This is a genomic window from Stenotrophomonas sp. YJH_SMC_14-1, from assembly GCF_059372275.1.
Genome location: NZ_JCAFVK010000005.1, coordinates 170,177 through 252,731 on the forward strand (window position 1 = coordinate 170,177; position 82,555 = coordinate 252,731).

Here is an 82,555-nt window from a genome sequence, read left to right on the forward strand (position 1 = left end):
CGACCAATGCCGACCTGCCGGCGATGATCCGCGACGGTACCTTCCGCGAAGATCTCTATTACCGCCTCAACACGGTGGAACTGGTGCTGCCGCCGCTGGCCGACCGCCCGGGCGACATCGTGCCGCTGGCCGAGCGATTCCTGACCGCTGGCAAGCCGCTGTCCAGCGCCGCCACCGCAGCACTGCAGCGGTACCCCTGGCCAGGCAACGTGCGCGAGCTGCGCAACGTGATCCAGCGTGCCGAACTGCTGGCCACCGGCAACCGCATCGAAGTGGCCGATCTCAACCTGCCGCGCGCAGCCGTCGTACCACGACCGGCACCCAGCGCAGGCAATGATCCCGACCGCGCACGCATCGAGGATGTGCTGGCGCGCAACCATGGCGTCATCGCCCAGGCTGCCGCCGAGCTCGGCCTGAGCCGCCAGGCGCTGTACCGGCGCATGGACCGCCATGGTATTCCACGCGAATGAAGCGGCGCTCGTTCACCTTCCGCCTGTTCCTGCGCCTGCTGCCGGTGCTGGCACTGGCTGCGGCGCTGCCGTGGCTGCTGGCCTACTGGATGGACCATGGCTGGGTGGTGACCACGGTGTCGGCGCTGATCCTGCTGTCGCTGATGTGGTGGACGCTGCGTCGGGCTACCGCCCCGGTGCGGTCACTGATGCGGGCCCTGGCGGGCACCACCAGCAGCTATCGCGACGGCGAATACAACTTCGGAGTGCACTGGCCCGGCAATGACGAGCTCGGCGACCTGGTGCAGGCACACCGGGAGCTGGGTGATGTACTGCGTGAGCAGCGGCAGGGCCTGGTGCAACGTGAGCTGCTGCTGGACACCATGGTGCAGAATACGCCGGTTGCGATGCTGTTGATCGCCTCCGGCGGTGATGGCATCGCCCGCGTGGTGTTCTCCAACCTGGCCGCGCGCAAGCTGCTGCACGGCGGTTGGAAGCTGGAAGGCCAGCGCCTGGAAGACGTGCTGGAACAGGTGCCGGTGGAACTGCGCGATGCCATCGCCCGTGGCGGTGACAGCCTGTTCGCGGTGCACGCCGAGGGGGAGGACGGCGATGAGGATGACGAGCAGGTCTATCACCTCTCGCGGCGTGCGTTCCAGCTCAACGGCCGCCCACACGACCTGCTGCTGGTGCGCCTGTTGACCGCCGAGCTGCGCCGCCAGGAAGTGCAGACCTGGAAGAAGGTGATTCGGGTGATCAGCCACGAGCTCAACAACTCACTGGCGCCGATTGCTTCGCTCGCCCATTCCGGCGGCGTGCTGGTGCAGCGTGAACGCTTTGACCGGCTGCCCGAGATCTTCACCACCATCGAGGATCGCGCACGCCACCTGGAAGGCTTCATCCGTGGCTATGCGCGCTTTGCCAAGCTGCCACAGCCGCAGCTGCAGACCGTGCACTGGGCGCCGTTCCTGTCCAGCCTGCGCCAGCAGATCCCGTTCGGCATGGAACGTGAGCCGGACGAGGAGCTGAGCAGCCGCATCGACATCGCGCAGTTCGGGCAGGCGTTGTTGAACCTGCTGAAGAATGCGCACGAAGCCTGCGCTGAAGCCGAGCCGCCCAACGACGATGTGCAGGTACAGCTGACCCGGCTGCCGCAGTGGCTGCGCCTGGACGTGCTTGACCGCGGCAAGGGCATGAACGAGCAGGTGCTGCAGAACGCACTGATGCCGTTCTATTCGACCAAGCGCAATGGCACCGGGCTGGGGCTGGCGCTGACGCGGGAGATCGTGGAGGCCCACGGCGGACGGGTGTCACTGCAGAACCGCGGCGATGGCGGGTTGTGCGTGTCGATCCTGCTGCCGGTGGGTTGAGCGGACCGATCGGGTAGATCCACGCGATGCGTGGATATGCCGACCGAGGCCGGCATCTACCAGGCCTGCCGCATCGCCACGCGTAGATGCATCGGAAACCCCAGCGCGGCCTCTTCGGCCATCACCGCCTGCAGCCCTGCACCCCACTCCGCCTCCGGTGCGGCGACGAAACCTTCGCTGGCATAGAAGGCCGCATTCCACGGCACGTCGGACAACGTGGTCAGCACGGCCGAGCAATAGCCTTTCGCCCGGGCCTGTACCAATGCATGGCGCAACAACGTGCGCCCATGACCTTGCCGCGCGTGTGCAGGATCCACATCCATCTGCAGCACGTGGAACTCACCTGCCAGTTCGCCGGCAAGCAGATAGCCGGCGATGCCACCGTCTGCCGCATCCACCACCCACAGCTGCCCGCGTTCAAGGCCATCCTGTAGTGTCGGCAGGTCCAGGCCATGCCCGGCGAACACCGGATAGGCCTCATGGCCCCTCAACACCTCGCCGGCGCGCTGCTCGATGCCGGGCAGCAAACCGAGTTCATCGGCGCGGGGAATGCGGGGCTCAGGCCTTCTTGAGCGGGCGCTTCCAGCCATCGATGGTTTCCTGCCGGGCACGTGCCAGTGTCAGCTTGCCGTCCGGCGCGTTACGGGTGATGACCGAACCGGCGGCAATGGTCGCGCCGTCGCCAATGGTCACCGGTGCCACCAGCGAGCTGTTGGAGCCGATGAACGCGTTGTCGCCAATGGTGGTGGTCGACTTGTTCACGCCATCGTAGTTGCAGGTGATGGTGCCAGCGCCGATGTTCACCTTGCTGCCGATCACCGCATCGCCCAGGTAGGTGAGGTGATTGGCCTTGCTGCCCACACCCAGCGTGACCTTCTTGGTCTCGACGAAGTTGCCGACGTGCACGCCATCGGCCAGCACGGTGCCCGGTCGCAGGCGCGCGAACGGGCCGATCTGCGCGGCACCCTCGGTAACCACGCCCTCCAGATCGCAGTGCGCACGCACTTCGGTGCCCGGCCCAAGATTGACGTCCTTCAAACGGTTGAACGGACCGACGGTGACGCCGTCGCCGAGCACCACGTTGCCCTCGAGCACGACATCGACGTCGATCAGCACGTCGCTGCCCACGGTGACAGTGCCGCGGATGTCGAGCCGGGCCGGATCGCGCACGCGCGCCCCCTGTGCGCACAAGGCCCGCACCGCACGACGCTGCCAGGCACGCTCCAGCTGCGAGAGCTGCCAGGGGTCGTTTGCCCCTTCGGCCTCCTGCGCGTCGGCCACCAGTGCCATTTCGGCCGGCGTGTACTCATGGGCGGCAAATGCAAAGACATCGGTGAGGTAGTACTCGCCCTGTGCATTGCTGTTGGAAAGCTGCGACAGCCACCGGCGCAGCGCAGTCGATTCGGCGGCGATGATGCCGGTATTGATCGTGCGCACGCGCAGCTGGTCATCGGTGGCGTCCTTCTGCTCGATGATCGCGCCAACCTTGCCCTCGGCATCGCGCAGCACGCGGCCATATCCGGTCGGGTCATCGACATCGGCCACCAGTACCGCCAGCCGGCCCGGCTGTGCGAGCAGGTCGCGCAGGGTCTGCGCACGGATCAGCGGCACGTCGCCGTACAGGACCAGCACCTGCGCCAGGTCGGGAACCTGGGGCATCGCCTGCGCTACCGCGTGGCCGGTGCCGAGCTGCTGTGCCTGCTCGGCCCATTGCAGGTCGGGTTGGCAGGCGAAGTACTGGCGCACCGCCTCGCCGCCATGGCCATGGACCACGTGGATCGCCGCCGGCTGGAGCTCACGGGCCGCGTCGATCACGTGCGCCAGCATCGGCTGGCCCGCGATCGGCTGCAGCACCTTCGGCAGCACCGACTTCATGCGCTTGCCTGCGCCGGCGGCGAGGATGATGACGTGCAGAGGTTGGGTCATGGGAACGGCGGTCCGTGGTTCGTTGCCGGTGATTCTAGAGCGTGCGCCGTTAACATGGGCATCCCTCCTCCCTTCGCCATGCCGATGAGCCTCGTCCGCCAGGGAAGCGCCTACCTCGTCATCGGGCTCGTGCAGCTGCTGCTCGACTGGCTCGTGTTCGTGGTCACCACCGCGCTCGGCATGCCCGTGGCGCCGGCCAACATCGCCGGGCGCCTGGCCGGCATGCTGCTGGGCTTCTGGCTCAACGGCCGCTACACCTTTGCCGAGGCCGGCACCCGCAAGCTGGGATGGAAGCGATTTGCACGCTTCTTCGGCCTATGGCTGCTGCTCACCGTGGCGAGCACATTGCTGGTGAGCCTGGTGGACCACGCGCTGGGCCTGCAGAACACCTGGCTTGCCAAACCGCTGGTGGAAGGCGGCCTGGCGTGTGTGTCGTTCCTGCTGATGCGGTACGTGGTGTATCGCTGAGACGGCACCAGGATCGGGGATCGGGATCGGGATCGGGATCGGGATCGGGACTGGGGACCGGGATTGGTAGAGTCGACTGGTAGTCGACTAACGCGCGCAGGGCGGGATTTTCGCGGCCTGAACGTAGAGCAGTCGACTAACAGTCGACTCTACCCAGTCGAATCCACCCGGTCGACTCTACCCAGCCACCCGAACAAAAACGCCGGCACAGGGCCGGCGTTTTCGTGGATACAGCGCGGAACCTCAGTGCTTGAGGGTCTTGCGCAGGCGTTCCAGGGCCTGCAGCTGGACGACGGCTTCGGCCAGCTTCTGCTGGGCTTCGGCCACTTCCATGGCTTCACCGCGGTTGGCCAGGATGCGTTCGGCTTCTTCCTTGGCCTTGCGGACCGAGGCTTCGTCGATGTCCTGCGCGCGGATCGCGGTGTCGGCCAGCACGGTCACCACCTGCGGCTGCACTTCCAGGATGCCGCCGGAAATGGCGAAATCCAGCTGCTCGCCATTCGGCGTGGTCACCACCACCTTGCCCGGCTTCAGGCGGGTGATCAGCGGCGCGTGCTTGGGCGCGATGCCCAGTTCGCCCAGCTCACCGGTGGCCACGACCAGGGTCGCTTCGCCACGGAAGATTTCCTGCTCGGCGCTGACGATGTCGCAACGGATCGTGCTCATGCAAATCTCTTCGCTGTTCGCGGCGGCGCAATGCCACCGTGGGAGTCCACCGGCGCGGGCGGTTGCCCGGCGCCGGCGTCAGGTCGGGCAGGATCGCTCCCGCCCGCCCCGGATCAGGCCTTCTCGGCCATCTTCTTGGCCTTCTCGACCGCTTCTTCGATGCCGCCGACCATGTAGAACGCCTGCTCCGGCAGGTGATCGTACTCGCCATCGACGATGGCCTTGAAGCCACGGATGGTGTCCTTCAGCGGCACGTACTTGCCCGGCGAACCGGTGAACACTTCGGCCACGTGGAACGGCTGGCTGAAGAAGCGCTCGATCTTACGGGCGCGCGACACGGCCTGCTTGTCCTCTTCGGACAGTTCGTCCATGCCCAGGATCGCGATGATGTCCTTCAGTTCCTTGTACTTCTGCAGGGTCTGCTGGACGCGCTGAGCGGTGTCGTAGTGCTCGTGGCCGATGACCAGCGGGTCCATCTGGCGGCTGGTGGAGTCCAGCGGATCGACGGCCGGGTAGATACCCAGCGAGGCGATCGAACGCGACAGGGTAACGGTCGAGTCCAGGTGGGCGAAGGTGGTTGCCGGCGACGGGTCGGTCAGGTCGTCCGCGGGAACGTAGACGGCCTGGATCGAGGTGATCGAACCGTTCTTGGTCGAGGTGATGCGCTCCTGCAGGACGCCCATTTCCTCGGCCAGGGTCGGCTGGTAACCCACGGCGGACGGCATGCGGCCCAGCAGTGCCGACACTTCGGTACCGGCCAGGGTGTAGCGGTAGATGTTGTCGACGAACAGCAGGACGTCCTTGCCCTTGCCGTTTTCGTCCTTCTCGTCGCGGAAGTACTCGGCCATGGTCAGGCCGGTCAGGGCGACGCGCAGGCGGTTGCCCGGCGGCTCGTTCATCTGGCCGTACACCATCGCCACCTTGTCGAGGACGTTGGAGTCCTTCATTTCGTGGTAGAAGTCGTTGCCCTCACGGGTACGCTCACCCACGCCGGCGAACACGGACAGACCGCTGTGCGCCTTGGCGATGTTGTTGATCAGTTCCATCATGTTGACGGTCTTGCCGACGCCGGCGCCGCCGAACAGGCCGACCTTGCCGCCCTTGGCGAACGGGCACATCAGGTCGATGACCTTGATGCCGGTTTCCAGCAGTTCGGTGGCCGGGGACTGGTCTTCGTACGACGGGGCCGCACGGTGGATTTCCCAGCTGTCGCTGGCGGCCACCGGGCCGGCTTCGTCGATCGGACGGCCGAGCACGTCCATGATGCGGCCCAGGGTGCCGGCGCCGACCGGCACCGAGATGCCACGGCCGGTGTTGACGGCAACCAGGTTGCGCTTCAGGCCGTCGGTGGAACCGAGGGCGATGGTACGCACCACGCCGTCGCCCAGCTGCTGCTGGACTTCGAGGGTGATCTCGGTGTTTTCCACCTTCAGTGCGTCGTACACCTTCGGCACCGATTCACGCGGGAATTCGACGTCGACGACCGCGCCGATGATCTGAACGATCTTGCCCTGACTCATTGCTGCATCCTCTAATGTGTGCTTTGAACGAACGCGGTCAGACTGCTGCCGCGCCGCCGACGATTTCGGAGATTTCCTGGGTGATCGCTGCCTGGCGCGCCTTGTTGTAGACGAGCTGCAGGGTGCCGATCAGCTTGTTGGCGTTGTCGCTCGCCGCCTTCATCGCAACCATGCGTGCCGCATGCTCGGAGGCGACGTTTTCCAGCAGTGCCTGGTACACCAGCGACTCGATGTAACGCGTCATCACGTGCTCGAGCACGGTCGCGGCATCGGGTTCGTACAGGTAGTCCCAGTCGTGGTGAGCGACCTGCTTCTCAGCCGGCGGCAGCGGCAGCAGCTGATCGAAGCTGGCCTTCTGCACCATGGTGTTCACGAAGCGGTTGTAGACCAGGTACACGCGGTCGATCTTGCCTTCGGTGAAGGCGTCGAGCATGACCTTGATCACACCGATCAGCGATTCCAGCTTCGGCACGTCGCCGATGTGGGTCACGCTGCCGACCATGTTGACCTTCACGCGGCGGAAGAAGGTCGAAGCCTTCTGGCCAATGGTCACCAGGTCCACTTCCGCACCCTTGTCCTGCCATGCCTTGGCTTCGCCCAGCATCTTGCGGAACAGGTTGTTGTTCAGGCCGCCAGCCAGGCCGCGATCGGAGGAGATCACGATGAAGCCGACCCGCTTGACCTGCTCACGCTCGACCAGGAACGGATGCTGGTAGTCGGTGCTGGCCTGGGCCAGGTGACCGATCACCTGCTTCATCGCCTGCGCGTACGGACGCGAGGTCTTCATCCGATCCTGCGCCTTGCGGATCTTGGAGGCCGAGACCATTTCCAGGGCGCGCGTCACCTTGCGGGTGTTCTGCACGCTCTTGATCTTGGTTTTGATTTCGCGTCCGCTTGCCATCTCTTGTTTCCCGTGGCGCGGGGCTGCTGCCCCGCGTTGTTCAACCGTTTGTCATCTGGTCCAGCGGAGCCAGCGGCTCCGCTCTACAGGACCGCGATTACCAGCTGCCGGTGGTCTTGAACTCGGCGATGCCCTTCTTGAAGGCACCTTCGATGTCGTTGTCCCAACCGCCGGTGGCGTTGACCTTGCTGACCAGCTCGCCCTGGGTGTTGGCGAAGTGGGCGTGCAGGCCTTCTTCGAACGCCAGCAGCTTGTTGACCGGCACGTCGTCGAGGTAACCCTCGTTGACGGCGTAGATCGACAATGCCTGGTTGGCGATCGACATCGGCGCGTACTGCTTCTGCTTCATCAGCTCGGTGACGCGCTGGCCACGCTCCAGCTGCTTGCGGGTCGCTTCGTCCAGGTCCGAGGCGAACTGCGCGAACGCAGCCAGCTCGCGGTACTGGGCCAGCGAGATACGGATGCCGCCGGACAGCTTCTTGATGATCTTGGTCTGGGCCGAGCCACCGACGCGCGACACCGAGATACCGGCGTTCACGGCCGGGCGGATGCCGGCGTTGAACAGATCGGTTTCCAGGAAGATCTGGCCGTCGGTGATCGAGATCACGTTGGTCGGAACGAAGGCGGACACGTCGCCGGCCTGGGTTTCGATGATCGGCAGCGCGGTCAGCGAACCGGTCTTGCCGGTGACCTTGCCTTCGGTGAACTTCTCGACATATTCCTCGGACACGCGGGCTGCACGCTCGAGCAGACGGGAGTGCAGGTAGAACACGTCACCCGGGTAGGCTTCGCGGCCCGGCGGGCGCTTCAGGAGCAGCGAGATCTGGCGGTAGGCGACAGCCTGCTTGGACAGATCGTCGTACACGATCAGCGCGTCTTCGCCGCGGTCCATGAAGTACTCACCCATGGTGCAGCCCGAGTAGGCGCTGATGTACTGCATGGCAGCCGATTCGGAAGCGGTCGCGGCGACCACGATGGTGTGGGCCAGCGCGCCGTTCTCTTCCAGCTTGCGCACGATGTTGGCGATGGTCGACGCCTTCTGGCCGATCGCAACGTACACGCACTTGATGCCGGTGCCCTTCTGGTTGATCACCGCATCGATCGCCATGGCGGTCTTGCCGGTCTGGCGGTCACCGATGATCAGCTCGCGCTGGCCACGGCCGATCGGGATCATCGAGTCGACCGACTTGTAACCGGTCTGCACCGGCTGGTCGACCGACTTGCGCCAGATCACGCCCGGCGCAACGCGCTCCACCGGAGCGGTCAGGTCGGTGCCCAGCGGGCCCTTGCCGTCGATCGGCTCGCCCAGCGCGTTCACGACGCGGCCCAGCAGTTCCGGACCGACCGGCACTTCCAGGATGCGGCCGGTGGTCTTGGCGACGTCGCCTTCGCGCAGGTGCTCGTAGTCACCCAGCACCACGGCGCCGACCGAGTCGCGCTCCAGGTTCAGGGCGAGGGCGAAGGTGTTGTTCGGCAGTTCGATCATTTCGCCCTGCATCACGTCGGCCAGACCGAAGATGCGCACGATGCCGTCGGACACGCTGGTCACGGTGCCTTCGTTGCGCGATTCCGCGGCCAGCTTGACCTTCTCGATGCGGTTCTTGATCAGTTCGCTGATTTCGGAGGGGTTGAGCGTGGTTGCCATCGTCAAGTCCTAGTGCCGGCAGCGGGGCCGGACGTTAAATGAATTCAGTTAGCGAGCGCGGTCTGCAGACGGGCCAGCTTGCCCTTCAGCGAACCATCGATGACCACGTCGCCGGCGTCGATCACGGCGCCGCCGATCAGCGAGGCATCGACCGCGGTGGTCACGTCGACCTCGCGGTTGAAGCGCTTGCGCAGCGCGACCTTGATCGCGTCCAGCTCACCGGCCGACAGTTCGGCGGCCGAGGTGACCGTGGCCTTGACCACGTGCTCGGCTTCGGCGCGCAGGGCGTCGAACATGCCGGAAATCTCCGGCAGCAGCGGCAGACGATGCGATTCGGCCAGGATGGCCAGGAAGCGCGAGTAGGTCTCGCCGTGGGACACCGGCGCCAGCAGGGCGACGGCGTCGTCACGACCCAGCTCCGGGTTGGCGAGCAGGGCCGCCACGCGCGGGTCGGCGGCGACGTGGGCGGAGAACGCCAGGGCGTCCGACCACGGCGCGAACGCGCCTTCGTCGCGCGCGGTCGCGAACGCGGCGCGGGCGTACGGGCGGGCAAGCGTGAGGGCCTGGCTCATCCTTAGATCTCCGAGGCCAGCTCGTCGAGCAGCGCCTTGTGGGCGTTGGCGTCGATTTCGCGCTTGAGCAGCTTTTCGGCACCGGTCACGGCCAGCGCGGACACCTGCTTGCGCAGATCTTCACGGGCACGGTTGGCGGCGGCGTCGATTTCAGCCTGGGCCAGTTCCTTCTGACGGGTGGCTTCGGTGATCGCTTCGTTACGGGCAGCATCAACGATCTGGTTGGCACGCGCGTGGGCCTGATCGATGATCTCGTTGGCCTTGGTGCGTGCTTCCTTCAGCGCTTCGTTGACCTTCTCCTGCGCCTGGGCCAGATCTTTCTGGCTGCGGTCGGCAGCAGCGAGGCCTTCAGCAATCTTCTGCTGGCGCTCTTCGATCGCGTTCATCAGCGGCGGCCAGATCTTGGTCGCGATGATCCAGATCAGACCAGCGAAGGCCAGCGCCTGCGCAAGAAGGGTGAAATTGATATTCATGGTTAGCTCGATCGCTGGTTTCGGGGTGGACGCGCCGCCGTAGCGGCACATCCGGCCTTCATCCGAAACCGGGTGCATAAGCACCCGGTCGTCTCAAACCGCTGTATCAGCCGGCCAGAGCCTTGGTGACGGCGCCAGCGAAGGCAGCCGACAGCGGGTTGGCGAAGGCCAGCAGCAGGCCAACGGCGACCGAGATGATGAACGCGGCGTCGATCAGGCCTGCGGTGATGAACATGCGGACCTGCAGGACCGGGATCAGTTCCGGCTGGCGGGCGGCCGACTCCAGGAACTTACCAGCCATGATGGCCAGACCCAGACCGGCGCCCAGCGCGGCCAGGCCGATCATGATGCCGACGGCAAGGGCGGTGGAGCTCTGAATCTGCGCGAAGTTGGTCAGGACGGCGAAGTACATGGTTATCTCCAGGAACTTAAGTTGCTAAGGGTGATGAAACGGATGAAGGTTGAAACGCGTTGAAGCTTGAAACTCAGTGAGCGTCTTCCGACAGGCTCAGGTACACGATCGACAGCATCATGAAGATGAAGGCCTGCAGCGGGATCACCAGCAGGTGGAACAGCATCCAGCCGAGGCCGAACACACCACCGGCAATGGCACCGAAGAAACCGGCACCACCCAGCACCCAGATCAGCAGGAACACGATTTCGCCACCGAACATGTTGCCGAACAGTCGCATCGCCAGCGAGATCGGCTTGCTCAGCCACTCGACGATGTTGAGGATCAGGTTGAACGGCATCATCCACTTGCCGAACGGCGCCGTCAGGAATTCCTTGATGAAGCCGCCCAGGCCCTTGGACTTGAGCGCGAAGAACAGCATCAGGAAGAACACGCTGATGGCCATGCCCAGGGTGGCATTGACGTCAGCGGTCGGCACCGGCTTCCAGTAGTGCACGCCCGCCCATTCCAGCGGCTTGGCGATGAAATCGGCCGGAATCATCTTCAGCAGATTCATCAGCAGAATCCAGAAGAAGATGGTGATGGCGATCGGCGTGACCAGCTTGCTCTTGCCGTGGTAGGTGTCCTTGGCCTGGCGGTCGACGAACTCCAGGCAGATTTCAACGAAGGCCTGCCACTTGCCCGGCACGCCGGCGGTGGCCTTGCGGGTGCCCAGCCAGAACGCGACAACGATCACCAGGCCCATCAGGACCGCGGTGAGGAAGGTATCGACGTGGATATGCCAGAACATACCCTCACCCTTGCCGACCGGCGCGGTCAGGTTGTGCAGGTGATGCTGGATGTAGCTGGTAGGGGTTAGAGCCTCGCCCGCCATGTGTCCGGAACCTTCAGTTAATTGAATTCTGTCAACGCCTGGCCATCGCCAGGACCTGGAACATCAAGCCGACGGCGATACCGGCCAACAGCGCCAATGCAGGCAGCTTGAAGACCAGGAACCCCACCAGCAGGACGCCGAAAACCACGACCCACTTGGCCACGATCGCAATGATCAGGCGAGCCATCGCCGATCCTGCGGCCAGTGCCCCACCGCCCAGTGCCATCCGTGCCGCCACCCAGCCACCGGCCGAAATGGCCACACCGGACGCCAGCGCGCCGAGGGCGTATTTCGGACCTACCAGCAGGAAGGCCAGGGCCAGGACAGCCACTGCGGCCAGCGGGTAGACCGCGGCGCGCAGCATCAGTCGCCGACCCGCATCAACGGAGTTCAGCACAGGACGTCCCGCGTGGTTGCAAGTGGAGGGCTGAGGCGGCTACAGCAGGGGGGCCTCATCGAGCCGCCAAATTATAGCAATGGGACAATTTGCGAGACAACCGCTCCCTGTTCATCCCTGGAAGCCGCAAGTTGCGGTAACGGTTACATTTTTGCGTGCCACCAGGGGGACAATGACGTCCGCACCATGTTGCGACGCACTATTGAACTTTGGTCGCAGGCTGCGGAACTTTCGTCAGACATGCCGGTCCGATCATTCGACCTGCCTGCAGCATCCTCGTCGGCTCCGCCCCGCAGGTCCCACGATGGCCCCGAAGCCCGGCTCCGGGGCCATCTTTTTGCATCGTCGCGACAGCACTGAACCGTACACATGCCATGGACCATACGTTCACGCATGGTGGACGGGCCTGTCCGGCACAGTGGCCTTCATTCTGATGAACCACTGCAAGGACTCTTCGATGCGCCCCGTACCCACCCTGCTCGCCCTCTCCCTGCTCGCTGCCGGCGCCTCGTTCGCCAATGCGGCCCACGCCGCCGAAGGCGATGACCGCTTTGCCATCCGTCTGGGTGCGATGAACATCGATTCGGACAACACCCTCCGCGGCAGCACCACCGTGGCCGGCCAGGACATCTCCCTGAACCAGGACTTCAAGCTGGGTGGCAAGGAATGGGAGCCGCGCATCGACGGCATGTTCCGCATCAGCAACCGTCAGCGCCTCCTGTTCAACTACTTCAAGTACGACAAGGACCGCCGCGAGACCCTCGACCAGGGCATTTCCTTCGGCGGTGAGAACGTGCCGGCCGGCAGCTTCGTGAAGGGTGAGCTGAAGTACCAGGTGGCCAGCCTGGTCTATGACTACTCGGTGGTTGATACCGACACCTTCGACCTCGGCCTGCAGATCGGTGGCGAGTACGCCAAGGTCAGCACCAAGGGCTACGCCGACCTGGGCACGGTGTACGAAGGCCAGTTCCTCGACGAGAAGGCTGATGGCGTGGCACCTGTGGTCGGCGCCCGCATGACCTTCACGCCGTCCGAGCGCTGGATGATCACGCTGCAGGGCCAGTATCTCAACACGCGCTGGGGCAGCTTCGATGACTACAAGGGCGACCTGAGCCGCGCCAATGCCATCGTCGATTACCGCTTCACCAAGAACTTCGGCGTGTTCGCCGGCTACGACTGGTTCAAGCTGGACGTGGACAAGAAGGGCAGCGACGGTACTGTCGGCCTGAAGCAGGAATTCAAGGGCCCGGTGGCCGGTATCAGCTTCGTGTTCTGATCCCCCGCCCCTTCCACGGCACTCTCTCTCCTGGCGCGGCCTCCGGAACATCGGGGCCGCGTTTTTTGTGGCATCGTCGAGCAGAGAAGCAGGTTGGTCGAGCGCGGGGGGAGAGGGGCTTGCGTGCGAATGTCCCCCGGCGCCGGCCTACGGCCGACGCCTCCTCCTTTACTTCGCACACAAGCCCCTCTCCCCCCGCGTGTCAGGAATCCGGGCGGCTTTGGCACTGGCTCTGACTATCCGCAAGCCGAGCCGCTGCGCGGGTGGCAGGCGTTTGGACAAAGTAAAGGAGGAGGCGACCGCCGCAGGCGGGCGGCGGGGGACATTTGTCCAAACGCCTGCCACCCGCGCAGCGGCCCCACCGCTCGTAAAAATCCGGAGCGGAGAAACAAAAAACCCCAGCAGATGCCAGGGCTTTTCGTTCGGAACGGCGCGGGCGCCTTACTTCTTCTTCGGCATGTACAGATCGGTGATCGTGCCGTCGTAGATTTCCGACGCCATCGCCACCGACTCGCTCAGCGTCGGGTGGGCATGGATGGTGTGGCCGATGTCTTCCGCCTCCGCACCCATCTCGATGGCCAGGCCGATCTCGGCCAGCAGATCACCGGCGTGCACGCCGACGATCGCACCGCCGATGATGCGGTGGGTTTCTTCGTCGAAGATCAGCTTGGTGAAGCCCTCGGTGCGGCCGATGCCGATCGCGCGGCCACTGGCGGCCCACGGGAACTTGGCCACGCCGACCTTCAGGCCCTTGGCCTTGGCTTCGGTCTCGGTCACACCGACCCAGGCGATTTCCGGGTTGGTATAGGCCACCGACGGAATCACGCGGGCCACCCATTCCTTCTTGTGCCCAGCAGCCACTTCGGCGGCCAGCTTGCCTTCGTGCGTGGCCTTGTGGGCCAGCATCGGGTTGCCGACGATGTCGCCGATGGCAAAGATGTGCGGCACGTTGGTGCGCATCTGGCGGTCGACCGGGATGAAGCCACGGTCGGTGACCTGCACGCCGGCCTTCTCGGCATCGATCTTCCTGCCGTTCGGCGAGCGGCCCACGGCCACCAGCACGCGGTCGAAGGTGCCCTGCGCCAGCGCAGGCGCCTGGCCTTCCTCGGCGGCTTCGAAGGTGACGGTGATGCCCTTGGCATCGGCGGTGACGCCCGAGGCCTTGGTCTTCAGGTGCACTTCGATGCCCTGCTTCTTCAGGCGGTCGGCCAGCGGCTTGACCAGGTCCTTGTCGGCGCCCGGCATCAGCTGGTCCATGAACTCGACCACGGTGACCTTGCTGCCCAGCGCGCTGTACACGGTGGCCATTTCCAGGCCGATGATGCCGCCGCCGACGACCAGCAGCGAGCCCGGCACTTCGGCCAGCTCCAGCGCGTCGGTGGAATCCATCACGCGCTTGTCGTCCCACGGGAAGTTCGGCAGCTTCACCGCCTGCGAACCGGCGGCGATGATGCACTTCTGGAAGCGCAGCAGCTGGGTGCTGCCGTCAGCAGCGGTGATTTCCAGCTCGTTGGCCGAGATGAACTTGCCGACGCCCTGCACGTTGCGGACCTTGCGCTGCTTGGCCATGCCGGCCAGGCCCTTGGTCAGCTGGTTGACGACCTTTTCCTTGTACTGGCGCAGCTTGTCCAGGGTGATGGTCGGCTTGCCGAACTCGACGCCGAAATCACCGGCATGGGCCACTTCGTCGATGACCGCTGCGGCGTGCAGCAGCGCCTTGGACGGAATGCAGCCCACGTTGAGGCAGACGCCGCCGAGGCTGGCGTAGCGTTCGACCAGCACCGTATCCAGTCCGACGTCGGCAGCGCGGAAGGCGGCGGTGTAGCCGCCCGGGCCCGAGCCCAGCACGACCATCTCGCATTCGATGTCGGCCGGCTTGCCGCTGGACAGCGCCGGCTTCGGCGCAGCCGGTTCGGCCGGGGCGCGGTGCGACGGGGTCACCGGCGGCTTGCTGGCCGGAGCGGCTGCAGCCGGAGCCGGTGCAGCGGCCTTGGCCGGGGCTTCGGCGGCGCCTTCAGCGTCCAGCACCACGACCACGGCGCCTTCGGACAGGGTGTCGCCCAGCTTGACCTTGATCTCCTTGACCACGCCGGCAGCCGAGGACGGCACTTCCAGGGTGGCCTTGTCCGATTCCAGGGTTACCAGACCCTGGTCCTTCTTCACCGTGTCGCCGACGGCGACCAACACTTCGATCACCGGCACATCGCTGTAATCGCCGATGTCGGGAACCTTGACTTCAATCGTGGCCATGGTGGGTTTTCCTCATGCCCGCCCGGCATGGCCGGTGGGCTGTCACTGCATCTGTTCACGCGGCCGCGCCAGGGGCTGCGGCCGCACGGTGGGGGCGAAGCGGGTGCCTTACAGCAGCACGCGGCGCATGTCGGCCAGTACCTGGGACAGGTACGTGGTGAAGCGTGCGGCCAGGGCGCCGTCGATGACGCGGTGGTCGTAGCTCAGCGACAGCGGCAGCATCAGCTTCGGTGCGAATTCCTTGCCGTTCCAGACCGGCTGGATGGACGACTTGGAGACACCGAGGATAGCCACTTCCGGTGCATTGACGATCGGGGTGAACGCGGTGCCGCCGATGCCGCCCAGCGAGCTGATCGAGAAGCAGCCGCCGCTCATGTCGGCCGGGCCGAGCTTGCCGTCGCGTGCCTTCTTGGCCAGTTCGCCGGTTTCCTGCGCGATCTGCACCACGCCCTTCTTGTCCACGTCGCGGATCACCGGCACGACCAGGCCGTTCGGCGTGTCGGCGGCGAAGCCGATGTGGAAGTACTTCTTCAGGGTCAGGTTTTCACCGCTGGCATCGAGCGAGGCGTTGAACTCCGGGAACTTCTTCAGCGCTGCGGCGCTGGCCTTGATCAGGAAGGCGAGCATGGTCAGCTTGATGCCGGCCTTCTCGTTCTCCTTGTTCAGCACCACGCGCAGGCCTTCCAGGTCGGTGATGTCGGCCTGCTCGAACTGGGTGACGTGCGGGATCATCGCCCAGTTGCGGGCCAGGTTCGCACCCGAGATCTTCTTGATCCGCGACAGCGGCTGCACTTCGGTCTCGCCGAACTTGCTGAAGTCGACCTTCGGCCACGGCAGCAGGTTCAGGCCACCACCGGCAGCGACAGCAGCACCGCCGGCAGCCGGCACGCCACCGCTGAGGGCGGCCTTGACGAACTTCTGCACGTCACCCTTGGTGATGCGGCCACCCTTCTCGGTGCCGTTGATCTGCAGCAGGTCCACGCCCAGTTCGCGGGCGAACACACGCACCGCCGGGGTGGCATACGGCACCTTGGCGGGCAGCACGCCATCGGCGTTGAACTGCACCGGCGGGCTGGACGGGGTACCGGCCGAGGCGATCTCGCGGGCCGCCAGCTTGTCCGGCTGCACCGGCACAGCGACCGGCTCGACCTTGGTGGCGGTCTCGGCGGCAGCCGGAGCGGCCGCAGCGGCCGCCTTGGTCGGCGCCGGCGCGGCAGCGCCCTCGGCTTCGATGATGGCGACCACATTGCCCTGCGACAGAGTGTCGCCGACCTTGACCTTGATCTCCTTGACCACGCCGGCCACCGACGACGGCACTTCCATGGTGGCCTTGTCGCTTTCCAGCGTGACCAGGCCCTGGTCCTTCTTGACCGTGTCGCCGACGGCGACCAGCACTTCGATGACCGGAATGCCGGAGTAGTCGCCGATATCCGGCACCAGCGCTTCAACCGCACCACCGCTGGCAGCCGGGGCGGCCGGCGCAGCTGCGGCCGGGGCCGGTGCGCTCTGGGTGGCGGCAGCCGGGGCAGCGGCCTTGGCCGGTGCCGGCGCGGCGGCCGCCGGCTTGGCGGCTTCGGCTTCGCCTGCGGCCACTTCGATCAGGGCCACGACCTTGCCTTCGGACAGGCTGTCGCCGACCTTGACCTTCAGTTCCTTGACCACACCAGCCACCGAGGACGGCACTTCCATGGTCGCCTTGTCGCTTTCCAGCGTCACCAGGCCCTGGTCCTTCTTGACCGTGTCGCCGACGGCGACAAGCACCTCGATTACCGGGATATCGCTGTAGTCACCGATATCGGGGACAAGTGCTTCCTTGATTTCGGCCATGGGGATAACTCCGGCAATCTGGTGTAGGGAAACGTCTATTGTGCGGCCAGCGGGGTCCAGCGCCAACCGTTACAGGTGTTTTCAGTACGCACGCAGCCGGGACACGCTGTTGCCAATGGGTCGCGGCCGCGACCAGTCGGTAGCGTATTGTCCGAACGATGTCCGCTTCATGTCGCCCGCGCGTCGGCCACCGGCTGCCAGGCCTGGCGCAGGCGCGGCAACGACCACGCCGCATTGGCAGGGCTGGTCGACGGCAATGCGACCAGCTTCGGCGGGGTTTCCAGCCGTGGCAGCACCCAGCGCTGGAACGCCTGCAGCGACGCACCACCATTGCAGCCGATCAGTTTCAGCTCAGGCAGCGTGGCGATCAGTTCCGGCAGCGCATTGGCCACTTCCGTGCCACGCACGATGTCGGCATCCAGGCTGCCGCGCCGCTCGCAGCGGCCGATCACATCCCACAGGCCGATGCCCGCGGCGTTCAACGCCTGCAGCCGTTGCACATAGGGCAGAGCCGCGTCGAAACCGCAGATATCGGCCATCAGCGGCCAGAAGCGGTTGCGCGGATGCGCGTAGTAACGCTGCTCCTGGAGGGATGCCACGCCTGGCATCGAACCCAGCAGCAGTACCCTGCAATCCACGTTCACCTGCGCTTGCAGGCCGACGCACAGCGTTGCCGCGCTCACATCTTCTCCAACTGAATGAATGCCACTGACGGCCAGAAACCCCATGGATACAGGCTTTTCGCGCTGATCGCTGAACAAGGAAAACTATTTTTTAACGCGCGTCGGATTCGATTCATGTTGAGGCGACTACGGTGTGCTCGCCCCGCAACCGGGGGCCCAAAACAAGAAACATTAGGAGATACCCCCATGCGCTCCATCCGTATCCTGAGTCTCGCCCTGCTGACCTCCGCCGCCTTCGCGCCGGCCGCTTTCGCCCAGGACAGCAGCTCCACCGATACCGCTTCGGGCAAGCATTTTGCCGTGGTTGGCGGCGTCGCGCTGCTGCAGCCGAAGAATGATCCGATCGACGGCATCAAGAAGGTCGATGGTGGCCCGGCACCGACCGTCAGCTTCAGCTACTACATCAACGACAACTGGGCCGTTGAACTGTGGGGCGCCGCCGACAAGTTCGACCACAAGGTGAAGGGCCCGAACAATGCCCGCCTGGGCAACGTCGAGCAGCAGCCGGTCGCGCTGAGCGGCCAGTACCACTTCGGCCAGGCTGACAACGTGTTCCGTCCGTTCGTGGGCGTGGGCTACTACCAGTCCAGCTTCAGCAATGAAACGCTGGCCGACGGCAGCAGCTCCGACATCCGCCTCAAGGACGCCAAGGGCGTGATCGGCACCGTCGGCGTGGACATGAACATCAACTCCACCTGGTTCGCCCGTGCCGATGCCCGCTACATGCGTTCGCGTCCGGACGTGAAGGTCGGCGGTGAGAAGATCGGCGAAGCCAAGATGGATCCGTGGACCGTCGGCTTCGGCATCGGTGCCCGCTTCTGATCTAGGCAGCACCGGCTTCACGGATGTAACGCGACGGGCCCTGCGGGGCCCGTCGTCGTTTCCGTCACCCGCGTTCTGTAGAGTCGACTGTCAGTCGACTCTACGCACACACAGGACACGGAGACGCGATGGACGACGTCGACCTGCTGGTGATCGGTGGCGGCATCAACGGCGCCGGCATCGCCCGTGATGCGGCCGGCCGCGGCCTGCGGGTGCTGTTGTGCGAGCAGGATGACCTGGCCGCGCACACCTCCAGCGCCAGCAGCAAACTGATCCACGGCGGCCTGCGCTACCTTGAACAGGGCGAGTTCGGACTGGTGCGCAAGGCACTGGGCGAACGCGAAGTGGTGCGGCGGCAGGCCCCCCATCTGGTCCGTCCGTTGCGCTTCGTACTGCCATGGGAACCCCACCTGCGACCGCGCTGGATGCTGCGCACGGGCCTGTGGCTGTATGACCATCTGGGCGGGCGCAGCCCGAGTTTTCCCGCCTCGCGCGCACTGGACCTGCAACGCGACCCGCTTGGCCCCTGGCTCTCCCCGGCGCTGCGGCAGGCCTTCAGCTACGCCGATGCACAGGTCGATGACGCGCGGCTGGTACTGCTCAATGCGCTGGATGCCGCCCGGCGTGGCGCACGGGTACATGTGCGCAGCCGCTGCATTGAACTGCGCCCTGTGCTGGGCCGTTGGCAGGCCACGTTGGAAGCCACCGACGGCCGGCAGCAAACGGTGATCGCCCAGGCCGTTGCCAATGCAGCCGGCCCTTGGGCAGGAGGCCTGCTGGAACGTATGCAGGCGCGCGATGGCGGCCCCGCCCTGCGCCTGGTACAGGGCAGCCACATCGTGCTGCGCCGGCCCTGGCCCGACGACAGCGCCTGCCTGCTTCAGCAGCCCGATGGCCGCGTGGTGTTCCTGCTGCCGTTCGCCCACGACCACCTGCTGGTCGGCACCACCGACACCGACTACCGCGGCGACCCGGCCCGGTGCAGCGTGCTGCCTTCGGAGGTGGCTTACCTGTGCGAGGCCGCCAACCACTACCTGCGCGAGCCGATCACCCCGCAGGACGTGGTCTGGCAGTTCGCAGGGGTACGCCCGCTACTTGCCGATCCCGATCCGCGTGCAGCGAAGCTGAGCCGTGACTACCGCCTGCAGTTGCAGTCCAGCCCGGCGCCCGCGCTGCATGTGCTGGGCGGCAAGCTGACCACGTACCGCGTGCTGGCCGAAGAAGCGCTGGACCTGCTGCGCCCCGCCCTGCCGCAGATGGGACCGGCATGGACGGCAACGGGCCACCCACTGCCGGGCAGCGACTGGGGCGACGCCACGCAGGCGTGCTCGCGCCTGCAGGCACTGGCACCGTGGCTGCCCGCAGAGATTGCGCGCCGCTGGGCCGGCGCCTACGGCAGCCGCAGCGCGGAGCTGCTGCAGGGCGCTCAGGGCAAGGGCGATCTTGGCGAGGAGTTTGGCGGCGGCCTGCATGCCCGCGAAGTGGACTTCCTGCGCGACCACGAATGGGCCTTGAATGCCGAGGACGTGCTGTGGCGGCGGAGCAAGCTGGGGCTGCGGCTGGATGCGGCGCAGGTGGCGCGGCTGCAGGCGTGGATGGGGGGTCGGATCCCTTTCCCAGGGAAAGGGCTCTGACCCCCGTGTTGCCACGTGTGCCAACCAAGGTTGGCAGCTACCAGGGTGGCCGCGCGCGACGCGATCGATGCATTAGGATTTCCCCATCGCCACCGGAGACGCTGCATGACGCCCCGCTACGTGCTGGCCATCGACCAGGGCACCACCAGTTCGCGCGCGATCCTGTTCGACCGTGCTGGCGACATCGTCGGCAGTGCGCAGCGCGAGTTCGCGCAGATCTTCCCGCAACCCGGCTGGGTCGAGCATGACCCGCGCGAGATCCTCACCAGTGTCTATGCCACGCTGACCGAACTGCTCAGCCGCGAACAGATCGACCCGCGTCATATCGCCGCGCTGGGCATCACCAACCAGCGCGAGACCACCGTGGTCTGGGACCGCGCCAGCGGCCAGCCGATCCACAATGCCATCGTCTGGCAGTCGCGGCAGAGCCATGCCATCTGCGAGCGACTGAAGTGCGACGGGCATGAGGCACTGGTCCGCGAACGCACCGGCCTGCTGATCGACGCCTATTTTTCCGCCACCAAGGTGCGCTGGATCCTCGACCACGTGGAAGGTGCGCAGCAACGCGCCGAGCGTGGCGAGCTGCTGTTCGGCACCATCGACAGCTGGCTGGTATGGAACCTCAGTGGCGGCCAGGCGCATGTGACCGACTACAGCAACGCCGCACGCACCCTGTTGTTCAACATCCACACGCTGGACTGGGATGACGACCTGCTGGCGCTGCTGGACATACCCCGCGCGATGCTGCCGCAGGTGCGCGATTCCAGCACGGTGTATGCGCACACCCGGCCGCAGTTCTTCTTCGACCACCCGATCCCGATCGCCGGCATCGCCGGAGACCAGCAGGCGGCGCTGTTCGGCCAGGCCTGCTTCCAGCCGGGCATGGTCAAGAACACCTATGGCACCGGCTGCTTCATGCTGATGCACACCGGCACGCAGGCGGTGCGCTCGCGCAACGGCCTGCTGACGACCATTGCCTGGGGCCTGGACGGGCGCGTGGAATATGCACTCGAAGGCTCGATCTTCATCGCCGGCTCGGTGGTGCAGTGGCTGCGTGACGGCCTGCGCATGATCGAGCGTGCCAGCGACAGCCAGGCACTGGCCGCGCAGGTGCCGGACAGCGGCGGCGCGTATCTGGTGCCGGCATTCGTCGGCCTGGGCGCGCCCTACTGGCGCAGCGATGTGCGCGGCGCGATGTTCGGCCTGACCCGTGGCACCCGCAAGGCACACTTCGTGCGTGCCGCGCTGGAGGCGATGGCCTACCAGACCCGCGACGTGCTTGATGCGATGCAGTCCGATGCGGGCATCGCGCTGACCGAACTGCGCGCCGACGGTGGTGCGATCGGCAACGACTTCCTGGCCGGCTTCCAGGCCGACATCCTTGGGGTGCCTCTGCTGCGGCCGCGGCTGACCGAGACCACCGCGCTGGGCGCGGCCTACCTGGCCGGTCTGGCCGTCGGGTTCTGGTCCAGCCGCGAGCAGATCGCCGCGCAATGGGGCCTGGACCGGCGCTTCGAGCCACAGATGGAAGTGGCGCGGCGCGAGAAACTGTATGCAGGCTGGCAGCAGGCCGTAGCGGCCACCCTCGCCTTCCACGTCGACTGAAGGTCGTGCCGGCCGCTGGCCGGCAACCCCATGATCCTTGGCGGCGTTTGCAGATTGCCGGCCAGCGGCCGGCACTACCGCATGGCCAGAACGCCCGCAGCGCCGGTCAGAACGCCGGCAGCACCGCGCCCTTGTACCTGGTCTCGATGAAAGCCTTCACCTGCGGGCTGGTCAGGGCCTTGGCCAGCTTCTGCACGCGGGCGTCGTCCTTGTTGTCCGGCCGCGCGACCAGGAAGTTCACGTACGGCGAGTCCTTGCTCTCGATCGCCAGTGCATCCTTGGTCGGGTTGAGGCCCGCATCCAGCGCGTAGTTGGTGTTGATCAGGGCCAGGTCGACCTGGTCCAGCACGCGCGGCAGCATCGCCGAGTCCAGCTCGCGGAACTTCAGGTTCTTCGGGTTGGCGGTGATGTCACGCAGGGTCGACAGCGCGTTGGCCGGATCCTTCAGCTCGATCACGCCGGCCTTGTGCAGCAGGATCAGCGCGCGGCTGTTGTTGCTCGGGTCGTTCGGGATCACCACGTCGGCACCGTCGCGCAGCTCGGCCAGCGACTTGACCTTGCGCGAATAGGCACCGAACGGCTCGATATGCACGCCGATCACCTTCACCAGATCGGTCTTGCGATCGCGGTTGTAGGCATCCAGGTACGGCTCGGTCTGGAAGTAGTTGGCGTCCACCTGCTTCTGCACCAGCTGGTCGTTGGGCTGCACGTAGTCGTTGAACACGCGCACGTCCAGGTCCACGCCTTCCTGCTTGAGGATCGGCTTGACCACCTCAAGGATCTCGGCATGCGGCACGGCCGTGGCGGCCACCACCAGCTTCTGCGAGGGCTCGCCGGACTTGCCGCAGGCGGTCAGGGCCAGCGCAGCGGCGAGCAGGGGCAGCAACAGGGTCTTCTTCATGGGCGGGGGAGTTCTCGGGGGGAGTGTCAGGATTTTTCGTAGTTGCTCAGGGCCAGCTCGAGCAGCGCCTTGGCCTGCTCGCGCAGCATCACCGGCTCGACGATCTCGGCATCCGAGCCGTAGTGCAGCACGTCCATCAGCAGTTCGCGTGAGACGCTGTACGGCACCTTCAGTTCATAGCGGCCATCGGCCAGGAAGCGGCCCTGCTGCTTGGAGTGCCAATGCTCGTCGGCCACCCAGCGCGCGGCCTTGGCACTGAACAGGATGGTCGCCCAGCCCTTCGGCGCACCGGAGAAGATGCCGTAGCTGGCACCCAGCTGCTCGTCCAGCTCGCTGTCGGCGACGTCACGGGCGGTGCTGTCGATCACCCGCGCCTTGTGGATGCGATCCACGGCAAAGCTGCGAAGCGCCTCGCGGTCATGGTCCCAGGCATCCAGGTACCAGTTGTCGCGGTAGTGGGTCAGGCGCTGCGGCGAAACGGTGCGCTTGGTCGGCTCGTCGGTGGAGCGGGCGCGGTACTCGAACGCCAGCTGGCGGCGCTCCAGCACCGCCGAGGCCACACTGCGGAAGCTGCCTTCATCGAACTTGCGGCCGCGGTGCGGGATTACCCGCACACGATCCACCGGCCAGTTGGAGACACCGGCCTGGGCAGCCAGCAGGCTCTCGATACGCTGCTGCAGCGGCGCCAGCACCGAGGACAGCACGCCGCCGCCGGTACGCGCCAGCAGGTGCTGCGAGGCCAGCAGGGCGTGCAGCTCCTCCGAGCTGAGCCAGAGGCCAGGCAGTTCGAAGCGGTCGCTCTCGTCGGCCTGGTAGCGGAAGCCGGCCTCGCCGTCGCCCTCGATCGGTGCCATCAGCGCATCGCGCAGGAAGGCCAGGTCGCGGTAGACGGTGGCACGGGAACAACCGAGCTTGTCCTGCAGAGTCGCCACCGTCACCGGATAGCGCGCGGACTTGAGCAGACGATGCAGGGCGGTGATGCGTTCGTATCGGTCCATACCCCCGATTATGTCCGAGTCGCGGGTCTTGTGTGGGACGTTTGGGCTATCGTGGTCGCCCCCACCCCCATGGAATGCCCGATGCGCCGGTTGCCCGCCCTGTCCCTGCTGGCCTGCCTGCTGCTGGCTGCCTGCGATCGCGCACCGGCGCCGGCCAGGACCGAAGCCCCCGTGCCCGCAGCCGATCCGGCCCAGGCCGTACTGGGCGCCAGCCAACGCTTTGCGGCCCTGGGCAGTTTCCATGCCGAGCTGGAGGTGCTGGGCGCGCCGCAGCCGGTGCGCAGTGCCATGGACTTCGTCGCCCCCGACCGCTTCCGGGTGCAGACCCCGGGCGGGCCGCAGACGATCATTGGCGACACCATGTTCCTGCAGGCCGACGGTGCGATCCGCCAGGTTCCCACCCCGCCGGGCCTGCTGGAGCAGTGGCGCAATCCCTTGCCGGCCGACGCCCTGCCTGCCGAGCTGCAGGCCGAAGACCTGGGCAGCCAATCGCTGGATGGAGTCGAAACTCGTCACTACCGGCTGCGTGGCGCCCAGCCCGGCGAACGCCTGGAATACTGGGTGGACGCCCAGGGCCTGCCACGGCAGATCGTGCGCAGCGGCAGCAGCAACGGCCGCAATTTCCAGCTGCGCCTGCGCTATTCGCGCTTCAACGACCCGGCATTGCGTATCGATCTGCCCTGAATAGGCGTCCGCGGCAACGTCTGCTGAAGCGCGCCTTGGATCGATTCTGACCGCCATCACGCTTCCAGTATCATCACCGGCTGTCAACCGCTTCGGAGAAGCCCCGATGTCCCTGCGCGTGTCCCTGCTGATCCCCCTGCTGCTGTGCGCGCCGCTCGCGTATGCACAGGATGCCTCCGAACTGGCGGCGATGTCTTCGCCGTGGAGCGGCAGTGGCGGCGAGCTCGGCTTCGCCTCGGCACGCGGCAACAGCAGCACCGAGAGCTTCAACGGCCGCCTGCGCCTGCGCTACACCGACGGCGACTGGGTGCACAGCATGGACCTGGCCGGCCTGCGTTCCAGCTCCAAGGTGACCGAGACCCGCGACGACGGCACCACCACCCGCCGCAACAACACCACCGCCAACCGCTACACCGGCAGTGCCGGCAGCGCGCTGCAGCTGGGCGAGCACCGCCAGCTGACGGCCACGGTGCGTACAGAGCGCGACGACTTCGCCACCTACGACCGCCAGAGCTCGTTCGGTCTGGGTTACGGCACCCGCCTGTGGAACACCGAGCGCTTCTCGTTCGACGCGCAGATCGGCCCCGGTGTGCGCCGCACCCACAGCACCGAGGACGACCGCACCCGCACCGGCATGATCGGCCGCGGCCTGTTCGACATGAAGTACTCGCTGACCGACAACACCGACCTGGTCAACACCCTGCTGGTCGAATCCGGTTCGTACAACACCTTCGGCCAGAACGACTTCGGCGTGTCGGTGAGCATGAACGAGCACCTGGCGCTGAAGGCCGGCTGGCAGGCGCGTTACAACAGTGACGTGGCCGAGGACAAGCGCAAGACCGATACGCTGACGACGATGAACGTGGTCTACAAGTTCAAGTAAGAAACGGGCGCCAAGGGCGCCCGTTCTTCTTCCGGTGGTGCCGGCCGCTGGCCGGCACGACCTGCGATGGCTCAGACGTTCAGCAGTTCGCCGGCACCGGCATCCAGCAGCATCTTCGCCACTTGCTGGCCCAGCGCTTCCGGATCACTGCCTGGGCCCACGGCTTCGGCGCGCACCGCACGGCCGTCGCTGGCGCTGCCAACCAGCCCCTGCAGGTGCAGGTCATCGCCCTGCCACTGCGCGATGGCCGCCACCGGCACGTGGCAGCTGCCGTGCAACGCACGATTCATCGCCCGCTCGGCTTCCACGCAGGCACGCGTGGCCGCGTCATCAAGCGGGGCGAACAACGCCATCAGACGCGCATTGCCACCATCGCACTCCACCGCCACCGCGCCCTGCGCCGGGGCCGGCAGCCACTGCGGCGGTTGCAGGCGCGCGACGATGCGCTCGCCCAGACCCAGACGCTCCAGGCCGGCCACGGCCAGCACGATGGCGTCGTAGCCACCGTTGTCGAGTTTGGCCAGCCGGGTGTTGACGTTACCGCGCAGGTCGAGCAGTTCCAGGTCCGGTCGCAGCGCGCGCAGCTGCGCCTGGCGACGCAGCGACGAGGTGCCGACCCGCGCACCGATCGGCAGCGCGTCCAGCGAGGCGTACAGGTTGGAGACGAAGCCATCGGCTGGATCGTGGCGGGTCAGCATTGCCGGCAACGCGAACGGCGCATCCAGTTCCATCGGCACATCCTTCAGCGAGTGCACCGCGCAGTCGGCCTCACCGCGCAGCATGGCCAGCTCCAGCTCCTTCAGGAACAGGCCCTTGCCACCGATGGCGGCCAGCGAACGGTCGAGCACTTCGTCGCCGCGGGTGCTCATCGGCACCAGTTCCACATGCAAGCCGGGATTGGCCTGGCGCAGGCGGTCGGCGACGTGTTCGCTCTGCCAAAGGGCGAGCGGGCTCTTGCGGGTGGCGATGCGGACGGTTTCCATCCGGTCATTATCGCGCCTTCGGCGCGGATACGGCCAACGGCGGAGCCCCTCGTGGCTGGCGGAGGGGTCGTGAAAGCAACAGCCGCGCTTGGCCGGACGGGGTGGGGTCACGGGGGACGCCGTGAATCCGTCCGTGGAGGCTTGGCCGCGGCATCCATGCCGCGGACACCCCCGCGACCCCACCCCGCCCGGCCTCTGACAGCTTCAGTGCGCGTCAGCCACGGAAGATCAAAAGAAAAAAGCAGAAGCAAAAGCAACAGCCGACGGCTTCCGGGGTCAGATCCCTTTTCCGCAGGAAAAGGGATCTGACCCCTCTTTCCAAGCCGATAACAACAATGCTCTTGCTGTCCGATGCGTTGAAGAACGAGAGGGTTGGGCCGGGGTGGGGCGGCGGGACCGTTGGCGCCATGGATGGCGCCATCGAGCTTACATGGATGTACTTGCAGCGTGTCCCGCCGCCCCACCCCGGCCCAACCCAGCACGTAGAAACAACGAGCCATGACCCGCTGTTGCTGTTGCTGTTGCTGTTGATTTCATAGCAGTCGCGGCCGCAGGCCGCGCGGGACCACTCACAGATGCCGCAGTTCCTGCTTCAGCGTCGCCACGCAGCGGCGGCTGACTTCCAGCGGCTGCTTGCCATGCCGCAGCACCGCCTGCACTTGACCACCCGAGCCTCGACGCAGCTCCACCAGCTCGTGGCGCGCCACCAGGCAGTTGCGATGGATGCGGATGAAGCGGCTGGCGAACTCTTCCTCCAGCGACTTCAGCGACTCCTCGATCAGGTCCTCGCCGCGCGCATGGTGCACCACCACGTACTTCTCTTCCGCCTGCAGGTAGTGGATGTCGTCCAGCGGGATCAGCCGCAGGCTGCCACGCAGGCGTGCGCACAGCATGCTGCGGGCCTGCTGCCCGCCGTTGTCCTGCGGCTGGCCATCGCGGCCGGCCAGGAACGTGCGTGCACGTGCGATCGCTGCGGCAAGGCGCTCGGCGCGGACCGGCTTCATCAGGTAATCGATGGCCGCCGCCTCGAACGCCGACAGCGCATGCGCGTCATAAGCCGTGCAGAACACCACCGCCGGGCGCGGCTCGAAGCTGGCCAGGTGGCGGGCGGCTTCCAGGCCGTCCAGCCCGGGCATGGCGATATCCAGCAGGACCAGGTCCGGCTGCAGCTCCGCGCACGCATGCAGGGCCTGCTCGCCGTTGCCGGCCTCGGCCACCACGTCCACCCCGTCCTGCGCCGCCAGCAGGCTGCGCAGGCGTTCCCGCGCCAGCGGTTCGTCATCGGCGATGACTACCCTCACGGTCGTCCCCTCACTGGATCGGCACTGTCACCTGGCAGGCATAGTAGCCCTCGCTCCAGCCAGCCGTCATCCGCGCGGCGGCGCCGAAGCGCCAGGCCAGCCGATGAGCGATGCTGTGCTGGGCATGGCCGGCACCACGCGCCAGCGCCAACCCCGGCGCCTGCGGATCGGGCGCGGGATTGCGCACGCGGATCTGCAGCTCGTTGCCCTCGCGCACCAGCTGCAATTCGATGGTGCCGCCCTCGGGCAGCCACGAAATACCATGCAGCACTGCGTTTTCCACCAGCGGCTGCAGTACCAGCCTCGGCAGTGGCAGGTCCCACGGCAGCGGCTCATCGCGCTGCCAGCGCACCTGCAGACGCTCGCCGAGGCGCAGCGACTCTATCGACAGATAGCGCTCGGCCAGCTCGCATTCGTCACGCAGGGTGGAGTCGCCCTCGCCCGCGCCCAGGGCAGCACGGAACAGATCGGACAGATCCAGCACCGCGCGTTCGGCCACCGCCGGATCGCGATGCAGCAGGCTGGCGATCAGGTTCATGCTGTTGAACAGGAAGTGCGGCCGGATCCGCGCCTGCAGCGCGTCGGCCTGGGCACGCGCGTTGGCCTGCACCTGCGCGGCCCAGCGATCGCTCACATAGAAGTAGCGCAGGGCAAGCGCGGCGATCAGTGCCGTGGTTGCCGCACTGCCCAGGGTGAAGCGCCAGAAGCTGATGCCGCGGGCGAAGTTGTCGCCCAGTACCGCGTACAGTGCATGCACGATGCCGGCACAGACCACCGCGATCAGGGTCGCCAGCACGATCGCCGCGACAGCGCCCAGCACCGGCGGCAGCCTCGACAGAGCCTGCCGCAGGAGGCACAGGCTGGCGGTCACCGCCAGCGCCAGCCACAGCGCGAAGCCGCTGGCCGACAGCAGCTCGCCGAAGGCCCAGTGGCGGCTGCCATCGGGCGCCAGCGCCAGCACCACCACCGCCAGCTGGGCCAGGCCGAGCATCGCCGCCAGCCGCGGCAGGCGGCACAGTTCCGGCATCCACGGCGATGTGCTGGCCGGGGGCATGGCTCAGGCAGCGCCCAACCGTTCCTGCAGCCAGTCACCCAGCGCCTGGATCTCTTCGGCGCAGACCTGGTGGGCCATCGGGTAGCTGTGCCACTCCACCTCCAGGCCCAGCGCCTGCAGGGCCTGCGCGCTGTGTACGGCCACCGCCTGCGGAATCACCGGGTCGCTGCTGCCATGGGCCATGAACACCGGCACCTGCACCGCACCGTCAACGCGCCTGGCGCTCTCGGCTTCCGGCAGGTAAGTGGACAGTGCGATCAGGCCGGCCAGTGGCGCGGTGCGCGACAGTGCAGCGGTGAGGATGATCGCCCCGCCCTGCGAGAAGCCGGCCAGGAAGATCTTCTCCGGCGCGACGCCGCGCTCGATCTCACGTGCGATCAGCGCATCCAGCTGCAGCACCGATTCCTGCACGCCGGCCATGTCGGCACGCGAGCGGAAGTCCATCCCGACGATGTCGTACCAGCCGCGCATCGGCACGCCGTTGTTGATCGTGATCGGCCGCACCGGTGCGTGCGGGAACACGAAGCGCAGCGCCGGCCAGTGCGGACGCACCAGTTCCGGCACGATCGGCGCGAAGTCGTGGCCGTCGGCGCCAAGCCCGTGCAGCCAGATTACCGACCACTGTGGCGAGGCGCCGGTTTCCTGTTCCACCGTTTGCAGCATGATGCGGCTCCTTCAAGTTCGAGCCGCATTATGCCGCTGGTGCAGGGCCATCAGTACAGCGGCGGTTGCTCGGCGGCTTCCCGGCGCAGCTGCGCGGCGCGCACCAGCACCGGTGGCGGAATGTTCTCTTCGGGGATGTCGAGCAGGCCGAGGCGATGCAGGAAGGCACCCGGGCCGCGCGAGGAGGTCAGCGCCACCACCGGAACGGCCAGCACCATGCCGATCACCACCGGCGCCATCCAGGCTGCCAGCGACGGCGACACCGCCCACGCCAGCACACCCATGAACGCACCAAACACACCCAGCCCGCCGTAGCCACGGATCAAGGCCATCCACGAGATGCCACCATCGTCACGCTGCTGTGCGTCCCAGCCGGAATCGCGGCCGGACAGCACTTCGGCCACGCCGCGCGACTGCACGTACATCACCACCGGTGCCATCAGTGCGGCCAGCACGGTCTCCACCAGCATCGACACGAACGCACGGATCGCACCGCCGCAACCGCGGCGGTCGACAGGGTCCATCAGCATCGCCAGATAGCCCAGCACCTTGGGCAGCAGCAGCACCGCCATGGTGGCGGCGAACAGGCGCACCACCTGCTCCTCGTCCTGGGCCCGCCAGTACACGCTGGGTGACAGGTGCAGCAGGGCATTGAAATCGATGCCTTCCTGGAACAGCGGGATCGCAATGCCGATCAACATCAGCATCGCCCACATCGGCGCGGTGAAGTAATGACCGATGCCGATCAGCATGTGGGTGCGGCTGATCCAGTGCAGGCCACGGCTGCCGACCACCTTGCCGTGCTGCAGGTTGCCCTGGCACCAGCGACGGTCGCGCACCAGCAGGTCGGTCAGGGTCGGCGGGCCTTCTTCGTAGCTGCCCCCCAGGTACGGCACCATGTGCGCGGCCCAGCCGCCACGGCGCATCAGCGCTGCTTCGACGAAATCGTGGCTGAGCACGTGGCCGCCGAACGGCTTGCGCCCCGGCAGCGCTGGCAAGCCGGCGTGGTCGGCGAAGGCACGGGTGCGGATGATGGCGTTGTGGCCCCAGTAGTTGCTCTCGGCGCCATGCCACCAGGCCACGCCACGGGCGATCACCGGGCCGTACACGCGACCGCCGAACTGCTGCATGCGTGCGAACAGGGTGCGGCCACCGATCACCGAGGGCAGGGTCTGGATCAGGCCGACATCGGCGTTGTGTTCCATGCCGGCCACCAGGCGCACGATGCTGTCGCCGGTCATCAGGCTGTCGGCGTCCAGGATCAGCATCTGCGGGTAAGCGCCACCGAAGCGGCGCACCCAGTCGGCGATGTTGCCGGCCTTGCGCCCGCTGTTGTCGCCACGGCGGCGGTAGAACAGCCGCGTCTGGCCGTCCGGCACGCGCTCGCGCAGTTCAGCGAATACCTGCTCTTCGGCGCGTGCGATGTCCTCGCGCCGGGTATCGCTGAGCACGAAGAAGTCGAAGCGTTCGAGCTGGCCGGTGGCGGCCACCGACTCGTAGATCGCCTGCAGGCCCGCCAGCAGTCGGCGCGGATCCTCGTTGTAGGTCGGCATCAGCAGCGCGGTGCGGCTGTGCACGGTCGGCAGCGGCTTGTCCGGGTCGATGCCAAGGCGATAGCCACGGTCGAACACGGCGGTCAGGAAGCCGGCCACGGCGCTGGCGAAGGACAGCGCGATCCAGGCGAACAGGCCGACGAACAGCACCAGCAGGCAGGCTTCCAGCACGCTGATGCCATTGGCCGACAGCACCCGCCACATCATGCGGGTGGCGATGGCGGTCATGGCCAGGGTGCCGCCGAAGATGTAGAACCGGCGCAGGCCGATCAGGCGTGGCGAGGTACGGTGCCGACGGACCTTCAGCTTGCCTTCGCGCAGGGTCTGTTCGGGCATCGGCAGCGGAGATTCGGCCGGCAGCAGCGCCCAGCCGGCGTCGAGCCGGGGCGCATCCGCTTCCGCGTGGATGGTTTGCCCCCCCATCACCGCTTACTCCCCACGATCGGCATGGCCGGCCGTCCCGGCCGGGCTGCATGCGCGAAGGTTCCCGGCGCGCCTTCCCGGCGCCCGCACTTGTCCTGGCTGTACCGGCCCTTGGCCGCACAGTCGCTGTCTGTCACTACCGGAACCCACACGATCTCCAACGGGGCGGAATCGAAAATGCGGCCCAGTCTAGGGCGCCGGATGTAAGCCGAGTGCGAAGGTCTACGCGGGGATTTATCCCCATTCAGCAAACAGCAGGCGATGGCGGACCGCGCAGCGGAATGTCGCTTCGTGGCACCGGGTACTGGATCGTAACAAACGCGAACGGTTATCATTTCATTAACCAGGCAGGTCGCCGTCTTCCGTACGGCCGAGACCCACCCAGCTGCGCCGGCCCGAACCGTGCGCCCTACGACCCATGGAAGGGGGCCTGCCTGCTTGTCTGCGTGTGCCCGCTGCTTCCATCCGGTCCCCCCCTCATTCGATGGAAGCCGTCATGTCCAAGCCGTTCCGCTCCCGTTCCGCGCGCCTGCCGCGCACCCGCCTGGCCAGTGCCCTGGCCACCGCCTGCCTGCTGGCCCTGCCCGGCGTGGCCGCTGCAGAGGCCAGCGCCGATGCCTCCACCAAGGACCTGGATACCGTGGTGGTCACCGCCTCGGGCAACCAGCAATGGATCAAGGATGCGCCGGCCAGCATCAGCGTGATCAGCCGCGAGGACATCGCGCGCCAGCCGGTGCACGACCTGGCCACCCTGCTCAGCCGCGTGCCCGGCGTGACCGGTGGCCTCAGTGCGGTTGGCGAGCAGTCCAAGATCAAGCTGCGCGGCATGCCGTCGAACTACACGCTGGTGCTGGTGGACGGCAAACGCATGGGCAGCTCTGCCTCGACGAACTACCGGCCGGACCTGGGCCGCCAGGACCTGAACTGGATCTCGCCCGACCAGATCGAGCGCATCGAAGTGGTGCGCGGACCGATGTCGTCGCTGTATGGCTCCGACGCCATGGGCGGCGTGATCAACATCATCACCCGGCGCATCGGTGATGACTGGAGCGGCAGCGCCACCCACAGCTATACCCGCCCGGGCGACGGCAAGCGCGGCGACACCCAGCAGATCGGTGCGACGTTCTCCGGCCCGCTCGGCGAGCGCTTCGGCCTGCGCATCGGTGCCAACAGCATGCGCCGCGATTCGGATCGCTCCAATGGTGGTGTCTACGGCAACGCGTATGCAGGCGAGAAGGACCGCAATGTCGATGCGCTGCTGCAGTGGAAACTGAGCGACGCGCAGGAACTGTCGCTCGAAGCCGGCCATGGCGTGCAGCAGGCCTTCATCGACGCTTCGCTGGAAAAGCAGGATGAAGGCGCCTGGGGTGCCAGCGAACTCAAGCGCAGCTCGCTGGCGCTCAACCACGATGGCAAGTGGAGCTTCGGCAATTCGAAGATCAGTGCGTACTGGACCGAGTACAGGAACGACATCGGTGCTACCGGCCGTTCCGAAGCCACCGATACGATCATCGAGGGCAGCCTGACCACGCCGTTCACCCTCGGCGTTGAACACCAGTTCGCCGTGGGCGGCCAGTGGAAGCGCCAGGAGCTGACCAACACCGACACCATCGGCCGCGCGCCGATCGACTATGCCGGCAATGCCGTCAGCGGCTCCGATCTGGAAGTGGATACCTGGGCCCTGTTCGTCGAAGACGAACTGAAGCTGCACCGCACCCTGGCGCTGACCCTGGGCGCGCGCCTGGACCACCATGAGACGTTTGGTGGCCACGTCAGCCCGCGCGCCTACCTGGTCTGGCATCCGGCCGAGCAATGGACCATCCGCGGTGGCGTTTCCAAGGGCTTCCGCGCTCCCAGCCTGACCGAGAACTCCGCCAGCGCCGCCACCCAGTCCGGTGGCCGTGGCTGCACCTCGCTGATTCCGCTGGGCTATAGCCGCGGCGGCTGCTACATGGCCGGCAACCCGGACCTGGACCCGGAAACCAGCACCAACCGCGAGATCGGCATCAGCTTCGACAACGATCTGGTGGATGCCGGCCTGACCTACTTCCACACCGACTTCAGGAACAAGATCGAGTACGCACCGCTGGGCAGGTTCAACGGCATCTGGTGGACGCGGATGAGCAACGTGCAGCGCGCACGCACCAGCGGCATGGAAGGCAGCTTCAATGTCCGCTTCGGCGAGCACTGGCGCTGGCGCACCTCGGCGACGTGGATGAAGGAAGCCAGGAACCTGACCACCGGCCGCAACCTGATCGATACCCCCGAATTCTCGGGCTATTCGTCGCTGGACTGGACGCCCGACGCGGTGTTTTCCAGCAGTCTGTCGGCGCAGTACACCGGCAGGCAGGCCGGCACGGCGACGACCTTCCTCAAGGCCTACACGCTGTATGACCTGACCGCGGCCTGGAACGTCAATGAGGTACTGACCCTGCGTGGCGGCGTCAGCAACCTGGCCGACAAGAAGCTGTATGCGGAAGGCTCCACCGATTACTTCGTGGCCGGGCGCAGCTACTTCCTCAGCATGACCGCGCGGTTCTGACCAAGAGCGTCCGCCGCGATCGCGCTGGCGACGGGCCAGCGCGATCGGCGGTGTTGCGGATTACTCGCTTTCCAATGCGGCGGCGGGCGCCGCGCTCTGCGTAGCCGCCGTGCGTGCACGGTCCATCGCCACCGCCAGTTGCTGGCGTGCGAGCAGCTGTTGTGCCTGCACCACTTCAGGTGTCGGCAGGAGCACCGGTCCCGGTGCGTTTTCCGGTGTAGCAGGTGTGGTCATGCAACCTCCATGGACATCCCGCCGCCGCACGGATTCAGCTGGTGCGGCAGCGGAACTGCGCACCCTATCCTAAAAACAAGGCGGGCGGGTGACGGTGCGCGCCCCTGCCGCAGCAGCCGGAACAAGGCAGGCGTCACATTTTTGACGGTGACGCTTGGATCCTGAATAGGACTTGCCCTATCATGAAAACGTTTTCTCACAGGGATGTCTCCCCCCAATGAATACCACTGACCTGTCCCAGTTCAGCCCGAAGTGGCAGTTCCGCTTCAACTTCTTCCGCCAGCACGGCGCCCCCAAGAACCCCGGCTTCAAGCAGGCCTGGAAGGCGCTGTCCTTTGGTGACCGCCTGAAGATCAACCTGAACTTCTTCGCGTTGTTCTTCGGTGCCATCTACCTGCTGATTCTTGGCATGTGGCGCAAGGCACTGGTGGTGATCGGCATCAACATCGTGCTGGCCATCGTCTCCATGTTCCTTCCGGACGTCGTCGGGCGCATGCTGTTCATCGCCATGAACCTGCTGGTCGCCTCCAGCACCAACTACAGCTACTACCTGGAGAAGGTGGAAGGCCGTACCAGCTGGAACCCGTTTGAAGGAATGTTCTGAGCCATCAGACCTGCGCAGGATGCGCGGCAAGGATGCAACCGACGCCCGGCCCCCTCCGGGCGTCTTCGTTTCCGGGATCAGGCCGCGCGGCGGGCCATGGCCTCCGGTTCGGCCTGCAGGCGGAAGCGCGAGACCGCCACGGCCAGCTGCTCGGCCTGCTCCTCCATCGCCCGCGCCGCGGCGCTTGCCTCCTCCACCAGTGCGGCGTTCTGCTGGGTGGTCTCATCCATCTGCACCACGGTCTGGTTGACCTGCTCGATGCCGGCGGACTGTTCGCGCGACGCAGCCGAGATCTCGGCCATGATCTCGTTGACGCGCCCCACCTGGCCGACGATGGCCTGCATGGTACGGCCCGCACCGTGCACCAGCTGCGCACCGGCACCGACCTGCGCCACGGATGCGTCGATCAGTTCCTTGATCTCCTTCGCTGCGCCCGCCGAGCGTTGCGCCAGCGCGCGCACTTCGCTGGCGACCACCGCGAAGCCGCGGCCCTGCTCACCGGCCCGCGCCGCTTCCACCGCCGCATTCAACGCCAGGATGTTGGTCTGGAACGCGATGCCGTCGATCACCGAAATGATCTCGGCGATGCGCTGCGAGGAGGCCTCGATCTGCTCCATGGTCTGCACCACCTGGTTGACCACTTCCCCGCCCTCGCTGGCAACGTCAGCGGCGGATCCTGCCAGGGTATTGGCCTGCAGCGCGTGGTCGGCGTTCTGGCGCACGGTGGAGGTCAGCTCCTCCATCGAGGCGGCGGTTTCTTCCAGGTTGGCGGCCTGCTGCTCGGTACGACGCGAGAGATCGCTGTTGCCCGCAGCGATCTCACCCGCCGCCAGGCGGATGCTGGCGGCCGACTGCTGGATCTGGCCGACGATCTGGGTCAACTGCTGCACGGTGCTGTTGGCATCGTCGCGCATCACCGCGAACACGCCATGGAAATCACCGCGCATGCGTGCGCTGAGGTCGCCGGCGGCAATCGCGCGAAGCAGCGTCGAAAGCTCAGCCAGGTTGTGATCGCTGACCTGCATCATGATGTTGAGGGTCTCCACCATGCGGCGGAAATCGTGGTCGAAGCGCTGGGCATCACCGCGTACAGCGAAGTCGCCGGCTGCCGCGGCGGCGGCCAGCTGCTGGATCTGCTCGTTGATCGCGGCCAGGTTGCTCTTGGTGGTGGCCATCGCTGCGGTGAACACCGCCTTCTCGCCCGGCAGCGCTTCCATGTCCACGCTGAGGTCACCCACCGCGTAACGCTGCATCACCTCGACCAGGCGCTGGGTGACCGCATTGCTGGAAGCCACCAGCTGGTTGCTGTCGGCCACCATGCGGCCGTACTCGCCGGGGAAGGCAGTGGCGTCCATGCGGTAGCTCAGCTCGCCAGCATCGTGGCGGCGCGCCATTTCCGCCTGCGCCGCCATCACCGCCTGCAGCTGCCCGCGCATGCCCTGCATCGCGTCCAGCAGGCGGCCCACTTCATCGTTGCTGCGCGCAGGCAAGGTGCTGTCGAGCTTGCCGGCGGCGACGTCACCCGCCACCCGCACCGCTTCGGCCAACGGGCGGATCGCCAGGCGGCGCAGCAGCACATAGACGCCGGCACTCAGCGTCAGCGCGGCCACCACGCCCACCAGCAGCGTCAACCACAGCAGCTGGCGCGCCTCGGCCACGATCACCGCGTGCGGCATCACCACGCCCAGCGCGAAGCGCTGCGGGGCATTGCCCACGCGTAGCGGCACGTAGACGCGCACGTTGCCGGCTGCATCGGGCGTGAAGGCTTCGAACCGGCGGTCGGCGGCGATGTCGGCCAGCATGCTGCGGGTCAATGCGTCGGTGCGCGGCTTGCCGATCTCGGCGGCATTCGCCGAGGCCAGCACCACGCCGTTGGGCGAAAGCAGCTCGACGCGGCCTGCGCCCATCGGCGTCAGCGTCGCCAGGTGCTTCTGCAGCGCCGCCAGCGAGAAGTCGACGGTGAACACGCCGAGGAAGGTACCGTTTTCGACGATCGGCGAGCTCAACGTGCTCATCAGCACCTGCTGGCCGGCGATGTCGTAGGCATAGGGCTCGCTTACCTTGGGCAGCTTGTCGCGGCTGGGTACCACATACCAGTCGGCCGAGCCGTCGGCGGCTTCGGTGTAGTCGGTCATGGTCGACTGCTGCGGCTTGCCGTCATGCCAGGCCCAGTAGCTCATGTAGCGGCCGCTGGCATCGTGCATCGCGGTATTGGCGAACTCGGCATCCTTGCCATCGAAGGCATCGGCCTCCCACATGGTGCTCTTGCCGAGCCACTCCGGGTGGGTGCGCAGCTGCTCGCCCAGCACGGCAGCCAGGCTGGCGCGATCGGGCACGTCGCCCCGCGCACGCTGGGCGAGCACGGCTTCGACCATGGCATCGTTGCTGGCAAACGCCGTGCCCAGGTCGGCGGCGACCTGGCGCGCTTCAGCGTTGGCCTCGCTGGTCATGGTCTGGCGCGAGGCATCGATCAGGCTGGCACTGGCCTGGCGATAGATCAGGAACGCCGTCAGGCCGAAGCACAGCAGCGCGATGACGGCGGTGCCCAGCATCAGCTTGTGGGCGATGCTGCCCGGGCGGCGGGCAGCGGCGGAACGGGAAGAAGGCATGGAGGGGTCCGCAAGGCAGTTCAGGACGACCGGCACCGGAAGGGCACCGCGCAGGCGCGCGATCCGTCGCGCAGGCCACCGGCCGCCGGGACCCGCCCGGCGCAGGAAGCGCACCGGGTTAGCGGCCGCCTGCCAACGAGGTTGAGGCGACCGGCCTACACATTCCTGAATCCACTCAGGGACGGGACAGGGATCCGTCCCCGCTTCCCCTATTCGGCCACCCGATCCTTGATCCACTCCGCGCGTGGCAACACCTCGATGCTGCCTGCGGCGTACTGCTGCAGCACGGCGTCCGGCCCGAAACGCGGCTGCCACCCCAGCTCCCTGCGGATGCGGGCGCTGTCGTAGACGCGGTCGACGCTCAGCGGCAACGGCCAGCCGCGGCGCTCGAACTCGGCCAGCAGCTGCGGTACGCGCCGGGCCAGTACATTGCGCGGCTGGGTGGCCAGTTCCAGGCAATCCTCGCGCCGGAACGGGGTCGCGGCGCAGGCGATGTAGCGGGCGAAGGCCGGCCCCTCATCCAGCAGCAGCGCGGCATGGGCACTGGCCACGTCACGGGCGTCGATCCCACGATGCAACCGGAACATCGCCATCCGTTCCGGCGGTTCCGGGAAGCAGCGCCCCATCCGCAGCACGCGCACCCCGAAGTCCGGTGCGGCGGCAGCTTCAGCCAGGGCCTCGGCCTGCAGCTTGCTGCGGTGGTAGATCGTTCGCGGCAGCGGCTCGGTATCCTCATCGATCCAGCGGCATCCCCCTGCCACCACCGCGTGGCCGTACAGCGCGGTGGTACTGGTCAACACGAACCGCCGTGCGCCTGCCTCGCGCGCCGCCTGCAGCAGGTGCGCAGTCGCGTCCACGTTGATCTGCTGGAACACCGCGTCCGGTACCAGGCCGACGTGTGGCGCATGCAGGGCCGCGGTATGGATGACCGCGTCGACGCCCTGCACCGCGCGCACGACGGCTTGATGATCGGTGACATCGGCAATGATGCGCGTGGTGGCAAACGGACTGCGGTCCAGACCCACCACTTCATGGGCAGCCGCCAGCGCGCCGAAGATCGCGCGCCCGATCCGCCCGGAACTGCCGGTCAACAGAATCTTCATTGAGTCCATTCACTCGAAGCGCCCGGGAACTACCGGGATGCTTCGATTCTAGGCATGCAACGGAACATCTGCGATAGGACGACCGCGCAACTGTGCGTTCATCCTGACGACTTCGGCGGAGCCAGCAGTTGACGCGCGATGGAGAGTGGATCGTCGCCGCCTGCCGCGTGGGGCGCGACACCGGTCCGTTCGCCGTTGCCACCGGTGCGCAGTCTGATCGGTTGCCGGTCGGAACGTTTATCCGATAGCCATCGGGCAGCAGCACAGGACCATCGAACATATGTGCGGCACCGCCACTGCGGCCGCCGGCCTTGCCGCGCATCCGAGGGCCGGCAGTGAATACGCGACGAATGCGGCCGCCGGGCCGGCTGCGTGATCATCCCCGTGCGCAGGGCGCGTGAAAACCGGGGCGAAGATGGCGACCTGGACTTAGCGTGCGATGGCCAAGCATGGACGCCGTCGCCCACGAAGGCGGCGTCCACACTGCAGGAGATTTCACATGACTGAGCAGAACCCGCGCAGCTCCAACCGGGGCTTCGCCTCGATGGACCAGGACAAACAGCGCGCGATCGCCGCCAAGGGCGGGCGCGCGGCACATGCCTCCGGCAATGCGCACGAATTCAGTCCGGCCGAAGCACGTGCCGCAGGCCGCAAGGGCGGCGAAGCGATCAGCCGCGACCGCCAGCACATGGCCACGATCGGACGCGAAGGTGGACACGCACGCCACGCCAACGCGCGCCAGCAGCAACAACAGCCTCAGGCGATCGAACGCACGGCAGAGGACCCGCAACGCCAGCAGGGCTGAATGCTGCGCGTCAAGCCGATGCACGCTGCCGATGCAGCCCAAGCGCCGCAAGCAGGGCCAGCGCACCCGCCACCGCCATCGCCCAACCGAACCCGCTGGCCATCGCACTGCGGTACCAGGTCAGCACCTGCGGCGTGGCGTGCATCGAGCCCGGGTGCAGGATCAGTTCACGCGCCTGCGCAACAAGCCGCTGCTGCCCTGCGGCCTGTGCGCAGGCGGCGAACTGCTGTACGGCACGCTGGCCCATCAGGCTGCCCATCAGCGCGATGCCCAGGCTCATGCCTGCCTGGCGCAGCGCGTTCATCGTGGCTGACGCGATACCTGCGCGTTCGGCCGGTGCGTTGGCCATGATCGCCATGCCGGTCGCCGGCACCGCCAGCCCCATTCCAATGCCAAGCAGCATCAGCACGGCAGTGGCATAAGCGCGCGAAGTAGCCGGTTCGAACGTGGCCATTGCGCACAGCGCCACACCGGCCAGGACGTAGCCCAGCACCAGCGCGGCATGCAGCCCGAGGCGGGCAACCAGGCGCCCGAACAACAGCGAGACAACACCCATCAACAGGAACTGGGGAGCCAGCTGCGAGCCTGCCAGCGCGGCGCTGTGCCCCTGTGCCTGCTGGAAGAACAGCGACAGGAAGAACAGGCTCGCATAGGCGGTGAAGCCCAGCACGAACGAGGCCAGGTTGAGCATGCGGAAGCGACCGTCGGCAAACAGGTCCAGCGGCAGCAGGGGGCGTGCCACCCGCCGCTCGACGATGCCGAACAGGATCAGCCCCGCAGTTGCGGCGCCCAGCGCCAGAAGCGTCACCGGGGCCAACAGGCCCTGCTCACCGATCGCGATCAGGCCATAGCACAGTGCGCCCAGCGCAACGATGCTGAGCAGCTGCCCGGCCGGATCCAGCGCGGCGTGCTGCGGGTGCCGTCGCTCGGCGATGCCCCAGGCGCCAAGCACAAACGCCAGCAGCCCCAAAGGCAGGTTGATCAGGAAGATGCTGGGCCAGCCGGCCCGCTGCACCAGCGCACCGCCCAGCAACGGGCCAAGCACCAGGGCAAGCGCGCTGAAAGCGGACCAGCCACCGATCACGCGTGCACGCTGGCCCGGATCGGGAAATGCGTGACTCAGGATCGGCATCGCACTGGGAATCAACAGCGCACCTGCCACGCCCTGCACCGCGCGCCCGGCGACCAGGGTCGAAAGGTCCTTGGCGCAGGCGCACAGCAGCGAGCCCATGGTGAAGGTGGCGACGCTCAGCAGCCACATCCGCCGATGACCGTAGCGATCCCCCAACGGACCGGCCGACAGCATCAGCGCCGACAGTGCGATCGCATAGGCGTTGATCACCCATTGCAGGCCCGCCATGTCGGTCTGCAGCGCCTGCTGCAGGGTCGGCAGGGCCACGTTGACGATGCTGATGTCCAGCGAAGCGAGGAATGTACCGAGGTAGGCCGCCAGCACCAGGGCGGGCCGTTGGAGGCGTCTCATGCGTGGATCCGGGGGGAGGATGTGCGCGCATCCTATCGACTGACTGACCGTCGGTCAATGACTGGCGGTCAGTCAGTGCGAAGGGGCAGCTAGAATGGCGTCCGTCACACCCGGATACCGCCCACCATGCAGACCCCAGCTGTCGCCAGGCCTCGCACCAAGCCCGCCGAAACCCGCCAGGAGGAACTGATGGACGCCGCGCAGGCGTTGTTCCTTTCGCAGGGCGTGGACGCCACCACCATCAGCGACATCGTCGCCGCGGCCGACGTGGCCAAGGGCACTTTCTATACCTATTTCGCCTCCCGCACCGAGATCCTGCAGGCGCTGGCGCAGCGCTACACGCGGCAGTTCATGTACGAGGTCGAGCAGGCAGTGCAGCAGCACCCTGCCGGTGATGGCGCAGCGCGCCTGCGCGCCTGGATCCGCGCCAACATCGAGATCTACGCACGCACCCACGCGTTGCATGACGTGGTGTACGCCAACCATCACCACCACCAGCGGGGCAATGCCGAGCGCAATGCGATCCAGCAGCAGCTGCTGGGCATCCTCGAAGCGGGCAACGCAGCCGGACTGTGGCAGCTGCCTGCTCCACAGGTCACCGCCTCGTTGATCTATGCCGGCGTGCACGGTGCCACCGACGACCTGATCGCCACACCCGCACAGGATGCCGATGCCTTCATCGCCGCTGTGGAAGCGGATTGCCTGCGCATGGTCGGCGTTCCGGCAGCGCCGACGCGCAGCGGCAGACGCCGCTGACGCAACGCTTCCCGCTCAGGTGTGGGCGAGAATGTTCAACAGCCGCCCGAACGGGTCGCGGACGAAGAAACGACGCACTCCCCACGGCTCGTCGGCAGGGCCATACTCCAGCGGGATGCCGGCCGCGTGCATGCGCTCCAGCACCTGCTGCAGGTCGTCCACTTCGATCGACAGATCGGGCACCGCGGTGCCGGAACCCCCTTCGCTGGCAAAGCTCACCTGCGCCAGCGCACTGCCCTGCCCGCCATGGGTGACGATCCAGCCATGATCCATCACCACCGGCATGCCCAGCAGCCCGCCATAGAACGCTGCGGCACGCGCCGGGTCGGGCGTGGCGATGTTGGCGACAATGCGTTTGACGGCCATGTGCAGCGGCTCCGGTGCGATTTCCCATCCTCGCCGCTGCGTGCATGGCCCGCAAGCGGGCTCGGGCCAGATGCCCGCATCGCCATCTGAGGCGATCGCTGGAACAGAAGAGCCCCGTCGATGACGGGGCTCCGCGTACGGCTCAAACGGCGCGACTCACACGCCCATGCACAGATCGACCACGCAGGTGTTGTACGCCTGCTGGCATTCACCGGCATCGGTGCCACTGGCCAGGCACATCTGATAAGCCCGCCAGCACGGCTGGTCGCAGGGCTCGACCGGCCCAGCCACCGCCACCGAACCGGTACACGCCAACGCGAATACCGCCACTGCGATCACCTTCCTGACAACACGCATCGCCATCACTCCTTGATAAGCCTGGTGAGCCCAGGCCGGCCCACGTTAGCGAGGACACGGGGAGACGAAGTGAAGCCCTCTGTCACGCACACTTAACCTGTTCACAATTCTCCTTTCACATGTATGGGGGATGTGGCCACGGATTGGCGTTATCGGCCTTGTTGCCCGTCCACCAAGGAAGTTGCCCGATGAATCACCCGCTGCACGGCCGTTCGTCCCACTCCCGCTCCCGCTCCCCGCTGCACAGCCGCCTCGCGCTGGCCGTGTCCAGCTCTCTGTTGCTTGCCGCTGCCGCGCCCGCCATGGCCGGCGAGGCGCTCGACGCATGGCAGCAACAGCGCCAGCTGCAGGCGGCGTGGGCACAGCCCGCCGTCAGCGCGCCTGCAGCATCGACGGCCGCCACTCCCGCGGCAACCGCCACCGCCCTGCTCGGCAATCCGGGCGATGCCGCCAGCTGGCGCAGCGATGAATTCAACGCCGACTGGGGCCTGGGTGCGATGGGGGCCGACCACGCGTATGCCCGCGGCCTGACCGGCAAGGGCGTGCGCCTGGCGCTGTTCGACACCGGCTCGGCACTGGCTCACCCCGAATTCGCCGGCCGCGACACCTCCAGCATCACCATCGGCCCGAACTGTGCGTCACCGGGAACCGTCGGCGGTACCGGCGCGTGCAGCCAGACACAGGGTGATCAACCGGGTATCAACTACTACACGCTCGGCGCGGGCGTGCCTGCTTCCCTGCAGGCCAACATCATTGCCGCAGGCCGTGAATGGGGTTTCCGCTATGCCGATCACGGCACGCATGTCCTCGGAACCATTGGCGCCAACCGCAATGGCACGGGGATGCACGGCGTCGCCTTCGGTGCCGATCTGACGACCGCCCGTGTATTTGGTGACACTTACTACGAATGGAGGCGCCAGGCGAGCGGAGGCTACCTGCCTGAAGCCGTGGAACGGACGGATCCCGATGGTGCCGCAAGGCTGGACATGTACGCGCAGCTGCAGGCACAAGGCGTGCGTGCCATCAATCACAGCTGGGGCATCTCCACCCGCAACATGACCGTGGCCGCACTGGATGCCCAGTACGCACGCATCGGTGCCGGCTACGACGTATACGGAAGCATCTACAAGGACAGTGCGAACGCGCCCGCTTCGCAGTTGATCCAGGTCTGGTCGGCCGGCAATGGCAGCGGCGCCGTCGCCGGTATCACCGCGGCCCTGCCGCGCTGGAAGCCGGAGATCGAGCCCTACTGGCTGGCCGTCGCCAACGTTCGCCAGCCCAATACAGCCAATGGTGAAACCGACTACGTGATCAACGCAGGCTCGAGCATCTGTGGCGCTGCCGCCAACTGGTGCATTTCCGCACCCGGCACGGCAATCCTCAGCACCATCGTTTCCGGTGACATCCAGGGACGGCTGGAGAAGACCGCAGACTACGTCCGTCTTCTCATCGACAGCCAGAATCCCACGTACGACTACGGCCTGAAGACCGGCACGTCCATGGCCGCCCCCCATATCACCGGCGCACTCGGCCTGTTGATGGAGCGCTTCCCCTACCTGGACAACGCCCAGGTGCGCGACGTCCTGCTGACCACCGCGCGCGATCTCGGTGCGGCAGGCGTCGACCCGATCTACGGCTGGGGCATGGTTGACCTGCGCAGGGCCATCGAGGGCTATGGCTCGCTGCGCGTGGATACCAACGTGGTGATGAACCAGAGGGCCGGCGGCCTGAAGGTGTGGGAGGGCGATGCCTGGGACGACTGGACCAATGACATCGGCGGCCCCGGCACGCTGACCAAATCCGGCATCGGTTGGCTGCGCCTGAGCGGCGACAACAGCTTCAACGGCGCGGTGCTGCGCGAGGGTACGCTGGAGTTGAACGGCAGCAACACCCTCACCTCGGCAGTCGATGTGCAAGGCGGCCGGTTCCTGCTCAACGGCAGCCTGGTCTCCACCGCACTCACCACCACCGGTGGCGTCAGCACGGTCAGCGCCAGCGGCGTTCTGAAGGACGGGAACCTGACCGTCAATGGCGGCGTGGTGTCCTTCAATGGCATGCAGACCGGCGGCACCACCACGGTCGGCAGCAACGGCCTGCTGAAGGGTATCGGCACGTTGGGCAGCACCCGAGTGGACGGCACCATCGCGCCCGGCAATTCGATCGGCACGCTGACCATCAACGGCGACTACGTGCAGGGCGCGACCGGCGTCTACGCCGCCGAACTCGCGCCTGGCGGGCACAGCGACCAGTTGCACGTGACCGGTACCGCCACCCTCGGCGGCACGCTGGTCGCGTTGCCGGAACCAGGCATCTACTATCTCGGCGAGCAGTTCAACTTCATCCGCGCCGACGGTGGCATCAACGGCCAGTTCGCGAAAACCGACTTCAGCGCGTTCTCGCCGTTCCTGCAGTTCAGCCTCGCCTACGGCACCAATGGCACCCGCATCGACGTGGCACGCGGTGCCTCGCTGGCCAGCGCCGCCACCACCCCGAACCAGCGCGCGGTGGCCGCCGCGGCGGACCTGCTGGCAATCAACCAGGGCCTGCCCAGGCCGCTGACCCAGCTGTTCCCGCAGCAGGTCGGCGGCGTGCTCGACGGCCTCAGCGGCGAACTGCACGCAGCCACGCCGCTCGCACTGGTGGAAGGCAGCCGCTACGTTCGCGATGCCGTGCTGTCCCGCCGTGCAGGTGCAGTCGCGCCAGGTGCCGATGCGGGCGACGCCACCGGCGCCTGGGTGCAGGCTCTGGGCGGCAACAGCAGGCTGGACGGCAACAGCAATGCCGCCCGCACCGAAGCCAACAGCAACGGCCTGCTGGCCGGTATCGACCACGAGTTCTCTGGCTGGCAGGTCGGCGTGCTGGCTGGCACCGGCCGCACCGACGTCAAGCAGCAGGCGCTTCGTGCCAAGTCGAAGATCGACAACACCCACTTCGGTGCATATGCCAGTCACAACTGGGGCGGCCTCGGCCTGCGTGGCGGCGTCGCCTGGAGCAAGCACAAGGTGAAGAGCACCCGCGATGTCGACTTCGCAGGGTTCAGAGACAGCCTGAGCGCCCGCTACAACGCGCATACCCGCCAGGCCTTCATCGAAGCCGGCTACCGCTTTGGTGGCCCGGAGGCCGGGCTGGAACCCTACCTGCAGGTCGCGCGCGTGGAGGTGGACCTGAAGCAGATCAACGAGCGCGGTGGTGCAGCCGCCCTGCACGGCAAGGTGGACGACACCGGCACCACGATCGCCACCGCTGGCCTGCGCTTCGACAAGGGCCTGAAGGCATCGTTCCAGCAGGACAGCTGGCTGCACCTGCGTGGGGGCGTGGGCTACCGTCGTGCCTCGGGTGACCGCAGCCAGCTGGCCGACCTCGCATTCGCCAACAGCACCACCACCTTCGCGGTCGAAGGCGCCCCGATTGCCGACAGCGCCGTTGTGGCCGAGCTGGGGCTGTCGGCCTGGCTGACCCCGCGCCAGCAGCTGGAGCTGGGCTACAGCGGCCAGTACGGCAGTGAAAGCCGCGACCACAGCGCCAACATGCGCTGGTCGGTTCGCTTCTAGACGCGTGTTCTCCTGACGGTTTGGGGCGGCCTCAGGGCCGCCCCTTTTTTATCCACGCCCCAGGGCCATGCGCGATACCCCAGGATCATCGCGTCCTGGATCCATCCGTGGAGGGTTACGCGTGAATGAAGATCGACTGGAGCCGGGTCGCCCAGCCATTGCACCCGGTGGAGTTGAACGCCTCGAGCCGGACATTCTTCCCCGATGTCAGCGCTGCCAACGCCGCCGCGTAGGCTTCCTTGGCTCCCGGCCGGGACATGTCGATTGCAAAGGTATCGGTATTGCAGAAAGCCGTACTCGAAACATGCACGTACACAATTCCCGCCGGGCCGTCCATGTACGGCCGCAGCGACAGAATCGTCATCTGATCGCTGGTTGGCTCCGCCTTCAGTGGTGCAGACAGGCACAAGGCCAACGTCAAGGCCAACCCCGCTCCCAACCTCCTGCGGAAGCCCGGCGTCGCGTCACTCATCATCATGTAGTTCCCCTGTGGATTCAGACATCAGGCCTCAGGCATCGTCACGGCCCTCAGCTGCATTACCCCGGAGGTGCAGCCGTCGACACGCAATCCGACACGCAGCTTGTTCTGCCAGGCGATGAGCAGCATCGAGACCATCTCCCTCTGCATTGGATGATCATTGAGGAGAATGAAGCGATTGCCACCCCCACAATCCGAGCCCGCTGGAAGCACACCTTGCGTCACCAGGTAGAACCCTTCCCCGCCCCAGCCAGTTGCGACGGATACGATCCGATGGCCTTCCAGATTGTAAGGCTCAGCATTTGCCGTTGAGGCCAGGCCAGTTCCCAGCACTGCCACCACCGCCAGCAGGACCTTGCCGCCGATGGCGCCACGCGGGCGCGATACAGCACGTACTCCAGCCATGTTCTTCCTTCCCCTGTCATGAACAACCGGTTGACGGTCCACTGCGGCCGGTGCAGCCCGCTACGCTCAGCCCAGCAGCAGCTGGTACAGCAGGGGCACGATGTCACCCTGCGGACGCTGGACATGCGAGACATCGGACACCGGCGTGCAGCTCCCCGTGGCGCCACAGGCAAGCACGCGATACGCATAGCTGGTGGCAGGGCGTGCGGCAGACGTCCAGTTCGCGGCGTTGCCTTCGTAGACCGTGGTCCAGGTCACCCCGTCCACGCTTTCCTCGACGACGTAGCGGACGGCAGAGGCCACAGGCGACCACCCAACGAAGTCCTTCGCGGCCGGCGAACGCCGCATCGGCACCATTGCCTTGGCGACCAGGCTTCCGCCCAGCGTGATGTAATCGGTCCGCTTGTCCTCGCGCTCGCTCGCCTGGTAGCGGAGGACGCCGGCGTGGTCGTACATCGAGGTGATCCGTCCGAACGATGAATCTGTCTGTGTGCGGCGACCGTCAGCGTCGTAACGGTAGCTCTCGGAACCTGCCGCCGCACGCAGCCGGTTGCCGAAGTCGAAGGTGAACGGCTGTCCGTTCTTCGCCCGCAGATTGCCTTGGGCATCGTAGGCCAGGCCGACCACGGTTGCCCCTCCGCACCCGTTGATCTTCACGTTGGTCAAGCGCCAGGCGTTGTCATAGCAGTAGTGATGGTCACGGCCGAGAATCGTCACCCGCGTGAGGTTGTCCAACGCGTCATAGCTGTAGCTCGCCGAGCCGAACATGGGCGAGGAAGCCGAAACGAGCCGATCCAGCGCGTCATAGCCCAGATTGCGGTTGCCACGCTGGTTGCGGCCCGTGGCACCGTCAGTGATTGCCATCACATTGCCGACCGCATCGTAGTCGTAGCCGTCGCTGAGGATCCGGGTTGCGCCAAGGGTGTCCTGGCTTTCATCCGGCAACTGGCGCGCGTTCTGCACCATCGTGTGGACAATACCGTTGCCATAGGTGAACTGACGAATCGCCCCGTTGGGGTAATAGACCACGCCAGCGGCGTAGGAGCCCGCCTGCCCGGCCTGTCCCAGCGCGTTGGGCGCATACGCGACCACGTTGCCGGAGGGATAGCGATGCGCGGACAGGTTGCCCAGTGCGTCGTAGGCATACCCCATCGCCAGCGCTTCGCCATCGGTGGGGCTCTGCACCTCACCGATGAGCAGCCCGCGACGGTTGTACGCATAGCTGTTGTGCGTCTCCACCCCGGCGTTCAACGTGGTGACCTGCTTGACCAGGCCATCGGGCCAGTAGCTCCAGCGCTGGTTGCCATTGCCGTCGGGGAACTGCAGTGATGCGAGCCGGTTGCGTGCGTCATAGGAACGCACCACCCGGCGCCCGCTCGCCGCGGCAATGTCCTGGTTGCAGTTGCCTGCATCGGACAGGTCCAACCCCTGCGCGCTTCCAACCGGGTTCGATGCGGCGTCGTAGTCGAATACGGTGGCGCCGGTTTCCGGTTCGATCATCTTGCACAACCGCTGCGCCGCATCGTAGACATAGCGCCGGGTCGACGTCACCGAACCATTGCTGGCCCTGCGGGTGATCGACGTCGGCTTGCCGAAGACGTCCCGCGGGATATCCAGCACGGCTCCCTCTGCCAGTTCGATACGTACCGGCCAGTCAAGCTTCGCGGCATCTGCACCGGTGTAGGTCACGACGGTCGGGATACCCCTGGCATTGGTCGTGCGCACGCGCCGCCCCGGCAGGTACTCGGTTGTGCTGACCAGCGCGCCAATCTCGGAATCCTGGCTGACCTGGACCACCCGCCCAAGTGCGTCGTACGTCGTACGGACGCCAGTTCCGGCGTCCTGGACCGTACCGACCCCCGCGACAGGATAGGACTGGAAGGTGACCCGCCCTGCCGTGTCATAGGCGGTCACCGAGGCCCGCTGCGTGCCGGCTTCATTGCCCGCGTCGTACTCGCGCACCAGCAATGGGCGCCACAGCGCATCGTAGTAGGTGACCTTGCGCGCATTGCCGGTGCTGACCGTCTGCCGCCAATGACCGGCAGGAATGCCGTACTCGGCGCCGCCCACCTGGGCAAACTGTGTCGTGGTGGACGCCCAGTCCACCGTATCGCCGTCGGGGTAGTCGACCAGCGACATGCGCCCCATCGCGTCGTAGTCGTAACGCGTGGTGTTGCCCCGGCCATCGGTGATCCAGCGTATCCAGCCATTGTCATCCACGCCGGCAGACTGGGTCGAACCATCCGCATACTGGATGTTCCCGGGGATACCGCGCTTCCAGCCGAACAGGCTCACCGTATTGCCACGCCCGTCCACCACGGCGCGAACGGTACCGTCGCTGTTGTAGTGAATGGTCTGCTGGAGCTGGCCGAAGGCATGGATCCGCTGGGGCTTCGCGGTGGCCGGGTCATAATCCACCTGGGACTCGGTCCGGCCCGTGTCCTGGTTGACCGACGTCCGGACCTGGCCAAGCACCCACTTCGACAGATCATCGTGATAGGTGATGACGTTGGTCTTGCTGTAGGACTGCGCCCCCGCACTTCCCACAACCGTGCCCAGCAACATCATCGCGGAAAGTGCATTAACTCGACGCATCGTCAGTGGACCTGTTCGCAATGGATGGCGATGGGACAACCAGGACCAGGTACCGGAAAGACCGGCGAGGCACACATCACGGCAAACCGCGCACACGCAGAAAACCGGACGCGGCTGCATCCGGTTGGCGGTTGACGTTGATGATGGACGAAGCCCCCTTCGTCATGCCGTGCCTGTTCCCTGGACTCGGCCAAGTATAACCATGGAAACGGGGCGGGACGCCCGGCCCCTCGCAGCCCTTGCGGGCTGCGAAGGTTCCCGGACCATCATGCGCCTCCGGGCCTCGACGGCCGCGATGGGCCGCCCGGCGCTGGACCTCAGGCAGCCTTCATGGCGTGCTTGCGTGCCCGCATGACGTTGTGGCACTCCTGCACATCCGGCAGCAGCTGGGTCACTTCCTGGCGCACCGCCGGCGGCAGATCGTTGTCCTGCAGCACATCCTTGAACGCGCCCAGCAGGCGGTCTTCGGATTCTTCCAGTTCGGCCACGTAGCCGTAGTTGGTATCACCAAACGCGGCGCGCACCTTGCCGTAGAACTGCTGCATCGAACCGACCATGGTGCCGTGCTCGGCCGGCTTGCCGCCGCTGGCGGCAACCGAACCGCTGAGCGCCGCGACGATCCGCGCCTTGACCCCGGCGATACGGGTGAACAGTGCCGACAGTTCGGCATCCTTTACCTTCGTTGCGGCTTCCTCATAGAAGGACTTGCCATCACGGGCGATCTCGATCAGGTCGTTGAGGCGATGTTCGATGGTGGACTGGGTGCTCATATGTAGTCGCTCCTGTTCGCTCGAATGTTGGGGAATGGCAGTGCGTTTGCATTGCCTTCGACTCCACTGTGTACGTCCGCGTGTGCCGATCTGGTGAGCGCGAATTGATGCATGCATCACCATGCGAAACCCGTGCTGACTTCTTCATTTCGCACTTCATCGACGTTCACGGAATCTGAGCGCACGGAGCCTTCGTCACCACGGTGCGATAACGATGATCAGAGTAACCAGCAACGCAATTGCCAGGATTACCAGCAGCACATGCCATTGCTTCCAAGTGGGTTTCGGCTTGCCAGGCGTGTTCATCTGTTCTCTCTTCATGCTGGGACGGGGCTGCCAGACTGAAGCACAGCCATATCTGTACATGTGCAGGGTTCGTGCACCGGGCGTGCATGGCTCCGGGCGCGATACGCCGATGCGAGCAGCATCAGGTCGCTTCAATACCCTGCCTGGCAATGGACCGCTTCGCTGCGTACTCAGCGAACAACACACCGGATACCGCCAGCACGCCCCCCCGCCAGTACCCAGCCACTGAGCGATTCGCCCAGCAACAGCACGGCCAGTGCGGCGGTCACGATCGGCACCAGGTTGAAGAAGCCGGAGACACGCGCTGCGCCCAACCGTGACAATCCGGTCATCCAGGTCAGTGGGGCCAGGATCGACGCGCATACTGCCGCAAACCCGATGCAGCCGACCGCAGTGAGATTGTTCACCCCGGTACCGACCAGCAGCTGCGCCGGCAACAGGATCAGCGACGCGGCGGTGGCCTGCAGGAACAATGATTCCAGCACCGTCAGCGGGATCTTCCAGCGCTGCATCAGCACGTTGTAGGCGGCAAAGGCCAACGCACCGATCAGCATGATCGCATCACCGCGGTTCACGCCCTGAGCGGCCAGTCGTGCCAGGTCGCCCTGCGAGACCACCGCCACCACGCCGACAGTGGAAATCACCGCACCGGCAATGGAGGTACCGCGCACCGGATGCCCCATGAACACGCGCGACAACGCCAGTGCAATCAGTGGAATCAACGCCTGGATGACGCCCATGTTGGTGGCCGAGGTGAAGTGCGCCGCATAGTACGCAAGGCACTGGTACATCACCCCACCCAGGCACCCCAGCACCAGGAAGCGGCCAAGGTTGGCGCGCACGGTCTGCAGGTTGTTGCGCAGCCGCGGCAACGCGAAGGGCAACAGGACAATGGCCGCCACCAGCCAGCGGAAGAAGCCAATATCGATGGGACCGACCGAGCCCGAGGCCAGCTTGGTCACGATGGTGTTCGCGCCCCACAGCAGGCAGGCGAGTATCGGGAAGAGGTAGTTCAAGAGCGTGGGTGTACGTGGAAGAGTGGCCAGCGTACGCTTGGCGCATATCGAGGACATCCTGAAAATGCGTCACTCCGACCCCGGGTTGCGGCAACCGATGGAGCCCATCCCCACCTTCCGCCAGCTGCCCGGTCCGGTCTACTTCCGGCAGGGTGCGATGGAGCCCACCGATTGGGGCACGCACAGCCATCCTTGGGGCCAGTTCAACTTCGTCGCACAAGGGGTGATGGAGATGAAGATCGACGGCGAGTGGATGGTGTCCCCACCCCATTACGCGATCTGGATCCCACCGGGAATGCCCCACTATTCGCGCAACCGGTCGCGGCTGGCCTATCGCTCGGCCTACCTGTCGCCGGCGTTGTCACGCCGCCTGCCCGAGCGCTGCAGTGCGCTGGAAGTCAGCCCATTGCTGCGCGAGCTGCTGCACGAGCTGGCGCGACAGGGCGTGACCGATCCGCGGACGCCGGCCCAGCGGCGCATGGCCGCCGTGGTGATCGACCAGATCCTCAATGCCGCAGTGCTGCCCAGCTTCCTGCCAATCGCCAGCAGCGATGTGTTGAAGCAGGTGATGGCGTATGTGGAGAAGCACCTGTCCGCAGCCGAGTCGGTCGCCGATATCGCGCAGCGACATCATATGAGCGTACGCAAGCTGGAGCGCATGGCACGCAGCGAGCTGGGCATGTCACTCGGTGACTGGCGCGGTCGGGTGAAGTTCGTGCGTGCCACCGAAGCGCTGTGCACACGCCGGCCGATCAGCCGGATTGCCGAGGAGCTGGGCTACTCCGGCGTCAGCGCCTTCGCAGAGATGTTCAAGCGGCACGCACAGTGCACGCCGGACCAGTACCGGAAACTGCATCGGGCGGGGTGAAGAGCGCATCGAGGGATGTCGATTTCCGTCCTCGTCGTTCGTCGGAACAGAAGAGACAGGCCTTCCCGCCTGCAGGAGCGCCGCGATGTCCCCCATCCTCACCGCCTTTGCCACCTCCCCCGACCGCGGCCAGGGCCTGGCCCGTGACATGCGCGTGCGCTGGGCGCTGGAGGAACTGGGCGTGCCCTATGACGTGCAGCTGCTGACCTTCGCCGAAATGAAGCAACCTGCCCACCTGGCGCGGAATCCCTTCGGACAGATTCCCACCTGGCAGGAGGGCGACCAGGTCCTGTTCGAATCCGGCGCGATCGTCCTGCACCTGGCCGAACAGCATGCCGGCCTGCTGCCCGTCGGTCCGGATGCACGCATGCGCGCAGTCATGTGGGTGTTCGCCGCGTTGAATACGGTGGAGCCACCCATCGTCGAGCGCTCGATGGCCTGGGTGCTGGAGCGCAAACAGCCCTGGTATGCACAGCGATTGGTGATGCTGGACGAGCGCGTGCGGATGCGTCTCTCGCAACTGTCCGCGTGGTTGGGCGCGGCAGCGTGGCTGGACGGCGGGTTCAGCGTGGGCGACCTGATGATGGTCTCGGTACTGCTGCGCCTGAAGAGCAGCGGCCTGCTCGACGAGTACCCGCTGCTTGTGGCCTATGTGGCACGGGCGACGCAGCGTCCCGCCTATCAGCGCGCGTTTGCTGCGCAGTTGGCGCTATTCCAGAACGGGTAGTTCCACGCCATGGGGGGAAACACTCAGCGCAAGCTGCGCCGGCAGGCGGCCTGCACCAGCATCAGCTGCGCTACCAGGATCAGCATCGCGCAGCCTGACAGCAGCCACGGGTCGATGTACCACTGCGCGTTGAAACTGAAATCACCGGCGGAAATGCGCTTCCAGCCATTGAAGTGCTGCATCGCTGCAACCACGAACGCGAAGCCGCCCGCTGTGTACGACAACCAGGGCACGATGAGGCTCCCCGGCCGCGCGAACAATGTCAGCACGCCCAGCACACCGATGACAGTGCGTTGTACGCGGCAGTATGGGCAGACATAGGCCATCCCGCTCCACTCCACCGCCCAGGCCAACAGGCTGACCAGCACGGCCACGCCTGCGGCTGTGTACAGGACTTTCGGCGTGATCGTCATGCCACCCTCGTGTGCCATCCGGTGCTCCTTGGTTGAAAGATCCGGGCAGGGTAGCAGTGCTGCAGCCTCATCCCTTCTTGATGACAGTCCGCTTGCCGATGGTGCTGGTCTTGCCAGCGGTCGGCCTGGCCAAACCAGGAATCAGGAAATCGGTGGCCTTGTGGCCCATCGAGACCTTGGACGCCAACCAGCGCGGCATGCGCCCGCGACCGGTCCAGGTCAGGCGCTTGTATTCCGGGTCGCGATACTTGGGCGCGACTTTGCCGGATTTACGGCGGGCGGGTTTGCGGGCGGGCGCAGGTGTTTCCGAGGCTTCGCCACCGAAGAGTTCTTCGAGGGTGTAGCCGGCTTCGGCCGCGGCAGCCTTCAACATCCGCCGCACCGCGCTGGCCGGACGGCGGCTGGAAATGAGCTGTTTCCGCTGTTCAGCGGCAACCACCAAGGCGCCCAGCTCCCGAAGGCTGAGCGATTCAATATCGATCGTCATGATGGAAAGGTGTCCTGCGGCCGGCCAGCTGTCAAGCCGCCTTGCCCGGTACGTAGACACGGGCTTCACTGCCGGTGGGCTCCGATCGCCTTCGGCAGCCATCTCCGAGGACTTCGACGTGAGCAACTCATCGCATTCGCTCGCCTACCTGCTTGCGCGCATCCTGCTGATGGCGCTGTTCCTGGTGTCCGGCATCGGCAAGCTCGGCGACCTCAACGGTACCCAGGGCTACATGGAAGCGATGGGGGTACCCGGCATCCTGCTGTGGCCTACCATCGCCTTTGAGATCGGCAGCGGCCTGTGCATCCTGCTGGGCTTCCAGACCCGGCTGGTATCGATCGTGCTGGCAGGCTTCAGCCTGGTCACCGCCTTCATCTTCCACCACAACGTTGCCGACCCGACCCAGCAGATCATGTTCCTGAAGAACCTGGGGCTGGCAGGTGGCTTCCTGCTGCTGGCCTGCACCGGGGCGGGGCGCTACAGCATCGATGGGCGTGGGCGGCGCGGATGAGCACGCGGCATGCCGCCGTCATCCCTGGCCCACGGGCTGGACGCGCTGCAGACGCAGGTTGCGCCATGTCGGCTGGGAGCTGCGGAAATCCACCGCTTCGCCATCGCTGGTGAACAGCAGGCCTGGCTCCACTTCAGTGACCAGGCGGATGCCATTGATGTACAGCCAGCCCTGTCGCTGCTCCAGCACAACGGACATCGACGGTTTTCCCCATTGGTCGATGCGATAGCGCCCCAGCCAGGGTTGCCAATGGGACGCCTGCGGCCCGGTGGACCCATCGATGGGATCGTTCTGGTCCAGGCTATCCTCGCCGTTCGTACATTCCAGGTGCGCCGGCAGCATCTCCGTCGCCGCATGGTGACGGTACGTCGCAACCTCTCCATCGGTGTCCGCGGTGAACAGTTGGTCGCCGTCGATGGCCGCAAACCGTCTGCCCACAGCTTGCGCCCCACGATGCAGTTGCAGTTCACCGCTTCCGGCAACCACGATCTTCGCCTTGCCGCTGCGCCCTATCCAGTCTCCCGCCATCCGCTGGATCTGGTCCTGGTTCAACCTGATCGGCGCCAGGGACGATAGGGGCACACGCGGCTGGCGGGGCCCGAAACGCGCCGACAGCAGCTGATCGATCAGACGCTCGCCGATGCCGTACCCCGCGGACGTCGCGCGGTTGAACATCGCGGCAAATCCAGCGTTGGCCTGCCTGCAGTAGGTGAACACGCACCCGAATCCGAAGCCTCCGCCGCGATGGTGAAGCAGCCGCACCGGCGTACTGCCGTAGAGCCGTTCGCTGCGCATTACGCCGAGCCCGTAGTCACCGCCCAGGCCGAAGCCATGCATCTCGTCCCAGAGATGGGGCTCGAGCAGCTGCTGCGCGCCGGCTTGGCCGCCACCGAGCAGGAAGCCAAGATACTTCGCCATGTCGGCAGCACTGGTCCAGACACCTCCCGACACCACCAGCGGCGTCACCGGCGGCACCTGCGCATGGCCTTCCTGGGTTCCCAGTGCCCGCCCCTTGCTTGCCAGGTAGACCGACGCATCGGCCGTACTGTCGTGCATTCCCAGTGGCTCGAAGATCCGGCGCTGCAGCCAGGCCGGATAGCCGATGCCCGCAACCTGCTCAAGGACATGACCGGCAAGGTCGAAGCCCAGGTTGGAATAGCGATAGCGCGTACCCACCGGAAAGCGCAGCCATGTCTGCGAGATGCTGCGGACGTGCGCATCAAAGCCCGGTGACGCCGGTTCGTAATTGTTGCCCAGCGGCGCCTCGTGCGTGAATCCCGCGCGGTTGGCAAGCAGCAGGCGCAGGGTGATGCGCTCCTGCGGGGAATGCTCGAAGCGACTGCGCACGGTGAACGACGGCAGATAGCGGGTAATGGGCGCATCCAGATCAAGGATGCCGTCCTGCACGGCCAACAGCACCGCCACCGCCGCGAAATTCTTCGAGGTGGACTGGATGCTGAACATCGTGCTGGCGTCCGCGGCCGCGCGACCCTGGCCTGATACGTGACCGAAGCCTTCAGTCCAGCGCACCTGCCCGCCTTCGACCAGGCAGACGGCAGCGGCACCGATGCCGCTGCCTTGCATGGCCGAGCGGATCACGCCGCGCTCCGCTTCGATCAGGTTCCCGGTGGTGACGGTGGGCTGCGCCGCCGTGGCAACACCGGTGGGCATGAGCGTGGCCGCCGGAACAGCCGCGGCATTGGCCAGGAAGGTGCGACGACTGAGCGTACCAGGCATCAGATCACTCCACTTCAGGATGCCGCCATCTTCCCGCCAGCAGAAATGGCAGGGCATGTGTCATTCGGCACAGAGTGCGGTGATCGATGGCGCTGCGCCTTCGCTGGCTGAGCAGGCCTCAGCCCGGAGGGTCCGGCAAGCGGATTCCCTGCGCCGAAACAAAGGCGCGGGACTCGCTCCAATAGGCCTGTGGCGGTTCCCGCAGCTCTGGTCGCGCCCAGTAGTCGTTGCCATGCAATGCGCTCATCACATGGCACCAGCCCTCACGCGGATCGTGAACCTGAAATCGCCCGCGATGATGGCGCGGATGATACGCGTAGTGACCAAGCGCCTCCTGGCGCGCTTCATCCGGCGAACGACCCGCCTGATGGACCAGCGTCCATGCACGCATGTGGCGTGCATGCGCGAGCGCGCCCAGGTACTCGTCCTCATCCAGCAGTGGCACCTGCTCACCACGGGCCAGGCACAGTGCGTCCGATTCGGCTTCGTAGTCCAGCGACGGCTCCGCCAGTTCCGGGTGCTGCTGCCAATACCTTTCGCCCTTCATGTGCAGCATCGCCCAGTGCCAGGGCTCGTCGTGGAAGATCAGCGCGTGTTCGTATTCGCGGCCGGGGCTCTGGTCGGGATAGCGCTTCCGTGCCTGTTCGAGCGCCTGCGCCTCGGGCACCTGGCCATAGTGAACCAGGCACCAGGCGAACAGGTGCCGGCTGTCTTCGATTTCGGTGGTGAAGTCTTCCACCGGTGTATCGGTGTTGGGCATGGTCGATCCCTGTGTGCGGATCAGATGGTACCGACGCTGCAGGTCGCGCTGGGGAGCGATGAGACCTGCGATCGGTCAGGCGAGGTCGGTTGGTGGCCCACCAGCAACCGCAGAAACAAAGTAAACAATTGATTTGATTGATATTCAATCCACTTCAATCCACTTTTGACTCACTAATCGACTCACTTCCCGAGCCTCTAGGCCGAGGGATCCAGTTCTGGCATCTAGTCGGTTCGACTATCGTAATCCGCTCTCCGAGACACTTCGCTTGCAATCAATCCGCGGACACGGCTCATCCCCAAGCCCTGGCCACTAAGAAGTCACCGCCAAACTGTCAAACTCACAGGCGGTCGCATCCCGCGGCTCTACATCAGGGAATTGGCAATGTTAAGGAAGCTTGTACTCGCCGCATCGGTTGCGACTTCAGTCGTGTCAGCTGCACAAGCGCAGAATACAGAGAATGAGTGGATCACCGTCATGGAAGAGCATTTCGATGACCCTAGTCTCAGCTACTGGATCCCGTGGGCAGGGGATGTGACCGACAAGTCCGGGAAAGTGTCGTACACCTACAAGCCTGGAAATGCGTTCGTGGCCCAAGGAGATGCTGTCTTCCGCGGTGATGTCCAAGACACCTTCCCGTTCTATCAGACAGGTGGCATCTACTACCCTAGGTACTTCACCTATGGTCGCTACTCTGCCCGTGTGAAAATGACTAACACGCCAGGCGTCATTCCCGCATTCTGGCTGGTGTCATATGGGCCTGCATGCGGTGAGATAGATATCTTTGAGGCCACTGGGCTGCAGAAGTCCGACCCGCGCACGATCAATGTGCAACATTACTGGTTTACGAACCCTGCCGATTGCTCCACCGCAGTGGCGGATGCAACGCTTTCAGCCTACACCAAGCTTGGATCTGTCGACTATTCCAGCAACTATCATGTGTTCTCCGCAGAGTGGAGCCCCATCCACATCGCATACTCTGTGGATGGAGTGGAGTTCTATCGAACAACACTGAATATTCCGAGCGTTCCAATGCTCGTGAATCTGAATACTAATCTTGCACCTCCGACTACAACACCTGGAGGCATCAACAATCGGATGACATCCAACACCGTTCTGCCTGCAGATTTTCATGTCGATTGGGTCAAGGTGGAGCAGTTGGCACCACGAACATGTCCTGCGCGAGGCGATCATGCCGGAAGTCTCCGCCGCGCCAATGGCAGTTGCGCTGCAGTGCGCTCTGTGGACTACAACGGCGATGGTGGCGGCGACGTCATCCTGTACAACCCACCCTCTGGCAGCGCGTCGGTGGCGACCGGACAGCTGGCCCCCCATGCGGGCCTGGTGACCCATTCGCTGACGGATGCCCCCTCGGCGCCATGGGCAACCTCGGCCAAACTGGTCAGTGGCGACTTCGACGCCGATGGGTTCTCCGATCTGCTGGTGCACGGCGGCGACGGTAGCGTACGGCTCCACTATGGACGTCCTGACGCTCGATTCACCGAACATCTTCCATCACGCACTGCATGGAATGTGGGCAGTCAATTGATGGCAGGAGATTTCAACGGTGATGGACGGAGCGACGTACTCATCCTGCAGGACAGCGGCGCTCTCGAGATCCGCTACGGAGGCAGTGATCGCGGATTGCGCTTCGCCCCACAATCGCAACGGCAGGTCGCCCTGGGCAGCCGCCCACATGTTGGCGACTTCAATGGCGACGGCCTTGATGACCTGTTGCTGTATGGACCCAACGGTGAGGTCGACCTCTTCTACGGACAGGCCACCGACGGACTGCGCGCAGAACCCGGTCAGCATGATCAATGGCGGGCTGGCCATACATTGAAGATTGCGGATTTCAACGGCGATGGATACAGCGATGTGCTGATTTATGCCGCCGACGGCGCCACTGAGATCCGCTATGGGCAGATGAACGGCGGTTTGCGCTTTGCACCGAGCACGGCCGACCTATGGTCCACCGGGCACACGCTGTTGACGGGTGATTTCAATGGCGACGGCAGAGACGACGTTGTGATCTATGCAGCGAACGGACACTCCGAAATCCGCTACGGCCAAGCCAGTGATGGTCTTCGGTTCTCCGCGCAGAGCGTCTCCAGCTGGAGCCCTGGGCATCACTTGCTGACCAACGACTTCGATGGCGACGGGCGCACCGACATACTCATCCAGTCGGCGAATGATGATGTGGAAATCCGGTACGGGCAGGCAACGGATGGCCTGCTGTTCTCACCAGCTTCCGCAACCCGCTATAACCCTGGCTGGCGCTTGCATACAGGGACCCGCTGAAACATAGGCCCCGATTGCGAGGAATCGCGATCGGGGCGTTTGCCCATGGAAACCCACTCAAGGTCGTGGCACCCAGCATGCTGCAGGCCGACATGATTGCGGCCGGACGGCACCAAGCCCGTACGTCCCGCCGCAGCGAGAGCGAGCACGATGGCGCCGCGCTACCCCTAGGAGGGCGCCCTTCACAGCTGATGGTTCATTGCCCCCAGACAAAGGTGAGAGACTGTGAGTCGTCCAGGGCCTCTCGCCCGCCGACACTCAGCCTGACTCACTTTTCTGTGGATGCAATTGGACGCCGCTGAATATCGCTGGATGCGGCCATGAATCAAGCACCACGATGGCCTCAGGGACGCCATTGGACGTCAATGTGGTGGGCCCATCAGGATTCGAACCTGAAACCAAGGGATTATGAGTCCCCTGCTCTAACCGTTGAGCTATAGGCCCTGCGCAGCCTCACAGTGTAGTGGAGGCTGCGCTTGATCGGCTACCCGGCAGCAGCAAGAGCCTCAGCAACCCGCCCCAACCGCTTCTCCGCCACGTCCGTAAACCACAGCTGCCGCCGCAGGTGTGCCTGGAACAGCGCCACCGTCCTCCTGGCCTCTTCCAGCCCCTTCTGCTTGTCGCCGCCGAAGCCCGCAAGCAACCCAGCACCCGACTGCGTCAGCAACGCCAGCGTCGCTCTTCGGGCGAATCCCGGTGAATCCTCGCGCTCGTCGCGCATCACATCTTCCCAATCCAGTAGCGGCGCAAACGCGCAGTCATGCGCGTCCGATTCACGTCTACCGTGCCCGGCAGCAATTTCCGTCAGCTCCATACTCACTCTCCTACGATTCGTTGTACCTCTTCCGCCCCCTGTTGAGAGAGGCGACCGGGCGCTTCAACACGGTCGTAGGGCCGCCCGCAGCTTTCCCCCTTGCAGGGTCTTGTATGGCTGCGCGCCACCCGGCCAGAAACCCTTGGGCTCACCGAAATGGCGAGAGTTGCGGTTTGACCTTGGATTGCCTGCTGTTGCGGCGGACAGTCCGCCTACGACGGTGTGTTGAGCACCTGGGGAGGACTGTGTGGAAGGAAGGCTAGAGGCTTCAATTGGTGAATGCGACATTGCGTGCGCTTATCACTCACATGCGGCTACTCATTTCATTGAGGCACTTGGGGTTTCGGCTGAATGACCACTTCCCCCGGCAGCGAATCGCAGCGAAGGCCTCAACAATTCTCGGGCCAGTTGCGTCACAAGGTGCGGCAAGCAGCCGACGCCCGTTAAGAAGACCCGCCGGATACGTCATCACGAACAGCAGCCGAGCATGGCTCGACTCTACAGAAAGCACACACCCCCCAAAAAGAAAAACCCCGCACCAGGCGGGGTTCCTCTCAACGCTTCAACAGCCGCTGGAAATCAATCGATATCCAGGAAGCTGCGCAGCTGCTCCGAGCGGCTCGGGTGACGCAGCTTGCGCAGGGCCTTCGCTTCGATCTGGCGGATGCGCTCGCGGGTAACGTCGAACTGCTTGCCGACCTCTTCCAACGTGTGGTCGGTGTTCATGTCGATGCCGAAGCGCATGCGCAGCACCTTGGCTTCCCTCGGGGTGAGGCCGGCCAGGACGTCGCGCACGGTTTCAGACAGATTGATGTTGGTGGTGTTCTCGATCGGGGACTCCACGTTGGTGTCCTCGATGAAGTCGCCCAGATGGGAATCCTCGTCGTCGCCGATCGGGGTTTCCATCGAGATCGGCTCCTTGGCGATCTTCATCACCTTGCGGATCTTGTCTTCCGGCATGTCCATTTCCTTGGCCAGCTCCTCCGGCGTAGCCTCGCGGCCGTACTGCTGGAGCATCTGGCGGGAAATGCGGTTCAACTTGTTGATCGTCTCGATCATGTGCACCGGAATACGGATGGTGCGTGCCTGGTCGGCGATCGAGCGGGTGATCGCCTGGCGGATCCACCAGGTGGCATAGGTCGAGAACTTGTAACCGCGGCGGTATTCGAACTTGTCCACGGCCTTCATCAGGCCGATGTTGCCTTCCTGGATCAGGTCGAGGAACTGCAGGCCACGGTTGGTGTACTTCTTGGCGATCGAGATCACCAGGCGCAGGTTGGCCTCGACCATTTCCTTCTTGGCCTTGCGCGCCTTGGCTTCACCGTAGGCCATGGCACGGCTGATTTCCTTCAGCTCTTCCAGGTCCAGCTGGGTCAGCGTCTCGATGTCGATCGTCGCCTGCTGTTCGGCAATGATCTGGTCCTTCACTTCGCGCAGCGCCGAGGACCACTTCTGCTTGCGCTTCAGTGCGTCTTCCACCCACTCGAGGTTGGTCTGGTTGCCTTCCCAGGAACGGATGAAGTCCTTGCGCGGCATGCGGGCGGTAACGGTCGCCAGGTTCAGCACGCGGCGCTCATGGGCCTTGATCGATGCCATGGTGTCGCGCAGCTGCTTGGTCAGCACGTCGGTCAGCGGCAGCGGCAGCTTCAGGGTGACGAACACCGCCGACATTTCTTCGCGCAGGCGCGGCAGGTTCTTCTTGTCGCCCTTGGTCGCGGCCTTCTTGAAGGCGTTGAAGGCATCGCTCAGCGCCTGCATGCGCGCGGCGACTTCCTCCGGATCCGGACCGGTCGGTGCGGCTTCTTCATCGCCACCGTCGACATCGTCGTCCTCGTCCTCGTCGCCTTCGGCGTCCGCATCGGCGCTGTCATCGGCAGCGACCGCCGGCGGCGCCGGCTCTTCGTCGACCAGGTCGTTGAAGCCGACGATCACTTCGGCCAGGCGCTTCTTGCCTTCCTTGTGGGCTTCGTAGTCGTTCAGCAGCGACTCGACCGAAACCGGGAACTGGCCCAGGGCCGCCTGGACCTGCGAAAGGCCTTCCTCGATGCGCTTGGCGATGGCAATTTCGCCTTCGCGGGTCAGCAGCTCGACGGTGCCCATTTCGCGCATGTACATGCGCACCGGGTCGGTGGTACGGCCACCTTCGGTGTCGAGCGCGCTCAGCGCAGCGGCAGCTTCTTCAGCCGCGGTGTCATCGACTTCGCGGTTGCCGGTGTTGCCATCGTTGAGAAGCAGGGTTTCCACATCCGGCGCAACTTCATGGACATCGATGCCCATGCCGTTGATCATGCCGATGATGTCTTCGATCTGTTCCGGGTCGACCATGTCGTCCGGCAGATGGTCATTGACTTCGGCGTAGGTCAGGTAGCCCTGTTCCAGGCCCTTGCTGATCAGTTGCTTGATTTCGGATTGGGCAGGACGTTCGTTGGCCATGTAGTGCTCGCGCCACCGGCAGGGAGAAATAGGGAACGTAGCATTATACCAGCCCGGGGCCCTGCCTGCCGGGCGGTGGTCCCGCAGGCTCAGGGCCGGAGAAGGAAGGTCACGGGACCGTCATTGACCAGGCTGACGACCATATGGGCACCAAATCGGCCCGTTTCCACCCCTGGCGCGTGATTTTCACGACAGATCTCAACAAAACGGTTGAACCCGCGTTCAGCCTCTTCCGGCGGCGCGGCCGTGGTGAAGCTCGGCCGCATGCCCGAACGGGTGTCGGCGGCCAGGGTGAACTGGCTGACCAGCAGCAGGCCGCCGCCGGTATCGCGCAGCGAGCGGTTCATCTTCCCGGCCTCGTCGGCGAATACCCGGTAGCCCAGCAGGCGCTCGGCCATCCGCCGCAACTGGGCCTCGGTATCGCCCGGCTCCATGCCGACCAGGGCCAACAGGCCAGGGCCGATCTGCCCCACGGCCTCATCGTCGACATGGACGGCAGCCTGGCTGACACGCTGGATCAGGACGAGCATCGTGGGCTTCCAATGAACAGGGCCGGCCACGATAGCAGCGCCCTTGGCTAAACTGGCGCCGATGAATCCGCAACGCAAAGCCCGGCTGGTCTACCGCGCCACCACCCTGTTCGCCCGCCTGCCCTGGCCGCTGCTGCGGGCGTTCGCGCGCGCCCTGGCGTGGGCATGGATCGCCCTCAATGCCCGTGAGAGCCGCGTCACCCGGCGCAACCTGGAACTGGCCTACCCGGAACTGGATGGCGCCGCGCGCGACCGCCTGCACCGTGATCTGCTGCGCTCCACCGCGCTGCAGGCCATCGAAACCCTGCGGCTGTGGAGCCAGGCGCCGGCCGACAACCTGCGCCTGCACCTGAAGCAGCGCCATGGCGAGGCCCTGTACGACGCCGCCCTGGCCAGCGGCAAGGGCGTGATCGTGGCCGCGCCGCACTTCGGCAACTGGGAGCTGCTGAACCAGTGGCTGGCCTCGCGCGGGCAGATCGCCATCGTCTACAAGCCGCCGGAGGACGAGGCCAGCGATGCCTTCCTTCAGCTGGTGCGCGGCGGCCAGAACGTACAGCAGGTGCGCGCCGAAGGCCCGGCCGTGCGCCAGCTGTTCAAGGTGCTCAAGGACGGCGGCGCCACCGGCATCCTGCCCGACCAGCAGCCCAAGGCCGGCGATGGCGTGTTCGTGCCGTTCTTCGGCGTGCAGGCACTGACCATGACCCTGGTCAACCGGCTGGCCGAGCGCACCGGCGCCACCGTGCTGTATGGCTGGTGCGAGCGCGTTGGGCCGGACATGGAATTCGCCCTGCACATCGAGCCGACCGACCCGGCCGTGGCCGACCCGGACCCGCAGGTGGCGGCCACCGCGCTCAACGCCGGCATCGAGCGCATCGCCCGCCGCGACCCGACGCAGTACCAATGGACCTACAAGCGCTATACGCTGCGGCCACCGGGCAGCGGCGAGGAAGACCCGTACGCGACCGAAGAGCATCCGCACTGACGGCCGCCTGCGACCACTGGCCGCACCACGTTGAATACGACGCCGGCGCCCCCATAGAGACTGCGATGTCCGCCTCCCCCGGTCCTGCCATGCCTGCTGCCTCTTCCCTGTTCGGCGATCCCGCCGCGATCCGCTGCGAACGCGCGGTGGCCGAACTGCGTGCCGGTCGCCCGGTACTGCTCCACGATGGCCAGGGCCAGCGCCTGGCGGTGATCGCGCTGGACAGCGCCACTGCCAGCAGCTTTGCCACGTTCGCCGGTGCCGCGCGCGAGCGCCACTACCTGTTCCTGACCGCGACCCGCGCCCGCGTGCTCGGCGTGGAAGCACCGGAAGGCGCGCGCCTGCCGCTGGCTGGCATTGCCTTCGATACCCTGCCCTCGCTGGGTTACCTGCGCGAGCCCGGCCCCATGCCCGACGGCTGGGCGGCCGGCGACGCCTTCGATGCCGGCGCGGTGGAGCTGGCCCGCCTGGGCCTGCTGCTGCCGGCGATGGTCGCGGTGCGCCTGGACGTGGAAGACCACACGTTCGACGGTGCCGCCGAGGTGGCCCTGTGCGACCTGGCCGAAGGCGCAGCACATGCGGCCCACGACTACGAACTGGTGGCGCGTTCGCCGGTACCGCTGCGCGACGTCGGCATGACCACCTTCGCGGTGTTCCGCGGCGGCGTGGCCCAGCGCGACCAGGTCGCGATCATCGTCGGCGAACCGGACCTGTCGTCGGTGGTACCGGTACGCGTGCACTCCTCGTGCCTGACCGGCGACCTGTTCGGCTCGCTCAAGTGCGACTGCGGCGACCAGCTGCGGCGCGGGCTGCGCAAGCTGAAGGAACTGGGCGGTGGCGTGCTGCTGTACCTGGACCAGGAAGGCCGCGGCACCGGCATCGCCGCCAAGATGCGCGCCTATGGCTACCAGCACGACGGCCTGGATACCATCGACGCCGATGCGCAGCTGGGCTTCGGTGCCGACGAGCGGCGCTACGGCAGCGCGGTGGCGATGCTGCGTGGCCTGGGCATTTCGCGCGTGGCGCTGCTCAGCAACAACCCGACCAAGGCACAGCGCCTGCGCAATGCTGGCATCGAAGTGCTGGACTGCATTCCGGTCACCGGCGAGATCACTGCCGAGAACGAGAACTACCTGCGCACCAAGGCCGACCGTGCCGGCCACCTGCTGGATGTCGATGCGCTGATCCAGGCTGCCCAGTAACGCAGCCGACCTGCTACCGTCTGCGCGGTGCGGCCACGGCCGCTACCGCCCGCCCTGCTGCCTGACGGAGCCCGCGTGACCGACGCCACGATTCCTGCACCACCCGCCACCGACTGGCAGTCACTGCCGCAACGCGCAGCCCGCCTGGCCGCACTGGAAGGTGCCTTTGGCGGCCTGTTCGTCCCGGGCCTGCCACTGGCGGCGGCGGCGTGGTTCTTCGATCTGCCCGGTGGCCTGTGGACCGCTGCAGCCGGGCTGCTGATGGGTGTGGCTTTTGGTGCGTGGCTGGGCCGTCGACGCCTGGTCCGCACCCGTTGGCGGCTGGACGCACAGGGCCTGGGCCTGCGCCGCGACCTCATGTGGCAGCTGGAGACGCGCATCCCGCTTTCGCGGGTGCAGCATCTCGATCTGCGCCGGGGCCCGCTGGAGCGCCGTGCCGGCCTGGCCACGCTGATCGTGCACACCGCCGGCACCCGCATGAGCGCGGTGACCGTGAGCGGCCTGGACCAGGCCGACGCCGAGCGCCTGCGCGACACCCTGTCCCACCAGCTCGACCAGGACGCCGACGCCCTGTGAGCCTGCCGCCGCCCCTGCCTGCACCGCTGCCCGCCGGTACCGAGGACCACCGCCTGCACCCGTGGTCGTGGCTGTTCGTGCTGCTGATGCAGCTGCGCCACTACTTCCTGCCACTGGTCGCGCTGCTGGTGTTCGGCCAGCGCGGCGACCGCGATCCGATGTGGGCGCAGCTGATTCCGCTGACGGCAATTGCCGCCCTGGTCCTGGTGTCGGTGCTGCAGTACCTCAGCTACCGCTACCGCATCGGCAGCGATGCGATCACCGTGCGCAGTGGCCTGTTGGCGCGCAACCGCCGCGAGATCCCGTTCGCCCGCATCCACAACGTGGAAGTTCGGCAGAACCCGCTGCACCGCCTGTTCGGCGTGGCCGAACTGCGCCTGGAATCGGCCGGCGGTGTGCGCCCTGAAGCGGAGATGCGGGTACTGAAGCTGGACCAGGCACTGGCGCTGGAACGGCTGGTCCGCCAGCGCGGGCAGGCGCCGCAGGCCAACGACGCCGTCGATGCACCGCCCATTGCCGACGTCGACAGCGAACGCGTACTGCTGCGACTGTCCAGCTGGGACGTGGTGCGCATGGGACTGCTCTCCAACCGCGGCTGGGCACTGGCAGTGGCCGCGTTCGGCGTCCTGTTCCAGACCGTGCCGCGGCCGGTGATGGACGATGCCATCCAGCGCGGCGGCCGCGAGGCCTTCGGCTATGCCAGCCACCTGCATCCCGGCGTGACCGGCGCGTTGCTGCTGGCGGCGGCGGCCCTGCTGCTGGGCTGGCTGGCGCTGCGCGTGCTGTCAGTGGTGCTGACCCTGTTGCGTTACCACGGCTTCACCCTCGTCGAGCAGGACCGCCGCCTGACGGTGTCGGCCGGGATGCTCAGCCGCACCCGCAGCAGCGTGGCACGTCGCCGCATCCAGGCCTGGACGCTGCGCGAAGGCACCCTGCAGCGCTGGTTCGGGCTGCGCCAGCTGCGCATCGACAGTGCCGCCGGTGGCCCTTCGCGTGATGAGGACCGCGCCCTGCGCGAACTGGCGCCGCTGGCAACCCGCGAGCATTGCACGCAACTGGTGCAGCACCTGCTCCCCCAGCTGCACTGGCCACCGGCGCAATGGCAGTCCATCCCGCAGCGTGGCTGGTGGCGGCTGTGCCTGGGCGCGCTGCTGCTGGTGCCGCTGCTGGCCGCCGCCGCGTACTGGCGCTGGGGCCCATGGGGCCTGGTCGTGCTGGCCTGGCTGCCGGTCGCGTTGTTGGTCGCACACCGTCAGATGGCACGCATGGGCTGGTATCTGGACGAGCACTATGTGGCCGTGCGCGGCGGCTGGTGGAAACGCTGGTGGCGCTGGGCCGAGCTGGACAAGGTGCAGGGCCTGCGCCTGCAGCGTTCACCGCTGGACAAGGTGCTGGGCACCAGCAGCCTGCAACTGGATACCGCCGGTGCGCATGGCGACGTGGCACTCACCCTGCACCATCTGCCGCAGGCACAGGCACAGCAGGCGATGGATCAACTGGCGGCCGCGCTGGCGCGGCGCAAACTGCGCTGGTGATGCGGGGTCGGATCCCGGCCTGAATCAGGTCGTGCCGGCCGCTGGCCGGCAACTGCACATCCCCCGGTTTGCCGGCCAGCGGCCGGCACTACCGCGAGCAGGGTCAGCGAGGCATCATCGCTGCGAGGGGCCCCAATAGCCCAGGTCCCTTCGGATCTGCAGATCGCGCACCCAGCTGCCGAGAGGCTTGCGGCGCAGCGCACCCATTTCACCGGACAGGAAATCCTCGGTGGCCGCGATTACCCGCTCGCTGGACAGGCCGTCGCGGTACGGATGGATGGCATCGGCGTAACGCACGATTTCCGCCTGCAGCGCGGCATCCGGCTGCAGCGCGCGCTGCAGCATCGCCGGCAGCTGTGCCGGGTCGTCGAAATCAATCATGTGCGGCTTCGGCACGCGGTTGCGGAAGGTCACCACCGGCTTGTGCTGGACGATGAACTCCGAAACGATCGACGAGGTGTCCGACACCAGCACATCGGCGGCGCGCTGCGCGGCCATCACCTGCTCCGGCTCGATGAAGCGGGCATTGGCACCGGCCAGCGCGCGGTAGCGCTCGAACAGTTCCGGCGGACATTTGGGATGCAGGGTCAGCAGCCAGTAGCGCCCACCGGCAGCGATATCGGCGGCGATCTGCGCATGCAGGTGCGGTGCCGCACTCAGCCGCTCGGTGAAGGTGGAACCAAACAGGATCACCGGGCGATCGCCGGCCGGCGCGCGCAGTGCGGCGCTCTCGCCACCGTCATCGCGGAACAGCGGGTCCAGCTTCGGCCAGCCGGTCTCGGCCACCGCGAAATGGCCCTGCTGGGCCGCGATCTCGCGGAACGGTGTGGTGGTGGCCGGCCCCTGCGTGCAGTACAGGTCGAACATGCCGCGCACCCGGAAGTGGCCGCGCGCGCTGTCGCGCTTTTCCACATTGAAGCCATGGAACAGCTGCACCTTGGCCCCCGAAAGGAAGGTCGGCACCCAGTTCGCCGCGCTGAACACCGCCCGCGGGCGCATTGCCAGGGCCTGCTTCAGGCCGACGTTGGCCACCCCCGGCAGGCTGCTGCCGGCCGCGCCGCCTTCGAACCAGGCCGCAACCTCCTGCCCGGACGCGTGCAACGCCTGCGCCAACGGGGCGAGAATAGGCAGCGCATAGCGCTCCGTCGCAAACAACAGGTACCCGGCCATCATGTCCTCCACGACCGCTCCCATCGAACGGCCTCGCATCTCGGCGTGCATTATCGCGTTCAACGAGGCCGGGCGCATCGGCGACTGCCTGGCCTCGCTGGCCTTCTGCGATGAGATCGTGGTGGTGGACTCGCAGTCCACCGATGCGACCGTGGCCATCGCCGAGGCGGCCGGTGCCCGCGTGCTGCAGCGTCGGTTCGAGGGCTTCCGCAGCCAGAAGGCGTTCTGCGTCGAGCAGGCCAGCCACGACTGGGTACTGTGCCTGGATGCCGACGAGCGCATCAGCCCCGAGCTGCGTGCGGCCATCGAACAGGCCCGTGACGGCGGCTTCGCCGGCCACGCCGGCTACCGCTTCGCCCGCCTGTCTGAGTACTTTGGCAGGTTCCTGCGCCACGGCAATGCCTACCCGGACCGGGTGATGCGCCTGTTCGACCGCCGCCAGGGCGGCTGGCGCGGCAAGCGCGAGATCCACGAGGCGGCCAGCGTCGACGGCAGCGTCGGCACCCTGCGCGGCGATCTCATCCACTATCCCTATCGATCGTTGCAGCAGCAGCTGGCCAAGACCGAGAAGTATGCGCGGATGATGGCCGAGCACGAGTTCGCGCGTGGCAAGCGCGCCACGCTGGGCAAGCTGGTGCTGGCGCCGGCCTGGCGGTTCTGGCGTGGCTTCCTGTTCCGCGGCGGCTTCCGCGACGGCTGGCACGGCCTGGTCTATGCCTATGTGCGTGCCAACTACGTACGGCAGAAGACCATCATGCTGTGGATGCTGGGCAACGGCCAGGCGGTGGCCGATCCTCCAGCCCCTGTGGAACGGCCCTGAGCCGGCTGTGTCACACTTGCCGCGCGTTGCCTGAAGATCCCCCATGAAAATCCTGTACACCAACTTCCACTATGGCGACGGTGGCGGCCACACCACGTACATCGTGTCCCTGGCGCGCGCCCTGCATGGCCAGCACACGCTCCATGTCGCAGCCCCCGCTGACAGCCGCCTGCTGCGCACGGTGGCCGAGGAAGGAATCGCCACCCCGCTGCCGATGGCCTTTGGCAGCGGCCTGCCGACCTTGCCACGACAACTGGCCGAACAGCATGCGCTGCGCCGGCTGGTGCGGGACGAGGGCATCGACCTGGTCCACGTCAACGGTGCTCGTGATCACCGCTTCGTGATGCAGGGACTGCTCGGCATGCGCCGCCCGCCGATCATCCTGACCAAGCACAACAGCAAGCCCACCCGTACGCTGGGCAATGCCTTCAGGGCACGCTGGGCCACCGACCGCGTGATTGCGGTTTCGGCACACACCGGGCGTCTGCTGGAGCAGGGCCCGTACCGGCGCTGCCCGATCGATGTGGTCCGCAACGGCGTCGACCTGGACCGCTTCGCACCACTGCCGGCCGACGCCGGCCAGGCAATGCGGCAGCAATGGACGCAGGACCCGGATGCGCTGCTGCTGGTCAGCAACGCCGGCACCGATGACTACAAGGGCTGGATCGACCTTGCGCAGGCCATTGCCCTGCTCCCCGACGCGATCCGGCCGCACGTACACATGGCGGTCGCAGGTCACCTGCCCAACGCGCAGCAACGCGCGCAGGTACAGGCCCTCGGCGATGTCGCCGCGCAGGTCCACTTCACCGGACTGCTGGCCGATACGCGCCCACTGATCGCCGCCGGCGATCTCGGCTTCGTGCTGTCCAACGACATCGAAACAATTTCCTTCGCCTGCCGCGAAATGATGGCCAGCGCCAGGCCGATGCTGGTCAGCGACTACGCGGGGCTGCCGGAAAACATCGAGCAGGGAGTCGACGGCTGGGTCGTGCCCACCCGCAACGTGGCCGCCATCGCCGCACAGGTGCAGGCGATGTATGAACAACGCCAGGCGCTGCCGGCGATGGGCATGGCCGCCCGCCGCCATGCAGAGCGTGAGTTCGGCCTGCAGACCTTCGCCGGGGCGACCCTGGCCAGCTATCACGCCGCCTTGGCCAGCACCTGAGCCACATTGCCCGAACGCTCAATCGGTAAGGCCGGGCCCCTGCAGGCGGCGCTCGTGCTCGAGTTCCGCCGCCGACGGCCGGCAGGTGCCGGCGACCGCGTCGGCAGGCACCAGCCACCAGCGGCGACGATTGGAAATGCCCGCCATTTCGGCCTGCGCACGGTCAATGCAGGCCTGCATCGCATCTTCGTTCACCAGCAGCCAGCGGTGCTGCGGAACCAGCCGCTGCCAGCGCACGGCCGCCTGCAGCTGTTCATGCCAGCGGTTCTCGAATCCAAAGGTCGCCGCGCGGCGGTCCGCCATCAGCAGATTCTGTTCCTTCCAGGCCACCAGCCCCAGTTCCGCGCCTGGCCCGAGACGCGCGCCGACGTCACGCATCAGACCACGCGCAGAGCTTGAATCATTCAGCAACGGGTAGCCGAACAGGCCGTAGAGCACCCAGGCCACGGCCAGGGTCGATAGCAGCGCCAGGTGGCTTCGACGCCAGCCGGTCACCACCAGGCTCAAGCCACCCCAGAGCCCCATCGCCAAGATCGTCCACGCCAGTGCATCGGTCGCGCCGGGCGGCAATCCGCGTCCATGGGCAAGGTTCACCTCGAAGCGCGGATCACCCAGCAACGCGAGCGCCCCGACCAGGCTCAATCCCAGTGCCAGCAACGCGGCAAACCCTCCCAGCACGCGCTGCACATCGCGCCGCTTCAGCAGCCCGGGCAGCAGCGGCGCCAGCGCCAGGCAGAACATCGGCAGCGCCGGCAGGATGTAGACATCACGCTTGCCCTGGGGAATCGAGAAGAACAGCACGACCAGCAACCACCAGGCCAGCGGCAGCAGGTAGCGTGGATCGCGGCGGCACAGGCGCCGCCGCCACGCCGGGATCGCCCATGGCAGCGCCAGGAACGCGGGTATCCACATCGTTGGCATGACACCGAAGAAGTACCACCACGGCTGGTGATGGTCCCAGGACTGCGTGTAGCGGCGGGCCGTCTGCCGCACCAGGATGTCGTTGATGTAGCCGCGGTACTCGTCCGATCCGGTGCCCAGCGCGGCCAGCAGCATCGGCGCCAGCCACAGCGATATCGCCAGCAGGAAGGCCAGCGGTGCCAGCCAGAAGCGGCCATCGCGTGCGTGCAGGGAAACGCGGGGCCACTGCAGGGCTGCAGCGATGGCCGCCGGCACGATCATCAGCAGCGCCAGCATGCCCACGCCCTTGGTGATCACCCCGATACCGGCAAAGAACCAGCCCAGCCACCACCAGCGCCAGGCCGGGCCCAGCAGCAGGTGGCGCAGCAGGCCATAGTTGGCCAGGGTGATGAACAGCACCAGCAGCGGATCGATCTGCGCCTTTTTCGCCTGGAAGGTGAACTGCAGCGCGAACAGCAGTGCCCACCCTGCGCAGAGCCCGACCTGCCGCGTCCACAGCCGGCGCCCCAGATCGACCACGCACCACAGCGTGCCCAATGCGGCCAGCAGCGAGGGCAGCAGGAAGGCCACGCGCCAGTGGCCAACCAGGCCATACAGCGAGGCCTGCCACCACATCAGCATCGGCGGCTTGTCCGAATACAGCTCGGTACCGCGATGCGGGAACAACCAATAACCGCTGTCGACCATCTGCCTGGCCACCAGCGCGAAGCGTGGTTCGTCAGAGGGCCACGGATCGCGGAGACCGAGCCCGGCCCCCAGCACCAGCAGGGCCACCACCACGAACAACCACGTCTGGCGCGACGCGTGGGTCTTCAGCATGGGACTCGAAACGGCAGCGGGGGTCAGGCTGCTTTTATCAGACGCGCGTAGAAGAAACCGTCAGCATCGTTGTCACCAGGCAGTCGCTGGCGTGCCACGCCTTCGCAATCCACGCCGAACGCATCGCCCAGCGGCTGCGCCACCGCGTCCGGATGCCACTTCAGGAACGCACGCACCTGATCGATGTTCTCGGCGCGCAGGATCGAGCAGGTGGCGTACAGCAGCACGCCGCCGGGGCGCAGCATCGACCAGCAGGCTTCCAGCAGGCGCGCCTGCACGCCCACCAGTGCATCGACGTCCTCGGCGCGACGGTGGAACATCACATCCGGCTGGCGGCGGATCACGCCCGTGGCCGAACATGGCGCATCCAGCAGGATCGCGTCGAACGGCACGCCGTCCCACCACGAACCGGGATCGCTGGCATCGGCGACCAGGGTCTGCACATGCTCGCCCACACCGGTGCGGGTGTAAGTGTCACGTGCCCGGGCCAGACGGCGCGCGTCGATATCCAGCGCCAGCAGGCGCAGGCTCGGATCACGCTCCAGCAGATGCGCCGATTTGCCGCCGGGTGCCGCGCAGGCATCCAGCACGCGGGCACCGGTCGCGGGTGCCAACGCATCGGCCGCGCATTGCGCCGACAGGTCCTGCACCGACAGTGCACCATCGCCGAAGCCCGGCAGCTGGTTCACAGCAACGGGGGTCGCCAGGCGCAACGCATCGGCGCACAGTGCAGTGGCTTCAGCGGCAATGCCGGCCTCGGCCAGCGTCGCCAGGGCCTTGTCGCGACCGCCGTGCTGGCGGTTGGCACGCAGCCACAAGGGCGCTGGTTGCAGGCTGGCGCTGAAGATCGCTTCGGCCTGCGCCGGCCAGTCGCGTTCGATGGCATCAGCCAACCATTCCGGGAAGGCGTCGCGCGCAGGCTGCTCGGGGAACCCCTCGCGCTGGGCGCGGCGCAGGATCGCGTTGACCAGGCCTGCCTGGCGCTCACGGCCCAGCGCACGCGCCGCATCGACCGTAGCCGAAAGCGCTGCGTGCGCAGGCAGTTCGAGCACGTCCAGCTGGGCGAAACCGACCATCAGCAGCGTGCGCAGGTCGGCATCGCGCGCCGACAGCGGCTTCTGCATCCAGGCCTGCAAGGCCGCGTCATAGGTGCTGCGACGGCGCAGCACAGCGAAACACAGGGCTTCCAGCAGCGCGCGGTCGCGGCTGTCGGCCAGCTTCGGCAGCGCCCAGGCCAGTTCGGCCTTCAGCGAACGGCCACGGGTGAACACCTGTGCCAGCACGCGTGCGGCCAGCATGCGCGTGGCCGCGCCCGGTGCCGCCTTGGCGACGGAGAAATCGTTCTGCTTGGACACCGCTTATGCCCCCACGCGCAGGTCGCGGCGAGCGTTGAGGTAATCGGCAGCGGTGATCGCCTTGCCGCCTTCACGCTGCAGCACGCGCAGGCGCAGCGCGCCCTGGCCACAGGCAATGTCGATGCCGTCGCGGCCGGCGGCCAGCACGGTGCCCGGCGCCTGGCCGTGGTCTGCCTCCAGTGCCACCGCACCATGGATGCGCACGCGTTCGCCAGCCAGCGTTGCCTCGGCGATCGGCCACGGATTGAACGCGCGCACGGTACGCGCCAGCGCGTCGGCGTCCTGCGCCCAGTCCAGCCTGGCTTCGGCCTTGTCCAGCTTGTGCGCGTACGTCACGCCCTGTTCCGGCTGCGGTCGCGCGATCGGCTTGATGCCCGCGCGCAGCAGGCCCAGGCCATCGGACAACACCTGGGCACCAAGCTCGGCCAGCTTGTCGTGCAGCTGGCCGCCGGTATCGGTGGCGGCGATCGGCAGCTCCTGGTGCAGCAGCACCGGGCCGGTATCCAGGCCAGCCTCCATCTGCATCAGGCACACCCCGGTCTTCGCGTCACCAGCCTGGATCGCACGCTGGATCGGCGCAGCGCCGCGCCAGCGCGGCAGCAGCGAGGCATGCACGTTCCAGCAACCATGGGTCGGGATGGCCAGTACTGCCTTGGGCAGGATCAGGCCATAGGCCACCACCACCATCAGGTCCGGCTGCAGGTCGCGCAACTGCTGCTGGGCGGCCGCGTCCTTCAGCGACTCCGGCTGGTAGACCGGAATGCCACGGGCCACGGCTTCGAGCTTGACCGGCGAAGGCGCCAGGCCACGGCCTCGGCCGGCCGGGCGATCAGGCTGGGTATAGACGGCCACGACCTCATGGTGGCGCGCAGCCGCGCGCAGCGACGACACCGCGAATTCCGGCGTACCGGCAAAGACAATCCTCATGGCTACCCCACTTGCAGGATGGATTCGTGCAGGAAAGAAAACGGCGCCGTCGGCCGGCGCCGTAGAGCCCGCGCGAGCCGCGCAGGCACGGGCCACCCGAAGGGTGGCCCGGATTGGCGATCACGCCACGTGCTTGCGCTGCTTGGCCAGCTTCTTGCGCACCATCTCGCGCTTGAGCGGCGACAGATAGTCGATGAACAGCTTGCCGTCCAGGTGATCCATCTCGTGCTGGATGCAGGTGGCCAGCACGTCACCAGCCTCCATCTGCTGTTCCTGGCCGTTGCGATCCAGGTACTTCACGGTGATGGTGTCGGCACGGGTCACGTCGGCGAAGATGCCCGGAACCGACAGGCAGCCCTCCTGGTACACCCGGCCCCCGTCCTTGGCGACGATTTCCGGATTGATGAACACATGCGGTTCATTCTTTTCTTCGCTGACGTCGATGACCATGAAGCGCTTGTGCACGTCCACCTGGGTGGCGGCCAGGCCGATGCCCGGGGCGTCGTACATGGTCAGGAACATGTTGTCGATCAGTTCCTGGAAGGCCGGCGTGGTGACTTCGGCAGCTTCGATCAACGCGGCCTTGGTACGCAGGCGCGGATCGGGGAACTCGAGAATGGGGAGAAGGGCCATGGCTGTTTCCGGATAGGGGGCCGGCACGCCGGCATACGTCGCAGATTCTAGCTCCAACGCTTGCCTTGCGCCCCGGTTTCTGGACTATAGTGCGCGGACCTGTTGGGGAATCAGGGCTTCACACCTATGTTGCTTCGTTTTCGTACGGTCGTCGCCGCGGCGATGCTGACCGTGGCTGCCTATGCTACCGCCGTGGAAGTGAATGGCGGGCACCCGGACACCTATGTGGTCCGAAAAGGGGATACGTTGTGGGATATCGCCGCACGTTTCCTGCAGAAGCCGTGGCTGTGGCCGGAGATCTGGCAGGCCAATCCGCAGATCGCCAATCCGCACCTGATCTATCCCGGTGACGTCCTGAGCCTGGCCTACCTGGACCGGGTGACCGTGGCGGCCCGGCCCGGCCCGCGCCAGGAGGCCCCGATCGACGCCATTCCGCTGGCCCAGGTCGAGCCGTTCCTGAAGCAGCTGAGCGTAGTCGACAGCATCGAGCAGCTGCCCTACGTGGCCGGCCTGGAAGAGGAACGCCTGCGCGCCACCAGCGGCCACGCCGTCTATGTGCGCCTGGCCGACGCCCAGGTGGGCCAGCGCTGGGCGGTTGTCCGCCCGACCGTGCGCTACGCCCAGCCCAAGCCGACCGAGGACCTGACCGCCAACGGCGACGTCACCCCGGGCAGCGGCAACCTGTGGCGCGCCTACAGCGCACCCAACCACCGCCGCGGCGTGCTCGGCTATGAGCTGGCCCAGGTCGCCACCGGCACCATCACCCATGTCGCCGGAGGCAAGGTCGAGGCGTCCACCCTGGTACTGGACAAGAACGAAGGCGGCCGCGAGGTGCGTGCCGGCGACCGCCTGGTGCCGATCGAGGCCAGGCCGTACGACCTGCAGTTCGTGCCCCATGTCCCCGCCGCAGGCGTCGAGGGCGTCGACGTACGCGTGCTGGCCGTCACCGACATGTTCACCGCCGGCGGCCCCCGCGACGTGATCGCGATCTCGGCTGGTCGCACGCAGGGCGTGGACAATGGAACCGTGTTCTCGCTGTGGCGCCCGGGCCGCCATGTGGCGCACCGCATGAAGTACCCGAACTCGTCGCGCACGGACGATTCGCTCAGCACCGGCGCCGGCCGGGTCTCGCTGCCGGACGAGTACGCGGCGCATGCCATGGTGTTCCGCACCTTCGACAATGTCAGCTACGCGCTGGTGATGCAGGGCGTGAAGCCGGTGCGCGTGGGGTACAACGCGCTGCACCCGGACGCGCGGTAGTCGACTGACAGTCGACTGCTCTTCACCGCCCCCCGAAAGCGCCCGCGCTGCGCGCGGTAGTCGAGTGACAGTCGACTCTACAGGGGCGGTCTCCGGCAAAGTCTGACAGCCACATGCGAAGGCGCCCTAGGGCGCCTTTGTTGCATGCGCTCGATAGTGGGGAATGACCAAGCAAGCTGATGAGGCGCTGCTGCGCCTGGTGATGGCAGGCGGCGCGCTGGCGCCACGGCGGACCCTGCTGCAGGCCGCGGGCAGCGCGGAGACCGCGATCGCGCAGGGCGCCGCGAACTGGCGCGCGCACGGTTGCACGCCAGAGCAGTGCGCTGCACTGGAACACCCCGACGCCCGCGCCTGGACCGTGGCACGGCACTGGCTGGAAGACGACGACCACCATCTGCTGTCCTTCGCCGATGCGGCCTTTCCGCCGCCCCTGCTGGACGTCCCGAACCCGCCACTGGCGCTGTTCGTGGCGGGCGATCCGAGCCTGGCCTGGCGCCCCTCGGTGGCGCTGGTCGGCAGCCGCTCGCCAACCCCGGGAGGACGCGCGCTGGCCGCGCGCTTTGCCGGCTGCTTCGTCGAGGCCGGACTGGCCGTAACCAGTGGCCTGGCGGCCGGCATCGACGCGGCCGCCCACCTGGCCACACTGGAGGCAGGCGGCTGCACCGTGGCGGTGATCGGAACCGGCCCTGATCGGGCCTATCCGAACAGCCACCAACGGTTGCAGGGGCGGATCGCCGCCGAGGGCGCGGTGCTCAGCGAGTACCTGCCCGGCACACCGGCACGCCCGGGCCACTTCCCCGCGCGCAACCGCCTGGTGGCCGGGCTGGCGCTGGCGACGGTGGTGGTCGAGGCCGCGCAACGCTCCGGCGCCCTGATCACCGCACGGCTGGCTGCCGAGGCGGGCCGTGAAGTCTGTGCCCTGCCCGGCTCGGTACTCAACCCACGCGCAGCGGGCTGCCACCGGCTGATCCGTGAAGGGGCCGCACTGGTCGAGCGCCCCGAGGAAGTGCTGGAACTGCTGGCCCCTGCCCTTCGCCAGCAGCTGCCGGGCTTGCAATCACGGCTGGGCACCCCCACTGAACAGGCACCGCCGGCGCTCCTGCCGGCGCGCTGGGCCGACGACCCTGACTACCAGTGCTTGTGGCGGGCCCTGGACCACGACCCAAGCAGTATGGATTCACTGATCACACGCTGTGCATTGACGGCGCCCCAGGTGTCCTCCATGCTGCTGGCCATGGAACTGGCGGGAATCGTGGTGTGCGTACACGGCCGCTACTGTCGAACTCCCTAGTTTCTTCACCTCCACAGCGTCGCGCGACGCAGGCCGAGGGGCAATGAAAGAGAGCATCCTGGACGTACTGCTGTACCTGTTTGAACACTATTTCAGCGAAGACGCGGACCTGATCCGTGACCGCGATTCGCTCCAGAACGGCCTGATCCAGGCCGGTTTCAGCCCAACCGAGATCAACAAGGCGTTCGACTGGCTCGACGCCCTGGCCGCGCAGCGGCCGAGCGTGGCCCAGGCACGGGTCGACGGCCCCGTGCGCGTCTACCACGGCCCCGAGCTGGACAAGCTGGACGTGGAATGCCGCGGCTTCCTGCTGTACCTGGAACAGCACGGCATCCTCGACGCCGACCAGCGCGAGCTGGTGCTGGACCGGGCGATGGCCCTGGACCAGGACGAACTGGACCTGGACGACCTGAAGTGGGTCGTACTGATGGTGCTGTTCAACCAGCCTGGCTCCGAAGCGGCCTATGCCTGGATGGAGACGCAGATGTTCATGGACGAGCCAGAACCCCTGCACTGACCGTACACTTGGGGGCATAGCGCATTCAGGAGCGTCCCCGTGAGCGAGTGGTTCCATGCAGAAGGCAACCGGCAGCAAGGTCCGCTGCCGGCGGAACAATTGGTCGAGCTGTTCCGCAACAACCAGATCACCCTGGACACCCTGGTCTGGCGCGACGGACTGCCGCAATGGCAGCCGTTGCGCACCGTCGTGGACGAACTCGGCCTGATCGTGCCGGCGCTGGACGCCGCCGTACCGCCGGTCGAACCCGAACCCGAACCGGAACCGGAACCGGAACCCGTCGCACCGCCTCCGCCGCAGCCGCCGGTACTGCCGGCGTCCACGCCCTACGCCGCCAGTGCATCGGCCACCGTCCTGCCGGCACCGAAAAAGAAGCTGTCCGGCTGTGCGCTGACCGCCATCATCGGTGGTGCCCTGTTGCTGGTACTGGTCCCGATCGTGGCCATCCTGGCCGCCATCGCGCTGCCGGCCTACAACGACTACACCGTGCGCAGCAAAGTCACCGGCGCCGTGGCCGCGCTGCAGCCGCTGAAGGACCAGGTGCAGCATTTCGCCGATGACGAAGGCCGCTGCCCGGGTGCCAATGACGCCGGCTTCCCGGCCCCGGGCGACTTCGCCAACGCGGGCCTGTCGGCGGTGAACATCGGCCGCTTCAACAACGGTCACTGCGGCATCGAAGCAACGCTGGCGGTACCAGGCAAGGGCATCGACGGCGACCTGCTGTGGCTGGAATACGATCGCGACAGCGGCCGCTGGGAATGCAGTGGCGAAAGCAACGACAAGTACCTGCCGCCGACGTGCCGCGGCTGAGCCACGCGCACGCCAGCACCTCCAAGGATGATTCAACAGGGAACATGCAATGACTGAGTGGTACTACGCCGAAGGACAGCAACGCCAGGGCCCGCTGCCGGTCCAGGAGATCCGCCAGCGCTTCCAGCGCGGCCAGTTGAACCTGGACACCCTGGTCTGGCGCGAGGGCATGGCCCAGTGGGCTGCACTGCGCCAGGTGGTCGACGAGCTCGGCCTGCAGACGCTGGCCGATGCCAGCACCGCCACCAGCAGCGGCGGGTTCGACCTGCGCAGCGACTATGCCGCCATCGACAGCGGCACCGCACCGCTGCCCGGCACCGGCGCGCTCAGCAGCTCGCCATACAGCGCTCCAGCCTCCGTCGGCAGCGGTGGCCACGCACAGCCTGTGGTTGGCGGTGAAGTGGTCTACGCAGGCTTCTGGAAGCGCGTGGCGGCCTACATGATCGACTACTTCGTGCTGGTCATCCCCGGCAGCATGATAGGAGCCATCCTCGGTGCGATCCTGGGCGCCAGCATGGGCGCGGTGGGCAGTGGCGAATCAGCCATCGAGATCGTGGCCCAGCTGGCCAGTGCCCTGATCAACCTCTGCATCGGCATGGCGTACTACACCTGGTTCCATGCCTCGAAGGGCGGCGCCACGCTGGGCAAGATGGCGGTCGGCATCAAGGTCGTTCGCGGCAACGGCGAGCGCCTGACCAAGGCCCGCGCGTTCGGTCGTTACTGGGCCATGCTGCTGAGCAGCTTCACCCTCGGCATCGGCTTCCTGATGGCGGCCTTCACCGAACGCAAGCAGGGCCTGCACGACATGATCTGCGACACTCTGGTGGTCGACCGCTGGGCCTACACCGACCAGCCCCACCTGCAGCGCCGCGAGCTGGGCACCGTCACCGTGCTGGTACTGGTGTTGACGGCGGTACTGTCGCTGGTGGGCCTGGCGCTGCTGGTGTTCGCGGTCGGCTTCATCGCCAAGATGGCCTCCTGAACGGCCATCCTCACGGCTGGCTGCTTGACACGGACTGGCCGGGCGTGATTCCTCTAATAAGGTGAAACCTGAACGCCCGGCACATTACCGGGCGTTCAGTTTATGGATTTGCGCGTGGCCGCTTCACTAATGCGGCCATTTGCTCCACCCTAGCGGCCCCTTCCCCACGGTTCGCCCCACAGACCCTGCTGCCATGCCCAAGCACCTGCTCATCGTCGAATCGCCGGCCAAGGCCAAGACGATCAACAAATACCTCGGCAAGGACTACACCGTCCTGGCCTCGTATGGGCATGTGCGTGACCTGATTCCGAAGGAAGGCGCGGTCGACCCGGACAACGGGTTCGCCATGCACTACGACGTGATCGACAAGAACGAGAAGCACGTCGACGCGATCGCCAAGGCCGCCAAGGGCGCCGACGACATCCTGCTGGCGACCGACCCGGATCGCGAGGGTGAAGCGATCAGCTGGCATATCGCCGAGATCCTGAAGGAACGCGGGCTGGTCAAGGACAAGCCCATGCAGCGCGTGGTGTTCACCGAGATCACCCCGCGCGCCATCAAGGAAGCCATCAGCCAGCCGCGCGCGATCGCCAGCGACCTGGTCGATGCCCAGCAGGCGCGCCGCGCGCTGGATTACCTGGTCGGTTTCAACCTGTCGCCGGTGCTGTGGCGCAAGGTCCAGCGCGGCCTGTCCGCCGGCCGCGTGCAGAGCCCGGCGCTGCGCATGATCGTCGAGCGCGAGGAAGAGATCGAAGCCTTCATCGCCCGCGAGTACTGGTCGATCGCCGCCGAGTGCGCGCACCCGTCGCAGCACTTCAACGCCAAGCTGATCAAGCTGGACGGGCAGAAGTTCGAGCAGTTCACCATCACCGATGGCGACACCGCTGAAGCGGCGCGGATGCGCATCCAGCAGGCCGCGCAGGGCTCGCTGCACGTCACCGACGTGGCCAGCAAAGAGCGCAAGCGCCGCCCGGCGCCGCCGTTCACCACCTCCACCCTGCAGCAGGAAGCCTCGCGCAAGCTCGGCTTCACCACCCGCAAGACCATGCAGGTGGCGCAGAAGCTGTATGAAGGCGTGGCGATTGGTGACGAAGGCACCGTCGGCCTGATCTCGTACATGCGTACCGACTCGGTGAACCTGTCGCAGGATGCGCTGGCCGAGATCCGCGACGTGATCGCCCGTGATTACGGCATCGCCTCGCTGCCCGACCAGCCCAACACCTACCAGACCAAGTCGAAGAACGCCCAGGAGGCGCACGAAGCGGTACGCCCGACCTCGGCCCTGCGCACCCCGGCCCAGGTCGCACGCTTCCTCACCGACGACGAGCGCCGCCTGTACGAGCTGATCTGGAAGCGTGCAGTGGCCTGTCAGATGATTCCGGCCACGCTCAACACGGTCAGCGTCGACCTGTCGGCCGGCAGCGAGCACGTGTTCCGTGCCAGCGGCACCACCGTGGTCGTGCCCGGCTTCCTGGCCGTGTACGAGGAAGGCAAGGACAACAAGAGTGCCGAGGACGAGGACGAAGGCCGCAAGCTGCCGGCGATGAAGCCCGGCGACCGCGTGCCGCTGGAACGCATCCAGGCCGAACAGCATTTCACCCAGCCGCCACCGCGCTACACCGAAGCGGCGCTGGTGAAGGCGCTGGAAGAGTACGGCATCGGCCGTCCCTCGACCTACGCCTCGATCATCCAGACCCTGTTGTTCCGCAAGTACGTGGAAATGGAAGGGCGCAGCTTCCGCCCGTCCGATGTGGGGCGCGCGGTGTCCAAGTTCCTGTCCAGCCACTTCACCCAGTACGTGGATTACGACTTCACCGCCAAGCTTGAAGACGAGCTCGATGCCGTCTCGCGTGGCGAAGAAGACTGGATCCCGCTGATGTCGCGCTTCTGGGAACCGTTCAAGGAACTGGTCGAAGACAAGAAGGAATCGGTCGACCGCGCGGAGGCCAGTGGCGCGCGCGAGCTCGGCACCGACCCCAAGACCGGCAAGCCGGTCAGCGTGCGGTTGGGCCGTTTCGGGCCTTATGCCGCCATCGGCAGCACCGCCGAAGATGCCGAGGAGAAGCCGAAGTTCGCTTCGCTGCGCCCTGGCCAGTCGATGCACACCATTTCCCTGGAAGACGCGCTGGAGCTGTTCCTGATGCCGCGCGCATTGGGCGAGGACAACGGCGAGCCGGTCAGCGTCGGCATCGGCCGCTTCGGCCCGTTCGCCAAGCGCGGCAGCACCTATGCCTCGCTGAAGAAGGAGGACGACCCGTACACCATCGACCTGGCGCGCGCCGTGTTCCTGATCGAAGAGAAGGAAGAGATCGCGCGCAACCGGATCATCAAGGAGTTCGAGGGCAGCGACATCCAGGTGTTGAACGGCCGCTTCGGCCCGTACATCAGCGACGGCAGGATGAACGGCAAGATCCCCAAGGATCGCGAACCGGCGTCGCTGACCCTGGCTGAAGTGCAGCAGTTGATGGAAGAAACCGGCAAGCCGGTGCGCAAGGGCTTCGGTGCCAAGAAGGCCGCCGCGAAGAAAGCCCCGGCCAAGAAGGCGGCAGTGAAGAAGGAAGCGGCGCCGAAGAAGGCCGCTGCAAAGAAAGCGCCTGCCAAGAAGGCCGCGGCCAAGAAAGCAGTAAAGAAGGCCGCCGCGAAGAAGGCCCCGGCGAAGAAGGCCGCCGCAAAGAAGTAGCAACTGTCTTGTCAGGGGCAGCCGAGGGCCACCTCGGCGTCTCGCTTACGGGCGTTGAGGATCACCAGCATTTTGCGCATGACCGCCACGAGCGCCACCTTGCTCGCTTTGCCCTTGGCCTTCAGGCCAGCGTAAA

74 protein-coding genes, 1 tRNA gene and 2 pseudogenes (1 of these 77 only partly in view) are annotated in these 82,555 nt (G+C 66.3%); 30 read left to right on the top strand and 47 right to left on the bottom strand.

The genetic code is table 11. From position 1 onward, the window contains the following. Both AC5P9P_RS13915 and AC5P9P_RS13920 read left to right on the top strand, forming a co-directional pair. Positions 1 to 470, top strand: partial view of a sigma-54-dependent transcriptional regulator gene (locus AC5P9P_RS13915; RefSeq protein ID WP_033834983.1) — the final stretch only. 877 nt of this gene lie to the left of the window's left edge; the window shows 470 of its 1,347 coding nt (coding positions 878–1,347); its start codon lies beyond the left edge, outside the window; it ends in the stop codon at positions 468 to 470. Then, positions 467 to 1,819 carry a sensor histidine kinase gene (locus AC5P9P_RS13920; RefSeq protein ID WP_005414539.1) on the top strand — a complete coding sequence of 451 codons (1,353 nt, stop codon included), beginning with the start codon at positions 467 to 469 and terminating at the stop codon, positions 1,817 to 1,819. The genes AC5P9P_RS13915 and AC5P9P_RS13920 overlap by 4 nt, the downstream gene beginning before the upstream one ends. Before the next feature lie 56 nt (positions 1,820 to 1,875). Here the strand turns inward: AC5P9P_RS13920 and AC5P9P_RS13925 are convergent, their stop codons facing one another. Then, on the bottom strand, positions 1,876 to 2,409 hold the full coding sequence (locus tag AC5P9P_RS13925; protein ID WP_495232870.1) for a GNAT family N-acetyltransferase: 534 nt from the start codon (positions 2,407 to 2,409) through the stop codon (positions 1,876 to 1,878). Continuing rightward, on the bottom strand, positions 2,378 to 3,745 hold the full coding sequence (glmU, locus tag AC5P9P_RS13930; protein ID WP_495232871.1) for a bifunctional UDP-N-acetylglucosamine diphosphorylase/glucosamine-1-phosphate N-acetyltransferase GlmU: 1,368 nt from the start codon (positions 3,743 to 3,745) through the stop codon (positions 2,378 to 2,380). Before glmU ends, AC5P9P_RS13925 begins: the two co-directional genes overlap by 32 nt. An 84-nt stretch (positions 3,746 to 3,829) precedes the next feature. Here glmU and AC5P9P_RS13935 point away from each other — a divergent pair, with 84 nt between their 5' ends. Continuing rightward, on the top strand, positions 3,830 to 4,213 hold the full coding sequence (locus AC5P9P_RS13935) for a GtrA family protein (RefSeq protein ID WP_414498073.1): 384 nt from the start codon (positions 3,830 to 3,832) through the stop codon (positions 4,211 to 4,213). A 243-nt stretch (positions 4,214 to 4,456) separates the two neighbouring features. Here AC5P9P_RS13935 and AC5P9P_RS13940 read toward each other — a convergent pair whose 3' ends face one another. The 9 genes from AC5P9P_RS13940 to AC5P9P_RS13980 all read right to left on the bottom strand — a co-directional run bounded on the left by AC5P9P_RS13940 (position 4,457) and on the right by AC5P9P_RS13980 (position 11,673). Then, positions 4,457 to 4,879: a F0F1 ATP synthase subunit epsilon gene (locus AC5P9P_RS13940; protein WP_005411127.1), complete on the bottom strand. Its 423-nt coding sequence runs from the start codon at positions 4,877 to 4,879 to the stop codon at positions 4,457 to 4,459. Positions 4,880 to 4,992: 113 nt separating this feature from the next. Further along, the gene (atpD, locus tag AC5P9P_RS13945; RefSeq protein WP_005411128.1) at positions 4,993 to 6,399 is read right to left on the bottom strand and encodes a F0F1 ATP synthase subunit beta; all 1,407 of its coding nucleotides are present in this window, start codon (positions 6,397 to 6,399) and stop codon (positions 4,993 to 4,995) included. A gap of 37 nt (positions 6,400 to 6,436) precedes the next feature. Then, on the bottom strand, positions 6,437 to 7,300 hold the full coding sequence (gene atpG / locus AC5P9P_RS13950; protein WP_005411129.1) for a F0F1 ATP synthase subunit gamma: 864 nt from the start codon (positions 7,298 to 7,300) through the stop codon (positions 6,437 to 6,439). 97 nt (positions 7,301 to 7,397) lie between these two features. Beyond that, positions 7,398 to 8,945: a F0F1 ATP synthase subunit alpha gene (gene atpA / locus AC5P9P_RS13955; protein WP_005411130.1), complete on the bottom strand. Its 1,548-nt coding sequence runs from the start codon at positions 8,943 to 8,945 to the stop codon at positions 7,398 to 7,400. Positions 8,946 to 8,989: 44 nt separating this feature from the next. Next, positions 8,990 to 9,517, bottom strand: coding sequence for a F0F1 ATP synthase subunit delta (locus AC5P9P_RS13960; RefSeq protein WP_005411131.1), 528 nt, complete (start codon positions 9,515 to 9,517; stop codon positions 8,990 to 8,992). Positions 9,518 to 9,519: 2 nt separating this feature from the next. Beyond that, a complete protein-coding gene (locus tag AC5P9P_RS13965) occupies positions 9,520 to 9,990 on the bottom strand; it encodes a F0F1 ATP synthase subunit B (protein WP_005419512.1) in 471 nt (156 codons plus the stop codon). A gap of 106 nt (positions 9,991 to 10,096) precedes the next feature. After that, entirely contained in the window at positions 10,097 to 10,402 is a 306-nt protein-coding gene (atpE, locus tag AC5P9P_RS13970) for a F0F1 ATP synthase subunit C (protein ID WP_005411133.1), read from the bottom strand. Between the two features lie 73 nt (positions 10,403 to 10,475). Beyond that, positions 10,476 to 11,276: a F0F1 ATP synthase subunit A gene (atpB, locus tag AC5P9P_RS13975; RefSeq protein ID WP_005411134.1), complete on the bottom strand. Its 801-nt coding sequence runs from the start codon at positions 11,274 to 11,276 to the stop codon at positions 10,476 to 10,478. A gap of 31 nt (positions 11,277 to 11,307) precedes the next feature. Further along, complete coding sequence (locus AC5P9P_RS13980) at positions 11,308 to 11,673, bottom strand: hypothetical protein (protein WP_006394654.1); 366 nt, start codon at positions 11,671 to 11,673, stop codon at positions 11,308 to 11,310. 457 nt (positions 11,674 to 12,130) lie between these two features. On the opposite strand from AC5P9P_RS13980, the gene AC5P9P_RS13985 reads away from it, so the two are divergent. Beyond that, on the top strand, positions 12,131 to 12,949 hold the full coding sequence (locus AC5P9P_RS13985; RefSeq protein WP_032967007.1) for a hypothetical protein: 819 nt from the start codon (positions 12,131 to 12,133) through the stop codon (positions 12,947 to 12,949). Between the two features lie 441 nt (positions 12,950 to 13,390). Here AC5P9P_RS13985 and lpdA read toward each other — a convergent pair whose 3' ends face one another. The 3 genes from lpdA to AC5P9P_RS14000 all read right to left on the bottom strand — a co-directional run bounded on the left by lpdA (position 13,391) and on the right by AC5P9P_RS14000 (position 17,709). Then, positions 13,391 to 15,199 carry a dihydrolipoyl dehydrogenase gene (gene lpdA / locus AC5P9P_RS13990; RefSeq protein ID WP_099484397.1) on the bottom strand — a complete coding sequence of 603 codons (1,809 nt, stop codon included), beginning with the start codon at positions 15,197 to 15,199 and terminating at the stop codon, positions 13,391 to 13,393. Positions 15,200 to 15,307: 108 nt separating this feature from the next. After that, the gene (gene aceF / locus AC5P9P_RS13995) at positions 15,308 to 17,026 is read right to left on the bottom strand and encodes a dihydrolipoyllysine-residue acetyltransferase (protein WP_111173328.1); all 1,719 of its coding nucleotides are present in this window, start codon (positions 17,024 to 17,026) and stop codon (positions 15,308 to 15,310) included. Positions 17,027 to 17,193: 167 nt separating this feature from the next. Next, positions 17,194 to 17,709 carry a DNA-deoxyinosine glycosylase gene (locus tag AC5P9P_RS14000; RefSeq protein WP_005411139.1) on the bottom strand — a complete coding sequence of 172 codons (516 nt, stop codon included), beginning with the start codon at positions 17,707 to 17,709 and terminating at the stop codon, positions 17,194 to 17,196. 186 nt (positions 17,710 to 17,895) lie between these two features. Between AC5P9P_RS14000 and AC5P9P_RS14005 the strand changes: the two genes are divergently transcribed. The 3 genes from AC5P9P_RS14005 to glpK all read left to right on the top strand — a co-directional run bounded on the left by AC5P9P_RS14005 (position 17,896) and on the right by glpK (position 21,770). Continuing rightward, positions 17,896 to 18,531, top strand: coding sequence for an OmpW/AlkL family protein (locus tag AC5P9P_RS14005; RefSeq protein WP_005411140.1), 636 nt, complete (start codon positions 17,896 to 17,898; stop codon positions 18,529 to 18,531). 128 nt (positions 18,532 to 18,659) lie between these two features. Further along, entirely contained in the window at positions 18,660 to 20,165 is a 1,506-nt protein-coding gene (gene glpD, locus AC5P9P_RS14010) for a glycerol-3-phosphate dehydrogenase (RefSeq protein ID WP_033833957.1), read from the top strand. Positions 20,166 to 20,270: 105 nt separating this feature from the next. Continuing rightward, entirely contained in the window at positions 20,271 to 21,770 is a 1,500-nt protein-coding gene (gene glpK / locus AC5P9P_RS14015) for a glycerol kinase GlpK (protein ID WP_005411142.1), read from the top strand. A 106-nt stretch (positions 21,771 to 21,876) separates the two neighbouring features. On the opposite strand, the gene AC5P9P_RS14020 is transcribed toward glpK, so the two are convergent. Beyond that, positions 21,877 to 22,671: a MetQ/NlpA family ABC transporter substrate-binding protein gene (locus AC5P9P_RS14020; RefSeq protein WP_012481327.1), complete on the bottom strand. Its 795-nt coding sequence runs from the start codon at positions 22,669 to 22,671 to the stop codon at positions 21,877 to 21,879. Positions 22,672 to 22,697: 26 nt separating this feature from the next. Further along, positions 22,698 to 23,669 carry a helix-turn-helix transcriptional regulator gene (locus AC5P9P_RS14025; protein ID WP_033833960.1) on the bottom strand — a complete coding sequence of 324 codons (972 nt, stop codon included), beginning with the start codon at positions 23,667 to 23,669 and terminating at the stop codon, positions 22,698 to 22,700. A gap of 81 nt (positions 23,670 to 23,750) precedes the next feature. Between AC5P9P_RS14025 and AC5P9P_RS14030 the strand changes: the two genes are divergently transcribed. Both AC5P9P_RS14030 and AC5P9P_RS14035 read left to right on the top strand, forming a co-directional pair. After that, positions 23,751 to 24,353, top strand: a complete 603-nt coding sequence (locus tag AC5P9P_RS14030) for a LolA-like protein (protein ID WP_033833962.1) — start codon at positions 23,751 to 23,753, stop codon at positions 24,351 to 24,353. Between the two features lie 106 nt (positions 24,354 to 24,459). Next, positions 24,460 to 25,236, top strand: a complete 777-nt coding sequence (locus tag AC5P9P_RS14035; protein WP_005411146.1) for a DUF481 domain-containing protein — start codon at positions 24,460 to 24,462, stop codon at positions 25,234 to 25,236. A 71-nt stretch (positions 25,237 to 25,307) separates the two neighbouring features. Here the strand turns inward: AC5P9P_RS14035 and hemC are convergent, their stop codons facing one another. The 5 genes from hemC to mdoH all read right to left on the bottom strand — a co-directional run bounded on the left by hemC (position 25,308) and on the right by mdoH (position 31,213). Then, positions 25,308 to 26,219: a hydroxymethylbilane synthase gene (gene hemC, locus AC5P9P_RS14040; RefSeq protein WP_111188530.1), complete on the bottom strand. Its 912-nt coding sequence runs from the start codon at positions 26,217 to 26,219 to the stop codon at positions 25,308 to 25,310. 569 nt (positions 26,220 to 26,788) lie between these two features. Beyond that, positions 26,789 to 27,520, bottom strand: a complete 732-nt coding sequence (locus tag AC5P9P_RS14045) for a LytR/AlgR family response regulator transcription factor (RefSeq protein WP_033833965.1) — start codon at positions 27,518 to 27,520, stop codon at positions 26,789 to 26,791. Positions 27,521 to 27,530: 10 nt separating this feature from the next. Then, entirely contained in the window at positions 27,531 to 28,574 is a 1,044-nt protein-coding gene (locus AC5P9P_RS14050; protein ID WP_495232872.1) for a sensor histidine kinase, read from the bottom strand. 3 nt (positions 28,575 to 28,577) lie between these two features. Next, complete coding sequence (locus tag AC5P9P_RS14055; RefSeq protein WP_049450392.1) at positions 28,578 to 29,237, bottom strand: alpha/beta hydrolase; 660 nt, start codon at positions 29,235 to 29,237, stop codon at positions 28,578 to 28,580. 50 nt (positions 29,238 to 29,287) lie between these two features. Next, the gene (gene mdoH / locus AC5P9P_RS14060) at positions 29,288 to 31,213 is read right to left on the bottom strand and encodes a glucans biosynthesis glucosyltransferase MdoH (protein ID WP_111108278.1); all 1,926 of its coding nucleotides are present in this window, start codon (positions 31,211 to 31,213) and stop codon (positions 29,288 to 29,290) included. A 496-nt stretch (positions 31,214 to 31,709) separates the two neighbouring features. On the opposite strand from mdoH, the gene AC5P9P_RS14065 reads away from it, so the two are divergent. Further along, positions 31,710 to 33,755, top strand: a complete 2,046-nt coding sequence (locus AC5P9P_RS14065; RefSeq protein WP_495232873.1) for a TonB-dependent receptor domain-containing protein — start codon at positions 31,710 to 31,712, stop codon at positions 33,753 to 33,755. A gap of 60 nt (positions 33,756 to 33,815) precedes the next feature. Here AC5P9P_RS14065 and AC5P9P_RS14070 read toward each other — a convergent pair whose 3' ends face one another. Further along, a complete protein-coding gene (locus tag AC5P9P_RS14070; protein ID WP_005411154.1) occupies positions 33,816 to 33,989 on the bottom strand; it encodes a hypothetical protein in 174 nt (57 codons plus the stop codon). A gap of 217 nt (positions 33,990 to 34,206) precedes the next feature. Here AC5P9P_RS14070 and AC5P9P_RS14075 point away from each other — a divergent pair, with 217 nt between their 5' ends. Then, the gene (locus AC5P9P_RS14075; RefSeq protein ID WP_005414559.1) at positions 34,207 to 34,593 is read left to right on the top strand and encodes a DUF2628 domain-containing protein; all 387 of its coding nucleotides are present in this window, start codon (positions 34,207 to 34,209) and stop codon (positions 34,591 to 34,593) included. 77 nt (positions 34,594 to 34,670) lie between these two features. Here AC5P9P_RS14075 and AC5P9P_RS14080 read toward each other — a convergent pair whose 3' ends face one another. The 3 genes and pseudogenes from AC5P9P_RS14080 to AC5P9P_RS14090 form a co-directional block, all read right to left on the bottom strand. Continuing rightward, positions 34,671 to 37,202, bottom strand: a complete 2,532-nt coding sequence (locus tag AC5P9P_RS14080; protein ID WP_043034588.1) for a methyl-accepting chemotaxis protein — start codon at positions 37,200 to 37,202, stop codon at positions 34,671 to 34,673. Positions 37,203 to 37,411: 209 nt separating this feature from the next. Next, positions 37,412 to 38,305, bottom strand: a complete 894-nt coding sequence (locus AC5P9P_RS14085) for an NAD-dependent epimerase/dehydratase family protein (RefSeq protein WP_005414561.1) — start codon at positions 38,303 to 38,305, stop codon at positions 37,412 to 37,414. A 98-nt stretch (positions 38,306 to 38,403) separates the two neighbouring features. Continuing rightward, positions 38,404 to 38,683: pseudogene (locus tag AC5P9P_RS14090) on the bottom strand (S41 family peptidase); the annotation flags it as partial. A 121-nt stretch (positions 38,684 to 38,804) separates the two neighbouring features. On the opposite strand from AC5P9P_RS14090, the gene AC5P9P_RS14095 reads away from it, so the two are divergent. Continuing rightward, positions 38,805 to 39,110 carry a KGG domain-containing protein gene (locus AC5P9P_RS14095; protein WP_012481337.1) on the top strand — a complete coding sequence of 102 codons (306 nt, stop codon included), beginning with the start codon at positions 38,805 to 38,807 and terminating at the stop codon, positions 39,108 to 39,110. A 10-nt stretch (positions 39,111 to 39,120) separates the two neighbouring features. Here the strand turns inward: AC5P9P_RS14095 and AC5P9P_RS14100 are convergent, their stop codons facing one another. Further along, a complete protein-coding gene (locus AC5P9P_RS14100) occupies positions 39,121 to 40,593 on the bottom strand; it encodes an MFS transporter (RefSeq protein ID WP_495232874.1) in 1,473 nt (490 codons plus the stop codon). Between the two features lie 126 nt (positions 40,594 to 40,719). Here AC5P9P_RS14100 and AC5P9P_RS14105 point away from each other — a divergent pair, with 126 nt between their 5' ends. Continuing rightward, entirely contained in the window at positions 40,720 to 41,349 is a 630-nt protein-coding gene (locus AC5P9P_RS14105) for a TetR/AcrR family transcriptional regulator (RefSeq protein ID WP_495232875.1), read from the top strand. A 15-nt stretch (positions 41,350 to 41,364) separates the two neighbouring features. Here the strand turns inward: AC5P9P_RS14105 and AC5P9P_RS14110 are convergent, their stop codons facing one another. After that, positions 41,365 to 41,715, bottom strand: a complete 351-nt coding sequence (locus AC5P9P_RS14110) for a VOC family protein (protein WP_005411161.1) — start codon at positions 41,713 to 41,715, stop codon at positions 41,365 to 41,367. A gap of 156 nt (positions 41,716 to 41,871) precedes the next feature. Beyond that, complete coding sequence (locus AC5P9P_RS14115) at positions 41,872 to 42,072, bottom strand: hypothetical protein (protein ID WP_005411162.1); 201 nt, start codon at positions 42,070 to 42,072, stop codon at positions 41,872 to 41,874. Positions 42,073 to 42,260: 188 nt separating this feature from the next. On the opposite strand from AC5P9P_RS14115, the gene AC5P9P_RS14120 reads away from it, so the two are divergent. Continuing rightward, positions 42,261 to 45,623 carry an autotransporter domain-containing protein gene (locus AC5P9P_RS14120; protein WP_495232876.1) on the top strand — a complete coding sequence of 1,121 codons (3,363 nt, stop codon included), beginning with the start codon at positions 42,261 to 42,263 and terminating at the stop codon, positions 45,621 to 45,623. 115 nt (positions 45,624 to 45,738) lie between these two features. On the opposite strand, the gene AC5P9P_RS14125 is transcribed toward AC5P9P_RS14120, so the two are convergent. From AC5P9P_RS14125 to AC5P9P_RS14145, 5 genes are all read right to left on the bottom strand, one after another. Further along, positions 45,739 to 46,095, bottom strand: coding sequence for a hypothetical protein (locus tag AC5P9P_RS14125; RefSeq protein ID WP_225792032.1), 357 nt, complete (start codon positions 46,093 to 46,095; stop codon positions 45,739 to 45,741). A gap of 30 nt (positions 46,096 to 46,125) precedes the next feature. Continuing rightward, positions 46,126 to 46,506 (bottom strand): hypothetical protein, encoded by a 381-nt coding sequence (locus tag AC5P9P_RS14130; protein WP_005411165.1) that lies wholly within the window; start codon positions 46,504 to 46,506, stop codon positions 46,126 to 46,128. 66 nt (positions 46,507 to 46,572) lie between these two features. After that, positions 46,573 to 49,221: an RHS repeat protein gene (locus tag AC5P9P_RS14135; RefSeq protein ID WP_353949825.1), complete on the bottom strand. Its 2,649-nt coding sequence runs from the start codon at positions 49,219 to 49,221 to the stop codon at positions 46,573 to 46,575. A gap of 197 nt (positions 49,222 to 49,418) precedes the next feature. Beyond that, the gene (locus AC5P9P_RS14140) at positions 49,419 to 49,871 is read right to left on the bottom strand and encodes a PA2169 family four-helix-bundle protein (protein WP_005411167.1); all 453 of its coding nucleotides are present in this window, start codon (positions 49,869 to 49,871) and stop codon (positions 49,419 to 49,421) included. Positions 49,872 to 50,347: 476 nt separating this feature from the next. Beyond that, a complete protein-coding gene (locus tag AC5P9P_RS14145) occupies positions 50,348 to 51,193 on the bottom strand; it encodes a DMT family transporter (protein ID WP_495232877.1) in 846 nt (281 codons plus the stop codon). Positions 51,194 to 51,257: 64 nt separating this feature from the next. Here AC5P9P_RS14145 and AC5P9P_RS14150 point away from each other — a divergent pair, with 64 nt between their 5' ends. After that, complete coding sequence (locus AC5P9P_RS14150) at positions 51,258 to 52,061, top strand: AraC family transcriptional regulator (protein ID WP_104920900.1); 804 nt, start codon at positions 51,258 to 51,260, stop codon at positions 52,059 to 52,061. 85 nt (positions 52,062 to 52,146) lie between these two features. Beyond that, positions 52,147 to 52,788, top strand: a complete 642-nt coding sequence (locus AC5P9P_RS14155) for a glutathione S-transferase family protein (RefSeq protein ID WP_111108290.1) — start codon at positions 52,147 to 52,149, stop codon at positions 52,786 to 52,788. Between the two features lie 23 nt (positions 52,789 to 52,811). Here the strand turns inward: AC5P9P_RS14155 and AC5P9P_RS14160 are convergent, their stop codons facing one another. Both AC5P9P_RS14160 and AC5P9P_RS14165 read right to left on the bottom strand, forming a co-directional pair. Next, on the bottom strand, positions 52,812 to 53,219 hold the full coding sequence (locus tag AC5P9P_RS14160) for a hypothetical protein (RefSeq protein ID WP_024957909.1): 408 nt from the start codon (positions 53,217 to 53,219) through the stop codon (positions 52,812 to 52,814). 49 nt (positions 53,220 to 53,268) lie between these two features. Next, a complete protein-coding gene (locus AC5P9P_RS14165; RefSeq protein WP_049453980.1) occupies positions 53,269 to 53,688 on the bottom strand; it encodes an H-NS histone family protein in 420 nt (139 codons plus the stop codon). A 118-nt stretch (positions 53,689 to 53,806) separates the two neighbouring features. Between AC5P9P_RS14165 and AC5P9P_RS14170 the strand changes: the two genes are divergently transcribed. Further along, complete coding sequence (locus tag AC5P9P_RS14170) at positions 53,807 to 54,199, top strand: DoxX family protein (RefSeq protein ID WP_043034583.1); 393 nt, start codon at positions 53,807 to 53,809, stop codon at positions 54,197 to 54,199. A gap of 18 nt (positions 54,200 to 54,217) precedes the next feature. On the opposite strand, the gene AC5P9P_RS14175 is transcribed toward AC5P9P_RS14170, so the two are convergent. Together AC5P9P_RS14175 and AC5P9P_RS14180 are read right to left on the bottom strand one after the other, a co-directional pair. After that, positions 54,218 to 55,936 (bottom strand): serine hydrolase domain-containing protein, encoded by a 1,719-nt coding sequence (locus AC5P9P_RS14175; RefSeq protein ID WP_495232878.1) that lies wholly within the window; start codon positions 55,934 to 55,936, stop codon positions 54,218 to 54,220. Between the two features lie 118 nt (positions 55,937 to 56,054). Further along, positions 56,055 to 56,696: a hypothetical protein gene (locus tag AC5P9P_RS14180; protein ID WP_111128059.1), complete on the bottom strand. Its 642-nt coding sequence runs from the start codon at positions 56,694 to 56,696 to the stop codon at positions 56,055 to 56,057. 477 nt (positions 56,697 to 57,173) lie between these two features. Between AC5P9P_RS14180 and AC5P9P_RS14185 the strand changes: the two genes are divergently transcribed. After that, positions 57,174 to 58,997: an FG-GAP-like repeat-containing protein gene (locus tag AC5P9P_RS14185; RefSeq protein WP_231522797.1), complete on the top strand. Its 1,824-nt coding sequence runs from the start codon at positions 57,174 to 57,176 to the stop codon at positions 58,995 to 58,997. 368 nt (positions 58,998 to 59,365) lie between these two features. Here the strand turns inward: AC5P9P_RS14185 and AC5P9P_RS14190 are convergent. From AC5P9P_RS14190 to dtd, 4 genes are all read right to left on the bottom strand, one after another. Then, a tRNA-Ile gene (locus AC5P9P_RS14190) sits at positions 59,366 to 59,441 on the bottom strand. 40 nt (positions 59,442 to 59,481) lie between these two features. Beyond that, complete coding sequence (locus AC5P9P_RS14195; RefSeq protein WP_242899326.1) at positions 59,482 to 59,811, bottom strand: hypothetical protein; 330 nt, start codon at positions 59,809 to 59,811, stop codon at positions 59,482 to 59,484. A 579-nt stretch (positions 59,812 to 60,390) separates the two neighbouring features. Further along, positions 60,391 to 62,244, bottom strand: a complete 1,854-nt coding sequence (gene rpoD / locus AC5P9P_RS14200) for an RNA polymerase sigma factor RpoD (protein ID WP_005411179.1) — start codon at positions 62,242 to 62,244, stop codon at positions 60,391 to 60,393. An 89-nt stretch (positions 62,245 to 62,333) separates the two neighbouring features. Continuing rightward, positions 62,334 to 62,774, bottom strand: coding sequence for a D-aminoacyl-tRNA deacylase (gene dtd / locus AC5P9P_RS14205; protein ID WP_005411180.1), 441 nt, complete (start codon positions 62,772 to 62,774; stop codon positions 62,334 to 62,336). Between the two features lie 61 nt (positions 62,775 to 62,835). Here dtd and AC5P9P_RS14210 point away from each other — a divergent pair, with 61 nt between their 5' ends. From AC5P9P_RS14210 to AC5P9P_RS14225, 4 genes are all read left to right on the top strand, one after another. Further along, complete coding sequence (locus tag AC5P9P_RS14210; RefSeq protein ID WP_164133227.1) at positions 62,836 to 63,756, top strand: lauroyl acyltransferase; 921 nt, start codon at positions 62,836 to 62,838, stop codon at positions 63,754 to 63,756. Between the two features lie 65 nt (positions 63,757 to 63,821). Then, positions 63,822 to 64,958 (top strand): GTP cyclohydrolase II RibA, encoded by a 1,137-nt coding sequence (ribA, locus tag AC5P9P_RS14215; RefSeq protein WP_495232879.1) that lies wholly within the window; start codon positions 63,822 to 63,824, stop codon positions 64,956 to 64,958. A 75-nt stretch (positions 64,959 to 65,033) separates the two neighbouring features. Beyond that, a complete protein-coding gene (locus AC5P9P_RS14220; RefSeq protein ID WP_005414594.1) occupies positions 65,034 to 65,534 on the top strand; it encodes a PH domain-containing protein in 501 nt (166 codons plus the stop codon). Next, a complete protein-coding gene (locus tag AC5P9P_RS14225; RefSeq protein ID WP_049402286.1) occupies positions 65,531 to 67,069 on the top strand; it encodes a PH domain-containing protein in 1,539 nt (512 codons plus the stop codon). The genes AC5P9P_RS14220 and AC5P9P_RS14225 overlap by 4 nt, the downstream gene beginning before the upstream one ends. Before the next feature lie 114 nt (positions 67,070 to 67,183). Here the strand turns inward: AC5P9P_RS14225 and AC5P9P_RS14230 are convergent, their stop codons facing one another. Then, a complete protein-coding gene (locus AC5P9P_RS14230) occupies positions 67,184 to 68,242 on the bottom strand; it encodes a CDP-glycerol glycerophosphotransferase family protein (RefSeq protein WP_241876629.1) in 1,059 nt (352 codons plus the stop codon). Between AC5P9P_RS14230 and AC5P9P_RS14235 the strand changes: the two genes are divergently transcribed. Next, positions 68,241 to 69,059, top strand: coding sequence for a glycosyltransferase family 2 protein (locus AC5P9P_RS14235; protein ID WP_005414597.1), 819 nt, complete (start codon positions 68,241 to 68,243; stop codon positions 69,057 to 69,059). The genes AC5P9P_RS14230 and AC5P9P_RS14235 overlap by 2 nt on opposite strands. Before the next feature lie 43 nt (positions 69,060 to 69,102). Further along, positions 69,103 to 70,224, top strand: coding sequence for a glycosyltransferase family 4 protein (locus tag AC5P9P_RS14240; protein ID WP_329772114.1), 1,122 nt, complete (start codon positions 69,103 to 69,105; stop codon positions 70,222 to 70,224). 18 nt (positions 70,225 to 70,242) lie between these two features. Here AC5P9P_RS14240 and AC5P9P_RS14245 read toward each other — a convergent pair whose 3' ends face one another. From AC5P9P_RS14245 to def, 4 genes are all read right to left on the bottom strand, one after another. Further along, positions 70,243 to 71,964 (bottom strand): ArnT family glycosyltransferase, encoded by a 1,722-nt coding sequence (locus AC5P9P_RS14245; RefSeq protein WP_033834008.1) that lies wholly within the window; start codon positions 71,962 to 71,964, stop codon positions 70,243 to 70,245. 23 nt (positions 71,965 to 71,987) lie between these two features. Further along, positions 71,988 to 73,319 (bottom strand): 16S rRNA (cytosine(967)-C(5))-methyltransferase RsmB, encoded by a 1,332-nt coding sequence (gene rsmB, locus AC5P9P_RS14250; RefSeq protein WP_049430216.1) that lies wholly within the window; start codon positions 73,317 to 73,319, stop codon positions 71,988 to 71,990. A gap of 3 nt (positions 73,320 to 73,322) precedes the next feature. Then, complete coding sequence (gene fmt, locus AC5P9P_RS14255) at positions 73,323 to 74,246, bottom strand: methionyl-tRNA formyltransferase (protein WP_024957899.1); 924 nt, start codon at positions 74,244 to 74,246, stop codon at positions 73,323 to 73,325. A gap of 120 nt (positions 74,247 to 74,366) precedes the next feature. After that, positions 74,367 to 74,879 carry a peptide deformylase gene (gene def / locus AC5P9P_RS14260; protein WP_005411192.1) on the bottom strand — a complete coding sequence of 171 codons (513 nt, stop codon included), beginning with the start codon at positions 74,877 to 74,879 and terminating at the stop codon, positions 74,367 to 74,369. Positions 74,880 to 75,005: 126 nt separating this feature from the next. On the opposite strand from def, the gene AC5P9P_RS14265 reads away from it, so the two are divergent. From AC5P9P_RS14265 to AC5P9P_RS14290, 6 genes are all read left to right on the top strand, one after another. Beyond that, positions 75,006 to 76,139: a LysM peptidoglycan-binding domain-containing protein gene (locus AC5P9P_RS14265; protein WP_005414604.1), complete on the top strand. Its 1,134-nt coding sequence runs from the start codon at positions 75,006 to 75,008 to the stop codon at positions 76,137 to 76,139. Positions 76,140 to 76,302: 163 nt separating this feature from the next. Beyond that, on the top strand, positions 76,303 to 77,430 hold the full coding sequence (gene dprA / locus AC5P9P_RS14270; RefSeq protein WP_049430219.1) for a DNA-processing protein DprA: 1,128 nt from the start codon (positions 76,303 to 76,305) through the stop codon (positions 77,428 to 77,430). A gap of 43 nt (positions 77,431 to 77,473) precedes the next feature. Further along, positions 77,474 to 77,947, top strand: a complete 474-nt coding sequence (locus AC5P9P_RS14275; protein ID WP_005411195.1) for a DUF494 family protein — start codon at positions 77,474 to 77,476, stop codon at positions 77,945 to 77,947. A 39-nt stretch (positions 77,948 to 77,986) separates the two neighbouring features. After that, positions 77,987 to 78,757, top strand: a complete 771-nt coding sequence (locus AC5P9P_RS14280; protein ID WP_033834013.1) for a pilin — start codon at positions 77,987 to 77,989, stop codon at positions 78,755 to 78,757. A 49-nt stretch (positions 78,758 to 78,806) separates the two neighbouring features. Beyond that, a complete protein-coding gene (locus AC5P9P_RS14285; protein WP_033834014.1) occupies positions 78,807 to 79,739 on the top strand; it encodes an RDD family protein in 933 nt (310 codons plus the stop codon). Between the two features lie 193 nt (positions 79,740 to 79,932). Next, entirely contained in the window at positions 79,933 to 82,419 is a 2,487-nt protein-coding gene (locus AC5P9P_RS14290; RefSeq protein ID WP_005414607.1) for a DNA topoisomerase I, read from the top strand. Between the two features lie 11 nt (positions 82,420 to 82,430). Here the strand turns inward: AC5P9P_RS14290 and AC5P9P_RS14295 are convergent. After that, positions 82,431 to 82,555 (bottom strand): annotated as a pseudogene (locus AC5P9P_RS14295) (IS110 family transposase); the annotation flags it as partial.

What these genes read in the sequence shown, in the direction of transcription:
- AC5P9P_RS13920 (WP_005414539.1), top strand. Translation starts at nt 467, where the DNA reads ATGAAGCGGCGCTCGTTCACCTTCCGCCTGTTCCTGCGCCTGCTGCCG.
- AC5P9P_RS13925 (WP_495232870.1), bottom strand. Translation starts at nt 2,409, where the DNA reads ATGGCTGGAAGCGCCCGCTCAAGAAGGCCTGAGCCCCGCATTCCCCGC.
- glmU (WP_495232871.1), bottom strand. Translation starts at nt 3,745, where the DNA reads ATGACCCAACCTCTGCACGTCATCATCCTCGCCGCCGGCGCAGGCAAG.
- AC5P9P_RS13935 (WP_414498073.1), top strand. Translation starts at nt 3,830, where the DNA reads ATGAGCCTCGTCCGCCAGGGAAGCGCCTACCTCGTCATCGGGCTCGTG.
- AC5P9P_RS13940 (WP_005411127.1), bottom strand. Translation starts at nt 4,879, where the DNA reads ATGAGCACGATCCGTTGCGACATCGTCAGCGCCGAGCAGGAAATCTTC.
- atpD (WP_005411128.1), bottom strand. Translation starts at nt 6,399, where the DNA reads ATGAGTCAGGGCAAGATCGTTCAGATCATCGGCGCGGTCGTCGACGTC.
- atpG (WP_005411129.1), bottom strand. Translation starts at nt 7,300, where the DNA reads ATGGCAAGCGGACGCGAAATCAAAACCAAGATCAAGAGCGTGCAGAAC.
- atpA (WP_005411130.1), bottom strand. Translation starts at nt 8,945, where the DNA reads ATGGCAACCACGCTCAACCCCTCCGAAATCAGCGAACTGATCAAGAAC.
- AC5P9P_RS13960 (WP_005411131.1), bottom strand. Translation starts at nt 9,517, where the DNA reads ATGAGCCAGGCCCTCACGCTTGCCCGCCCGTACGCCCGCGCCGCGTTC.
- AC5P9P_RS13965 (WP_005419512.1), bottom strand. Translation starts at nt 9,990, where the DNA reads ATGAATATCAATTTCACCCTTCTTGCGCAGGCGCTGGCCTTCGCTGGT.
- atpE (WP_005411133.1), bottom strand. Translation starts at nt 10,402, where the DNA reads ATGTACTTCGCCGTCCTGACCAACTTCGCGCAGATTCAGAGCTCCACC.
- atpB (WP_005411134.1), bottom strand. Translation starts at nt 11,276, where the DNA reads ATGGCGGGCGAGGCTCTAACCCCTACCAGCTACATCCAGCATCACCTG.
- AC5P9P_RS13985 (WP_032967007.1), top strand. Translation starts at nt 12,131, where the DNA reads ATGCGCCCCGTACCCACCCTGCTCGCCCTCTCCCTGCTCGCTGCCGGC.
- lpdA (WP_099484397.1), bottom strand. Translation starts at nt 15,199, where the DNA reads ATGGCCACGATTGAAGTCAAGGTTCCCGACATCGGCGATTACAGCGAT.
- aceF (WP_111173328.1), bottom strand. Translation starts at nt 17,026, where the DNA reads ATGGCCGAAATCAAGGAAGCACTTGTCCCCGATATCGGTGACTACAGC.
- AC5P9P_RS14005 (WP_005411140.1), top strand. Translation starts at nt 17,896, where the DNA reads ATGCGCTCCATCCGTATCCTGAGTCTCGCCCTGCTGACCTCCGCCGCC.
- glpD (WP_033833957.1), top strand. Translation starts at nt 18,660, where the DNA reads ATGGACGACGTCGACCTGCTGGTGATCGGTGGCGGCATCAACGGCGCC.
- glpK (WP_005411142.1), top strand. Translation starts at nt 20,271, where the DNA reads ATGACGCCCCGCTACGTGCTGGCCATCGACCAGGGCACCACCAGTTCG.
- AC5P9P_RS14020 (WP_012481327.1), bottom strand. Translation starts at nt 22,671, where the DNA reads ATGAAGAAGACCCTGTTGCTGCCCCTGCTCGCCGCTGCGCTGGCCCTG.
- AC5P9P_RS14025 (WP_033833960.1), bottom strand. Translation starts at nt 23,669, where the DNA reads ATGGACCGATACGAACGCATCACCGCCCTGCATCGTCTGCTCAAGTCC.
- AC5P9P_RS14030 (WP_033833962.1), top strand. Translation starts at nt 23,751, where the DNA reads ATGCGCCGGTTGCCCGCCCTGTCCCTGCTGGCCTGCCTGCTGCTGGCT.
- AC5P9P_RS14035 (WP_005411146.1), top strand. Translation starts at nt 24,460, where the DNA reads ATGTCCCTGCGCGTGTCCCTGCTGATCCCCCTGCTGCTGTGCGCGCCG.
- hemC (WP_111188530.1), bottom strand. Translation starts at nt 26,219, where the DNA reads ATGGAAACCGTCCGCATCGCCACCCGCAAGAGCCCGCTCGCCCTTTGG.
- AC5P9P_RS14050 (WP_495232872.1), bottom strand. Translation starts at nt 28,574, where the DNA reads ATGCCCCCGGCCAGCACATCGCCGTGGATGCCGGAACTGTGCCGCCTG.
- AC5P9P_RS14055 (WP_049450392.1), bottom strand. Translation starts at nt 29,237, where the DNA reads ATGCTGCAAACGGTGGAACAGGAAACCGGCGCCTCGCCACAGTGGTCG.
- mdoH (WP_111108278.1), bottom strand. Translation starts at nt 31,213, where the DNA reads ATGGGGGGGCAAACCATCCACGCGGAAGCGGATGCGCCCCGGCTCGAC.
- AC5P9P_RS14065 (WP_495232873.1), top strand. Translation starts at nt 31,710, where the DNA reads ATGTCCAAGCCGTTCCGCTCCCGTTCCGCGCGCCTGCCGCGCACCCGC.
- AC5P9P_RS14070 (WP_005411154.1), bottom strand. Translation starts at nt 33,989, where the DNA reads ATGACCACACCTGCTACACCGGAAAACGCACCGGGACCGGTGCTCCTG.
- AC5P9P_RS14075 (WP_005414559.1), top strand. Translation starts at nt 34,207, where the DNA reads ATGAATACCACTGACCTGTCCCAGTTCAGCCCGAAGTGGCAGTTCCGC.
- AC5P9P_RS14080 (WP_043034588.1), bottom strand. Translation starts at nt 37,202, where the DNA reads ATGCCTTCTTCCCGTTCCGCCGCTGCCCGCCGCCCGGGCAGCATCGCC.
- AC5P9P_RS14085 (WP_005414561.1), bottom strand. Translation starts at nt 38,305, where the DNA reads ATGAAGATTCTGTTGACCGGCAGTTCCGGGCGGATCGGGCGCGCGATC.
- AC5P9P_RS14095 (WP_012481337.1), top strand. Translation starts at nt 38,805, where the DNA reads ATGACTGAGCAGAACCCGCGCAGCTCCAACCGGGGCTTCGCCTCGATG.
- AC5P9P_RS14100 (WP_495232874.1), bottom strand. Translation starts at nt 40,593, where the DNA reads ATGAGACGCCTCCAACGGCCCGCCCTGGTGCTGGCGGCCTACCTCGGT.
- AC5P9P_RS14105 (WP_495232875.1), top strand. Translation starts at nt 40,720, where the DNA reads ATGCAGACCCCAGCTGTCGCCAGGCCTCGCACCAAGCCCGCCGAAACC.
- AC5P9P_RS14110 (WP_005411161.1), bottom strand. Translation starts at nt 41,715, where the DNA reads ATGGCCGTCAAACGCATTGTCGCCAACATCGCCACGCCCGACCCGGCG.
- AC5P9P_RS14115 (WP_005411162.1), bottom strand. Translation starts at nt 42,072, where the DNA reads ATGCGTGTTGTCAGGAAGGTGATCGCAGTGGCGGTATTCGCGTTGGCG.
- AC5P9P_RS14120 (WP_495232876.1), top strand. Translation starts at nt 42,261, where the DNA reads ATGAATCACCCGCTGCACGGCCGTTCGTCCCACTCCCGCTCCCGCTCC.
- AC5P9P_RS14125 (WP_225792032.1), bottom strand. Translation starts at nt 46,095, where the DNA reads ATGAGTGACGCGACGCCGGGCTTCCGCAGGAGGTTGGGAGCGGGGTTG.
- AC5P9P_RS14130 (WP_005411165.1), bottom strand. Translation starts at nt 46,506, where the DNA reads ATGGCTGGAGTACGTGCTGTATCGCGCCCGCGTGGCGCCATCGGCGGC.
- AC5P9P_RS14135 (WP_353949825.1), bottom strand. Translation starts at nt 49,221, where the DNA reads ATGCAGCCGCGTCCGGTTTTCTGCGTGTGCGCGGTTTGCCGTGATGTG.
- AC5P9P_RS14140 (WP_005411167.1), bottom strand. Translation starts at nt 49,871, where the DNA reads ATGAGCACCCAGTCCACCATCGAACATCGCCTCAACGACCTGATCGAG.
- AC5P9P_RS14150 (WP_104920900.1), top strand. Translation starts at nt 51,258, where the DNA reads ATGCGTCACTCCGACCCCGGGTTGCGGCAACCGATGGAGCCCATCCCC.
- AC5P9P_RS14155 (WP_111108290.1), top strand. Translation starts at nt 52,147, where the DNA reads ATGTCCCCCATCCTCACCGCCTTTGCCACCTCCCCCGACCGCGGCCAG.
- AC5P9P_RS14160 (WP_024957909.1), bottom strand. Translation starts at nt 53,219, where the DNA reads ATGGCACACGAGGGTGGCATGACGATCACGCCGAAAGTCCTGTACACA.
- AC5P9P_RS14165 (WP_049453980.1), bottom strand. Translation starts at nt 53,688, where the DNA reads ATGACGATCGATATTGAATCGCTCAGCCTTCGGGAGCTGGGCGCCTTG.
- AC5P9P_RS14175 (WP_495232878.1), bottom strand. Translation starts at nt 55,936, where the DNA reads ATGCCTGGTACGCTCAGTCGTCGCACCTTCCTGGCCAATGCCGCGGCT.
- AC5P9P_RS14180 (WP_111128059.1), bottom strand. Translation starts at nt 56,696, where the DNA reads ATGCCCAACACCGATACACCGGTGGAAGACTTCACCACCGAAATCGAA.
- AC5P9P_RS14185 (WP_231522797.1), top strand. Translation starts at nt 57,174, where the DNA reads ATGGAAGAGCATTTCGATGACCCTAGTCTCAGCTACTGGATCCCGTGG.
- AC5P9P_RS14195 (WP_242899326.1), bottom strand. Translation starts at nt 59,811, where the DNA reads ATGGAGCTGACGGAAATTGCTGCCGGGCACGGTAGACGTGAATCGGAC.
- rpoD (WP_005411179.1), bottom strand. Translation starts at nt 62,244, where the DNA reads ATGGCCAACGAACGTCCTGCCCAATCCGAAATCAAGCAACTGATCAGC.
- dtd (WP_005411180.1), bottom strand. Translation starts at nt 62,774, where the DNA reads ATGCTCGTCCTGATCCAGCGTGTCAGCCAGGCTGCCGTCCATGTCGAC.
- AC5P9P_RS14210 (WP_164133227.1), top strand. Translation starts at nt 62,836, where the DNA reads ATGAATCCGCAACGCAAAGCCCGGCTGGTCTACCGCGCCACCACCCTG.
- ribA (WP_495232879.1), top strand. Translation starts at nt 63,822, where the DNA reads ATGTCCGCCTCCCCCGGTCCTGCCATGCCTGCTGCCTCTTCCCTGTTC.
- AC5P9P_RS14235 (WP_005414597.1), top strand. Translation starts at nt 68,241, where the DNA reads ATGTCCTCCACGACCGCTCCCATCGAACGGCCTCGCATCTCGGCGTGC.
- AC5P9P_RS14230 (WP_241876629.1), bottom strand. Translation starts at nt 68,242, where the DNA reads ATGATGGCCGGGTACCTGTTGTTTGCGACGGAGCGCTATGCGCTGCCT.
- AC5P9P_RS14240 (WP_329772114.1), top strand. Translation starts at nt 69,103, where the DNA reads ATGAAAATCCTGTACACCAACTTCCACTATGGCGACGGTGGCGGCCAC.
- AC5P9P_RS14245 (WP_033834008.1), bottom strand. Translation starts at nt 71,964, where the DNA reads ATGCTGAAGACCCACGCGTCGCGCCAGACGTGGTTGTTCGTGGTGGTG.
- fmt (WP_024957899.1), bottom strand. Translation starts at nt 74,246, where the DNA reads ATGAGGATTGTCTTTGCCGGTACGCCGGAATTCGCGGTGTCGTCGCTG.
- def (WP_005411192.1), bottom strand. Translation starts at nt 74,879, where the DNA reads ATGGCCCTTCTCCCCATTCTCGAGTTCCCCGATCCGCGCCTGCGTACC.
- AC5P9P_RS14265 (WP_005414604.1), top strand. Translation starts at nt 75,006, where the DNA reads ATGTTGCTTCGTTTTCGTACGGTCGTCGCCGCGGCGATGCTGACCGTG.
- dprA (WP_049430219.1), top strand. Translation starts at nt 76,303, where the DNA reads ATGACCAAGCAAGCTGATGAGGCGCTGCTGCGCCTGGTGATGGCAGGC.
- AC5P9P_RS14275 (WP_005411195.1), top strand. Translation starts at nt 77,474, where the DNA reads ATGAAAGAGAGCATCCTGGACGTACTGCTGTACCTGTTTGAACACTAT.
- AC5P9P_RS14285 (WP_033834014.1), top strand. Translation starts at nt 78,807, where the DNA reads ATGACTGAGTGGTACTACGCCGAAGGACAGCAACGCCAGGGCCCGCTG.
- AC5P9P_RS14290 (WP_005414607.1), top strand. Translation starts at nt 79,933, where the DNA reads ATGCCCAAGCACCTGCTCATCGTCGAATCGCCGGCCAAGGCCAAGACG.